At 29.4% G+C, this 115,343-nt stretch carries 107 protein-coding genes and 1 tRNA gene (1 of these 108 running past the window's edge); 88 read left to right on the top strand and 20 right to left on the bottom strand.

All coding sequences use genetic code 11. The features are described 5' to 3' along the window. A partial coding sequence (locus F594_RS0103965) for a helix-turn-helix domain-containing protein (protein ID WP_019034619.1) occupies window positions 1-418 on the bottom strand: 418 nt, incomplete at its 3' end. A gap of 199 nt (window positions 419-617) precedes the next feature. Between F594_RS0103965 and F594_RS0103970 the strand changes: the two genes are divergently transcribed. From F594_RS0103970 to F594_RS0103980, 3 genes are all read left to right on the top strand, one after another. Next, window positions 618-1,400, top strand: a complete 783-nt coding sequence (locus F594_RS0103970) for a DUF6612 family protein (RefSeq protein ID WP_019034620.1) — start codon at window positions 618-620, stop codon at window positions 1,398-1,400. Between the two features lie 96 nt (window positions 1,401-1,496). Beyond that, complete coding sequence (recD2, locus tag F594_RS0103975; protein ID WP_019034621.1) at window positions 1,497-3,680, top strand: SF1B family DNA helicase RecD2; 2,184 nt, start codon at window positions 1,497-1,499, stop codon at window positions 3,678-3,680. After that, window positions 3,664-4,263 carry a ComF family protein gene (locus tag F594_RS0103980; RefSeq protein ID WP_009344825.1) on the top strand — a complete coding sequence of 200 codons (600 nt, stop codon included), beginning with the start codon at window positions 3,664-3,666 and terminating at the stop codon, window positions 4,261-4,263. The genes recD2 and F594_RS0103980 overlap by 17 nt, the downstream gene beginning before the upstream one ends. A gap of 6 nt (window positions 4,264-4,269) precedes the next feature. Here F594_RS0103980 and F594_RS0103985 read toward each other — a convergent pair whose 3' ends face one another. Both F594_RS0103985 and F594_RS0103990 read right to left on the bottom strand, forming a co-directional pair. Then, a complete protein-coding gene (locus F594_RS0103985) occupies window positions 4,270-5,169 on the bottom strand; it encodes a YihY/virulence factor BrkB family protein (RefSeq protein WP_019034622.1) in 900 nt (299 codons plus the stop codon). Between the two features lie 141 nt (window positions 5,170-5,310). Continuing rightward, entirely contained in the window at window positions 5,311-5,988 is a 678-nt protein-coding gene (locus F594_RS0103990) for an endolytic transglycosylase MltG (protein WP_019034623.1), read from the bottom strand. A gap of 68 nt (window positions 5,989-6,056) precedes the next feature. On the opposite strand from F594_RS0103990, the gene F594_RS0103995 reads away from it, so the two are divergent. Genes F594_RS0103995 through F594_RS0104010 form a run of 4 tightly spaced genes read left to right on the top strand, consistent with a single transcriptional unit; the run spans window position 6,057 to window position 10,935 of the window. Further along, a complete protein-coding gene (locus F594_RS0103995) occupies window positions 6,057-7,007 on the top strand; it encodes an RluA family pseudouridine synthase (protein ID WP_019034624.1) in 951 nt (316 codons plus the stop codon). Next, entirely contained in the window at window positions 7,004-9,580 is a 2,577-nt protein-coding gene (locus tag F594_RS0104000) for a PD-(D/E)XK nuclease family protein (protein WP_019034625.1), read from the top strand. Before F594_RS0103995 ends, F594_RS0104000 begins: the two co-directional genes overlap by 4 nt. Then, window positions 9,558-10,406: a bifunctional 5,10-methylenetetrahydrofolate dehydrogenase/5,10-methenyltetrahydrofolate cyclohydrolase gene (locus F594_RS0104005; RefSeq protein ID WP_233428277.1), complete on the top strand. Its 849-nt coding sequence runs from the start codon at window positions 9,558-9,560 to the stop codon at window positions 10,404-10,406. The genes F594_RS0104000 and F594_RS0104005 overlap by 23 nt, the downstream gene beginning before the upstream one ends. Continuing rightward, window positions 10,399-10,935 carry a 5-formyltetrahydrofolate cyclo-ligase gene (locus F594_RS0104010; protein WP_004823882.1) on the top strand — a complete coding sequence of 179 codons (537 nt, stop codon included), beginning with the start codon at window positions 10,399-10,401 and terminating at the stop codon, window positions 10,933-10,935. The genes F594_RS0104005 and F594_RS0104010 overlap by 8 nt, the downstream gene beginning before the upstream one ends. 25 nt (window positions 10,936-10,960) lie before the next feature. Here F594_RS0104010 and F594_RS0104015 read toward each other — a convergent pair whose 3' ends face one another. Both F594_RS0104015 and F594_RS0104020 read right to left on the bottom strand, forming a co-directional pair. Then, on the bottom strand, window positions 10,961-11,983 hold the full coding sequence (locus F594_RS0104015; protein WP_019034627.1) for a hypothetical protein: 1,023 nt from the start codon (window positions 11,981-11,983) through the stop codon (window positions 10,961-10,963). 12 nt (window positions 11,984-11,995) lie between these two features. Further along, window positions 11,996-13,444: an MBOAT family O-acyltransferase gene (locus F594_RS0104020; protein WP_019034628.1), complete on the bottom strand. Its 1,449-nt coding sequence runs from the start codon at window positions 13,442-13,444 to the stop codon at window positions 11,996-11,998. Window positions 13,445-13,587: 143 nt separating this feature from the next. Here F594_RS0104020 and F594_RS0104025 point away from each other — a divergent pair, with 143 nt between their 5' ends. The 15 genes from F594_RS0104025 to F594_RS0104095 all read left to right on the top strand — a co-directional run bounded on the left by F594_RS0104025 (window position 13,588) and on the right by F594_RS0104095 (window position 30,777). After that, on the top strand, window positions 13,588-14,736 hold the full coding sequence (locus F594_RS0104025; protein WP_019034629.1) for an ABC transporter substrate-binding protein: 1,149 nt from the start codon (window positions 13,588-13,590) through the stop codon (window positions 14,734-14,736). Between the two features lie 14 nt (window positions 14,737-14,750). After that, window positions 14,751-15,434: a GTP-binding protein gene (locus F594_RS0104030; RefSeq protein WP_009345348.1), complete on the top strand. Its 684-nt coding sequence runs from the start codon at window positions 14,751-14,753 to the stop codon at window positions 15,432-15,434. After that, window positions 15,415-16,410 (top strand): ATP-binding cassette domain-containing protein, encoded by a 996-nt coding sequence (locus F594_RS0104035; protein ID WP_026302301.1) that lies wholly within the window; start codon window positions 15,415-15,417, stop codon window positions 16,408-16,410. The genes F594_RS0104030 and F594_RS0104035 overlap by 20 nt, the downstream gene beginning before the upstream one ends. A 78-nt stretch (window positions 16,411-16,488) precedes the next feature. Continuing rightward, window positions 16,489-19,386, top strand: coding sequence for an insulinase family protein (locus tag F594_RS0104040; RefSeq protein WP_019034631.1), 2,898 nt, complete (start codon window positions 16,489-16,491; stop codon window positions 19,384-19,386). A 98-nt stretch (window positions 19,387-19,484) separates the two neighbouring features. After that, the gene (locus F594_RS0104045; RefSeq protein WP_019034632.1) at window positions 19,485-20,570 is read left to right on the top strand and encodes a phosphodiester glycosidase family protein; all 1,086 of its coding nucleotides are present in this window, start codon (window positions 19,485-19,487) and stop codon (window positions 20,568-20,570) included. A 696-nt stretch (window positions 20,571-21,266) separates the two neighbouring features. Continuing rightward, on the top strand, window positions 21,267-23,102 hold the full coding sequence (locus F594_RS0104050; RefSeq protein ID WP_019034633.1) for an LTA synthase family protein: 1,836 nt from the start codon (window positions 21,267-21,269) through the stop codon (window positions 23,100-23,102). A 73-nt stretch (window positions 23,103-23,175) separates the two neighbouring features. Beyond that, window positions 23,176-24,228 carry an L-threonylcarbamoyladenylate synthase gene (locus F594_RS0104055; RefSeq protein ID WP_019034634.1) on the top strand — a complete coding sequence of 351 codons (1,053 nt, stop codon included), beginning with the start codon at window positions 23,176-23,178 and terminating at the stop codon, window positions 24,226-24,228. Between the two features lie 9 nt (window positions 24,229-24,237). Continuing rightward, window positions 24,238-24,672: a ribose 5-phosphate isomerase B gene (gene rpiB, locus F594_RS0104060; protein ID WP_009345328.1), complete on the top strand. Its 435-nt coding sequence runs from the start codon at window positions 24,238-24,240 to the stop codon at window positions 24,670-24,672. Further along, window positions 24,669-25,295, top strand: a complete 627-nt coding sequence (upp, locus tag F594_RS0104065; RefSeq protein WP_004823752.1) for a uracil phosphoribosyltransferase — start codon at window positions 24,669-24,671, stop codon at window positions 25,293-25,295. The genes rpiB and upp overlap by 4 nt, the downstream gene beginning before the upstream one ends. After that, the gene (locus F594_RS0104070; RefSeq protein WP_019034635.1) at window positions 25,282-26,331 is read left to right on the top strand and encodes a glycosyltransferase family 4 protein; all 1,050 of its coding nucleotides are present in this window, start codon (window positions 25,282-25,284) and stop codon (window positions 26,329-26,331) included. The genes upp and F594_RS0104070 overlap by 14 nt, the downstream gene beginning before the upstream one ends. Further along, window positions 26,332-27,438 (top strand): non-hydrolyzing UDP-N-acetylglucosamine 2-epimerase, encoded by a 1,107-nt coding sequence (wecB, locus tag F594_RS0104075; protein ID WP_019034636.1) that lies wholly within the window; start codon window positions 26,332-26,334, stop codon window positions 27,436-27,438. Window positions 27,439-27,529: 91 nt separating this feature from the next. Then, the gene (locus tag F594_RS0104080) at window positions 27,530-27,946 is read left to right on the top strand and encodes a MaoC family dehydratase (RefSeq protein WP_019034637.1); all 417 of its coding nucleotides are present in this window, start codon (window positions 27,530-27,532) and stop codon (window positions 27,944-27,946) included. Window positions 27,947-27,959: 13 nt separating this feature from the next. Next, entirely contained in the window at window positions 27,960-29,147 is a 1,188-nt protein-coding gene (locus F594_RS0104085) for an acetyl-CoA C-acetyltransferase (RefSeq protein WP_019034638.1), read from the top strand. Window position 29,148: 1 nt separating this feature from the next. Continuing rightward, window positions 29,149-29,931 carry an enoyl-CoA hydratase-related protein gene (locus F594_RS0104090; RefSeq protein WP_004823766.1) on the top strand — a complete coding sequence of 261 codons (783 nt, stop codon included), beginning with the start codon at window positions 29,149-29,151 and terminating at the stop codon, window positions 29,929-29,931. A 9-nt stretch (window positions 29,932-29,940) separates the two neighbouring features. After that, window positions 29,941-30,777 carry a 3-hydroxyacyl-CoA dehydrogenase family protein gene (locus F594_RS0104095; RefSeq protein ID WP_004823755.1) on the top strand — a complete coding sequence of 279 codons (837 nt, stop codon included), beginning with the start codon at window positions 29,941-29,943 and terminating at the stop codon, window positions 30,775-30,777. A 169-nt stretch (window positions 30,778-30,946) separates the two neighbouring features. Here F594_RS0104095 and F594_RS0104100 read toward each other — a convergent pair whose 3' ends face one another. From F594_RS0104100 to F594_RS0104115, 4 genes are read right to left on the bottom strand one after another with little or no spacing between them, the layout of a single operon-like run. Next, window positions 30,947-31,249 (bottom strand): cupin domain-containing protein, encoded by a 303-nt coding sequence (locus F594_RS0104100; RefSeq protein ID WP_019034639.1) that lies wholly within the window; start codon window positions 31,247-31,249, stop codon window positions 30,947-30,949. After that, window positions 31,236-31,811: an ATP-binding cassette domain-containing protein gene (locus F594_RS0104105; RefSeq protein WP_019034640.1), complete on the bottom strand. Its 576-nt coding sequence runs from the start codon at window positions 31,809-31,811 to the stop codon at window positions 31,236-31,238. The genes F594_RS0104100 and F594_RS0104105 overlap by 14 nt, the downstream gene beginning before the upstream one ends. Next, entirely contained in the window at window positions 31,808-32,548 is a 741-nt protein-coding gene (locus tag F594_RS0104110; RefSeq protein WP_019034641.1) for an ABC transporter permease, read from the bottom strand. Before F594_RS0104110 ends, F594_RS0104105 begins: the two co-directional genes overlap by 4 nt. Further along, the gene (locus F594_RS0104115; protein ID WP_019034642.1) at window positions 32,520-33,587 is read right to left on the bottom strand and encodes an ABC transporter substrate-binding protein; all 1,068 of its coding nucleotides are present in this window, start codon (window positions 33,585-33,587) and stop codon (window positions 32,520-32,522) included. The genes F594_RS0104110 and F594_RS0104115 overlap by 29 nt, the downstream gene beginning before the upstream one ends. A 105-nt stretch (window positions 33,588-33,692) precedes the next feature. Between F594_RS0104115 and F594_RS0104120 the strand changes: the two genes are divergently transcribed. After that, the gene (locus F594_RS0104120; RefSeq protein ID WP_019034643.1) at window positions 33,693-34,217 is read left to right on the top strand and encodes a guanylate kinase; all 525 of its coding nucleotides are present in this window, start codon (window positions 33,693-33,695) and stop codon (window positions 34,215-34,217) included. Window positions 34,218-34,225: 8 nt separating this feature from the next. On the opposite strand, the gene F594_RS0104125 is transcribed toward F594_RS0104120, so the two are convergent. Then, window positions 34,226-34,302, bottom strand: a tRNA-Pro gene (locus F594_RS0104125). A gap of 191 nt (window positions 34,303-34,493) precedes the next feature. On the opposite strand from F594_RS0104125, the gene F594_RS0104130 reads away from it, so the two are divergent. From F594_RS0104130 to F594_RS0104180, 11 genes are all read left to right on the top strand, one after another. After that, window positions 34,494-35,447, top strand: a complete 954-nt coding sequence (locus tag F594_RS0104130) for a metal ABC transporter solute-binding protein, Zn/Mn family (protein WP_019034644.1) — start codon at window positions 34,494-34,496, stop codon at window positions 35,445-35,447. An 8-nt stretch (window positions 35,448-35,455) separates the two neighbouring features. Beyond that, window positions 35,456-36,178, top strand: coding sequence for a metal ABC transporter ATP-binding protein (locus tag F594_RS0104135; RefSeq protein WP_019034645.1), 723 nt, complete (start codon window positions 35,456-35,458; stop codon window positions 36,176-36,178). After that, window positions 36,171-37,052 (top strand): metal ABC transporter permease, encoded by an 882-nt coding sequence (locus F594_RS0104140; RefSeq protein ID WP_019034646.1) that lies wholly within the window; start codon window positions 36,171-36,173, stop codon window positions 37,050-37,052. The genes F594_RS0104135 and F594_RS0104140 overlap by 8 nt, the downstream gene beginning before the upstream one ends. Further along, on the top strand, window positions 37,049-38,161 hold the full coding sequence (locus F594_RS0104145) for a metal ABC transporter permease (RefSeq protein ID WP_004824450.1): 1,113 nt from the start codon (window positions 37,049-37,051) through the stop codon (window positions 38,159-38,161). The genes F594_RS0104140 and F594_RS0104145 overlap by 4 nt, the downstream gene beginning before the upstream one ends. 189 nt (window positions 38,162-38,350) lie before the next feature. Then, window positions 38,351-40,426: a glutamine synthetase III gene (locus tag F594_RS0104150; protein WP_019034647.1), complete on the top strand. Its 2,076-nt coding sequence runs from the start codon at window positions 38,351-38,353 to the stop codon at window positions 40,424-40,426. An 8-nt stretch (window positions 40,427-40,434) separates the two neighbouring features. Next, window positions 40,435-42,042, top strand: coding sequence for a CTP synthase (locus tag F594_RS0104155; RefSeq protein WP_019034648.1), 1,608 nt, complete (start codon window positions 40,435-40,437; stop codon window positions 42,040-42,042). A gap of 250 nt (window positions 42,043-42,292) precedes the next feature. After that, window positions 42,293-43,459 carry an ABC transporter substrate-binding protein gene (locus tag F594_RS0104160; protein ID WP_019034649.1) on the top strand — a complete coding sequence of 389 codons (1,167 nt, stop codon included), beginning with the start codon at window positions 42,293-42,295 and terminating at the stop codon, window positions 43,457-43,459. A 41-nt stretch (window positions 43,460-43,500) separates the two neighbouring features. After that, window positions 43,501-44,388: a branched-chain amino acid ABC transporter permease gene (locus F594_RS0104165; RefSeq protein WP_019034650.1), complete on the top strand. Its 888-nt coding sequence runs from the start codon at window positions 43,501-43,503 to the stop codon at window positions 44,386-44,388. A 2-nt stretch (window positions 44,389-44,390) separates the two neighbouring features. After that, window positions 44,391-45,386 (top strand): branched-chain amino acid ABC transporter permease, encoded by a 996-nt coding sequence (locus F594_RS0104170; protein ID WP_019034651.1) that lies wholly within the window; start codon window positions 44,391-44,393, stop codon window positions 45,384-45,386. Continuing rightward, complete coding sequence (locus tag F594_RS0104175; protein ID WP_004824447.1) at window positions 45,379-46,152, top strand: ABC transporter ATP-binding protein; 774 nt, start codon at window positions 45,379-45,381, stop codon at window positions 46,150-46,152. The genes F594_RS0104170 and F594_RS0104175 overlap by 8 nt, the downstream gene beginning before the upstream one ends. Next, window positions 46,145-46,840 carry an ABC transporter ATP-binding protein gene (locus F594_RS0104180; protein ID WP_019034652.1) on the top strand — a complete coding sequence of 232 codons (696 nt, stop codon included), beginning with the start codon at window positions 46,145-46,147 and terminating at the stop codon, window positions 46,838-46,840. Before F594_RS0104175 ends, F594_RS0104180 begins: the two co-directional genes overlap by 8 nt. Before the next feature lie 188 nt (window positions 46,841-47,028). On the opposite strand, the gene F594_RS0104185 is transcribed toward F594_RS0104180, so the two are convergent. Continuing rightward, a complete protein-coding gene (locus tag F594_RS0104185; protein ID WP_004824449.1) occupies window positions 47,029-47,991 on the bottom strand; it encodes an L-lactate dehydrogenase in 963 nt (320 codons plus the stop codon). A 126-nt stretch (window positions 47,992-48,117) separates the two neighbouring features. Here F594_RS0104185 and F594_RS0104190 point away from each other — a divergent pair, with 126 nt between their 5' ends. The 8 genes from F594_RS0104190 (at window position 48,118) to mgtE (ending at window position 54,418) form a co-directional block, all read left to right on the top strand. Next, the gene (locus F594_RS0104190; RefSeq protein ID WP_019034653.1) at window positions 48,118-48,642 is read left to right on the top strand and encodes a GNAT family N-acetyltransferase; all 525 of its coding nucleotides are present in this window, start codon (window positions 48,118-48,120) and stop codon (window positions 48,640-48,642) included. Window positions 48,643-48,722: 80 nt separating this feature from the next. Beyond that, window positions 48,723-49,226, top strand: a complete 504-nt coding sequence (locus F594_RS0104195; RefSeq protein WP_004824430.1) for an NUDIX hydrolase — start codon at window positions 48,723-48,725, stop codon at window positions 49,224-49,226. A 29-nt stretch (window positions 49,227-49,255) separates the two neighbouring features. Then, on the top strand, window positions 49,256-50,659 hold the full coding sequence (cysS, locus tag F594_RS0104200) for a cysteine--tRNA ligase (RefSeq protein ID WP_019034654.1): 1,404 nt from the start codon (window positions 49,256-49,258) through the stop codon (window positions 50,657-50,659). Beyond that, a complete protein-coding gene (locus tag F594_RS0104205; RefSeq protein ID WP_019034655.1) occupies window positions 50,644-51,057 on the top strand; it encodes a Mini-ribonuclease 3 in 414 nt (137 codons plus the stop codon). The genes cysS and F594_RS0104205 overlap by 16 nt, the downstream gene beginning before the upstream one ends. Continuing rightward, entirely contained in the window at window positions 51,054-51,821 is a 768-nt protein-coding gene (gene thyX / locus F594_RS0104210; RefSeq protein WP_019034656.1) for an FAD-dependent thymidylate synthase, read from the top strand. Before F594_RS0104205 ends, thyX begins: the two co-directional genes overlap by 4 nt. Further along, window positions 51,818-52,522, top strand: a complete 705-nt coding sequence (gene rlmB / locus F594_RS0104215) for a 23S rRNA (guanosine(2251)-2'-O)-methyltransferase RlmB (RefSeq protein ID WP_019034657.1) — start codon at window positions 51,818-51,820, stop codon at window positions 52,520-52,522. The genes thyX and rlmB overlap by 4 nt, the downstream gene beginning before the upstream one ends. Then, entirely contained in the window at window positions 52,522-53,049 is a 528-nt protein-coding gene (locus F594_RS0104220) for an NYN domain-containing protein (protein ID WP_019034658.1), read from the top strand. The genes rlmB and F594_RS0104220 overlap by 1 nt, the downstream gene beginning before the upstream one ends. A 10-nt stretch (window positions 53,050-53,059) precedes the next feature. Beyond that, on the top strand, window positions 53,060-54,418 hold the full coding sequence (gene mgtE, locus F594_RS0104225; protein WP_004824444.1) for a magnesium transporter: 1,359 nt from the start codon (window positions 53,060-53,062) through the stop codon (window positions 54,416-54,418). Window positions 54,419-54,450: 32 nt separating this feature from the next. On the opposite strand, the gene F594_RS0104230 is transcribed toward mgtE, so the two are convergent. Beyond that, window positions 54,451-54,693, bottom strand: a complete 243-nt coding sequence (locus F594_RS0104230; RefSeq protein WP_009345301.1) for a glutaredoxin family protein — start codon at window positions 54,691-54,693, stop codon at window positions 54,451-54,453. Window positions 54,694-54,840: 147 nt separating this feature from the next. Between F594_RS0104230 and F594_RS0104235 the strand changes: the two genes are divergently transcribed. From F594_RS0104235 to F594_RS0104270, 8 genes are all read left to right on the top strand, one after another. Further along, window positions 54,841-55,203 (top strand): hypothetical protein, encoded by a 363-nt coding sequence (locus tag F594_RS0104235; protein ID WP_019034659.1) that lies wholly within the window; start codon window positions 54,841-54,843, stop codon window positions 55,201-55,203. Further along, entirely contained in the window at window positions 55,196-55,969 is a 774-nt protein-coding gene (locus F594_RS0104240) for an alpha/beta fold hydrolase (RefSeq protein WP_019034660.1), read from the top strand. Before F594_RS0104235 ends, F594_RS0104240 begins: the two co-directional genes overlap by 8 nt. Before the next feature lie 3 nt (window positions 55,970-55,972). After that, entirely contained in the window at window positions 55,973-57,505 is a 1,533-nt protein-coding gene (locus tag F594_RS0104245) for a UDP-N-acetylmuramoyl-tripeptide--D-alanyl-D-alanine ligase (RefSeq protein ID WP_019034661.1), read from the top strand. A gap of 4 nt (window positions 57,506-57,509) precedes the next feature. Next, window positions 57,510-58,682 (top strand): D-alanine--D-alanine ligase family protein, encoded by a 1,173-nt coding sequence (locus F594_RS0104250; RefSeq protein WP_004824416.1) that lies wholly within the window; start codon window positions 57,510-57,512, stop codon window positions 58,680-58,682. Continuing rightward, entirely contained in the window at window positions 58,679-60,793 is a 2,115-nt protein-coding gene (gene rnr / locus F594_RS0104255) for a ribonuclease R (protein WP_019034662.1), read from the top strand. The genes F594_RS0104250 and rnr overlap by 4 nt, the downstream gene beginning before the upstream one ends. Continuing rightward, the gene (gene smpB / locus F594_RS0104260) at window positions 60,774-61,235 is read left to right on the top strand and encodes an SsrA-binding protein SmpB (protein ID WP_019034663.1); all 462 of its coding nucleotides are present in this window, start codon (window positions 60,774-60,776) and stop codon (window positions 61,233-61,235) included. Before rnr ends, smpB begins: the two co-directional genes overlap by 20 nt. 171 nt (window positions 61,236-61,406) lie before the next feature. Continuing rightward, window positions 61,407-62,108 carry an ABC transporter ATP-binding protein gene (locus F594_RS0104265; protein ID WP_019034664.1) on the top strand — a complete coding sequence of 234 codons (702 nt, stop codon included), beginning with the start codon at window positions 61,407-61,409 and terminating at the stop codon, window positions 62,106-62,108. 7 nt (window positions 62,109-62,115) lie between these two features. Beyond that, entirely contained in the window at window positions 62,116-66,141 is a 4,026-nt protein-coding gene (locus tag F594_RS0104270; RefSeq protein ID WP_019034665.1) for an FtsX-like permease family protein, read from the top strand. Between the two features lie 88 nt (window positions 66,142-66,229). Here F594_RS0104270 and F594_RS0104275 read toward each other — a convergent pair whose 3' ends face one another. Further along, window positions 66,230-66,769: a helix-turn-helix domain-containing protein gene (locus tag F594_RS0104275; protein ID WP_019034666.1), complete on the bottom strand. Its 540-nt coding sequence runs from the start codon at window positions 66,767-66,769 to the stop codon at window positions 66,230-66,232. A gap of 164 nt (window positions 66,770-66,933) precedes the next feature. On the opposite strand from F594_RS0104275, the gene F594_RS0104280 reads away from it, so the two are divergent. The 4 genes from F594_RS0104280 (at window position 66,934) to F594_RS0104295 (ending at window position 71,451) form a co-directional block, all read left to right on the top strand. Continuing rightward, a complete protein-coding gene (locus F594_RS0104280) occupies window positions 66,934-67,629 on the top strand; it encodes a cysteine hydrolase family protein (RefSeq protein WP_019034667.1) in 696 nt (231 codons plus the stop codon). A 12-nt stretch (window positions 67,630-67,641) separates the two neighbouring features. Further along, complete coding sequence (locus F594_RS0104285; RefSeq protein WP_019034668.1) at window positions 67,642-68,973, top strand: APC family permease; 1,332 nt, start codon at window positions 67,642-67,644, stop codon at window positions 68,971-68,973. A gap of 43 nt (window positions 68,974-69,016) precedes the next feature. Continuing rightward, complete coding sequence (locus F594_RS0104290) at window positions 69,017-70,348, top strand: aspartate aminotransferase family protein (RefSeq protein WP_019034669.1); 1,332 nt, start codon at window positions 69,017-69,019, stop codon at window positions 70,346-70,348. 275 nt (window positions 70,349-70,623) lie between these two features. Continuing rightward, window positions 70,624-71,451: an exodeoxyribonuclease III gene (locus F594_RS0104295; RefSeq protein ID WP_019034670.1), complete on the top strand. Its 828-nt coding sequence runs from the start codon at window positions 70,624-70,626 to the stop codon at window positions 71,449-71,451. 137 nt (window positions 71,452-71,588) lie between these two features. On the opposite strand, the gene F594_RS0104300 is transcribed toward F594_RS0104295, so the two are convergent. Then, window positions 71,589-72,428 (bottom strand): ABC transporter permease subunit, encoded by an 840-nt coding sequence (locus F594_RS0104300; RefSeq protein WP_019034671.1) that lies wholly within the window; start codon window positions 72,426-72,428, stop codon window positions 71,589-71,591. Then, entirely contained in the window at window positions 72,425-73,642 is a 1,218-nt protein-coding gene (locus tag F594_RS0104305; RefSeq protein ID WP_019034672.1) for an ATP-binding cassette domain-containing protein, read from the bottom strand. Before F594_RS0104305 ends, F594_RS0104300 begins: the two co-directional genes overlap by 4 nt. Before the next feature lie 272 nt (window positions 73,643-73,914). Between F594_RS0104305 and ychF the strand changes: the two genes are divergently transcribed. Genes ychF through F594_RS0104330 form a run of 5 tightly spaced genes read left to right on the top strand, consistent with a single transcriptional unit; the run spans window position 73,915 to window position 77,653 of the window. Next, window positions 73,915-75,009, top strand: a complete 1,095-nt coding sequence (ychF, locus tag F594_RS0104310) for a redox-regulated ATPase YchF (protein WP_019034673.1) — start codon at window positions 73,915-73,917, stop codon at window positions 75,007-75,009. A gap of 20 nt (window positions 75,010-75,029) precedes the next feature. Then, window positions 75,030-75,848, top strand: a complete 819-nt coding sequence (locus F594_RS0104315) for an HAD-IIB family hydrolase (RefSeq protein ID WP_019034674.1) — start codon at window positions 75,030-75,032, stop codon at window positions 75,846-75,848. A gap of 4 nt (window positions 75,849-75,852) precedes the next feature. Continuing rightward, entirely contained in the window at window positions 75,853-76,686 is an 834-nt protein-coding gene (ylqF, locus tag F594_RS0104320; protein WP_019034675.1) for a ribosome biogenesis GTPase YlqF, read from the top strand. Continuing rightward, window positions 76,683-77,300 (top strand): ribonuclease HII, encoded by a 618-nt coding sequence (locus F594_RS09210; RefSeq protein WP_019034676.1) that lies wholly within the window; start codon window positions 76,683-76,685, stop codon window positions 77,298-77,300. The genes ylqF and F594_RS09210 overlap by 4 nt, the downstream gene beginning before the upstream one ends. Continuing rightward, complete coding sequence (locus F594_RS0104330; RefSeq protein WP_019034677.1) at window positions 77,300-77,653, top strand: YraN family protein; 354 nt, start codon at window positions 77,300-77,302, stop codon at window positions 77,651-77,653. The genes F594_RS09210 and F594_RS0104330 overlap by 1 nt, the downstream gene beginning before the upstream one ends. A 143-nt stretch (window positions 77,654-77,796) precedes the next feature. On the opposite strand, the gene F594_RS0104335 is transcribed toward F594_RS0104330, so the two are convergent. After that, window positions 77,797-78,486, bottom strand: a complete 690-nt coding sequence (locus F594_RS0104335; RefSeq protein ID WP_019034678.1) for a GntR family transcriptional regulator — start codon at window positions 78,484-78,486, stop codon at window positions 77,797-77,799. 261 nt (window positions 78,487-78,747) lie between these two features. Here F594_RS0104335 and F594_RS0104340 point away from each other — a divergent pair, with 261 nt between their 5' ends. The 16 genes from F594_RS0104340 to F594_RS0104415 all read left to right on the top strand — a co-directional run bounded on the left by F594_RS0104340 (window position 78,748) and on the right by F594_RS0104415 (window position 93,847). After that, the gene (locus tag F594_RS0104340) at window positions 78,748-79,947 is read left to right on the top strand and encodes a pyridoxal phosphate-dependent aminotransferase (protein ID WP_019034679.1); all 1,200 of its coding nucleotides are present in this window, start codon (window positions 78,748-78,750) and stop codon (window positions 79,945-79,947) included. Between the two features lie 52 nt (window positions 79,948-79,999). Further along, entirely contained in the window at window positions 80,000-81,007 is a 1,008-nt protein-coding gene (locus F594_RS0104345; protein ID WP_009345049.1) for a TRAP transporter substrate-binding protein, read from the top strand. A 9-nt stretch (window positions 81,008-81,016) separates the two neighbouring features. After that, window positions 81,017-81,487, top strand: a complete 471-nt coding sequence (locus tag F594_RS0104350; RefSeq protein ID WP_019034680.1) for a TRAP transporter small permease — start codon at window positions 81,017-81,019, stop codon at window positions 81,485-81,487. Beyond that, window positions 81,484-82,764 (top strand): TRAP transporter large permease, encoded by a 1,281-nt coding sequence (locus tag F594_RS0104355; protein WP_019034681.1) that lies wholly within the window; start codon window positions 81,484-81,486, stop codon window positions 82,762-82,764. Before F594_RS0104350 ends, F594_RS0104355 begins: the two co-directional genes overlap by 4 nt. A 6-nt stretch (window positions 82,765-82,770) precedes the next feature. Then, the gene (locus F594_RS0104360) at window positions 82,771-83,124 is read left to right on the top strand and encodes a cupin domain-containing protein (protein ID WP_009345054.1); all 354 of its coding nucleotides are present in this window, start codon (window positions 82,771-82,773) and stop codon (window positions 83,122-83,124) included. A 330-nt stretch (window positions 83,125-83,454) separates the two neighbouring features. Continuing rightward, the gene (sufC, locus tag F594_RS0104365) at window positions 83,455-84,213 is read left to right on the top strand and encodes a Fe-S cluster assembly ATPase SufC (RefSeq protein ID WP_009344885.1); all 759 of its coding nucleotides are present in this window, start codon (window positions 83,455-83,457) and stop codon (window positions 84,211-84,213) included. After that, entirely contained in the window at window positions 84,206-85,618 is a 1,413-nt protein-coding gene (gene sufB, locus F594_RS0104370) for a Fe-S cluster assembly protein SufB (RefSeq protein ID WP_004825256.1), read from the top strand. Before sufC ends, sufB begins: the two co-directional genes overlap by 8 nt. A gap of 8 nt (window positions 85,619-85,626) precedes the next feature. Further along, window positions 85,627-86,673, top strand: coding sequence for a SufB/SufD family protein (locus F594_RS0104375; RefSeq protein ID WP_004825221.1), 1,047 nt, complete (start codon window positions 85,627-85,629; stop codon window positions 86,671-86,673). Further along, window positions 86,674-87,915, top strand: a complete 1,242-nt coding sequence (locus F594_RS0104380; protein ID WP_019034682.1) for a cysteine desulfurase — start codon at window positions 86,674-86,676, stop codon at window positions 87,913-87,915. Continuing rightward, a complete protein-coding gene (sufU, locus tag F594_RS0104385) occupies window positions 87,905-88,357 on the top strand; it encodes a Fe-S cluster assembly sulfur transfer protein SufU (protein ID WP_019034683.1) in 453 nt (150 codons plus the stop codon). Before F594_RS0104380 ends, sufU begins: the two co-directional genes overlap by 11 nt. A gap of 10 nt (window positions 88,358-88,367) precedes the next feature. Further along, on the top strand, window positions 88,368-88,763 hold the full coding sequence (locus F594_RS0104390) for an RrF2 family transcriptional regulator (protein ID WP_019034684.1): 396 nt from the start codon (window positions 88,368-88,370) through the stop codon (window positions 88,761-88,763). Between the two features lie 19 nt (window positions 88,764-88,782). Then, window positions 88,783-89,904, top strand: coding sequence for a cysteine desulfurase family protein (locus F594_RS0104395; RefSeq protein WP_019034685.1), 1,122 nt, complete (start codon window positions 88,783-88,785; stop codon window positions 89,902-89,904). After that, window positions 89,904-91,196, top strand: a complete 1,293-nt coding sequence (locus tag F594_RS0104400; protein WP_019034686.1) for an AI-2E family transporter — start codon at window positions 89,904-89,906, stop codon at window positions 91,194-91,196. The genes F594_RS0104395 and F594_RS0104400 overlap by 1 nt, the downstream gene beginning before the upstream one ends. Window positions 91,197-91,334: 138 nt before the next feature. After that, complete coding sequence (locus F594_RS0104405) at window positions 91,335-92,567, top strand: aminopeptidase (RefSeq protein ID WP_019034687.1); 1,233 nt, start codon at window positions 91,335-91,337, stop codon at window positions 92,565-92,567. An 84-nt stretch (window positions 92,568-92,651) separates the two neighbouring features. Then, window positions 92,652-93,653, top strand: coding sequence for an SPFH domain-containing protein (locus F594_RS0104410; RefSeq protein ID WP_009344882.1), 1,002 nt, complete (start codon window positions 92,652-92,654; stop codon window positions 93,651-93,653). Next, window positions 93,653-93,847: a type II toxin-antitoxin system antitoxin gene (locus F594_RS0104415; RefSeq protein ID WP_009344886.1), complete on the top strand. Its 195-nt coding sequence runs from the start codon at window positions 93,653-93,655 to the stop codon at window positions 93,845-93,847. The genes F594_RS0104410 and F594_RS0104415 overlap by 1 nt, the downstream gene beginning before the upstream one ends. A gap of 43 nt (window positions 93,848-93,890) precedes the next feature. Here F594_RS0104415 and F594_RS0104420 read toward each other — a convergent pair whose 3' ends face one another. Further along, window positions 93,891-94,505, bottom strand: coding sequence for a helix-hairpin-helix domain-containing protein (locus F594_RS0104420; protein ID WP_019034688.1), 615 nt, complete (start codon window positions 94,503-94,505; stop codon window positions 93,891-93,893). A 128-nt stretch (window positions 94,506-94,633) separates the two neighbouring features. Between F594_RS0104420 and fusA the strand changes: the two genes are divergently transcribed. From fusA to F594_RS0104480, 12 genes are all read left to right on the top strand, one after another. Further along, the gene (gene fusA / locus F594_RS0104425) at window positions 94,634-96,703 is read left to right on the top strand and encodes an elongation factor G (protein ID WP_019034689.1); all 2,070 of its coding nucleotides are present in this window, start codon (window positions 94,634-94,636) and stop codon (window positions 96,701-96,703) included. Window positions 96,704-96,965: 262 nt separating this feature from the next. Next, window positions 96,966-98,531: a type I restriction-modification system subunit M gene (locus tag F594_RS0104430; protein WP_019034690.1), complete on the top strand. Its 1,566-nt coding sequence runs from the start codon at window positions 96,966-96,968 to the stop codon at window positions 98,529-98,531. Then, complete coding sequence (locus F594_RS09880) at window positions 98,524-99,537, top strand: virulence RhuM family protein (protein WP_019034691.1); 1,014 nt, start codon at window positions 98,524-98,526, stop codon at window positions 99,535-99,537. Before F594_RS0104430 ends, F594_RS09880 begins: the two co-directional genes overlap by 8 nt. Then, window positions 99,530-100,768: a restriction endonuclease subunit S gene (locus F594_RS0104440; protein ID WP_019034692.1), complete on the top strand. Its 1,239-nt coding sequence runs from the start codon at window positions 99,530-99,532 to the stop codon at window positions 100,766-100,768. Before F594_RS09880 ends, F594_RS0104440 begins: the two co-directional genes overlap by 8 nt. An 83-nt stretch (window positions 100,769-100,851) precedes the next feature. Then, window positions 100,852-101,442, top strand: coding sequence for a restriction endonuclease subunit S (locus tag F594_RS0104445; RefSeq protein ID WP_081620940.1), 591 nt, complete (start codon window positions 100,852-100,854; stop codon window positions 101,440-101,442). Window positions 101,443-101,453: 11 nt separating this feature from the next. Further along, on the top strand, window positions 101,454-104,477 hold the full coding sequence (locus F594_RS0104450; protein ID WP_019034694.1) for a type I restriction endonuclease subunit R: 3,024 nt from the start codon (window positions 101,454-101,456) through the stop codon (window positions 104,475-104,477). 254 nt (window positions 104,478-104,731) lie between these two features. Beyond that, on the top strand, window positions 104,732-105,184 hold the full coding sequence (locus F594_RS0104455) for a CtsR family transcriptional regulator (protein ID WP_004825742.1): 453 nt from the start codon (window positions 104,732-104,734) through the stop codon (window positions 105,182-105,184). Window positions 105,185-105,196: 12 nt separating this feature from the next. Then, window positions 105,197-105,703, top strand: a complete 507-nt coding sequence (locus F594_RS0104460; RefSeq protein ID WP_004825749.1) for a UvrB/UvrC motif-containing protein — start codon at window positions 105,197-105,199, stop codon at window positions 105,701-105,703. Continuing rightward, window positions 105,700-106,674, top strand: coding sequence for an ATP--guanido phosphotransferase (locus F594_RS0104465; protein WP_009344887.1), 975 nt, complete (start codon window positions 105,700-105,702; stop codon window positions 106,672-106,674). Before F594_RS0104460 ends, F594_RS0104465 begins: the two co-directional genes overlap by 4 nt. Beyond that, the gene (locus F594_RS0104470; RefSeq protein WP_019034695.1) at window positions 106,674-109,148 is read left to right on the top strand and encodes an ATP-dependent Clp protease ATP-binding subunit; all 2,475 of its coding nucleotides are present in this window, start codon (window positions 106,674-106,676) and stop codon (window positions 109,146-109,148) included. Before F594_RS0104465 ends, F594_RS0104470 begins: the two co-directional genes overlap by 1 nt. Then, window positions 109,117-110,481 carry a DNA repair protein RadA gene (locus F594_RS0104475; RefSeq protein ID WP_019034696.1) on the top strand — a complete coding sequence of 455 codons (1,365 nt, stop codon included), beginning with the start codon at window positions 109,117-109,119 and terminating at the stop codon, window positions 110,479-110,481. Before F594_RS0104470 ends, F594_RS0104475 begins: the two co-directional genes overlap by 32 nt. A gap of 361 nt (window positions 110,482-110,842) precedes the next feature. After that, entirely contained in the window at window positions 110,843-111,346 is a 504-nt protein-coding gene (locus F594_RS0104480) for an ECF transporter S component (protein ID WP_019034697.1), read from the top strand. Between the two features lie 197 nt (window positions 111,347-111,543). Here F594_RS0104480 and F594_RS0104485 read toward each other — a convergent pair whose 3' ends face one another. Next, on the bottom strand, window positions 111,544-112,137 hold the full coding sequence (locus F594_RS0104485) for a leucine-rich repeat domain-containing protein (RefSeq protein ID WP_004825772.1): 594 nt from the start codon (window positions 112,135-112,137) through the stop codon (window positions 111,544-111,546). Window positions 112,138-112,630: 493 nt separating this feature from the next. Between F594_RS0104485 and F594_RS0104490 the strand changes: the two genes are divergently transcribed. Further along, window positions 112,631-113,743 (top strand): poly(R)-hydroxyalkanoic acid synthase subunit PhaE, encoded by a 1,113-nt coding sequence (locus tag F594_RS0104490; protein WP_019034698.1) that lies wholly within the window; start codon window positions 112,631-112,633, stop codon window positions 113,741-113,743. Between the two features lie 80 nt (window positions 113,744-113,823). On the opposite strand, the gene F594_RS0104495 is transcribed toward F594_RS0104490, so the two are convergent. Together F594_RS0104495 and F594_RS0104500 are read right to left on the bottom strand one after the other, a co-directional pair. Beyond that, complete coding sequence (locus tag F594_RS0104495; RefSeq protein ID WP_019034699.1) at window positions 113,824-114,726, bottom strand: restriction endonuclease; 903 nt, start codon at window positions 114,724-114,726, stop codon at window positions 113,824-113,826. Next, on the bottom strand, window positions 114,723-115,343 hold the 3' portion of the coding sequence (locus F594_RS0104500; protein ID WP_019034700.1) for an MsnO8 family LLM class oxidoreductase. The gene runs 369 nt beyond the window's last position; 621 of the gene's 990 nt are visible here — the last part of the coding sequence; its start codon lies beyond the right edge, outside the window — the gene reads right to left on this strand; it ends in the stop codon at window positions 114,723-114,725. Before F594_RS0104500 ends, F594_RS0104495 begins: the two co-directional genes overlap by 4 nt.

The following is a 115,343-nucleotide window of genomic DNA, read 5'->3' on the forward strand; positions in this document are numbered from 1 at the left end:
TTTTTGTTTTATTAGTTTTATTTTTTAGATCTTTATTTTTATCTGTATTTGGCATATTTGAAGGTCTTACTCTCTTTTTTGGTTTCAGTCCTTCTATGCCTTTTTCTCTAAATTCTTTAACCCATCTAGATATCATTGATGGATTATTGATTTTAAATTCATTTGCTAGGCTTTGATAGGACATTTCTCCTGTTAGATACAAGTCTACTACATTTAGTTTTAAGTCTAAAGAGTAACTACTATTTTTTCTTGATACTTTTAGTCCATCGTAACCTTGAGATTCATAAATATTAACCCATCTTCTAACAGTCGAATGATCTAGGATAGAGTATTTTTTTGCTAATCCTTTGTAGCCTATATTTCCTTCTAAATATTCTTTTACTACTTTATTCTTAAATTCTGTTTTGTATTTTGCCATTAAAAAACTGACCTCCTTATGTTGGTTTTTAAGTCCAACTTTTGGGGGTCAGTTCATATCTAGGTTTTTTTATTTTCAAAGTAAAGTTTTCTTTTTTAAATATATTTAATTAACTACTATGGTTAAAATATATTGAATGGTTTTATTTTAGGGTACAAAATATATATAATAAATATTATATTTGAGGAGTTGAGAATTTATGAAAGAAAGCAAAAAATTTTTAATTACTTTAGTATTAACAATGATTTTTTTATTGGCATGCTCAAAAAACTCGGACAAGACAGAAAAAACAGGGAAAATACCGGAAGATAAAAATAAAGTTATTTCTTCATTTATAGATGATGAAGATTTAAAATCTTACACTTTAAAGACGGAGAGCCTATGGCAGGTGGATTCTCCTGATAAAAAAGAAAAAACTAAGTCAATGGGACTTTTTGAAACTATAAAGGACGAAAAAATTTCCCATATCAAATGGGAAAATGATGAAGGAGATAATAAAAGTCAAAATGAAGAGTTTATTATAGGAAATGTAATATTTAATAGGGATAATAAGGGCAAATGGACTAAACTTTCTACTGACAAAAAATTATCTGATGGCAAAGAAAATAAAACTTATTTTACAGGAAAGACTTTAATAAGCTCAAAAATTATATTAAATAAACTGGGCAAATACATTAAGCTAACAGAAGACAAGAGTTTTTATATAGCTGAACTTGATTCTAATTCTTCAAATATTAAAGAAATAAGAAAAATTATTTTTCCTAATGATGAAGATAAGTCTTTTTTTGGTGAACTAACATCCTTAAAAGGTAAATTTGTATTTAGAAAAGATAATTTTTATCCTAATTCATTTGAATTGCAAGGGGAATTTTTAAATAAGGATAATAATGAACATACAATAATTAGACAAAGGGGAGCTTATGATAAGGTAAATAAGCTTGAAAAGATAGAAATCCCTATAGAAATTACAAATTTATTTTAAAATTTAAATAAGCAATTCATAAAAGGAGCTTGAGAAAAAACTTGAGCTTCTTTTTTTATCAGTAAAAAATTGATACAATTAAAATGAGGGGATTTAATGATTAACATTGATGGAATTGTAGAAAAAATAATTTTTAGAAATGATGAGAATGGTTATACTGTTGCTAAATTTTTGTCTGATGATGAATCTATAGTTGTGGTAGGTTCATGTTTTGAAATTTTTGAGGACAGATCTTATAAATTAAAGGGTGATTTTACATATCATAAAAAATTTGGTCAGCAGTTTGCTTTTAATTCTATTGAGGAAATCTTGCCAAACTCTAAAGAGGCACTTATTAAATATCTTTCTAACGGAATGATTCCTTTTGTAGGGGAAAAGGTGGCAAGAAAAATTGTTGATGAGTTTGGTGAAAATACCCTCGAAATTTTAGAAAAAAATCCCCAAAGACTTTTGAGTATTGAAGGAATCGGAAGAAAAAAATATAAAAAAATATATGAAGCTCTGGAAAAAAACTTAAATGCAAGAAAGATTTTGCTTTATTTTTCTTCCTACAATATTTCTCCCAACTTAGCTCTTAAAATCTATAAGGAGTATGGTGATAAATCCATTGACCTTATAAAAGAAAATCCCTATGTTTTAATTGAAGATATAGGTGGCATAGGTTTTAAAAAGGCTGATCAAATAGCCTTATCTTTTGGTATAAAAAAAGATTCAGAAGAAAGAATTATCCAAGGTTTAAAATATGTTCTATCAAGGGCAAATTTAAATGGTCATACTTATCTTCCTCTTGATATTTTAGTAAAAAATGCCAATAAACTTTTGGAAATTTCTATTGATGACTTAGAAAATTCTCTAAGGGGACTTTCTTTTTCAAAAGATTTTTATGTTGATAAGGTTGGGGATGACTACCTATGTTATTATGCTCCATATTTAAGGGCTGAAAATTATATTGCAGGAAAATTAAACGAAATTAATATTACTTTCCACGAAGATTTAGATGTAAATAAAAAAATTGAAGAAATTGAGGAAACAAGAAATATTAAACTTGCCCAGGGGCAAAGACAGGCGATAAAAAAATCTCTTGATCATGGAGTTTTTCTTATAACTGGCGGACCTGGTACGGGAAAAACTACTGCCTTAAAAGCTCTTATAGATGTTTATGAATTTATGGGCAAAAAAATAAAACTTGCTGCACCAACGGGAAGGGCTGCAAAAAGGATGAAGGAATCTACTGGTCATGATGCCTTAACTCTTCATAAACTTTTGGAGATTAATTTTACTGATTCTAAAGATATTTATTATGATCCTATAGATTTAGAATGTGATGTTTTAATAGTTGATGAGATGAGTATGGTTGATATTATGCTTATGGAAACTCTTTTAAGAAGTTTGGAAAAGGGAGTCAGACTTATTTTAGTGGGTGACCCTGACCAGCTTCCATCTGTTGGGGCAGGAAATGTGTTAAGGGATATTATTGATTCAAAATTATTTAGTCAGGTAAATTTAGTTGAAATTTTTCGTCAAAAGGAAGAGTCAATGATAATAAAAAACGCCCATCTTATTAATAAGGGAGAGCGTCCAATTTTAAATAATAATGATTTTTTTCTTATAAGTGAGCAAGGAGAAAATAAGGGTCTTGAAATTATTAAAGATTTGCTTTCAAAAAGATTAGGCGAATATTACGGGATTGATTCTTCTGATATTCAGGTTTTAAGCCCTATGAAAAAGGGACTTCTTGGAACTTTTAATTTGAACAAGGTTTTACAGGAACTTTTAAATAAGTCCCAAGAAAAAATAGAGGTTTTTGGAAAAACTTTCAAGCTATATGACAGGGTTATTCAAATGAAAAATAACTATGATTTGGAAGCTATTATAGAAAATGATTTTTATAAGGAAACTACTAAAGGAGTTTTTAATGGAGATTTGGGTTATATTTCATCAATAGATGTTGAGGAAAAAATTCTTGAAGTTACTTTTGATGATGCAAAAAAAGTTAAATATTTGCCAGAAGATTTAGACCAGCTTGAGCTGTCTTATGCTATGACAATTCATAAATCCCAAGGCAGCGAATTTCCTGTAGTGGTTATTCCTCTTTTTTGGGCTCCTCCCATGCTTTTGACAAGAAATTTAATCTATACTGCTATTACTAGAGCCTCAAAACTTGTGGTTTTAGTAGGAAAATATGAATATCTTATGAAAATGATTGAAAATAACAAAACTAGAATAAGATATTCAAACTTAAAAAATAAATTAATTGAAGCTAATGAAAAAGTTATTTAAAAGATGTCCAATTTGTGGAGAAAAATTAGAAAAATTTAATCTGTGCAAAAATTGTCTAGATAATTTAGAATTTGACCCCTACCATTCCTATAAGATTGATGGTTTAAGAGATGTACTTGTAAGCTTTCAATATAGCGGGATAGGTAAGGAGTTGATAAAAAAATTTAAGTTTAATGGTGAGCTTTTTTTAGACCAAATTATTGGAGATTTGATGATTGAAAAACTTTTAAAGACTTCTTATTTGTCAGAATTTTCAAATATTACTTATGTTCCTATGACAAAAAAGAAAAAAAGCATAAGAGGTTTTAACCAATCAAAAATTCTAGCCCAATATATTGCAAAAAATTTAGATTTAAATTTGATAGAGTCCTTTGAAAAAATCAGGTCTACAAAAGAACAAGTTGGGCTTGATAAAAATGACAGACAAAAAAATATTAAAGATGCTTTTGTAATAAAAAATTATTCATCAGATATAATTATTGTAGATGATGTAATTACAACAGGTTCAACTATAAGAGAACTTGTAAAATTAACATCAAAAGAAGGTATAAAAACCCTAGCTTTAATTGCAGCTACTCAATGAAATTAATTACTTATAAATAATTGTATCTTTTCTATTTTCTTCGTGATTTCCTTTTTTTATAGAATATAAAACTATATTTATTTCAGCACCTATTAAAATTAGGGTGCTTAACAAAAATAGCCAAATTAAAAATACAATGATACCACCTAGAGAGCCGTAAGTTATTGAATATTTACCGAAGTTATTCACATAAAAGGCGAAGATAACTGTTGCAATTATAACTGCAAATGTTGAAAACAATGAACCTGGGATAACTGTTTTATATTTTATCTTATCATTTTTTGGTGGGCAGGGAGCAAATCTATATACGGCTGAAAATGTAAGAAATAAATAAATTAAAGGTATAAGACTATTTGCTATTATCCATAAAAAATATATTATTTTAGAATCAATATGAAAGATTGATATAAATTTATAGAAGATTATTTTTCCAAAAACTTGTGATACTATCAACAAAAGAATCATAAAAATAAAGAGAAGGGTAAAAATTATTGCTAAGACTCTATTAAAAAAAAAGTTTCTGTTGTCTTCAAAACCATAAGAATTATTTATAAATTTAATCAGCTTATTTATGGCTGAAGATGCAGAAAATAAACCTGCCAATACTGAAATAGAAAGTAGTTCAGTAGATGAGGTTACATTAAGTTCAATAAAAAAATTTTTAACAATATCTTTGACACTATTTGGAAAATATTGCATCAAGTTTAAAATATTATCTACATTTATAATATCAAGAAAATTTACTATATTAATTAAAGCGATAAGAAAGGGAAATATAGATAGTATTAAGAAAAATGCAAGACCTGCACCGTAAGAGGTAATATCATTTTCTTTTAGTCTGTATAATAGCTTATCAAAAAAATTAAGAGTTTTGTTATTTTTGTATTTTTTAAGAAATTTATCCATTTAATCACCCACTTATACTAAGGCTATAATTTATAGCATGAATATTATTAAAAATGCTCAGTTATTTTTTTTTTACAAATTTTAAGACAATTAGGTCTTAGCTACATATAAAAAGTTTTAAAATTAGAAAAAAATCCGATGTTAAATTTCATCGGATTTAATTTCATCAATAATATACTTAACTTTTAAAGGTGCCTCTATTTTATAATCACCAGCTTTAAAGGAATTTACACCTAAATTCTTACACTCTGTTTTAAAAGCATCAACTGATTGTATCAAGCCTATATTTTTTAAAGCACGTCCGACATCATCTGCATTAACACCTTGTGCCAAAGAAAATTCAAATTCTTTTATCTGTCTACCACAGATTAGAGCTAAAATTTCTTTAACTTTCATACCGTTTTTAATATCGTAAGTTCCTGGGACTATAGCTTTATCAAGACCCATTCTTTCCATAAGCAGTTTATAGGCATTAATGTCTTTAATTAAATTATTTTCCAAAAGAATTTTGCCAAGACTTTCTACATCAGAACCTTCAGGTACTGTAATTTGTAGAGAGTTTTTTTCTTCTTGGACTTCTTCTACAACAGGAACTTGGTAACTTTCTTCATTTTTTCCCAAAAGTTTTTCAATTTCCATAGTAGTCTTTTTTATTTCTGCACTAATAGTGAAATGAGCTTTGCCTTTAGTGTTAGCATTTAAATATATATGGTCAATTCTCCATTTTATGATAAAAGCAAGAGCTAATATAATAAATATTATGAAAACAACTTGTAGTATTTTCATAAAAGTCATAGAAATTTTATTGAAATTTTTCACATTTAACCTCTTTTCTATTTATGCATTTGTTATAATGTATTATAACAGATTTAAAGGGTTTGGTGAAGATGAGAAAAGTTATTATAGGTTCTAATGATAGCGACCAAAGGTTAGATAGATTTTTAAAAAAATATTTTGAAAAGGCACCTCTTTCTTTTATTTATAAAAATTTGAGAAAAAAGAATATAAAAGTTGATGGTAAAAAAGCCAGTCCTGAGGACTTAATAAAGGAAGGTCAGGAAATTTCTTTATTTATTTCTGATGAAACTATTGAAAAATATAAAAAAGATAAGTTAGCCAGAAATTCTCAAAAATTTCCACAAATTTTATATGAAGACGATAATATTTGTCTGATGAAAAAACCCTTAAATATGCTAACCCATAATGATAAAAATTTTTATCAGGACAATATGGTTGATAGATTTATTGACTATTTAATTTTTAAAGAAGAGTACTCGCCTAGGGAAGAGAATACTTTCAGACCCAGCATATGTAACAGACTCGATAGGAATACATCAGGAATTTTACTTGGTGCAAAAAATGCTGAAACTTTGAGAGAAATTAACAAGGCTATTAAAGAAAGATTAGTAGATAAATTTTATCTGACAATTGTTAAAGGTAAAGTTCAAAAGCCTTTTGAAATTAATATCAAATTGGAAAAAACTGATAAAAATATTATGAGAAAATCATGCGTTGGCAAGGATTCTCTGACAAAATTTTTCCCTTTAATTTCAAATGGAGAATATTCCCTTTTAAAAGTAAAATTAATAACTGGAAGAACTCACCAAATAAGAGCATCACTAAAAGAAAAGGGACTGTATATTTTAGGTGATAGAAAATATGGCAAAGGTAAGGATAAAGAATTTAATTCTCAAGCCCTTCATAATTATCTTATAAAATTTAACTTGGATGGAGAGCTTTCATATCTAAACAATAGGGAATTTAAAATGATGCCTCCCAAGAAACTTAGCCAATTGATTGAAGAAATATTTAATGTAAGAGTGGATGAGATTTTATGACTGTAAAAAAAGTGCTTTTAAAATCCTTGGATAGCAAAATCAATTTAGATGATTTTGATGATGAAGGATTGTTTTATATTTTACCAACTGAAGACAGCTTAATAGATAAGAGAGTAAATTATATTCATGATAAGGGATTTTTAAAAAACATTAAATTTATGACCTTTGATGCTTTATTTTTTCAAACTGCTCCTCCAACAAATCCTAATCCTTTATATAGTTTTTATGTCTTAAAGAAAATTTTAAGGAAATATTTTCCTAAAGAAGAATATTTTCATGATTTTTCTAAGAATATTTATGACTTTTTTAATGATATATTTGTTGAGGGAATAGATTTTTCAAGCCTTTTAACTTTTAAAGATACTTTTATAAAATCGCTTTATGAGGTAATAGAAGAATATGAATCATTTTTTGCTAAGAAAAATATGACCCTTTATAAGGCTTACAGAAAATCTATCTGCCAATTAAAAATAAAAACTTTAATAGTTGATGGTTTTGTAGACTTTAGATATTGGCATTTAAAATTAATTGAAGATATAAGCGAAAATTCTGATGTTTACATTCATCTGCCCTTTAACCTTAAAGAATTTAATTTAATAGAAAAAAATCTTGAAATTTTTAAAAAGATGGGCTTTGAAATTGAATGTGATGATGCAAAAGAGCTTGATTCTTATTTAAAGGGGAAAAATATAGAGATTATCAAAGGGCAAAACTTTTATAATAATATGGTTTTTTCTTATATAAAAAAATCTATAAATGAAAGCTCCATAAAAAATCTTTCAATAATTTTAAATGATAAATCTATGGGAGAACTTTTATATGCTTGCCAAGATTTAGAAGAACTTTCTTTTGATTTGGATAGGAAAATTTTTGATTTTATTGGCGACCAAATTAAAGTATATTTCAACTTTTTGGACAAAAAAAATAGGGATAATATAATGCTAAGGACACAACTTCACTATATACCTATAAGCCAAGATGTTGATAAAATCTTACAGATTTTATATATGAATAATTTTTCTAGAATTGAGGATTTTGATGAGAAGTTTAAGGATAATTTATTTATAGACAAAAATCATATTGGAGATTTTTTAGATTTTGTCGACCAAATAAAGACAGAAAAAATAGATCCCTATAATGATTTAGATTATTACATAAATTTCCTAAAAAATTTAGAAGATAAAATTAGAGAGATTTTAGATAGGGATTTTGAAAATTTAAAAGATGCAGAGATTTATAGGGTAGGTAATTTATCCCTTGACCAGATAGATAAATTCATTAATATAGCAGATAGTTTTAAAGATATGTATGACAAAATATCCTTTAAAGAATTTAGAGAGATTTTGTTCACATATTTAGATTCTATAAGTCTAAAATCTTTGAGAAATTATGAGGGTATAAAAACAGCAAGTCTAGATAAAATTTATTACAGCAATAATGAAATAGGCATTTATTTATCTTATGATAAGAATAAAAATCTTTATAAGAAAAATTTTATCTATAACGATGATAACATGGAAGACTTAAAAAGAATTGGACTTGTAAAAGATTATAATCAGATAGAACTTATAGAACTTATTTACAGGCTTTGTAATGACAAAAAATCTATTTTTTTGATTAAAAATGATGAAATATCTAATTCTTTAAACCTGATAAAAACAAGGGGAAATATAGAAATCTCAACTTATGAAGATAATTATATAAGTTCAGCTCTCAATGCTTACGAAAACATAAATAGAGAAGATGATTTTAAATTAGATTCCACAAATATATGTCAATTAAAGAGAATTTTAGAAAATAGGTCTTTTTCAGCCACAGATTTTGATTCATATGTAAAAAGTGGCAGAGATTTTTTGATAGAAAGAGTTTTTAAAATCGAAGAATATGAGGACTCTTTCAAGGAAGTCGACTATCTTAAAGATGGGTCTATCTATCATAAAATATTAGAAAACTATTTTAAAAATAGAAAAGTATATGATGAAGATTATTTAAAAAATTTAATTATGAAAGAAACTTTTCCAAAGTGTTCAAAAGTAGAAGATTTGAGTTTTTCCGACAAGTTTAAATTTATTAAAGATTTCTCATATCTTTTAGATATAGTAAGGGCAGATACAGATACAAATAGGATAAACAAAGATTTTATGCCTAAACTATTTGAACAGAGATTTTCTTTTGATATTGGACCAATTAATCTCGTAGGTTCCATTGATAGGATTGATGCAAAAGATGATGAAGAGATACTTATAGATTATAAATCATCTAGTTCGTCAACAAGAACGGCTGCCGATGTGTTCAATAACAAGTCCTTTCAAAGTGTAATTTACGCATTGGCAAGAAAAAATAAGGACAAGAAAATTGCTGGTTTTTATTATAAAATAATTAAAAATTTTAAAAATGTGCCAATTTTTGTAAATGAAAAATATATTGATAAATATGACAAGGGACGCTTTTACAAAAGTGATGATGAAATTAATGAGTTTCTAGATAATGCCACCAATAAGATAATTGAATTATATAAGGACATGTGTGATGGAGTTTTCTATAATGAGGATGAAAAAAAGAAAGGGAATTAAAAATATGACAAAAATTTTAACATCTAAAGATTTAAGAAAAAGATTAAAAGAAAAATTATTAGAAAAAATAGAAAACTTAAATGAAAAGCCGGTTTTAGCCATTATAAGATTAGGACAAAGACCTGAAGATTTATCTTATGAAAAAGGACTTACAAAAACTTCAAAAGAATTATCCATACCTGTAGATATATATAAGCTTGAAGTGCAAACAAAAACGAGCCAATTAATTTCTTTAATTGAAAAATTAAATGAGGATAAAAAAGTTAAGGGGATTTTGATTTTTAGACCCCTACCTAAACATATTGATGAAAAAGAAGTTGCCCTTGCAATTTCTCCACAAAAAGACTTAGATTGTATAAATCCCATCAACAAAGCTAAAATTTATGATGGAGATGTGAATGGATTTATTCCGCTTTCACCTAAGGCAGCCGTTATGTTGATGGAAGATTATGGATACAACTTAGCTAAAAGAGCCTTAATTATAAATAGGTCGCAAGTTGTAGGTAAACCTCTTGCCATGCTCTTATTAAATAGAAATGCAACAGTTACAATTGCTCATTCTAAAACAGAAAATATAAAGGAATTAATAAAAAAATCAGATTACGTCTTTACGGCTATGGGAAAAATGAAATCTCTTGACAGAAGTTTCTTTACAGAAAAATCAATAATTATTGATTTATCAATTGGTATAGATGAAAATGGCAAACTTTGCGGAGATATTGCTCAAGAAGATGTTAATGATTTTGTACAAGCTTATACACCAGTACCTGGTGGGGTAGGAAGTTTGACAAATTTACTTCTATTGGAGTCCTTAATTCATGAATAAAAAAGAACTGAGAAAAGAATTTAAAAACATAAGAGATAATATTAAAAAAAGAGATCTGCTTTCTCATCAGATAGGAGAAAATTTATTTGAATCTGATTTATACAAAAATGCGAGGTCAATTTTTACCTTTATAAGTTTTAGAAGTGAGGTTGAAACTTTTGAAATTATAAAAAGAGCATTGGAGGATAAAAAAATTGTAACAGTTCCAAAAGTTCAGGGAAAGGATATGAAAGTCATAAAAATTTATAGTCTTGATAATTTAAAAAGAAGTCCTTTAGGAATTTTAGAACCTGAAAATGATGATGAGTTTTATAATGTAGATATTACCCTTACACCAGGTCTTGCTTTTTCAAAAGATGGATACAGGCTCGGATATGGAGGAGGGTATTATGACAGATTTTTTGCTAAATATAGGACAAAAAAAGTGGGACTTGCTTTTTATGACCAATTGACAGATAAAATTCCAAAAGAGGAATTTGACCAAAAGTTAGATTATTTAGTTACAGAAAAAGGAATTATAGAATACTAAAAAATCCACTTTAAAAGGGGATTTACTATTTATTAATATTATAAGTTTTTAAATTCTTTAGCCAGTTCTTATCTAGAGATGAAGTATCAGTATAAAATCCATTTTTAAACATATAATTTATAAAGAGCTTGTTGAATTTTTCTGCTCCCTTGCTGTTTAGGTGATAAAAATCATAGAAGTCATCATCTGTAAGATTCATTTGACTTTTATATTCATTAAAGTCCACAAAATCGACAGATAATTCTTCAAATTTTTTCTCCCAAAAATTTATATTATTTTTGAAACATTTGTCATCGCTTATGGGAGTTTTTACAAAAATAAGATTTACATTATTTTTTTGGCACTCATGAATCATTTTATTTAAATATTTCAAGTTAGTTTTTACATACTCATCATCCATGGCTAGTTCAATATGTTTTAAAATCTCAGCATTAATATTTTTATTGTCTTTGAAGGCTTGACTTGAATTTTTTAAAAGCACATATCCTTTTAAATAGTCCTTATAATCTTTTCTTGTGATATTAAAATCTTCTTTTTTTAATTCATCCCATCTGGAATGATATTTGATTAATGGTAAAAGGTTTTGAGCCTTATATTTATTAGGCACTATTTTTAAAATCATCATTAATTTATTCATACTCATAGGCAGATAGTCAAGATATGAATGTATAATCGCATCGTCTTCTTTAATAAAAAAAATCAGCGCTTGTATATCTACGAAAATAATTTTAGGTTTATCTCTTTTTAAAACCTCTTTTAAATAATAATAAGTTGCCTTAAAGGGTTGTTGTTGGGATGCAAATACATAAGATTTAATACCAGTGTCATTATAAATCATAAGAGGATTGAAGGAGCAATAAGTATGGCTTGTTCCCAAAAAAAACATTTGAAAATCATCTTTTTCATTAAAATATCCACCAATTTTATTGCCCATATCCCAAGGTTTTGACAGAGATTTTCTCATAAAAATTTCGTCAACTTTATACATTCCCAAAAGGACTAGACCAATAAATATTAATGATAATAAGATTTTTTTTAATTTTTTCATACAACCATTTCCTTAAAACTGAAAATATATAAACTGAGATTCTGAAAATCCTGGTCCATAAATTCCAAAAATTAAAATTCCAAAAATAAAGAACAAGTAAATAATCCATCTGATTGGAAGATAAATATTCTTAAGCGTATTTATCGGTTTTATTCCCTTATATTTAAGAAAATCTACTAATAATAAGATTAAAATACTTATCACAAGAACGAGTAATTCATTATTAGAAAATTTAAGCGCAATTAAACTACTGTTAAAATCATATTTAGAAAAGTCAAAGGTGAAAATATTTTTTATAAATAAAATTGCATCCATTGTTGTAGACGCTCTAAAAAATATTGTAGTAAATATAAAAGCTAAATATGTAGCAATTATTCTTAAAGTGTTTAATAACATACCAGTTTTTTTCTTATGAATCCCCGTTATGTTTTCAAAGATTATTAAAAGACCATTTATAAATCCCCAAACAATAAAAGACAATTCTGCACCATGCCAAAGTCCACTTGCTGTGAAAACTATTAACAAATTTATATACTTTCTGAATTTTCCTTTGCGGTTGCCTCCCAAGGGTATATAAAGATAATCTTTAAACCACGAGGACAATGAAATGTGCCATCTACTCCAAAATTCAACTATAGATTTTGAAAAAAAAGGCTCCTTAAAATTATCCATTAAATCAACACCCAAAATTTTTGCTGAACCCTTGGCTATAATTGAGTATGAATAAAAATCACAGTATATCTGAATAGTGAACAAAAATGCTGCAAAGAAAAGGACAAGAGAAGAATAACTTTCAATTGAATTAAAAACACCATTTACCACTATGGCAGCCCTATCAGCTATTACAAGTTTTAAAAAATAACCATAAGTTATAAATATCAAGCCAATTACCATATTGTCATAAGAAAATTTCCTATTTTTCTTGATTTGTGGGAGCAAGTTAGTTGATCTTTCAATAGGTCCTGCTACTAATTGAGGGAAAAAAGATACAAAAAGAGCATAATTTATAAAATTTTTCTCGGCTTTTATATCTTTTCTATATACATCAATGGTGTAACCAAGAGCTTGAAAGGTATAAAAAGAAATCCCCACAGGCAATAGAAAATTTAAGTATCTTCCTACTGAGTGTATATGAAAAATTGCAAGTATATCATTCAAAGAATTAAGTGCAAAATTAAAATATTTAAAGAAAAATAATATGCCTAAATTTATTGCAAAACAAATAAAAACAGCTTTCTTCTTTTTTCTTTCGTCGTCAATATGTTTATCCAAATATATTCCTGTAAGATAGGTTATAACAATGGAAAAAACCATCAGAAAAGTATATTTTACATTCCAACATGAATAGAAAAATAAAGAGGCTAGCAATAAAAATATTTTTTTAGCTTTTCTAGGTAGTAAGAAAAAAATAATTACTACTGAGGGCAAAAATAACAAGTAAGTTAAAGAATTAAATAGCATAAAACCTCCATTCAATTATTATAGCAGAAATTATTAATTATAAAAGATTATAAAAAATTTTTAAAAAAAGTTGTATTAACAACAGAAATAATTGATAATTATTGTTAATATGATATTAGAAATAATAAAAAGGGATGAGTTTTATGGATATTAATCAAACAGTATATAAATTATGCACGCAAAATAAAGATTTGAGAGATTTTCTAATCTCTAAAGGATTTAATAATTTGTCTAGTGACACAATGTTTAATACTATGGCAAAAATGATAAAGTTAAAAGATGCCTTAAAATTAAAAAATATAGATGCAGAGATTTTTCAAGAAGAATACAAAAGTTTTTCATCTAAAGTGATTGAAAATGAAAATTTTGAAAATAAAGATTCAAAATACACGATAGAAGGAGCTGTACCTTGTCCTATAAGAGTTCCCCTAATGGAATCTTTAAAAGACTTTTCTACTGGCAAGGATATAGATATAGATTTTGATTTGAGATCAGCAAACCTTGGTATGGATTTTGTATTTGATAAGTTCAAAAATAAAAAGAAACTTCCAGACTTAATCACAACAGCTGGATTTGAATTAATTTTAGATGACAAAATTTATGAAGAGGTTAAAAAGTCTTATACAGATTGCAATATACCAATAAATGATGATTTTATAAAAAGAGGGGTAGATTTAAAAGACCCTGAAGGAATTTTTCATATTTTAGGAATCGTGCCAGCTGTTTTTATTGTCAACAAAGAACTTTTAGGTTCAAGGAAGATGCCAAATTCTTGGGAGGATTTGTTGAGTGGAGAATTTGAAAATTCTATAACTATTCCTGTAGCAGACCTTGATATGTATAATGCAATTTTAATTACAATATATGCTAAATTTGGTCTTGACGGTGTAAAAAAATTAAAGGACGGATTTTTTTCAAAGCTTCACCCAGCCCAAATGGTAAAGGCAGATAGGAACAATGCTGCTTGCATAAGTATTTGTCCATACTTTTTTGCAACCATGATTTCATCAGATTCTCTTAAACTTGTATGGCCAAAAGAAGGGGCAGTAATTTCACCAATATTTATGACTGCAAAAAAAGAAAGCCTAAAAAATGTAAAGGATGCAATTGATTATTTTACTTCTAAAAAAGTTGGACAAATATTTTCTTTCAACGGAAAATTCCCATCTACAGTAGTAGGAATTGACAACAATTTATCTGAAGACCAAAAGTTTTTATGGGCAGGATGGGAAATGTTAAATAATAAAAGAGAAAAATTAAAAAGTCAAATTTCACAATATTTTGATTTATAAGTAAAGGAGAAATAATGAGATTTATTACTTTTTCAGGACCTCCATCTTCTGGTAAAAGTTCTGTAATAATTAATACAATTAAAAATTTAAAAAAAGACGGTATAAAAGTTGGAGTAGTAAAGTTTGATTGCTTATATACTGATGATGACATACTATACAAAAACGCAGGAATATTGGTAAAAAAAGGCTTATCCGGAGCCTTATGCCCTGATCATTTTTTTGTTTCTAATATTGAAGAAATTTTAAATTGGGCTAAAGAAAATTCTCTTGATATTTTAATAACTGAATCTGCAGGTTTATGCAATAGATGTTCACCATATTTAAAAGATATTTTGGGAATATGTGTGATTGATAATTTGTCTGGAGTAAATACACCTATGAAAATTGGTCCTATGCTTAGAAATGCTGACATTGTTGTTATCACAAAGGGAGATATAGTTTCTCAAGGGGAAAGAGAGGTTTTTTCATCAAGAGTTTTAGCTGTTAATCCAAGGGCAATAGTTATGAATATAAATGGTCTTTCTGGGCAAGGAAGCCTTGAATTATCTATGATTTTAAAAGAAAAATCAAAAGACCTTAAAGAACAAGAAAATTTAATTTTGAGATATCCCATGCCAACTGCTCTGTGCTCATATTGTTTGGGAGAAACTAGAGTTGGTGAAAAATATCAATTGGGAAATGTTAAGAAAATCAGGTGAAAATATGAAGATAAGTGAAATTTTAGAAAAATATCCTTTTGCACAAGCTTATTTTGAAAATAATAAATTAAATATAGGAGGAAAAGAATCTGAGGATTTTGATTATTTTCTTAAAAACATATCTGATGAAAAATTAGAAGAACTTGCAACAGATAGAAAAGCTTTAAAAGATGGCTTAAAAAGTTTTATTGATTCTATGATGGAGTTTTTGTCAGATAATCAAATACAATCAATAACTATACTTCCAGGTAGGGATAAGGATGGAAATGAGGAAAATTTTAAAGAATTAATATTAAAAAAATCTGATGTTTTTTCAATAGTTGGGCCAACAGGAGCCGGCAAATCAAGACTTCTTTCTGATATAGATTGGCTTGCTCAGGGAGATACTCCAACAGGAAGGAAAATATTAGTTAATGGTCAAAAACCAGATTCAACTATGAGATTTTCAACTCAGGATAAAATTGTCGCTGAACTTTCACAAAATATGAATTTTGTAATGGATTTAACTGTAAGAGAATTTATAGAACTTCATTCAAAATCGAGATTAATTGACCCTAAAGAAAAAATAAAAAAAATAATAGAAGATGCCAATAATTTGGCAGGAGAAAAATTTTCTTTAGATACTAATATAACCGAGCTTTCCGGTGGTCAATCAAGAGCCCTTATGATTTCTGATACTGCTAATCTCTCAAAATCTCCAATAGTTTTAATTGATGAAATAGAAAATGCAGGAATTGACAGAAAAAAAGCCGTTGAGCTTTTAATGTCGCAAGATAAAATTGTAATTATCTCCACCCATGACCCTACCCTTGCCCTTATGGCTGATAAAAGAATTGTTATAAAAAATGGTGGTATATATAAAATAATTGAAACATCTGAAAATGAAAGAAAAATTCTTAACAAATTAGAAGGTATAGATGAATATTTAGAAACATTAAGAAACAATTTAAGAAATGGACAAAAGATTAATGGTTAAAGACTTGGATTTTTCAAGTCTTTATTAAATTTATTTTATATATATTAACTTTAGGTTATAATAGGAAAAGGAGGTATTATGGAAAATTATAAATTATTGGAAAAAAAATATATAGATGAAGTGGCTTCCGAATGTTTAGTCTATGAACATATAAAAACTGGAGCAAGAGTTTTAACCCTAAAAAATGATGATAATAATAAGGCATTTGCTATAGGCTTTAGAACTCCACCAAAATTTGGAAATGGCGCGGCTCATATTGTAGAACACTGTGTGTTGTCAGGTTCAAGAAAATATAGGACTAAGGAGCCTTTCATGGATTTAATAAAATCCTCTATGCAAACTTTCTTAAATGCAATGACTTTTCCCGACAAGACAATTTATCCTGTATCTTCAAGAAACGAAAAAGATTTTCAAAATCTTATGGATGTTTATTTAGATGCTGTTTTTTATCCTAGAATATATGAAGAAGAAAAAATTTTCATGCAAGAAGGATGGCACTATGAAATAGATAAGAATACAGGCGAATTAATATATAATGGTGTAGTTTATAATGAAATGAAAGGAGTTTATTCACAAGCTGAAAATATTGTAGGAGATGAATTCATTTTTAACCTCCATGAAGGCTCATCTTATGGAGTAGATTCTGGTGGAAATCCAAAGTTAATTCCCACTTTATCGTATGAAGAATTTTTAGATTTTCATAAAAGATACTATCATCCTTCTAATTCTTACATTTATCTATATGGAAATATGGATATGGAAGAAAAACTTCAATATATACATGAAGAATATTTAAATAATTTTAGAAAAGAAGAGATAGACTCAGAAATAATCTTAAACGAACCCCTAGAAAAACAAAAGTATGTTGAAATAACTTATTCAGCATCTAAAGAGGAGTTAGCAGATAATAAAGACTTTTTGCTATACGGTTGGTGCTTAGGACTTGCCTTAAATAAAAAAGATTTCTTTATGAGAAATTTTCTTTCAGAACTTCTGATTGATGCCGAAGGAGCACCCTTAAAAAGAGCATTATTAGATGCAAATTTAGGACAAGATGTTTATGCCGAAACATCTAGTTCCAAAACTTTAGATCTTGGAGTGGTTCTTAAAAATACTGATGGCAAGAAAATTAATGAATTTAAAAAAATTGTAGAAGATACTTTAAAAGATATAGTTGAAAAAGGCATCGATAAAAAACTACTGCAAGCAACCTTATCTCGTTTCGAATTTAATTACAGAGAAGGTGGAGGAACTCAAAAGGCAATAATATATTATATAAGAGCCTTAAATTCTTGGCTTTATGATAGAAGCCCATTAGAATCACTTGAATTTAATGACATAATAGAAGAGATAAAGACCTCAGCAGATAAGGGTTTTGTCGAAGAATATATAAAAGAAAAAATATTAAACAATAATTATTCTGTAATTTTATCATGCATTCAAGAACTAGATAAAAATCTTAAAGAAGAAAATGAATTAAAAGAAAAATTGAGGGAATTTAAAGAAAGTTTAAGCCCTGAAAAAATTGATAAAATAAAAGAAAATGCAGAAAACTTATTTAAGTATCAATTAGAAGATGATTCTGAAGAAGACAAAAAAACAATACCTATGCTTGAACTAAGTGATATCTCACATGGTATTAGTGAGTATAATTGCACAGAAGATAAAATTTCAGATGCTTTATATTTAAGATCTGATCAGGCTACAAATAATATTGTATATACAACTATTTCTCACAATATTGATTTTCTTAATGATGATGAAATTAAAAATCTTCCAATACTGTTAGCTTTAATAGCAAGCCTTGATACAAAAAAATATTCTTATCAAGAGCTAGATAATGAAATTTATATAGCTAGTGGTGGAATTTCTTTTGGATGTTCAACTTATAAAGAAGAAGAAAAAGAAGAATTCAAGCCTAGGCTAAATGTAAAATTTAAAGTCTTAGAGGAAAATTTCCATCAAGCAATAGACTTAATTATTGAAATAATTAAAAATACAAAATTTGATGATAAAAAACGAATTAAGGAAATTCTTTTAAGCTCAAAATCACAAATAGAATCAGGCTTATTAATGTCAGGTTCACAAGTGGTTATGGGACTTGTAAAATCTTATTACTCACCAATGGGTTCTTATAACAATAAAGTTTCAGGACTTGATGCTTATAAATATTTGTCAGAACTTTTAAGTGATTTTGAAAGTGAGTTTTCAAAACTTAAAGACAAGTTAATAAAGCTTTATAAAAAAATCTTTAACTCCAAGGATTTGATAATATCTTCTGTTGGTAAGGACGAAGATTTGGATAATAACAAGAAGGCTCTTGAAAAATATATAAATAATTTAAATAGGCAAGAATTCAAAAAAGCTAAATACAGTTTCATTAAGAACAATAAAAATCAAGGGATATACCTTTCATCAAATGTTAATTTCATATCCAAGGGATATAATTTAAAAGATTTAGGCGAAAAATATACAGGAGATAAGGTTGTTCTTGCAAATATTTTATCTTCATCTTATCTGCATACAGAGATAAGGGCAAAAGGTGGAGCCTATGGAGATGGAGCGGTATTCTCAAGAAATGGAGATTTCTTAACTTACTCCTACAGGGATCCTAATGTAGAAAATACCATCAAAGTCTATAATGAAATTCCAAATTATATAAGAAATTTGGATTTATCACAGGATGATTTGAAAAATTATATAATTGGCAGTATGAACTCCTTTGATCCACTTCTTAGCTTATCAGTAATTGATGAACTAAATTTGTCGAAATACTTGACAAAAGTTTTTGACGAAAAAGTCATAGAAAATAAGGAAGAAGCCTTAAAGACAAATATGGAAAAATTAAAATCCTATGCAGATATAATAGAAAAAGCCTTAAATGAAAATTATATAGGTGCCATAGGAAATGAAGAAAAATTGAGAGAAAATTCAAAATATTTTAAAGAAATAATTCCACTCAATAAAAATAATTAATACTATTAAAAAAAAGGACTTTCATTTTTGAAAGTTCTTTTTTTTACTATTTGTCAAAAATCTTCATATAATTTATAATCAATTTGGAGGTATATATTATGAAAAAAATAATTGGAATTTTATTAGCTTTAACTTTAATTATTCCTGTTTTTGGGCAGGTGAAATCAAACGTTTCAACAAAAACTATTCAAGGAGTTAGGTGTAATGTATGTGAACTTACTTTAGACGAAACTTCAGAAATTCATGTTGCAAAAGGGAAAAATGCTTTAATAGGTGCAGAAAATTTTTATGAAATTGTAAAAAATAACAAGGCTCAAGTAGCGATTAACGGTAATTATTTTGATTCTTATAAAACTTTAGTTCCTATGGCAACAATTATTAAGGATGGAGAAGTTTGGAAAATGGTAGGCACCACTCCTTCTTTTTTTGTATTTGATAAAAATAAGGTAAAAATTGATAATTTATCTTTAAAATACAAGGGTTATCTTGATGGTAAAAGAAAAAATGAATGGAATAATGATAAGGGTCTTATGGAATTTAATGTTTTCGATTTATGGTATGTAAATGTTGATCCTACTGATACTGCAGGAATTTTTAAATTCACTAATAAATATAATAATGAATTAAATTTAAAGAATGGAAGAGTTATTGAAGTAGTAAAAGATACTGTAACAAAAATTTATGAGCCAAAAGGAAAAATTTCTTTACCTAAAGATGGATACATAATTTATTTTGGAAAAGATTCTGTAGATAAATCATATATTGACCAAAGATTTAAGCTTGGTAGAAAAGTTGAACTTGTCTTAGTGGATGGCAAGGGTAACGAAACTTTTAAATACAATGGTCAAGATATAAGTTATAGCAAAGTAACAGAACTTGTAGCAGCAGGACCTATGCTTTTACAAAATGGCAAAAATGTTGTAGCAGAAAGTAAGAATAATTATAAAGAAGGAAAAATAAATGCATCCACAGGTCAAAGGTCAGCTATAGGGATTACTAAAAACGGAAAAGTTATTTTACTTACAACTGTAGCAAACGTTGATAAACTTGCTTTAATAATGAATGATTTAGGATGCATTGATGCTATGAATTTAGATGGAGGTGCATCATCAGCATTATTTGCAAATGGAAAAGTTATAAAAAATGCTGGCAGAAATCTTAATACTGTCTTAATTTTTAAATAAAAATCAAAAAATGTGCTGGTGGCTAATAATAAATAAAATTTTGCCACCAGTTTTTTAGTGCGAATTATAGAAATTTATATAGTATTTAAAATAAGTATTAATTTAAAAAATTTTTTTGTAAGAAAATTTATTTTAATAAAATATATGCTTAATATATTTAAAAAATAAGTTTAACTAATATAAATTTTAAAAAAATTTAAAAATAATTTTCATATAGAAATCGCTAAAAATCAATATTTGTATAGGGATAAAAAATAATCATAGTAAATTCCTTGGAAAAAATTTCAAAAAAAGCTTTACAATTTTTTTGAACTAAGTTATAATAAGACATAGTTAGTTGATACTAACTATCATTTACTCAAATGATTAGAATTAACTTATGGTTAATTCATATTGCACCCATTTATTATAATGTAGAATTCTACATTATAGCTGTACTTTAATTTAATCTAAGGATACCCCCCTTGAGATTAAAACTTAAATTTTATACCAGTCTTATTTTCCATCCTCTCCTTTCATATTCAGTATGGACGGAAAATACCAAAAGCCACATTCTCCCAAATGTGGCTTTTTGTGTATTTAAAATAATGTGAATGCTATGTAAAAGAAATATTAAAATTTGGTGAAATTTTATAAATTTCTGACACTAAAATTGTAAATTTTTATTGATTGCTTTATACTAAGTGAGGTGATGTTATGGAAAATTTTAATAAATTATTTAAGGATATATTTTTTATTGCTTTTGTGGCTTTGTTGAGCACTACTATGGTATTTGTTTTAGCAACGGCACCTTTTTTTGAATTAATAAAAAATGTATTTTCTTTTAAACTTATTATTTTAAATTTTTTACCCCCGTTTTTGCTTGCTTTATTTTTATATGGTTTAAGTGGCAGGGTAAAAATTTCTATCGTTTTAGTTTCAGCTTTTCAAATTATTTTTCTTATTATAAATAGAATGAAAATAATTTATAGAAAAGACCCTTTTAAACTTTCGGATATAAATGAAAGTTTAGAAGCTGTAAAAATGGTGAAAAGTTCTTATTCTCCTGATAAGTTTTCTATAATTTTAGCTCTGTTATTTTTTACATTTTTAGCTATAATATTATTTTTTTATAAAACTAATAAATTGAATTTATCAACAAGAGCAACAATTCTTATAATAAGCCTCGTAATTGGATTTTTCTCATACAAGGGATTTTATATTTCATCAAATGTTTATAATTCTTTGAAAGTTTATGGTAATCCTTTTAATGAAATTGATGTTTATAATTCCATGGGATTTAATTATTCCTTTATTTTTAAAATCAATGCTTCAATGATTAGACCACCACAAAATTATAACAAAGAAGAATATGCCAATAGAGATAGGGAAGATAGAGGGGAAGAAATTTCTGTATTAAAAGCTCAAGAAAAACCAAATATTGTTTGGATAATGGGCGAATCTTTTACAGATTTTTCACAAAATCCCGTATTTTCTTTTGATAAGGGAAATGACCCTAATGAAAATTTTAAAAAGATTTGTAACCAAGCACCAATGACAGGAAGAATTGTAGTGCCTGGATTTGGTGGAGGTACTGGTGATACAGAATTTGATGTTTTAACAGGAACCTTAACTATTGATACAGCTCCAAATGGATCTTATGCTTTTAACATTGTAAAAAATAATACTAAATCTTTGGCAAGTGTACTAAAAAATATTGGCTATAATACTATGGCATTTCACCCAGGTTATGAATGGTTCTACCACAGAAATGTTGTATATCCAAGACTTGGTTTTGATAAATCTAGTTTTCTTGAAAATATAAAAAATCCTGAAAATAAAGGAGATTATTTCAGTGAAGAAAAGTTTACCGATATATATCTAGATGGATTGAAAAAATCTCTTGATTCAAAAGAAACAGTTTTTGATTATGCAGTGGATATTCAAAATCATGGACCATATTTTTATGATAAATATGGACAAACCTTGCCTTTTAATTGCACTAAACCTCTAACAGATGAAGCAAAAGTGTGCTGGGGTTCCTATTTTATAGGAGTAAAAGATATTGATACAATGCTTGGCAGAGTTTATGATTTTATAATGTCTAGACAAGAACCTATAATTTTTGTATTTTATGGTGACCATCTTCCAGCTTTAGGAGAAGACCCTGATGGCTACAAACAAATAGGTATTGATATGAAAGTAGATACTTTAGAGGATGAAATAACTCGTCACTCTACACCTTTTTTTATAACTGCAAATGAAGCAGGAAGAAAATATTTGAATGTAGAAAATGCTAAGCTGACAAAAGGCTCAGTAATTTCTGCAAACTTTTTAGGATCAAGTGTTTTAGATATGCTTGGCTTTACAAAAGCTGACAATTTCTTTGAGTATAATTCTAATTTGAGAGATTATATGCCTATTATTTCAAGACATTTTATATACACTAAGGATGCAACTTATCCAAAGGAAAAAGTTGGCGGAGAAGCAGCCCAAAAATATATGGATTACAGGGCATATGAATATTACAGAGTTAATCAAAGAAAAAAATAGTAAATTTTGCCTAAGACTTAAAATTAACCTTTTAAACTGATATAATTAAATAAGATTTAAAAGAGGTGTTTTTTTGAAAACAAGCATTATTAAATTAAGCGAAAAAGATATAGATAAGGATAAAAAAGAATTAAAAAAAATAACCGAAACTTTTAAAGAAGGGGGATTAGTTGTTTTTCCGACTGAAACAGTTTATGGATTAGGTGCAAACGGCTTAGATAAGGAAGCTGTGAAAAAAATTTATGAAGCTAAAGGTCGTCCTAATGACAACCCATCAATTCTTCATATTGCAAAAACTTCACAGTTAGATGAGTTAGTCAGTGAAATTCCAAAAATTGCAAAAAAATGTATAAATAATTTTTGGCCAGGACCGTTGACTATAATTTTTAAAAAGTCTGGTATTGTTCCTATGGAAGTTACGGGAGGACTTGATACTGTTGCTATAAGAATGCCGTCAAATAAAATTGCAGCAAAAATTTTAAAAAATGTAAATTTGCCAATAGCAGCGCCTTCTGCCAACATTTCTGGACGACCATCACCCACTAAAGCGAGCCATGTAATTGAAGATTTAATGGGCCGTGTGGATATAATTGTGGATGGGGGAAAATCTATTGTTGGAATTGAATCTACAGTTCTTGATGTAACAACAGATCCACCTATGATTTTAAGACCTGGAAAGGTAACATTGGAAGATTTACAAAAAATTGATAAGTCCATTGGAATAGATAATACAACTATTGATGCAAAGGATAAGTCAATACCAAAATCTCCGGGGCAAAAATACAAACACTATGCCCCAAAGGGAGTGGCAACTTGCTTTGTCGGTGAGATGGATGGAATTGTAAATGAGATAAATAAAAGAATAAAAAATTCAAAGGGTAAGGTTGCGGTTCTTGCTACCAGCCAAAATCTTGACAAGTATGTGGGAGCCGACCTTATCTTAAATTTAGGAGATAGAGATAATCTTGAAGAAGTAGCAAATTCTTTATTTGACCTTTTGAGAAAGTGCGATGAAGAAAAAGTTGATGTAATTTTCGCTGAAGGATTTGAATTAAAGGGTATGGGCCTAAGTATTATGAATAGACTTCTTAAAGCCTGTGCCGGTAGGGTTGTAATTGGACTTTAAGGAGGTAAAATGAAAATAGCATTAGGTAGCGACCATGCAGGATTTCATCTCAAAGAAGACATTAAAAAATATTTGCAAGAAAAACAAATAGAAACAATAGATTGTGGAAGTTTTTCTGATCAAAGATGTGATTATCCTGATTTTGGACATAAAGTCGCAAAGACAGTTCAAAATGGAAGTGTTGATTACGGAATAGTTATTTGCGGTTCAGGCATCGGAATTTCAATATCTGCCAATAAGGTAAAAGGAATAAGATGTGCCCTTTGCTCAGAACCATTGAGCGCAAAGCTTTCTAGAAATCATAATAATTGCAATATGCTTGCTATGGGAGCAAGATTAATAGGGCTTGATATGGCAAAAGAAATTGTAGATACTTTTGTTCAAAGCAAATTTGAAGGCGGTAGACATATAAGAAGAGTAGAAAAAATAGAGGAGGATTTATGAGTTTAAAAATAATGGATCATCCATTAATAAAGCATAAGATGACCATACTTAGAAAGAAAGAAACAAGTTCTATGGAATTTAGACAAATAACAACTGAAATTGCAACTCTAATGGGATATGAAGTCACAAGAGATTTAGAGTTGAGAGATATTGATATTGAAACACCTCTTGAAAAAACGGTTGGTCAAGAAATTTCTGGTAAAAAAATAAGTATAGTTCCAATATTAAGAGCAGGTATTGGAATGGTTGATGGACTTTTAACAATTGTACCTTCTGCAAGAGTTGGTCATATAGGAATGTATAGGGATCCAGAAACATTAAAACCAGTAACTTATTATTGCAAACTTCCAAAAGATATTGAAAACAGATTAGTAATTCTTCTTGATCCGATGCTTGCAACAGGAGGAACTTTAGTTGAAGCTATTGATGAATTGAAAGCAAAAGGAGCTACAAAGATAAAAAGTTTGAACTTACTTGCAGCACCTGAAGGCATAAAAGCAGTTCAGGAAAAACATCCAGATGTAGATATTTATGTTTGTGAAGTTGATAGATGTTTAAATGAACACGGATATATTTTGCCCGGTTTAGGAGATGCCGGAGATAGATTGTTTGGTACAAAATAATATGATAATTAAATATTATTTAAAGCCTTTTTTATTAGCCTTTGTTTTCACTTTACTTATAACACCAGTAGTTATATACCTTGCAAAAAAGTTTAATTTTCTAGATATACCAAAGGACAACAGAAGGATGCACAATAAACCTATGCCCATAGGTGGTGGCTTGGGAATGTATATAGTAATAAGTATCCTCAGTATTTATTTTTTAAAATTAGACAGGATGCTTGTTATGTTGCTTATAGGTTCAACTATTATTGTTGTTTCAGGACTTATTGATGATAAGAAAAGTTTGAGTCCAAAGATGAAACTTTTATTTCAGGTTCTTGCAGCGGTATGCTTGATAATAGGTGGGGTAAAAATAGAATTTTTTACAAATCCTTTTGAAGCTGAACAAATGCTAGAACTTATAAATTTACTTTCAATACCGATAACAATTTTTTGGGTATGTGGAATCACAAATACTATTAATTTGATAGATGGATTAGATGGTTTGGCAGCAGGTATATCAATGATATGTGCCATATCAATGTTTTTTATCACGAGAAGAATAAACCATATAGCAGTTACCTTTATTTGTGTTCTAGTTGCAGGTGCGTGTTTGGGATTTTTGCCTTACAATTTTAACCCAGCAAAAATATTTATGGGGGATACAGGAGCCTTATACTTAGGTTTTATGCTTTCTTTTATAACAATTCAAGGAGTAATGAAACAAGCAGCTATACTGATGATGTTTGTTCCTCTCTTAGCCCTAGGAGTGCCTGTTTTTGATACAGCCTTTGCTATGGTTAGAAGAAAATTGCATGGAAAATCAATAGTGGAAGCTGATAAAGGTCATCTTCATCATAGACTACTAGCAAAAGGATTAAATCAAAAACAAACAGTATTAATCTTATATAGCATTTCTATTATATTTGGAATTTTGGCTAATTTTATTGCTGATTTCAAATCTCAAGTAGGTTTAATCGTTTCAATTCTAATAATAGTTGCTATAATATTAATAGGAATATTTAGTGGAATGATTTCAAATAAGGAGGAATAAATGAAAGTTTTATTTGTATTTGGAACCAGACCTGAAGCAATAAAAATGGCTCCTGTTATAAAAGAAATTGAAAAACACAAAAACATTGAAAGTTTAATATGTGTAACTGGTCAACATAGACAGATGCTTGACCAAGTTTTAAAAATTTTTAATATTAAACCCGATTTTGACTTAAATATTTTTAAAAAAGGACAAAGTCTTACAGATATTACAACACAAAGTCTACGAGGACTTGAAAATATTTTAGATGAGCAAAAACCGGATATACTTTTAGTGCAAGGAGATACAACAACTGTATTTGCTGCGGCACTTGCAGCTTTTTATAAAAAAATAAAAATAGGCCATATAGAAGCAGGTCTAAGGTCAGGAAATATTTATTCACCATATCCTGAGGAAGCAAATAGGAAATTAGTATCAGTAATTTCAAACTTTAATTTTGCCCCAACACAAAACAATAAAAATAATCTCTTGAAGGAAGGATATGATGAAAAGAATATTTTTGTTACTGGAAATACAGTGATTGATGCTCTAAAATATACGGTAAAAGATAACTACAAATTTGAAAATGACTTGTTAAATAATATTGACTATAAAAATAAAGATGTAATATTACTCACATCACACAGACGTGAAAATTGGGGAAAACCCATGGAAGATATATTTTCAGCCTTTTCAGAAATAGTTAATGAAAGAGAAAATGTAGAAGTAATATTTCCTATGCATCTAAATCCTCTTATAAGAGAGATTGCTCACAGACATTTTGATGGTTTAGATAGAGTTCATTTAATTGAACCCCTATCATACCTACCTTTTTCAAACTTGATGAATAAGGTTAAATTTGTTGTAACTGATTCTGGAGGAGTTCAAGAAGAAGCCCCATCTTTGGGTAAACCTGTTTTAGTAATTAGAAATGAAACAGAAAGAAGAGAGGGTGTAGAAGCTGGAACTGCAAAGCTAATCGGTGTAAATAAAGAAAATGTATATAAAAATATCATAGAACTTCTAGACAATAAAAAAGTTTATGATAAAATGAGTAAGGCTGTAAATCCTTATGGAGATGGGAAAGCTTCTATACGAATTGTAGAAATTTTAGAAAAAAATATATAAATTTTTTTCAAAATGTAAAATTGGTGAAAAACGTCTATTATTAGACTTTTTTTAGGGTATAATATGAGTGAAATGTCTAAGGAGGTAAAACATGAAAGGGAAAACCATGGACCAAATTAAAATTGGAGACAGTGCCAGTTTTACGAAGACAATTACGGAAAGTGATGTATATACCTATGCTGGTATTACAGGAGATTTAAATCCAGCCCATATCAATGAGGTAGAAGCTGAAAAAGGAATCTTTAAAACAAGAGTAGCCCACGGTATGCTAACAGCAGGGCTTGTATCTGCGGTTTTAGGAATGCAACTTCCTGGACCTGGAACTATTTACCTTGGGCAAGAATTAAAATTCACCAAACCTGTTTATTTTGGTGACACCATAACTGCAAAAGTTGAGGCCACTGAAATCATTAAGGAAAAAATTTTAAAATTAAAAACAACATGCACAAATCAAAAAGGTGAAGTAGTTTTAGAAGGAGTGGCAAGTGTTATGCCACCACGTGCATGACAAGGAGGAAAAAATGGAAGATAGAATAGTTATAGCATCAGCAGCAAGAACTCCAGTAGGTGCTTTTGGTGGAGCATTTAAAACAGTAGGACCTGTAGAATTAGGTATCGTAGCTGTAAAAGAAGCAATGAAGAGAGCGAAAGTATCTCCAGAAATGATTGATGAAGCTTACATTGGAAATGTTTTGCAAGCAGGACAAGGACAAAACGTTGCAAGACAAATAGTTTTAGGTTCTGGAATTCCAAAAGAATGTCCAGCAGTAACAATAAATATAGTTTGTGGTTCAGGTCTAAGAGCAGTTTCACTTGCAGCCCAAGTAATAAAAGCTGGAGATGCAGAAATTGTTTTAGCTGGTGGTAGTGAAAGTATGTCAGCTTCAATGTATGGTATTCCAAGCTCTAGATGGGGAGCAAGAATGAATGACAAAACATTAGTTGACTTAATGATCAAAGATGGTCTTTGGGATGCATTTAATGATTACCACATGGGAATTACAGCAGAAAATGTTGCTGAAAAATATGGAATAACTAGAGAAATGCAAGATGAATTAGCTTGCAGATCTCAAAATAACGCTTCAAGAGCAAGAGCAGAAGGAAGATTTAAAGACGAAATCGTACCTGTTGAAGTTAAGGGACGTAAGGGAAAAGTTACAGTAGTTGAAGATGATGAATTTATTAGAGATGGAGTAACTGTAGAATCCTTAGCTAAATTAAAACCAGCTTTCAAAAAAGAAGGCGGTACAGTAACAGCAGGTAATGCTTCAGGTATAAACGATGGAGCAGCTATGTTAATAGTTATGAAAGAATCTAAGGCTAAAGAACTTGGAGTAACTCCACTTGCATACATTATTTCTTATGCAACTTGTGGTGTTGATCCTAAGGTTATGGGTACAGGACCTATTCCATCATCAACAAAAGCTCTTAAGTTAGCAGGACTTACAGCAGATGACTTAGACTTAATTGAAGCAAATGAAGCTTTTGCAGCACAAGCTTGTGCAGTAAATCAAGTTATGAAATTTGATATTTCTAAAGTTAATGTAAATGGTGGAGCTATAGCAATTGGTCACCCAATTGGAGCAAGTGGCGCAAGAATTTTGACAACTTTACTATACGAAATGCAAAAAAGAGATTCTAAGAAGGGTCTTGCAACTCTTTGTATAGGCGGAGGCATGGGAACTGCTTTAGTTGTCGGAAGGGACTAAAATGGATTATAAATATTTGAAGGTTGATTGTAAGGACAATGGAATAGTTGTCCTTACAATTTCTAGAGAGAAAACATTAAACTCTTTAAATACTGAAGTATTAAAAGAACTTAGCGATTTTTTTGACAATATATTTGAAGACGATGAAGTAAATGTAGTAATTTTAACAGGTGCAGGAAAATCTTTTGTAGCTGGTGCAGATATTGGTGAAATGGCTACACTTTCAGCTACTGAAGGCTATGATTTCGGTAAGCTTGGTATGGATACGCTTATGAAAATAGAAAAAGGCAAGAAACCTGTAATTGCTGCTGTAAATGGATATGCCCTTGGCGGTGGATGCGAAATTGCCTTAGCCTGTGATATAAGAATTGCATCAAAACGTGCTAAATTTGGACAACCTGAAGTAGGCTTAGGTATTATTCCAGGCTTCGGTGGTACTCAAAGGCTTATAAGAGCAATAGGACCAGGATATGCTAAAGAAATGATATTCACAGCAAAAATGATTGATGCTGAACAAGCAGAAAGATGGGGACTTGTAAATCACGTTTACGAAGCTGATGAGCTTTTAGATAAGGCTTTAGAAATGGCAGAATTAATAGCAAGCAAAGCACCAAAGGCAATTCAATATTCAAAATCAGCCATAGAAAGTGGTTCTCAAACAGATATTGAAACAGCAATGGAAATTGAAAGAACATCTTTTGGTCTTTTGTTCTCAACAGATGACCAAAGAGAGGGTATGAATGCCTTTTTAAATAAGAAAAAGGCTAATTTTATTGGTAAATAAGGAGAAAAAATGAAAATAGCTGTAATTGGTTCAGGCACCATGGGCGCAGGAATTGCACAATCAATGGCTGCCTATCACCAAGTTGTTGTAAGAGATATAAATCCAGATGCACTAAAAAATGCAATGGAAAAAATAAAAAAAGGATACGAAAAAAATGTATCAAAAGAAAGAATGACAAAAGAAGAAATGGAAAAAGCCATTTCAAATATAACTTTGTCACCAAATATTGAAGATATTAAGGATTGCGACTTAATTATAGAAGCAGCAACAGAAAATCCTAAGATAAAAAAATCAATATTTGCTGAATTAGATGAAGTTTGTCAAGAAAAAACAATCCTTGCTTCAAACACATCTTCATTATCAATAACAGATATTGGTCAAGCAACAAAAAGGCCTGAAAAAGTTATAGGAATGCACTTCTTCAATCCAGTTCCTCTAATGAAATTAGTAGAAGTAATTTCAGGACAAAAAACTGATGCAAAAGTTAAAGAAACAATAATTAACCTTGCAAAAGAAATAGGAAAGACTCCAGTTGAAGTTGAAGAAGCACCAGGATTTGTTGTAAATAGAATTCTTATACCAATGATAAATGAAGCTATTGGAATCTATGCAGAAGGAGTAGCTTCAAAAGAAGATATAGATACAGCAATGAAACTTGGAGCTAATCACCCAATGGGACCACTTGAACTTGGAGATTTAGTAGGACTAGATATAGTTCTTGCAATTATGGAAGTTCTTTATAGCGAATTTGCTGATCCAAAATACAGACCACATCCATTACTTAAAAAGATGGTTAGAGCAGGTCTATTGGGTAGAAAAACTAAAGAAGGTTTTTATAAATATTAATAAAAGACTAAACTCTTATATATAAAAAAAGAGATGCTAAGGAATAGAAAATCTGTTGTTAGCATCTTTTTTATTGAGATTTTATATAATATTTCTAAAATAAATAGAACTTATAAGAAATCATAAGTAATTTTTATTTAATCATCAAGTAAATTCAACTTTTGTATTATTATTTTTTCGAAAATATACAATACCAAATTACATTTTCTTGTTCGATTATTTTGTGGGAAGTGTGGGCTGGTATTTCTAAGAAATCTCCTTCTTTTAAGTCTATAATTTCATCATTAATTAATAATTTAGCTTTTCCTCTTGCAACAAGGACAAGTTCCAAATTTTCTTCTTTCATAAAATCTGTCTTTTGGTTTAAGGACACTATTCTTATAGCTTTTATGTTTTGATTTTCAAAAATAATTTCTTCTATTTCTTTATCTTCAGAAAAATGTACATTTTCAAATATATTAAATCTTCTCATCTAAATTAATTACCCTTTCTATTCCTAATTTTTTTATGTCATCGTAGTCGTGGCTGATGTAAATGAGTGTCTTCTTATCTAAAAATAATTTTATGCTATCAAGTATTACTTTTCTAGTTTCATCATCAATTTCTCTTACTGCTTCATCTAAAATTAGAAGTTGGCAAGGATAAATTAAGGCTCTTAAAAGTGCAAGCCTTCTTTTCATACCTCCTGATAAATTTTTGACCAGGGTATCTGCATTTCCATCTAATTTCATAAGAGATAAATATTCTTCGCATTTTTCTTTAGTCATGGGACAAATAATATTTAAATTTTCATATGCGGTAAAATCTTCTAAAAGCCTATTTTCTTGAAAGACTACAGATATTTTATCTGTTACAAAAACTTGCCCCTTATCAGCTTCTATATTTTTTAGTATTAAATTTATAAGTGTAGTTTTACCCACACCTGTTTTACCAATAATGGCTACTTTTTCGTTTTCTCCAATTTCCAACGAAAAGTTTTCAAATACTTTTTTATTCTTAAATGATTTATAAATATTTTTTAAAGATACTATCATAAGAACCTCCTTAAGATGAAAAGGATGATTTTTTCAAAAATTATGGCTATTATCATTGCCACAAAGGTATAAGAAAAAAGATTTGCTATATCTAAATAAACTTTTGATTCATAGAGCATTCTACCAATAGTCTTATCGGCTATTCCGATTACCTCGGCTGAAAGTCCAGCTTTAAAGGAGATGCCCATGGCAAGAGATGCACCTGAATAAAGATAGGATTTTAAGGAGTGAAGATATATATATTTAAGCTTATTTTTAGTTGATATGGAAAAAATTTTTGCCATTTCTAAAATCTTATAATCTATGGAAAGTAGACCTTCTAGAATATTTGTATAAAAAATCGCAAAACTCATAATTGCAGGTATAAATACAGATAAGTATTTAGAATTTAAAAACATCAACAGTAGCATTATAAATGAAACTACAGGTACAGATTTTATAAATTGGACTAGAGGATATATAAAATCTTTAAATGTCTTGAATTTATATGAGATAAAGCTAAGTATAACTCCTATAAAAAGTCCTAACAAAAATCCCATAAGAATTTTCCAACTTGTATTAAAAATAGCAAGGTAAAAAGTTTTATCTTGTAAATTCTCTAAGGTTTTTAAGAAAACTTTAAAAGGAGATACAATCAGTATCTCCTCATTAATTAATAGGGCAAAAATTTGCCAAATTACTATCCAAAATATTGCAACTGAAAATTTTTTAAGCTTCTTTGTAGTAGAAGTTTTCATCAGGCAGTTTACCTCCTACTGCTTTTGGATCTTGGTCAAAAAGTGTTTTTAAGTATGCGCTTAAAACTTTTTGCATTTCATCACCGCTTACAAAATGAATATTGCAAGAAGGAATTGCTTTTTGGGCAATTGGAGCTTTTACTATATCATATTTTTCAGATAATTTTGCGGCTTCTTCTGTATTTTTATTGACATATTCTACAGATTTTTTGTATTCTTCTAAGAAACTATTAACTGCATCTTTGTTTTCATCAATAAAATCACTTCTTCCAATCATTACGCCTGTTACAAGTTGAGAATCTCCAGGTAATTTATCCCAAATATCAGTTAAAGAAAGGTTGGTTTTTAAGCCTTGGACTTTAGTTTTTGCAACAGTTAAAAATGGTTCTGGAAGCATTACAATAGCATTTTCATCGGCTGCTAAAGCACCGACTACTTCTGTATGTTCAGATTTAAAATCAATTGTAAGGTCTTTGTCGGGGTCAATACCTGATTGTTTTAATACATATCTTAAAGCATATTCCGGTGTTGCACCTTTACCTGAAGTTATAATTGTTTTTCCTTTTAAGTCATCTAGTGATTTTATATCTTGCTTTGATGCAATATATAAAACACCAAGAGTATTAATATTTAAAACTTTAATTTTTCCTTGAGTTTTTTGGTATAAAACTGCTGCTAAGTTAGCAGGAACTGCTGCTAAGTCAAGTTCTCCCTTTACAATTTTTGTTACAACTTCATCGGGTGAGTTGAAAATTTCATAATTGTAATTATTTGATGCATTCTTATTATCGGAATCATCAAAAAGTTTTACTAAACCTAAAGATGTAGGTCCTTTCAAAGCTCCAAGTTTTATATCTACCTTTGAGCTTTCATCAGTAGATTTGTTTTCTTCTGTATCTTTTTTATTGTTTACAGCAGCAATTGCTGTGTTTTTGTTATTTTCCTTAGAATTTGCACTATTTGCTCCTTGACCACAGGCTGTAAGCATAAGTGTTGAAATTAGAAAAATAGTAAATAATGAATATAATTTCTTTTTCATAATACACTCCCTATTTTTAAAATATTTAACTCTAGTATAGCACAAAGTTTCAAAATTTTTTCAAAATTATGCTATACTAAAATGAAAAGAACAAGGGAGGCATAGATGCTTTATATTATAGTAGGTAATTCTGGAAGTGGGAAATCCACCTTAGCTAAAGATTTAAAAGACCGTGGGTACAATAGAATTATAACTTACACGACAAGACCAAAAAGACCTGGTGAAATCCATGGTGTTGATTATTTTTTTATTGACAGAGAAGAATTTCTAAAAAGATATAATAACGATGAATTTATTGGACCGACAAAGTATGCGGGAAATTTTTATGGAACATTAAAAAGCGACTTAGAAAAAGCGGAAAAATCAAAAAATCCAATGATAATAATAGTTGACCAAAATGGACTTGAGAAGATAAAAAAGTTAATACCAAAAGCTAAATGTATTTATCTTGATTTGGATGATAGTACTAGAGAAAAAAGATTAGAAATTAGAAACGAAAATGAAGAAACGATAAAAAAAAGAATGAAAGAAGTATTTGATTTTTCATCTATGTGTGATTATAAGATAAGTGCAGATAAAAGTGAAGATTATACATTAAATGAAGTATTAAAAATAATAAAAAATTCATGATATAAAAATGGTCGGAGTGAGAGGATTTGAACCTCCGGCTTCATGGTCCCGAACCATGCGCGCTACCAAGCTGCGCTACACCCCGATACGTTTTATATTTTACAATAAAAAACTTGTAATTGCAATTTTAAAATAAGGCAGATGTTAAGAGTAGGATCTTTTAAAGATATCCTATTTTTTTGTAAAAAAAAGATTGAATGGTAATGATTTTTATTATATAATTCTGTTAGGTTAGGCTAACTTAATAATTATGCCTAAATTTATTTTGGAGGTTATATGAAAAAATTATTATTACTTTTTGTCTTATTGATAGGTTTAACAGCTTGTGCACAATCAAAAGACAATACAAATAAAGCTAATACTAGCGATTCACAAAAAACTGAAGTTGCAGAATCTAAAAAGATGGTAACTACAACAACATCATTTTTATATGATATGACCAAAGTTTTGGCTGGAGATTATGTTGATGTTGACATGGTAATTCCAGCAGGAGAAGATCCACATCTTTATATTCCAAAAACTAAGGATGTTGAAAAAATTACAAATGCCGATTTAGTTTTGTTTCATGGTCTTCATTTTGAAGGAAAGATGGTTGATATCTTAGAAAAAAATGGCGTAGATTTATCGGCTAATTTTCCTAAGGATAAAATCGGACAAATGGATGAAGGTGGAAAAACTATTGTAGATCCGCATTTTTGGTTTGATATTTCTTTATATAAACTTGCCTGTGAAAATGCTGCAAAAGCCTTAGATGAACTTGTACCAGAACATAAAGAAGATATTGATAAAAATTTACAAAATTATTTGAAAAAACTTGATGATTTAGATGCTTATAATAAGAAAAGGCTTGGAGAAATCAAAGAAAGCTCAAGATATCTTATAACTCCCCATGATGCATTTAATTATTTTTCAAGAGCATACAATATAAAAGTTGTTGCACCACAAGGTGTTTCTACTGATTCAGAAGTTGCAAATAAGGATATTGAAAGCACTGCTAATTTTATTGTTGAACATAAAGTACCGGCAATATTTGCAGAATCAACAACTGACCCTGCAAGGATGGAAAAGTTAAAAGAAATGTGTAAGTCTAAAGGATTTGATGTGAAAGTTGTATCTGGAGATGGAAATGAATTATTTTCCGATTCTTTAGCTCCATCTGGTCAAGATGGTGATAATTATATAGATATGTATAAACATAATGTTGATTTGATTGTAGATAATTTAAAATAGGTGAAATAATGAAGGATACAGTTATAAGTGTAAAGAATTTAACTATTGCTTATAATGACAAACCTGTATTATGGGATAATAATATAGATTTTGTAAAGAATTCTATTACCGCCATAGTTGGACCTAATGGAGCAGGGAAATCTACTCTTTTAAAAGGTATTTTAGGTTTAAAAAAAATCCTTTCCGGGAAGATTGAGATTGAAGGCAAAAACTTGAAGGATGTGAAGAAAGAAATTGCTTATATACCTCAATCTTCTTCTGTTAATTGGGATTTTCCAACAACGGTTTTTGATGTGGTTTTAATGGGGCGATATGTTCATTGTGGTTGGATTAAAAGACCTAATAAAAGCGATAAGAAAAAAGCCCTTGATGCAATAGAAAAAATAGGTTTAAGTCAATATAGAGATAGGCAGATATCACAGCTTTCGGGAGGTCAAAAGCAAAGAGTTTTTATTGCAAGAGCAATTGCATCTGATGCAAATATATATTTTATGGATGAACCTTTGGCAGGTGTTGATAAAAAAACTGAAGGAATTATCATGGAATTTTTGAGGGATTCACAAAAAATGGGAAAAACCTCTATAGTTGTTCATCATGATTTAAATACTATAAAAAAATATTTTGACCATTTGGTAATTATTAACAAAAGAATAATTGCTCAGGGTCTTGTAAATAATGTTTTTACAAGCGAATATATTGAGATGGCTTTTGGAGGGGAATTTCTTGTTTAAATATGAAGTTATAAGTTCTTATGCATTTTTAGTTGTAGCTTTAGGAACCTTATTTTTATCAATTGCGGCTGCAAGTCTTGGAACTATTACAGTTTTAAAGGGTCAATCTTTAATTGGAGATGCAATAGGGCATAGCAGTTTTCCAGGACTTGTACTTGCTTTTATTTTATTTGAAAGAAGAGAGCCTTTAATTCTTCTTTTGGGAGCAATTTTTTCCGGGTCTATAGCTTTTATATTGATACAAATTGTAAATAAAAATACAAAAATCAGCCTAGATACAATTTTAGCCGTCGTTTTATCAACTTTTTTTGGTATGGGTATGGTTTTGAAATCCTATATTCAAGGAAATCCCAATTTTCTTAAAGCTTCACAATCTGGCTTGCAAAATTATATTTTTGGTCAAGCTGCGTATATGCTTATGGCGGATGTGAAACTCATATCTATAATTTCTTTATTATCATTACTACTTATTGGAATTTTTTACAAGGAGATTAAACTTTTTGTTTTTGATGAAGTTTATGCTCAAAGTATAGGCATAAATTGTAAGATAGTTTATGGGATTATTATGCTATGTTCTATGAGTGTTATTGGTGCAGGCTTAAAGCTTGTTGGGGCGATTTTAATTTCTTCTCTTTTAATTGTACCAGCTATAACTGCCTTGCAATGGTCTAATAATTTTTTTAAAGTTATGGTAATCGCATCTTTTGTGGGAGGATTTTCTGCCGTCACAGGAACTTATATTTCAACAGTTTATTCAGGAATGAGCACAGGACCGACTATTATTGTAACTATGACAATACTCGCATTTTTATCTCTGATATTCGGACCTAAAGGGTATTTGGCAACTTATAGGAAAAGGAGCAAATATAAATGAATAAAATGATTTTTTTAATACTTTTTATGACTTCTTTGTCCTGTAGTCTGATTGGAGTTTTTTTAATTTTTAGAAATTTATCTATGGTAACCGATGCCATAAGTCACAGTGTTCTTTTGGGAATAGTTTTAGCATATTTTGTCTGTGGTGATATTTCATCTAATTTTCTAATAATAGGAGCAGCAATATTTGGTCTTTTAACTGTTTTTGCCATTGAAACTTTATCGAGTACAGGTCTTGTTAAAAATGATGATGCAGTCGGAATAATCTTCCCCTTATTCTTTTCATTGGCTGTAATACTTATATCTAAATATGCAAGAAATGTTCATATAGACACTGATGTTGTTTTGATGGGAGAAGTTATTTTAGCACCTTTAAATACTGTAAATATTTTATCTATAGAAGTTCCAAAGGCACTAATATCATCAAGTTTAATTTTACTTATTAATTTAACTTTTATTACTGTATTTTATAAAGAGCTTAAACTTACAACTTTTGATCCGGATTTTTCAACAATAAGTGGATTTTCTTCTTTAATGTTATTTTACTCTTTAATGGCACTAAGTTCTTTAACAGCGGTTGTATCCTTTGACTCAGTCGGGGCAATATTAGTTATATCCTTTTTCATAGTTCCAGGTGCTACTGCATTTTTATTAACAACGAAATTAAAAAATTTATTAATTTTATCTGCTTTATTTTCTTTAATAAGTTCTTATTTAGGTTTTATTTTTGGATATGCCTTTAATGTATCAATGGCAGGGATGACTGCCACAGTATCAGGAATCTTATTTTTCTTAGTTCTATTATTTAACAAAAGAGGTTTGATAACAGAAATTTTTCTAAGACGAAAAAATAAACAATTAGTAAAAATTCATCTGCTTTTAATCTATATTGGTGATAGTGCACAAGAAGAAGATGCTCAAAATAAGCTTGGTTTTGCAACAATAAATACTTATCTGAACTGGGATAATAAAACTTTAGAAAAAGTTTTGGAGTATTTAACAAAAAAATCTTACATAGATAGAGATTGTAAGAAAAAAATGTATAATTTAAATACTAAAGGTGTTGAAAAATACAGGGAACTTTTAAGAGATTATAATTTATGTTAGGGATTTAACCAATTAATATCTTGACAAAGAATAAAAAAAGCAATAAAATAAAAAAAAACCGAAGAAGTTTTTTTCATAATGGCAGAAATAATTTCTGCCATTTTTTATTGTTAATAGGCAAGTTTCTCAAACGTCCACAATATTTTACTAGGATGGTATGAAGGGAATCTAATTGTAGGAGGATAATGAATGAAGACCACTGAAAATTTTGGAGTTAAAGTTTTTAATAAGGAAAAGATGAAAGAAAAACTACCTTATCCAATATACTTAAAATGGAAAGATGCTCAAAGGGTAGAAAAAGATTTAGATAAGGAGAGTGCTGATGCCATTGCTCATGCCATGAAAGATTGGGCTATTGCAAATGGAGCAACACATTTTGCACATTGGTTTCAACCCTTAAATGGTCATACTGCAAAAAAATATGTAGCATTTTTAGATAGGACAGTTGACGGAGATCCTATTGAAAGATTTTCTGGAAAAGAATTAATAAAAGGAGAGCCTGATGCTTCATCTTTCCCATCTGGAGGTATGCGTTCAACCTTTGAAGCAAGAGGCTACACTTACTGGGATTTAACTGCAAATTCTTTTATTATTGGAAATGTTTTATATATTCCAACAATTTTCATGTCTTATTATGGAGAAAAACTTGACAAGAGAGGACCTCTTTTGGATTCTTGCAATATTCTATCTGATGTAGGAAGGGATATTGTAAATTTATTTTCAGATACTCACGCTTACAGGATGCGTGTTAAGGTTGGTTTGGAACAAGAATTTTTCTTAGTTGATAAAAAACTTTATGATAAAAGATCTGATCTTATAAACATTGGAAGAACTCTCGTGGGAGCCCCATCACCAAAGGGTCAAGAGTTTGAGGATAGATATTTTGGTCAAATTCCAAAAAGAGTAGAAGAATTTTATAAGGATGTAGATAAAAGGCTTTGGGAACTGGGCATTTATTCAAAAACAGAACATAATGAAAATGCACCATTGCAATTTGAGTTGGCAAGTATTTTTGAAAATGCCAATGTAGCAATTGACGATAACCTTTTATGCATGAATATTTTAAAAGAAGAAGCTTTAAAGCATGGTATGGTATGTCTACTACATGAAAAGCCCTTTGATGGAGTAAATGGTAGTGGTAAGCATAACAATTATTCTATAACTACAAACTATGGTCTTAACTGCTTTGAACCAGGCGAAGACCCCTACAATAACAATGTTTTTCTACTTTTTACAGCAGCTATTATAAAAGTTTGCCATAAATATCAAACTTTGCTTAGATTATGCTCATCTTCTCCGTCAAATGACTACAGATTAGGTGGTCTTGAAGCTCCACCGGCAATTATTTCCGTATTTTTGGGATCTGATTTGGAAGATTTATTTAATGCCATCAGGGATGATGAAGAGTATAGTAATGATTCAAAAAGTAAATTTAGAGCCTACTCTTTAAAGGACATACCTCTTGATGCATCTGACAGAAATAGGACTTCTGCCATGTCTTTTACAGGAAATAAGTTTGAATTTAGAATGCTTGGTTCTTCAAAAAATGCTTCTGATATTAATATATGTCTTAATGCAGCAATGGCTGAAGTTTTGGGTGAAATGAAAGATATACTTATGCCTTATAAAGATGACAAGATTAATTTGAGAAAAAAAGTTCTTGAAATTATTAAAGATGTTATGAAAAAACATGGAGATATTGTTTATTCAGGCGATAATTATTCAAAAGAATGGAAAGAAGAAGCTATAAAAAGAGGATTAAAAAATCACAAAAATTATTTAGAAGCCCTTTTAGATGCAAAAAATTTGGATTTGAAAAAGATTTTTATTGATTCAAATATCTTTACCTCTAATGAATTGAGAGCTTTATATGAAATTTCATGTAAGGAAATTATTAATTATAATTTACTTGAAGTTAAGACACTTCTTTCTATGCTGACTAAGGATATCTGCCAATCTTTGCAAAGTGAGCTTAGAGATATAGAAGAGATTTTAAAATTTACTGAAAACAAGGAATTAAAGAAAATATATGATACAATTAATAATTGTTTAAGTGATTTATATAATAAATATTTTGATTTAAAACTTTCTTATGAACACGCTGTTAAGATTGAAAATTTAGAAGACAAGGCTAAATTCACACAAAATGATTTGCACGAAAAAGTGCTAGATATAAGAGAAGTTTCTGATAAAGTTGAAGTTTTAATAAGTAGGAAGAATTTAAATCTTCCCACTTATGAAGATATGTTTAATTCATTAGATTAGGAGGAAATATGACAAAATATATTTTTGTAACAGGAGGAGTTGTTTCAGGAATAGGCAAGGGAATTTCTGCAGCTTCTATTGGAAGGCTTTTAAAAGATAGAGGTCTGAGCGTTTTTATGCAAAAATTTGACCCATATCTAAATATTGACCCAGGAACAATGAGTCCTTATCAACATGGAGAAGTTTTTGTAACCTATGATGGAGCAGAAACAGACCTTGACTTAGGTCATTATGAAAGATTCATTGATGAGGAACTTACTAAGGAAGCAAGCATAACTACAGGAAAGATATATTCAAAAGTTATAGCAAGGGAAAGAAGAGGAGATTATAATGGTGCAACGGTTCAAGTTATTCCTCATATAACTGATGCTATAAAAAATTCAGTTTATAAAGCTGCAAAAGAATCAAAGGCAGATGTTGTGATAACAGAAATTGGTGGAACTGTTGGAGATATTGAATCTCTACCTTTTTTAGAAGCCATTAGACAAATTCACTCAGAAAATAAAATTGAAGATGTTTTATTCGTTCATACGGTTTTAGTACCAAATATACCAGGCTCTGACGAATTAAAAACAAAACCTACCCAACATTCATTTAAGGAATTAATGTCAAACGGAATAAAGACTGATGTAATAATAATTAGATCAAACGGGGTAATAACTGAATCAATAAAAGAAAAAATTTCACTGTTTTGTGATGTTCCTATGGAGGCTATAGTTCAATCTGAAAATGCTGAGCTTATCTATGAAGTACCAATTGTTTTTCATAGGCAAGGTCTTGATGAATATATTTTAAATAAACTGGACTTAAAAAATCAAAAAAAATCTGAATACAAATGGTCCAAAATGGTAGAAAGATTTAAGAAAGCCAAGGGAGAATTAAATATAGCTCTTGTAGGAAAGTATGTTAGCCTTCATGATGCGTACTTATCAGTAACTCAAGCTTTATTTGATGCAGGATATGAAAATGGATACAAGGTAAAAATAAAATGGATAGATTCTGAAGATGTTGAAAAAGATACATCAATTTTACAAGGAGTAAATGGAATTATAGTTCCTGGTGGTTTTGGTCAAAGAGGAACTGAAGGAATGATTTTAACTTCAAAATTTGCAAGAGAAAACAAAATTCCTTACTTTGGAATCTGCTACGGTTTACAAATAGCACTTATTGACATAGCTAGAAATAAATTAGGGCTTAAAGGAGCCTCATCTACAGAAATTAATCCAGAAACACCATATCCAATAATAGATTTATTGGAAAATCAAAAATCTGTAGAAAACATAGGAGGAACTCTAAGACTTGGTAATTTTCCATGCTCATTAGAAGAAAATACTTTGGCAAGAAAATTGTATGGTAAGGAAAAAATTGAAGAACGTCACAGACATAGGTATGAATTTAATAATGACTTCAGAGGCCTTGTAAGAAAAGCAGGGGTAGAATTTTCTGGTATAAATGAAGATTTAGATCTTGTAGAAATAATAGAGTGTAAAGACCATCCATTTTTCTTAGCTTGCCAATTTCATCCGGAATTCAAATCAAGACCTACAAAAATTCACCCATTATTTAACGGATTTATAAGAGCAAGTATTGAAAATAAAAAACAAATAAATAAATAAAAATAATTTAATTTGCAGGATTTATCTCCTGCATTTTTTATTTCAAAAATATTTTATTTAAACTCTATCGGGCTTAATTACCAGTAAGAGGGACACTATTATCTATATAACATATTATCAATTTAAACTTTAACTCTATAAATATATAAATTAAACAGTTGAACTTTTTAAAATTTAAAAATATATCTTCTAATTGGTCAAAAATAGTGTTATAATTAGGAAAAATTTTTTTAAAAATGGGGGGAAAATTATGAAAAAGAAAATTTTATTTGCATTATTAGCCTTTATGCTAGTTTTAACAGCATGTGGTACTACTGATAATGTCAATGAAGCAAGTAAGGGCGAACAAGGAAAAGACTCGTCTGATGAAATTATTTTAAGAAGTATGGGACCAAAGACAGGAGCCGTTGCTATTTATGGAAAAACAACTGAAAACGGAATAAAACTTGCCATAGATGAAATTAATGAGGCTGGCGGAATAAACGGTAAAAAAATTAATTATGCAACTGGTGATGATAAGGGAGATTCAACTGAAGCTATGAATTTATATTCTAGATATGTTGAAGAAGGTGCTGATGGTATCATAGGTGCTGTTACATCAAAACCATCTTTGGCAATTGCTGAAAATTCACAAGAGGATAATATGCCAATTATTACCCCTACAGGAACAATGAATTCAATTACAGAAGGAAAACCTAACGTATTTAGAATTTGCTTTACAGACCCTGGTCAAGGAGTTATACTTGCAAATTTCGCTTCAAATAATTTGAAGGTAAAATCTGCAGCAGTTTTAAGAAACACTTCTTCAGACTATTCAAATGGAGTTGCTGATGCTTTCATTAAGCAAGCTAAAGAAAAAGGAATTCAAGTTGTAGCTGATGAAGGATATGGAGCTACAGATAAAGATTTTAAAGTTCAGCTTACAAATATAAAGTCAAAAAATCCTGAAGTAATACTTGTTCCAGATTATTATGAAAATGATGTTGTAATTGCAAAACAAGTTGCTGATTTAGGAATTAACGCAAAAATTCTTGGACCTGATGGATGGGATGGAGTGCTTTCAACAGTAGCACAAGGTGATGACAAAATACTTGAAAATTGTTATTTTACTAACCATTATTATGTTGATGACCAAAAAGAAGTTGTTAAGAATTTTGTTACAAATTATAGAAAAAAATACAATGAAGATCCATCTGCTTTCTCAGCCTTAGGTTATGATGCCGTTTATGTTTATAAAAATGCTTTTGAGAATGCAAAATCACTAAAGCATGAAGATGTTATAGAAGCTTTGAAAAATACTACAACTGATGGAGTTACAGGCTCACTTAAATTTGATGAGAATAATAATCCTATCAAATCTAGTGCAATCTTAACTATAAAAAACGGACAATATGTTTTAGATTCATTTGTAGAATAATAAAAAGTGGGCAGGTTTACTGCCCTTTTTTTGGAGGTATTATGGGATTCATATTACAAATAATAAACGGGCTTTCCCTTGGCTCAATCTATGCTCTAGTAGCTTTGGGATACACAATGGTATATGGTATTGCCTTATTAATAAATTTTGCTCATGGTGAAATAATAATGATAGGTGCTTATACTGTTGTCTTTTCAACAACATTATGTTTAGCAAAAATTGGTGCACCCTTGTGGTTATCAATTATACCAGCGGTTATTTTATGCACAATTTTAGGACTTTTCATTGAAAGGGTAGCTTACAGACCTCTAAGAAATTCTCCAAGAATTTCAAATTTAATTACAGCTATAGGCGTTTCATTATTTTTACAAAACATTGTAATGTTATTTTTTGGTGCTGGAGCTATGTCTACTCAATCTTTATTTAAAACTCAGATAGTAAAATTAGTCTCATTAGAAATTCCTTTTATTTCTCTTATAACCATAGTGATAACTGCAATTTTAACAGTAGCACTTCAATATTTTATGACTAGAACTAAGATGGGAAAAGCTTTAATTGCCACATCTGAAGATTCTAAAGCTGCACAACTTGTAGGCATAAATGTTGATAATGCTATGGTATTAACTTTTGGAATTGGTTCGGCTCTTGCAGGAGTTGCGGCAGTCTTATATATGGGCACTTATGCACAAGCTCAGCCTTTAATGGGTTCAATGCTTGGAATAAAAGCTTTTACAGCAGCAGTTATTGGTGGAATAGGTTTAGTTCCAGGTGCAGTTATAGGTGGACTATTACTTGGAATAGTTGAAGCTTTGACACGTGCTTATCTATCATCAAAACTTGCAGATGCTATTGTATTTTCCATTCTTATAATTGTACTTTTAATTAAACCAACAGGTCTTTTAGGGAAAAATGTAAAGGAAAAGGTGTAGGCATGAAAAGAAAAAATATATTAACTTATATATTAGCTTTTTTACTTTTAATAGGTCTTTATGGAATAATTTTATTTTTAAATAGACAAGGAATTATAAATAGATATTCATTAACTGTTTTGAGAATGGTAGCTATTAACATAATTTTAGCTACATCTTTAAATATAACAGTAGGTAACTTGGGTCAAATCACCCTTGGTCATGCTGGATTTATGTCAATTGGTGCATATAGTGCAGCTTTATTTGCAAAATCAGCTATTGTTCCAGGAATGGCAGGATATATATTGAGCCTTTTCTTTGGTGGATTCGTTGCATTTATTTTTGGAATTATTATTGGTTTACCTGCCTTAAGATTAAAAGGAGATTATTTAGCTATTGTAACTCTTGCCTTTGGTGAAATTATAAGAGTTTTGATAGAATATTTTAATTTTACAGGTGGAGCACAAGGTTTAAGCGGCATTCCAATGATGAAAAGTTTTGATATCATCTATGTAATCATGATAATATGCGTAACCTTAATGTATTCTGTCATGACAAGTAGACATGGCAGGGCGGTCTTATCTATAAGAGAAGATGAAATAGCATCTGAAGCATCTGGCATAAATGTAACATTTTACAAAACTTTTGCTTTTTCACTTTCAGCTTTTTTTGCTGGTCTTGCTGGAGCCATTTATGCACAAAATATTGGGGTAATTGATGCTAAAATTTTTGACTATAACAAATCTTTCGATATTTTAGTTATGGTTGTACTAGGAGGTATGGGTTCTTTTACCGGTTCTGTAATTTCAGCAACAGTTCTTACTATAATTCCTGAAATTTTGAGGTCATTTGCTTCATATAGAATGGTAATTTACTCATTAGTATTGATAGTTATGATGATATTTAGACCAGTTGGTTTGTTGGGAAGAAAAGAATTCTCACTTCATAAAGTTTTTGATATTATAACTAGCTCGGATAAGAGAAAATTTTTAAGAGCGAAGGGTGATGAACATGAATAAAGTTTTGGAATGCAAAGATGTAGGCATAGAATTTGGTGGTTTAAAGGCTGTAAATAAATTTAACCTTACAATAGAAAAAGGAGAACTTTTAGGTCTTATAGGTCCTAATGGTGCAGGAAAAACTACTGTTTTTAATATGATCACAGGTGTTTACAATCCAACAGAAGGAGAAATTTTTCTTAACGGTTCAAAAATAAGCGGTTTGGGAGTTTATAAAATTGTAAAAATGGGAATAGCCAGAACTTTTCAAAATATAAGGCTTTTTCAAAAGATGACTGTGCTTGAAAATGTAAAAGTTGCATCTAATAGACAGATGTCTTATGGAGTTTTTACTGGGATGTTTAGACTTCCAAAATATTGGAAAGAAGAAAATGAAATCAATGAAAAAGCAATTGAAATGCTTAAAATATTTGATTTAGACAGATATTGGTCATTACCTGCTGAATCCTTATCTTATGGTCAACAAAGAAAACTTGAAATTGCAAGAGCAATGGCAACAAAACCATCTCTTCTATTATTAGATGAACCAGCAGCAGGCATGAATCCGAAAGAAACTGAAGAACTGATGGAAACCATTAATTTAATAAGAGATAAATTTAACATAACAATATTGTTAATAGAACATGATATGAAACTTGTTCTTGGAATATGTCAAAGACTTATGGTATTAAACTATGGTCAAATCTTGCATCAAGGAGATCCAAAAGAAGTAATTAATAATCCTAAAGTTGTAGAAGCTTATTTGGGAGGTGTCAGAGGTGCTTAAGGTAAATAAATTAGATGTATATTATGGAAATATTCATGCTATAAAAGAAATCAATTTTCACGTAGAAGAGGGAGAAACAATATGCCTTGTTGGTGCAAATGGTGCAGGTAAAACCACAACCTTGCAAAGCATATCAGGTTTAATCCCTAAAAGTGGAAAATTAGAATTTATGGGAAATAATATTTCAAAATTAAAAGCTAATCAAATTACAGCACTTGGTATTGCACAAGTTCCAGAAGGAAGAAGAGTATTTACTGGTCTTTCAGTTTATGATAATTTGCATCTGGGTTCTTTTTTAATAAAGGAAGATAATACAAAAATTTTAAATAGAATTTATCAAATGTTCCCAATACTAGAAGAAAGAAAAAATCAGTTAGCAGGAACTTTATCTGGTGGAGAACAACAGATGCTTGCTATGGGTAGAGCTTTAATGTCAAGACCTAAACTTTTACTTCTAGATGAACCTTCCATGGGTCTTTCACCCTTATATGTTGAAAAAATTTTCAAAGTAATAGAAATGTTAAGAGAAGAAAAAATTACCATGCTGTTAGTTGAACAAAATGCAAATCTAGCACTTGAAGTATCTGATAGGGCCTATGTATTAGAAACAGGAAAAATTGTAAAAGAAGGTAGCGCTAAAGAACTTAAGAATGACCCAACAATAAAAACAGCATATTTAGGAGAATAAGTTTAAGATTATTAATCTTTTAGGTTAATAATCTTTTTTTTGAGAATATTTTTAAAAAAAATTAATTTCTAAATACTGGTACAAATTTGATATTAAAAATATAAATAAGTCAAATAAAATCTATAATAAAAATGGGACGATCCCATAGGAAAGTCCCAAATTTAAAATTATTAATTTTTGAATTTTAATTAGTTTTCTCTAACTTTTGCCATTCCCTTATCTTGAACTTCTTTTAAAGCCTTAAAAGATTTTTCCATAAGTTCTTTTTCTTTTTCATCAAGTTCAACTTCAATTATTTTTTCTATTCCGTTACGTCCAATAACACAAGGCGTTCCCATATAAACTCCACTTAAGCCGTATTCACCTTCAAGGCAAGCACCAACTGTTATTATAGAATGAGAATCTTCAATAATATGTCTACAAATTCTAGCTAAAACAGTGGCAACTCCGTAGTAAGTTGCACCTTTATTTTCAATGATTCTGTAAGCAACGTCACGAACATTTGTATAAATTTTTTCTTTTGCAGCTTCTAAATCATCAGTTTTTTCTGCAATCCATTCAGTAGCTTTTTTACCGGCAATATTTGCGTTTGACCAACATGGAAAAGAAGAATCTCCGTGTTCACCCATAATATATGCTGTGATGTCACGACGATCAACACCAACAAATCTAGAAATTTCATCACAGAATCTTGCAGAGTCAAGGGATGTACCTGAAGAAATAACACGTTCTCTTGGGAATCCACTGAATTCTTTAACAGCATAAGATAAAATATCAACAGGGTTTGCTGCAACTAAGAATAATCCATCAAAACCTGACTTCATAATATTATCTACAACATCTTTTATAATTTTTAAGTTTTTATCAACTAATTGAAGTCTTGTTTCGCCTGGTTTTTGTGGAGCACCTGATGTAATAACTACAAGATCTGCATCCTTACAATCGCTGTAATCGGCTGAATAAATAAGTTTTGTAGAATTGTATGTTAAAACAGGATTTAAATCCATTGCATCGCCAATAGTTTTTTTCTTATTGATGTCAATAATTCCTAATTCTCTACCTAGACCCTTTAAAGTCATTGCAAAAGCAAAGCTTGAACCTACAGAGCCATCTCCAACTAAAATTACTTTAAAATTTGGGTTTTTAATCATCTTTTATACCTCCTAATGTTGCGAGATAATTATACCCTTATTGATTGATTTCGTCAAAAGGATTTTATAAAATATTATAAAACATTATATTACTATAAAATTTTATTATATATAAGAGGTGTATATATGGAAAAACTTTATTGCCAAAGGCTTATTTTAAGACTGCCAATTCCTGATGATGCTTATGATTTATATGAATATGGAAAAGATGACCAAGTGACAAAATTTTTGACTTGGGATTCTTATAAAGGTGTTAAAGATGCTGAAGAAATTTTAAAAATTTTCTCAGTTCAAGATGAAAAAGTGCCAAGATTTGCTATATATCACAAGGAAGATAAAAAAGTAATAGGAATTATTGAAGGAAGGATTAGACAAACAAATTCAAAAGATAGGTGTGCAGAGCTTGGATATGTTTTAAATAAAAATTATTGGTCCAAGGGTTATATGACTGAAGCTTGCAAAGAATTTATAAAATATTTATTTGAAAAGAAAAATATTCACAGAATAGAAGCCATGGCTGATGTGAGAAATATTGCATCACAAAAAGTTATGGAAAAATGCCTAATGACTTATGAAGGAACTTTGAGAGAATTATTTTTTAGAAAGGGTCAGTATGTGTCTTTTAAAATTTATTCAATCTTACAAGCTTAGAAAGAAAAAGTGAGGGTCTGTTAATAATTATCTTTAATTAAAAGTCTATATAGTGTAAAATAATTATGAGGAGATGAACCTTGGAGTATTGGGATCTTTATAATAAGAAGGGAAAATTAAAGCATAAAGTAATAAAAAAAGGTATGCCCATGAGAAAGGGCCAGTATCATTTGATATCTGAAGGTTGGATTTATAGGTCTGATAAAAAATTTATTATTCAGAGAAGATCTTTAGAAAAATCGAGTTTTCCTGGTATGTGGTATTGCTCTGCAGGTGGTTCCTGCATCAGTGGGGAAACTAGCAAAGAAGGAATGAAAAGAGAATTTTTTGAGGAGCTGGGTATAGATATACCTATTGAAGAGATTAGGCTAAAAAGGATAGTTACCGGCAAAAATTTTATTTTTCATATTTTCTTAGTTAGAAAAGATATAGATTTAGAAGATTTAACTTTGCAAAAAGAAGAGGTCATGGATGTGGCTCTAGCTACAGAAGAAGAAATTTTCCAAATGATAGACAAGAAAATTTTTATTTCTTTATCTTATTACAAAGATTTTTTTGACAAAATTAAAAATAATCGTCTCTAATTGAGGCGTTTTTTTATAGGAGGAAATTTATGAAGCTTTTTAATTCTTTGACTGGTAAAAAAGAAGAATTTTATCCAATTAATAGTGGAAAAGTAACAATGTATAATTGCGGACCTACTGTCTATAATTATATTCACGTTGGAAATGCAAGACCTATTGTTGTTTTTGACACTCTTAGAAGATATTTTCTATATAAAGGTTTGGATGTAAAATTTGTGCTTAACTTTACAGATATAGATGATAAGATAATTAATCGTGCCAATGAAGAGAACAAAACAACTGAACAAATAGCTGAAAAATATATAGAAGAGTTTAAAAAAGATGCAAGTGCCCTTGGTCTTTATGATTACCAAACAATAAATCCTCGTGCTACTCATGTTGTAGATCAGATGATTAGTTTTATACAAACTTTAATAGACAAGGGTGCGGCTTATGTTTCATCAGGTGATGTTTATTTTGATGTGAATTATGACAAAGAATATGGCAAACTTTCAGGAAAAAAGATTGAAGATTTAAGAGCGGGTTCTCGTGTAGATGTTTCAGATTTAAAAAGAAATCCTTATGACTTTGCTCTTTGGAAAAATAAGAAAGAAAATGAGCCATATTGGAAAGCACCATGGGGAGAAGGAAGACCAGGTTGGCACATTGAATGTTCAGTCATGGCAAAAACACTTTTAGGAGATACTATAGATATCCACACAGGTGGCGAAGATTTAAAATTTCCTCACCATGAAAATGAAATTGCCCAATCTGAAACGTGTAATGATGCACCTTTTGCAAGATTTTGGCTTCACAATGGAATGATAACTGTAAATAACGAAAAGATGAGTAAATCAAAGGGAAACTTCTTTACAGTTAGAGAAGTGTCAAAAGAATATGATTTAGAAATACTTAGATTTTTCCTTCTTACAACTTCTTATAGGGCACCAATTAATTTTTCAAGGGAAGTCATGAATCAAACAAAAAATGCACTTGAAAGGCTTTATAATGCTAAATATAAACTTGAAAAAGACATTGAACTTTCAAAAGAAAGAGATTTGACAGAAGATGAAAAGAAAATAGAAGAAAAATTCCAAACTCATAGACAAAGCTTTGAAAAAGCTATGGAAGATGATTTAAATACCGCAGATGCTATTACAGCTATATTTGATTTAGTTAAAGATATAAATGTTAATTTAGATGAAAATTCTGCAAAAAAATTATTGGAAGAAGGAATGTCTTTATTAAAAACTTTGACTAAAATTTTGGGTATCATGGAAAGAGAAAAAAATTGTGATGATTTAGATGAAGAAATTTTAAATCTTATCAAAGAAAGAGAAGATGCACGAAAAAATAAGGACTTTAAAAGAGCTGATGAGATTAGAGATGAATTGTTAGAAAAGGGTATAGAAATTAAAGATACCAGAAAGGGTATTGAGTGGAAAAGACTTTAAAAGACTTTTTAGCTTTTGGTAAAATTTATGATGAAAAGTCCATAAAAGAGCTAAATTCTCTTGCCCTAGCCTATGTGGGAGATGCAGTTTTTGAGCTTTTAGTGAGAACTATGGTTTTAAAGGGAAATATCCCCGCCCATAAACTTCATACTAAAAGTATAAAATATGTTCAGGCAAAGGGTCAAAAAGAATTGATAGAGAAAGTTTTGCAAAGCCTGAGTGAAGAAGAATTGGGCGTGTATAATAGGGGTAAAAATTCTAAACCTCATACTGTTGCAAAAAATCAAACACTTGGCGACTACATGGAAGCGACGGGTCTTGAGGCTCTTTTCGGATATTTATATTTACTTGATAGGCTTGATAGACTGGTAGAAATTTTTGGGGAGATGATAAATTGAAAGTCAAAATAATTGCTCATACTGAATTTCCTGAAGAAACTATAGCGAAAAGTGCCAAACTTTGTTATTCAAGAGTGGGTGTAGATGAGATTTCAGAAAAACTAGATGAAGATTCTACAAATAAATTTTTAAATATGCTTATGGGTTTTTCTCATATGTCACCTCTTGAACATGCATCTTTTACCTTTGCAGTAGAAGGAGTATCAAGAACTTTGACTCATCAACTTGTAAGGCACAGAATTGCTTCATACTCTCAACAATCTCAAAGGTATGTAAGATTAAATCATTTTGAGTATATAGTTCCACCACAAATTGAAAAAAATCCCAAGGCTAAGGAAATTTTTATCAGGACTATGGAAGAAGATCAAAAAGCCTATGATGATTTAGTGGAAATTTTAATTGAAGAAAATTCAAAAGAATATATAGAGATGGGACTTGACAAGGATAAGGCAAGAAAAAAAGTTGAAAAACAATCAATAGAAGATGCCAGATATGTTTTCCCTAATGCTTGTGAAACAAAAATTGTTTTCACAATGAATGTAAGGACCCTTTTACACTTCTTATCACTTAGATGTTGCAATAGGGCTCAGTGGGAAATAAGACAGATGGCTACAGAAATGCTTAGACAGTTAAAAGAGATTTCTCCAATTTTGTTTAAGAATGCAGGACCAGGTTGTGTTTATGGACCTTGTCCAGAAGGAAAAATGACTTGTGGAAAAGCAAAAGAAGTCAGAGAATTTTTTAAGAATTTAGGTGAAAAATGAGTTACATTTACGGAAGAGGACCTGTTATAGAGGCCTTAAAAAATAATAAAGTAGATAAAATTTATTTAGCCTCTCATGAAGGCTCAATCATTAAAATAAAGGCTATGGCAAAAGAAAAAAAAGTTCTAATCTCAAGCCTTTCAAAGGATAGGCTAGACAAAATGGCTCCAGGAAAAAATCATCAGGGAGTCGTGGCTCTTGTGAGCGGTTATGAATACAAAGATTTTCAAGAATTATTGGATGAAAATAAGGACAAAAAAGAATTTCGTCTATTAATTTTAGATAAGATGGAAGATCCCCACAATTTAGGAGCCATAGCAAGAAGTGCCTTATTTTTTAATTTTGACGGAATAATTATCCCAAAACATAGGGAAGCCTTAGTTAATGATACTGTTTATAAAACTTCTCAAGGGGCAGTTGATAATGTAAATATATGTCAGGTTACAAACCTAAGCCAAACTATAGAAAAATTAAAAAAATCAGGTTTTTGGATTTATGCAGCTCTTCTTGAAGGAGATAATATAAAAGATGTAGATTTTTCAGGTAAAGTTGCCATAATCATAGGAAATGAAGGAAAGGGAATAAGCGATAATTTAATAAAAGCTTCAGATTTTAAGGTAAAAATTCCGAATTTATCAGAATTTGATTCTCTAAATGCTTCTGTTGCAGCAGGAATAATTATGTATGAAGTGATAAGGTAATGTATAGAATTAGGTATGAAAAAGATAAAAATTATCTATTTGTAGATGCTTATAATATGATAAATTTTTGGCCGGATTTAGTTAAATTAAAGGATATAAATCTTGAAGATTCAAGAATTTGTTTTATAGATAAAATGATTGAATTTTCTCATTTTACGAAAGAAAAGATAATTCTTGTCTTTGATGCCTATTTAGTTAAGGGTTCTGGTGGAAAAATTTATAAAAAAGATGGTATAGTTATTGTTTTTACTAAGGAAAATGAGAGGGCAGACCATTATATTGAAAGAGAGCTTGATATGATAGGCAGACTTAGAAATGTTAGAGTTGCCACATCTGATGCTACAATTCAAGAAATTATTCTTTCAAGGGGAGGAACAAGAATTTCTGCAAGAGAACTTTTAGCGGAGATTGAAAACTCAAAAAAAGTTACCAAAAATCTACAGAAAAAACTCAAAGAAAAAAATTTATCTTCCTTTGATAAGAATGATATAAAAAAACTTAAAGATTTAAAAAATAATTTAAAGTAGGTGATGTGAAATGAATTATCAAGAATATGCAGAATATAGAGAAAAGTTCGTTGAGATGGTAGATGAGAAAAGACTTACTGAACTTAAAAATATTCTAGCAGACTTGAATGTGGTTGACACCGCTGAAATAATTGAAGATATGGAAGATACTTATCTTTTAATTTGTTTCAGAATGTTGGCTAAAGAAAAGGGTGCTGAAGTATTCTCTTTTATGGAACCCTATGACCAAAAGAGAATAATAAATAAGATTAATAACAGCGAGCTTGAAGAAATCCTAGATGAACTTGATTTTGATGATATGATTGATATCTTGGAAGAAATGCCTGCTAATGTTGTTACAAAAGTTCTTCAGAAATCAACTCCAGAAGAAAGAACAGAGATAAATAAATTTTTGATGTATGATAAAAATTCAGCCGGTTCCATAATGACCATAGAATATGTCTCTTTAAAAAGAGATTGGACTGTAGCAGAAGCCTTAGATCATATAAAAGAATTTGGAAAAGATAAAGAAATTATTTATACCTGTTATGTAGAAAGTGAGTATAAGCAATTGTTAGGATTTGTTTCCTTAAGAACTCTTGTGGTGGCGGATAAGGATGCTTTGATAAATGATATTATGGAAACTGATCTGGTTTACTTTTCTACATCTGATGATAAGGAAGAAGTTGCTCAAGCTTTCACAAGATATGGTTATATAGCAATTCCTGTTGTAGATAGAGAGCATAGACTTTGTGGTATTATAACATTCGATGATGTCATGGATATTGTTGAAGATGAAGCGACAGAAGATATTCACAAGATGGCAGCTATTAATCCATCTGAAGATGAATATTTGGACCAAACTCCATGGCAACTGGCAAAAAATAGAATACCATGGCTTCTTATTCTTATGATTTCTGCAACATTAACTTCTGGGATAATTACAAAATATAATTTTATTTTGAGTCAGTTTTTGATTTTGTCCTCATTTATACCAATGATAACAGACACAGGAGGAAATTCAGGTTCTCAATCATCAACAGTAGTAATAAGAGCAATAGCTACTGGAGAAATTGGATTAAGGGATGGAGTTGCTGTAATATTTAAAGAATTTAGAGTTGGTGTAATTTGTGGTGTTGTGCTTTCAGCAGTGAATTTTTTAAGATTATTGATCTTTACACAGGCTGATATAAAAATTTCGTTTTTAGTTTCTTTAACTATTTTATGTACAGTAATTCTTTCAAAATTAATGGGAGCAATTCTTCCATTATTTGCTGAAAGAATTAATCTCGACCCTGCCATTATGGCATCGGCTTTAATAACAACTATTATTGACTCTGTAGTTTTAGTTATTTATTTTGGCTTAGCATCAATTATACTTGGAATATAAAATAACCCGGCACTTAGCCGGGTTTTGATGATTTATTTATTAAACTTATCCTTTAAGTAGGAAATAATATCTAATGATTCGTAAAGAGCTTCTTCACCGATAAATAGACAAGGAACTTGTTTTTTACCACCATTTTCTATTAAGTAGTTGCGAGCTTCTTTATCCTTATCAATATTAATTAATTCCACACCACTGATGTTATTTTTTTCAATGTAGTCTTCAACTTTTTTGCAAAAGGGGCAAGTAGTGCCAACAAATAATCTTAAGTTTTCCAAAAAAATCCCTCCTTAATAAATTATTACCCAAGAAAAGCACTTTTAAAAAAGTATTATCTAAGGACTTACTTAAAACTTTTATGGAAACACAAATATTTTAATTACTTATATTTTTTGGTATAATAGCCTTTGATAAGGGGTGATTTTTTGAGTTTTTTAGACAATTTTCAAACAAACTTAGATGAAATAAGAAATAATTTAAATATTATAACAAAAAGACTTTCACAAAACACAAGAGAGATACGAGATATAGCAAAAATTAAGTTAGAGATTATAAAAGAAAAGAAAAATTTAAACAGTTTATACAAAGAATTGGGAACACATCATTACAAGCTATATAAAAATTTGGAAACCACCCTTAATGAAGATAATCAAATTGTAAAAATAGATATTTCTCTAGCAAGAATTAAATCTTTAGAAGATTCTATAAAAAGTCAAGGAAAAGACTCTATAGATTCAGGAATTTCTGGCTTATATATAATGGATAATAAAAAAGATAATGATGACTAATATAAAAAAATCTTTTGTAAAAATTAAAAATATTGATACAGCCTACATTAAAAGGCAGGGCGGAGAAAAAGTTGCCCTTGTTCTACATGGCTGGGGAGCAAATATAGAATCTGTTATGCCTATAATTAATTCTATACCACCTTCTTATACAGTCTATGCTTATGACGGACCGGGTTTTGGAGATAGTGAGAATCCGGATTATGTATATGGAACTTATGATTATTATGAATTTTTGAAAGAATTTTGTAGGCAATTTGATATTAAAAAGGCGAGTTTCATAGGTCATTCTTTTGGGGGCAAAACTTTAACGATTTTAGGTTCAAGAGATAAAGATTTAGTGGAAAAACTCATCTTAATTGATGCCTCAGGAATTATCCCTAAAAGAAAACTTTCATATTATGTTAAGGTATATACTTTTAAAACTTTAAAAAAATTATATTTATTGACCCATAAAAATGACAAAAATGCTTTGGAAAAATTTTATAAAAATCACGGCTCTGATGATTATCAAAATTCACAAGGGATTATGAGAAAAGTTTTTGTAAAAGTGGTGAATGAATCGACTTTAAAAGAGCTATCTGCAATAAAAGCCCAAACTCTTTTACTTTGGGGAGATAAGGACGATGCTACACCTCTTTATATGGGAAAAATTTTTGAAAAAGAAATAGAAAACTCTGGTCTTGTGGTTTTAAATGGTGGTCATTTTTCATATATTGATGATTTTGGAACTTTTAGGGCTGTCATTAATTCATTTTTAGGAGAATAGGAAATGATAATATTTTATTTGTGCGAATTTATAATTATATGTATTGGCTTATATTTTTCTTATTACAGGAGCAATTATCCAATTCATATGTTGCAACTTGAAGGTTATGATAATAAGGAATACAAAAATTGGATAAGGGAAAATAAAGACCATGTTAGTAAATTTTTCTACAGCAAAAATTATAAGTCAAAAACTCCTTTGGTATGGACTGACAGGGCAAAAAGGCTTTTAAAGACTCACAAACTTGTAAATTTCATATGCTTTCTTATAGGGGCAATAATTACTGATATAATATATGAAAATACAAAATCTTATTTAAGCCTTATAGGACTAATAATTTTTTCACTATTGATTTATTATTTCCAATATGTTTTGTTACTGATTTCAAATGCTATAAGAAAACCCAAGGAAGAAAAAATTAATCTTGGTTTTTATCTTCAAGCTCAAGAAAAAATAAAGACCCTAAAAAAGGAAAGTGGACTGAAAGTTTTAGGAATTACAGGTTCTTTTGGCAAAACATCAGTTAAATTTATCAGTGATACAATTTTAAAAGAAAAATATAGGACTAAAAATACTCCATCATCATTTAATACACCCATGGGACTTTCTAAGGTAATAAATAATGAATTAGATAAAAATCATGAAGTTTTTATTGCTGAATTAGGGGCAAAACAAAAGGGTGAAATTGATGAAGTTGCAAAGCTTGTTTCTCCTGATATTGGAATTATTACTGCTGTAGGGCCAACTCATATGCACCTATTTAAAACTATAGAAAATATTCAAAATACCAAGTATGAATTAATTGAAGATTTACCTGAAGATGGGATTGCCATTTTTAATTATGATAATGATTATGTCAAACCCTTAGCTGATAAGACAAAGAAAAAAACTTATCGTTACGGAATTAAGGATATAGAAAAACTTGATGTCTATGCAAAAGATATAAGGGTTAATGAGAAAGGTTCAACTTTTACTCTTGGCATAAAGGGATTAGGAGAAATTTCCTGTTCATCAGTTCTTTTAGGAATTCATAATATTTCTAATTTGCTTGCAGGAGCAAGTGCAGCTTATGTTTTAGGTCTTAATTTAGAACAAATAAAAAATGGCATAGAGAAAGTTAAGGCTGTGGAACACAGACTAAATATTGTGCCATCACCTGCTGGATATGTAGTAATTGATGATGCCTTTAATTCCAATCCTGTAGGTTTTCGTGCCGCTCTTAGTGTTATAGATGAATTTAAAGAAGGTAAAAAAATAATTATTACACCAGGAATGGTAGAACTTGGAGCAATTGAAGAAGAGGAAAATTATAAAATTGGTATAGAAATTGCAAAAGTCTGCGATTATGTAATTCTTGTAGGACAAAAGATTTCTGCTCCGATAAAAAGAGCTTTGATAGATAATAATTTTAACGAAGATAGGATATTTACAGTAAAAAGTCTTAATGATGGCACAAGTAAATTAGTAGAAATCGCCAAAGCTGGCGATGTAGTTTTATTTGAAAATGACTTGCCTGATAATTATAACGAGGAGTGATTTTATGTTTAATGTGGCTGTAGTTTTTGGAGGAATATCTGTGGAACATGAAGTTTCAGTTATCACAGGTCTTCAAGTTATTGAAAATTTAGATAAGGAGCAATTCAACCCGATTCCAATATATATATCTAAGGAAGGTAGATTTTATAGCGGTGAAATGTTAAAAGATTTCAAGACCTATAAAGAAGGAAAATATAGAGAAGCTACTGAAGTTTTTATAATTCCTCAAAAAGGAGATAGGTTTTTATATTCTACAAAGGTAGTGGGCGGAATATTTAAAAAAACCCATACAGAAAATTATATTTATGCAAGAATTGATGCAATATTTCCAGCCCTTCACGGAACTTTTGGCGAAGATGGAGCTATCCAAGGGCTTTTTGAATATATGAATATACCTTATGTAGGCTGTGGAGTTTTGGCAGGAGCCTGTGGTATGGATAAAGTTATTATGAAGGATATATTTAAAGCAAATAATATTCCTGTAGTTGATTATACTTATTTTTACAGAAGTGAGCTTAAAGATTTACAAAGTGTTCTAAAAAAATGTGAAAAATTAGGGTATCCATTAATTGTAAAACCAGCTAATCTTGGTTCTTCTATTGGCATTTCAAAAGTTAAAGATACTCTTGAACTTACTAAGGCTTTAGAAGTGGCATCAAATTATGATAAGAAAATAATAGTTGAAAAGTGCCTTACAGACCATAGAGAAATAAATGTTGCTGTTTTAGGTGACCAAGATGATTTAAAAGTTTCAGCTTGTGAAGAACCTATTACAGCAGAAGATATTTTAACCTATGGTGATAAATATGTGGGTTCATCAAAAACAAAGATGGCTTCACAAGAAAATCAAAAGAAAAAACTTCCTGCAGATTTGTCAAAAGAAGTGCATAATAAAATCTGCCAATTGGCTAAAGAATCATTTAAGGCAATTGATGCAACAGGAGTTTCAAGAATAGACTTTTTGCTAAAAAATGATGAAGTTTATGTAAATGAAATAAATACTTTGCCGGGTTCTATTGCATTTTATTTATTTGAAGTAGAAGGATTATCTTTTAAAGATTTACTTACAAAACTCTTAGAAATTGCTATTAAACGATTTAAAGAAAAAGAAGAAAATGTGTACTCTTATGATTCAAATCTCTTTAACAAGACAAGTTATGGAGCAAAAATTAAATGATTAAAGAAAAGATTTTAGAAGTAATTAAAAATTCAAAACCTCAGACAAAAGAAGATTTGGCAAAAGTTTTTAATATAAAAAAAAGAGATAGAGAAAATTTTTATTTTTTGTTGGAAAACCTTCAAAGACAAGGCTTGGTCTTTGAAGACAAAAAAGCTAAGCTGATATTTGTAGACAACAAGACATATTTCTTTGGAAAAATCCAAACTTCTAAAAAGGGTTTTGGATTTCTAATTACTGAAAATCTGGACGAAGATATTTATATTTCTGAAGAAAATTTAAATTTTGCCTTAAATTGCGATGATGTAATTGTAAAAAAATATAAGGATTCTTCAGGTTCAAAACCAGAAGGTAAAGTAGTTTTTATAGTCGAAAGAGTTAATCAAAAAGTTGTTGGAATTTTTCAAGCTACAAAAAATTTTGGTTTTGTAGTTGCAGATGATGCAAAATTTGCTACCGACATATATATTCCTAAAAAACGTATGAATGGAGCAAAAAATGGTCAAAAAGTTTTAGTAAAAATAGACAAATGGCCAAGCCCTGGCAAAAAACCAGAAGGAAGAGTCCTTGAAATTTTAGGATATCCTGATGAACCACATGTAGATATTTTATCTGTGGCAAAATCACTTGATATTCCTATGGAATTTTCAAAAACAGTAAAACGAGAAGCAAAATCACTGGAAACTTCAGTACAAGCTGAAGAAATTAAATCTAGACTAGATCTAAGAGATAAATTAATTTTCACAATTGATGGAGCAGATTCGAAAGATTTTGATGATGCAGTAAGTCTTGAAATATTAGAAAATGGAAATTATCTTTTAGGTGTTCATATTGCAGATGTGGCTCACTATGTAAAAGAAGATAGCCCCATAGATGAAGAAGCATTTTTAAGAGGAAATTCAGTTTACCTTTTAAATAAAGTAATTCCTATGCTACCCTTTGAACTTTCAAATGGAATATGTTCATTAAATGAAGGAGTAGATAGGTTGACCCTATCTTGCATAATGGAAGTAGATAAAAAAGGTCAAGTTATTAATAAAAAAATATGTGAGTCAGTAATTAATTCTAAAAAAAGACTTGTTTATGATTATGTTTCAGATTATTTAGAGGATGGAGTATCAGATGATTCTCTGATTGGACTTGAGGAAACATTAAAAAATATGTATGAGCTTTCCAAAATTTTGCAGGAGAAAAGAAGAGAAATGGGCTCCATAGATTTTGAAGTTCCAGAGGCTTTAATTAAGGTAACAGAAGACGGATGGCCTACAGAAATTTTAAGAAGAGAGAGAAGATCTGCCAACAAATTAATAGAAGATTTTATGCTTCTTGCAAATACAAGTGTTGCAGAATATTTTTTTAAGTTTGAAATCCCATTCTTATATAGAATTCACGAAAAACCAAGAGAAGAAAAAATCCAAGAATTAAATTCCTATCTTAGACCCTTAGGCTACATGGCAAATTTTGGAAGTGAAATAAAATCAAGAGATATACAAAAACTTCTAAAAAAAGTTCAGGGTAAAAAAGAAGAATTATTTATCTCAACTATGGCGTTAAGAGCTATGGCAAAGGCAAGATACTCACCCAAAAATGATATTCACTTTGGTCTTTGTTTTCAATATTATACTCATTTCACCTCTCCAATCAGAAGATATGCAGATTTGACTGTTCATAGAATAATAAAAGATTTTTTGAGAGGGGATTTGTCAAAGAATAAAGTCAAGAAATTAAAAGATGAGTTGCAAGGAATAAGTGAGCATATTTCAGCGACAGAAAGAGTTGCACAAGAAGCTGAAAGACAAGTTGAATCTATCAAAATGGCGGAATATATGTCTGATAGAATCGGCAATAAATATAATGGAATTATTTCTGGAATAACAAATTTTGGAATTTTTGTAGAATTAGAAAATTTAATTGAAGGATTAGTTTCTTACAAAACCATGAAAGGATTTTATGAATTTGACCCCGTAAATTATAGGGCGGTAGATGTTGATACAAAAAATTCTTTTGGAATTGGTGATTTAGTTACAATTAAAGTGGTAAATGTAAATTTAACTTTAGGCAAGATAGATTTTGAATTAGAAAGTGATGATAATGAAAAAGAAGAAGGCTGATGCAAATAATTTAAGTCAAAATAAAAAAGCAAGGCATGAATATTTCATAGAAGATATTTATGAAGCAGGCATAGAACTTAAAGGTACAGAAGTTAAATCAATAAGAAATGGTTCAGCTAATATAAAAGATGCTTTTTGTCAGATAAAAAATGGAGAAATGTTTATTTATAATATGCATGTCGCCCCCTATGAAGAAGGGAATATTTATAATGTTGACCCATTAAGAACAAGAAAATTACTTCTTCACAAAAAAGAGATAAGAAAGCTTGAAAAAATAAAGAACCTTCAAGGTTATTCTATAATACCCTTGCGTCTATATCTAAGTAAAGGCAGAGTCAAAGCTGAAATAGCAACAGCTAAAGGTAAAAAACTATATGACAAAAGAGCGGACATGGCAAAAAAAGAAGTTCAAAAAAGATTGAGAGAAAAAATAGATTATTAATCTAAATATAAATTTTTTGAAAATTATGAGATTTGAATCATCAAGTCTCTTTTTTAATGTATAAAAATACATTTTTAAGTGTATGGATAGTCAATATTTTCCTTTTGTCTGTTAGACTATCAGTTTAATTTTTTATAAAATTCTGTGTTATAATTAAATCAGGGTGATACTATGGCTTTTATTGAAGTTATTAATATGTCAAAGGTTTACAAAGCTGGAGAAACTTCCATTGTTGCCAATGACTCTTTGACTTTTCAGATAGAAAAAAATGAGTTTGCTATTATCTTAGGACCATCTGGCGCAGGTAAGTCGACTTTTCTTAATATTTTAGGGGGAATGGATAAGCCTACTGATGGGGAAATTATAGTAGACGGAAAAGAAATTTCAAAATATACAGATAGAGAATTAACTACATATAGAAGGAATGTGATGGCATTTGTTTTTCAATTTTATAATTTGATACCTAATTTAACTGCACTTGAAAATGTTGAATTAGCCACTCAAATAGTTAAAAATGCAAAGGATCCTCTTGAAGTTTTAAAATCTGTTGGTCTTGAGAATAGGATAAATAATTTTCCATCACAATTATCAGGTGGGGAGCAACAAAGGGTTTCTATAGCTAGAGCAATTTCAAAAAATCCCAAACTTTTATTATGTGATGAACCGACTGGTGCTCTTGATTATAAGACTGGTAAACAAATTTTGACTCTATTACAAGATTTAACAAGAAATACTGATACTACTGTGGTTGTTATAACTCACAACAGTGCTATTGCTCCTTGTGCAGATAGGGTTATTGAGATAACAGATGCAAAGGTAAAAAATATTTCAATAAATAAAGAGCCGAAAAAAATTAGCCAAATAGAATGGTAGTGATCTTTTGAAAGCAAGTAAAAAAGATAATTTTAAAGAAATTAAAAACACTTTTTCAAGGTTTATTTCAATACTTTTGATAGTGGGTCTGGGAGTTTTTGTTTTAATAGGACTTATTTGTACAGGACCTATAATGAGAAAGACGCTAGATAAAGCCATAAATAAATCTAATTATCAAGATATATATGTTAGTGCACCATCAGGCTTAGAAGACGAAGATATGAAAATTATTGAAAATCAAGATGGGCTTGATGAGCTTGAATATGCTTATGATATTGATTTATCTATAAAGGGACGTACAGAAGTCATTAAAGTTATGAATATGCCCTTGAAGATAAATATGCCTAATATTATTGAAGGAAAGCCTCCAAGAAAAGGTCAAATTCTTTTAGACAAAAGATTAAAGGAACTCTCATATAAAATTGGAGATAAAATTTCTTTTGCAACAGAAGTTAACAAGATGGATGAAAATGAAGGGCAAAGCAAGCTTAAAAATTATAGCTATGAGGTTTCAGGCTTTTGTAATAGTCTTGATTATATAATGAACAGGACCAGAGGATATTCTCAAAGAGGTCTTGGAGAAATTCAAGGTTTTGCTTATATTGATGCTGGTGAATTTAATGATAAACCAACAATTGCTAGACTTATTTATAAAGATTCAAAAAAATATGATACTTCAGATAAAGAATATAAGAATTTAATATCTTCTAAATTTCAAAGTTTAAAAATTGATATGAGATATAGACCCTCCAACAGATTAGAAAAAATAAAGGGTAATATTTCTGATGATATAAAAAACGGCGAAGGTAAAATAGCCGATGCCAGAATGCAGCTTATAAACGCCAAGGATAAACTTGAAAGAGGCAGGAATGATTTAAAAAAAGGTCAAGACCAATATGAAAAAGGTCTAAAAGAATTTCAAAGTCAAAAAAAAGAAGGACAAGACAAGTTAACAGATTCAAAATATAAATTATCTAAGGCAAAAGGCGATTTAAATAAAGCTGATAAAGACTTAAAAGAAGGCAAGAAGAAACTTGATAATGGAAAGAAAGACCTTAACGATGCCAAAAGCCAAATTGATGAAAATAGAGAAAAATTACAAGATGGCTACAGAAAATATGAAAACGGCAAGGGTCAGCTTAAGGCGGGAGAAGAGGCTTTAAGTGAAGGTGAAAAACAGCTTGCAGATGGCAGAAAAAAACTTGATGATGGTTGGAAAAAAATTGAAGAATCAAAAATAAAACTTCAAGAAGGTAGAATAAAATACGAACAAGGCATACAAGAATATACTGAAGGGAAAAGAAAGCTTGAAGAGTCAAAGGGAAAGATTGTTGAAACTTTCAACAAAATGGGCATATCAAATGTAAATTATGACCAAGCTCAAAGTCTAATTATTACAATGTCATCAGCCCTAGACAGATTATCTCCCTTGATAGATCAAAGTAAAGGCATTGATGAACAAATTTCTCAATCTCAAAAAAATATAGAAAACTATCAAAATCAAAAAAATAAAATTGAAGCTGATATTGAATCATTAAATAAAGAGATTGCAGACGAAAATGATGTTCAAAAAAAGCAAGAGCTTTCCAATAAATTAGAATCTTTAAAAAATCAAAAAAATCAGATAAATGCAGATTTAGCAAAAGAAAATCTTAAGCTCCAAACCCTTAAAAAAACAAAGGAAGAAATTGACAAGAACTTTGCAGAACTTGATAAAATCCTTCCAGGAATAGGAAATATTGGCGATATTAATTCTATAAAGGAAAAATTATCTCAAGCTAAGGATGGAGTCGCTAAGATTCAAACAGGTGAAAAGACTTTAATTGAAGCTAAAGCTAAGCTTGACAGTTCAAAGACCCAGCTTGAAGAAGGAGAAAAACAGCTCCAAGAAGGTATAAGCGAAGCCGAGGCTGGAGAGGCTGAATATGCCAAAAATGAAGAAAAAATAAAAGATAATAGAAAAAAAATACAAGTAGGAAAAGAAGAGCTTATAAAAGCTAAAAAAGATTTAGACGAAGGAGAAAGTAAGCTTAAAAAAGGTGAAAAAGATTACGATGAAGGCCTAAAAAAATATGATGAAAATTATAATAAATATGTAGAAGGTAAAGCTAAATACGAATCTGGTAAAAAGGAGTATGATGAAGGTCAAAAGGCATTTGTTGAAGGTCAAAAAACTTTCGATAAAGAGATACAAGTTGGACAAAATAAATTAAATGATGCCAAATATAAATTATATAAAGGAAAAAAAGATTTAGCAAAGGGACAAAGCGAATTTAATGACAAATCAAAAGATGCTGAAGAAAAAATATCTAAAGCTGAAAATGATATAGATAAGGGTAAGAGATATTTAAATATTATAAAAGAACCGAGATATTCTATAAGCCCTAGATATCAGATTGTAGATGTAAATACCTATATAGATTATTCAAAAAGAATTGATGGACTCTCTTTAATATTTCCAATATTTTTCTTTGCTATTGCACTTTTGGTTTCATTTACAACTATGACTAGAATGGTGGAAGAAGAGAGAACAATAATTGGAACTTATAAGGCACTTGGTTACACAGATAAAGAAATTTCCGAAAAATATTTTATATATGGGGCGTTGGCTTCAATAATTGGAGGATCGATCGGTGCAATTTCAGGATCTTATATATTAACCTATGTTATTGGAAATGCTTATTCTACTGATAGTATTTTTGAAGGCAATCTAATTATTAGTCCTTATCCTTTAAAAATATTATTTGCCATAATTGTTGGTTTTATTTTTACAGCCTTAGCTGCAATTTTTACAGCTAACAATTCTCTTCGTGAAAATACCGCAAGTCTATTAAGACAAAAACCTCCAAAGATAGGAAACAGAATTTTATTGGAAAGATTTCCCTTTATTTGGAAGAGAATGAGTTTTTTATTTAAGGTTACAGCAAGAAATCTTTTCCGCTCTAAGAAAAGAATGTTTATGACTGTAATTGGCATAATGGGATGCACTGCCTTATTGGTCTTGGGTTTTGGAATCAAAGGCTCAGTAGAAGATATAGAAGATTTACAATTTTCACAAATAATTAAATATGATTTAGCAATTTCTTATGATAGGGATATTGATGAGGATGATTTTAAAAACTATAAGGAATTTATAAATAATTCTTCCCTAGATAGGGGAAAGTTTTACCAAGAACAATTTACAGTGGAGTATCCTAAAATGGACCAAAGCCTTAATCTTATAGTTCCCTCTGATATTAATGAATTTTCTAAATTCTTCTCTATCAGAAATCCTAAAACAAGAAAGGCAATAAATCTAGACGGAAGAGGAGCGGTAATTTCTCAAAAACTATCAAAACTTTTGCATATAAAAAAAGGTGATATTCTAAAAATAAGAGATGCCTATGATAACGAATTTGAAGTAGAAGTAAAAGATATATGTGAAATGTATATCACTCATTATATTTTTATGAATAAGGATTATTATGAAAAAATTAAGGGCGAAAAATTTACGACAAATACAGACTTTATTAAAAATTTAAATGACAAAGAAATGAAAAATTTAAAAAACAAAGTCATAAATTATAAAGTCGTCACTTCAGTTGTGGGAGCAGATATATTCAGAAAAGCCTTGAATCAATTCCTATATTCAATAGAAAAAGTTGAAGGAATTATTGTAATAATGTCCTCACTTCTAGCTATAGTTGTTTTATACAATCTAACTAATATAAATATTGAAGAAAGGCGAAGAGAAATAGCCACAATAAAAGTTTTAGGTTTCTATGCAAAAGAAACTACAGCATATGTTTATAGGGAAACTTTTATTTTAACCTTTTTGGGAATAGTCATTGGATTAATTGTTGGTAAACTTCTTCATTATTTTATCCTGCAAATTGTAGTTCCTTACTATGTAATGCTGTCTGAACATTTAGTTGTAGTTTCCTACATTTATGCAAGCCTTATAACTTTATTTATAACAATATTTATAATGATAATCTTCCACTTCAAAATCAAAAAAATAGATATGGTAGAATCATTAAAGTCTAATGAATAAACAAATAAAAATAGAGGTAAAAGGGAGAATAATAAACTCCCTATTTTTTTATTATGAGCATTACACATATAGAAATAAATAAAAGTATTTATTTGTTTTCATATTTTAAGAGTTTAAATTCGATAAAATTTTTTATTTCTTCATAGATAAATTCTATATCAGATTCTTTAATATCAAAAATACCATTTTTCGTCTTCAATTTAATTTTATTGTCAATAAATATAATTTCACAATTCACTGGTGTAAAAAAATAATTAAGTTTTTCTGCAGAAGTTTTATTAACAAATTCTTTATATTTAGTTATATTCAGATTGTTATTATTAATCAATATTTGTTCCAAAATATTTTTTATATAATTAATATCTGACTTTAATTCCGATTCACTTATATCAATTTCAATATCAATTTTTAACAATCTAGACACATTTATATTAAGCACCCTTGCAATATCTATTATCATAATAATGCTTGGTTCTATCTTACCTATTTCATATTTTTGAACAGTAGCATATGACATATTGAGACTTTGAGACAATTCCTTTAATGACATATTTTTAGCAATTCTTTCTTTTCTTATGTTATTTCCAATTTTTTCTAGTATTAAAATATTTTCATCTTTATTATTCACGTTTATCCTCCAGTATTTAATAAGAATATTATGGATTAAAAATAAAAAAATATTTTAGATTTAAAATATAATAAGCTTGACAATATTATTGGTATTGATATAATAATATTAATAATATTTAAAGTACATAAAATATTATTAATATTAATTTAGGAGGTAGAGAAATGAAACTTGATAGAAAATTTTTATCATTTTATTATGATGATGTTGAAGATTTTCCGGAATTAATAATCAATAAAGAAAAGACTATGTTATTGATTATAGATCTACAAAATGAATTTTGCTTAGAAAATTTTGGAGAAGCATTGGAATTCAAGATCCAAGGTACTTGGGAAAAATGGAAGCCTCACTATGAACGCTTAAAAAATATTACAATACCAAATGCAAAAAAAATGTTGGATTTTTTCAGAGAAGAAAAAATGCCTGTAAGCTTTGGAAGGATAGCGTGTTTACGTGAAGATGGTGAAGACAGATCACCAGTTCAGAAATCAGAAGGATGGAATAATATGTTAATGCCTGTTAATTCATATTCAGCTGAGATGGTTGATGAATTAACTCCAATAAAAAACGAAATAGTGGTTAATAAGACAACGGATTCTGTAACAACTGGTACTAACTATCTTCAACTACTTGATTTTATGGGAATTGAAACTGTTGTAGTATGTGGGATAGTAACCGATCAATGTGTTGCTTCAACTGTTAGAGGATTGGCCGATGCTGGATACAAAGTTATAACTGTTCATGATGCATGCGCAGCACCTGATATGGAATTACACAAACAAGAACTCACTATAATGAATGTAATTTATACCTATGTAATGAGTACGAATGATGCAATTGAGTTAATTAAAAAATCATAGTTAGGTGCTGTTATGGAACAAAAAGAAGTAAAGCTTGAAAAAAAATTAGGGTTTTGGGCAATTTGGGCAATAGGTGTAGGTTCTGTTGTTGGAGATGGAATTTTTCTTCTTATTGGAGAAGGAATAGATATAGCTGGTCCAAGTGCTCTTTTAGGATTTATTATAGCAGGGATTATACAGATGTGCATGATGGTAGCACTGGGAGAATTTTCAGTTTGTATGCCTAATGCAGGAGCTATGGCAGTTTGGGTTGAAAGGATTTTTGGAAAAGGTGCTGGATTTATTAGTTCAATGACTTTTGCTATTGGATGGGTAATAACAGGAGGTTCGACTGGACTTGCTTGTGGTATAATGACTTGCTATTACTTTCCAAACTTGGATTTACAACTTTGGAGTATGATATTTGCCATTTTATGGGTAAGTATTTTTGCTATTTTAAATATTTTAGGAGTAGGACTTGCAGCTAAGGTTCAACTGGGACTTGTTTTAATATTAATGGCATTCATGTTGGCATTGGGTATATTTGGACTTCCTTATGTAAGCTTTGACGCATATAAACCTTTCTATACTAATGGTTTTGGAGGAATGCTTAAAGCAATCCCCATAGGAACATATGCTTATATGGGTGCAATAACACTCTGTACAGCAGGGGGAGAATGTAAAGATCCTAGGCACATGCCAAAAGCTTTATTGTGGTCAAGTTTAACATTTCTTATAGTTTATACCTTGGCTCAATTTGTAGCTATCGGTGTTCTAACCCCAGAACAAATATCATTAAAAGTATCACCATTCACAGTAGCAGCAGAAGTTGTGTTTGGAAGTTTAGGAGGAAAACTTATAAATTTAGCAGGTCTAATTGCTGCAGCAACAACTATACTTGGAGGGACAATTTTTGCTTCATCAAGAATTTTTTATGAAGAAGCTCAGGAAGGGTTATTACCCAAAGCATTTAAAAAACTTCATAAGAAATATCATACCCCTGTATTTGCAATTGTAGTTGTTTGGATAATATCATGCATATTAATTATTTTAGCAAGTTTCGGAGCAGAATATATATATTCTTCTTTAAGTAATCAAGTAGTATTTGCTTGGTGTATATCATGGACGATTGCTTTATTTGCAGCTATAAAATATAGAAAATTATTTTATAGTGAGATTAAAGAAAATGGATGGGTTCAACCTTTATTCCCATTATTTCCAGTCGTTGGAATTATAGGAGCTTTAATGATTATGTGGACTTCTTATTCAAGTGAAATAATCCAGCTGTTGATAGGAGTCTTATGGCTTACAATTCTGATTATATATTATCTATATGTAAAAAATAAAAAATTTAAAGATATTTAGATTTTAGGAAAAAAATATATTTCTATTTTTATAGGAGGAGCAAATGGATAATTTTTATAAAAGAGACGAATGCTCAATATCAGACATAATGAAACTGCGATTTAATCCTCTAGTTGCAGATAGGGGTGAAGGAATATATATCTATGACATAAAGGATAAAAGATATATTGATTTTTCTTCAAATTGGGGAGTAGTAAATACAGGTTATTCCCACCCAAAAGTGAATTATGCAATAAAAAATCAGCTTGAAAAATTATCCTTTGTTTCAACTATAACTATTATAAATGAAGAAAGCATAATTTTAGCAGAAAAACTAAAAAAACTAACACCTGGAAATTTTAAAAAAAAGGTATGGTTTGGATTATCGGGTTCAGATGCTAATGAGATGATTTATAAAGCTATTTCAGTTGATAATAAAAAAAATAAGATTATTTCTTTTACAGGGTCATATCATGGGCAATCCATAGGATCTTATTCTATGTCAGGACATCCTATGCAAAAAAAATCTTATGCTTCAAATGTTATAAAAATTCCATATCCATATTGTTACAGATGTCCATTTTCAAAAGAAGAAAAAAGTTGTGAGAGGGAATGCTTAAAATTTATTAAAGATTATTTATTAAATCTGGCATATTCGCCTGATAGTATAGGAGCTTTAATTGCTGAAACCATACAATGTGATGGTGGTGTAGTTCCAATGCCTTATGGATATTTAGAAAATTTATATAATATTTTAAAGAAAAATGGAATATTTCTTATAATTGATGAAGTTAAAATTGGATTTGGTAGAACAGGATATTTTTTCAGTTATGAAAAACAAAAAATAATTCCTGATGCAGTTGTAATGGGTAAATCCATAGCATCAGGTTTGCCATTAAGTGCAGTTGTTGGTAGAAGAGAAATTCTTGATAAAGAAGAAGGACTACATTTATTTACAACTTCGGGAAGTCCGATTTCTGCTAGAGCTTCGATTGCAACAATCCTGGTTATAAATGAAGAAAAATTAGTAGAAAACTCCAGTGAAATGGGAAGAATTTTAATGGAATCTCTAAATGATTTGCTTAAAAAATTTGATCAAATAGGAGATGTGAGAGGTAGAGGTCTTGTTGTAGGCATTGAAATAGTAAAAGATAAAAAAAGTAAAATTCCTGATGCTAAATTAGCTGCAATGATTTCTTACAACTGTTATGAAAAGGGTCTTATTTTATATCCTGTAGGAATATTTTCTAATGTACTTGAAATAACTCCGCCTCTAATAATTAATAAGGAAGAAATTTATGAGGCTGTATCTATATTAGAAAGTGCAATATATGAGTGCATTAAGGGAGATTTTGATGCTTCAAAACTAGAAAATTTCTGTGGATGGGCTTTATAAGAAAAATTTTAAAATATATATCTATATTAAAAAGTTGAAAATAAATTATTTTAATCAGTCGTTATTTTCCATAATGAAATAAGCTTTAATTAATTATTTAATCTAAGGCTAGCGGAGATGACTTATAATGTTTCTCCTAATATAAAAGAGCAGGCTAACAACCTGCTTTTTTATTCGGATATATTTATCTATAAAAGTTTATGAATTTAATTAGGAATATAGTGTATAATATTTATTATATTCATAATTTTATATTACAAAGGAGTTTTAATATAATGAAATTTATTTCATGGAACATAGATTCATTAAATGCCGCTTTGACGAGTTCATCAAATAGGGCAATTTTAACAAGGGCTATTCTTTCTTCTATTAGAGATGAAGATCCTGATTTATTTGCTGTTCAGGAAACTAAACTGCCACCTACAGGATTGTCAAAAAAGCACAAGGAAATTTTGGAAAAGGAATTTCAAAATTATTCATATGTTTATGTTACATCCAAAGAAGAAGCAAGAAAATCTTATGCGGGAACTATGATTTTTTATAAAAAAGATTTGGAATGTAAAGCTACTTATCCTGAAATTGGAGCCCCAGGCTCAATGGATATGGAGGGAAGGATCCTTACTTTAGAGTTTAAAGATTTTTATTTCTCAACAGTTTACACTCCAAACGCTGGAGATGGTTTAAAAAGACTTTCTGATAGGCAAGTTTGGGATAAAAAATATTTAGAATATTGTCAAGAGCTTGATAAAAATAAACCATTAGTTTTGTGTGGAGATTTCAACGTAGCTCATAAGGAAATAGATCTTGCTAATCCTAACAACAATCATTTTTCTGCTGGTTTTACAGATGAAGAAAGGATGGGATTTACTAATCTTTTAGATGGAGGATTTGTTGATACTTTTAGGCTGATTAATGGAGATGTTGAAGGTAAATATACTTGGTGGGCTCAAAGGATAAAGACTTCTAAAATTAATAATTCTGGTTGGAGAATTGATTATTTTCTTGTAAGTCAGAGGATAAAAGATAAGGTGAAAAAATCCCATATGATGGATTCTGGACAAAGACAGGACCATACACCGATAATTTTGGAAATTGATTTATAAAAATATGGTCTTTGCACGAAGGGGACTGCCCTTAGACTATTCCTTAACAATTAAAAATAAAAATATTTGGTTTTTTTTAAATATTGACACAAAAAAGGGGACTGTCCTTTAGGACTGTCCCTTAATAATTAAAAAAATTAATATTTAAGCTCTTTTGAATTATACACTAGATAAGTTAGTATTATAAATACTATAAATAATACTAAATTTATTCCTAAAGCTGCAATATTTATATTTGCTGAAATAAAAGAGTAGGGTTTAAAAGCTTCCAAAGGCAAAAAGCTTGCAAGTGTCAAAAGACTTCCGCCCACAACTTTTCCTATTATTGTAAATAGTATAACAAGTAATATAAATAATGTGCTGACTGCATCGGCATGGATTGAGCTTTGTGAAAAACTTGAAAATAAAAATCCTATTGACATAAAGACAAGTCCACCAGCGAAGAGTCCGATAAATATTCTAACAATGCTTTCAATAATGTCAAAAGTTGTAAAATTGGAAATATATTCTTGGTTAATTCCAAGAGTTTTAACTGCACATAATAAACCAAATGTAGCAATTCCTATTATAGCTAAAAATATTATATAAACTATTGTATTGGCACAAAGTTTTCCAGTAACTATATCTGATTTAGAAATTGGGTTTGAGTAAATATATGAAATATTTCCGCTTCCTTGTTCTTTTGATAAAGAATTTGCACCTATTTGCATTGCAAATATATAGATAAGAATTCCTATATAATGGAAAACTAAAGATAAATATTCAGCAATGCTTGTTATATCAAAACCTTCTTCAAATCCTAATATTGATTTTGGAGCTGAGCTTAAAGAATTTAGTAGAGATTCAACTATACTTGTCATTTGAGGCTCTACAAGAAGAGGGAAAAATGCAATCATAAGACCTGTTAATATTATTATAACTATTGCCCATGCAATAAGTTTTGCAAAGTTATTTTTAAATTCCATTGAAAATATCATTCTTGATCCTCCTTCTTGTCAGAAAGGTCGATTTCTTTACCTTTTTTTATAACTATTGTGTCTTGGTTTGAGGCACTAGAAGTGTCATTCTTATCACCTAAAATAATATTTGTGTTTTGAAAATCATCATTGGCATTTTCAGATGTTGAAAAAATTTCTTCGCTTTTATTGTTTTGATTATTCTCAGCATCTATATTATTTTCTATAGGATCTTCTTTTATAAATGTATTGTCATTGTCAATATTTTCTTGAGGAATATTTGTATTTACAGAAATATCTTTACTTTCAGTGAAATCTGTTTTCTTTATATTATCTTTTTTTCTTATTTCTTTAAATTTTGCATCTTCATAATATGCACAGAGTTTATCTTCTAAATTGGCATTTTCCAAAGTATAATTTTCAAGTCTTTCATCATAAATGACTTCGGAAAGTTTAGTTAAATCACCATCATAGTAAAGAATGGTTTGTGCATCTGAATCTTTAATAAGTCTTGCACCAGCTTGTGTAAAATATGATAAATTTCCTCTGTAATTATCAATCTTTAAAATCTTATCATAAGTGGTTTTTTCATTATTAAATTCCACATCTTTAATTTGACCCTTATACATATAAGCTATTCTTTTTGAATATTTTTTTGCTTCAATTAAAGAATCAGTTAAAAGAAAAACAGTAGTACCTTCGCCCCTGTTAATATTTACTAAATGGCTGAATAATAAGTCCTTATCATCTGCATTAAGACTATTTGTCGGGTCGTCTAAAATAATAAGTCTAGGTCTTATAATTAAGGCATTTATTATCTGTAATAATTTTCTCTCTCTTTCATTCATTTCTCCAAATTTATATCTTGGGTCGAAATCGAAGTACTTTGCTAATAAATCAATATCTTCCGTACTTTTTAAATTGTGGCTAGCTAGAGTTTTTTTAAAGACGCTCATAGCCCTCATATTGTCTGGTAAAAATATCTCTTTACTAACAAAACTTACACTTTCTTTGATTTCCTTAGATTCTTTAAATGTATCCATATCATAAATAAGAGCTTGTCCACTATTTGCTTTCAAAAAGCCCATTAGAATCTTTGTTAGAGTTTCTTTACCAGAGTCCTTTGTGCCTAGAAGAGTGTAAAATTCTCCATCAAGAACTTCTAAATTTAAGTTATCTAAAAGAGTTTCACGTCTGCTTCTTTTGGTTAAATTATCTATTAAAATGGCACTCAAATTGTTCACCTCTTTTGTATTTATTAGTTTAATTATACATTATAATGTTTTCAATTTAAAGACAATTAATAATTTATATTGTAAAATAGAGGTATTATAAGTTTTTTATTATAAATATATTTAGCTTTATTTAATGTATGAATATAATAAGATAAATAAAAAATGAAAAGCTCAATAAATATAATTAAAATTTTAGAGTTTTTATAAATAAAATTAAAAGATTTATAGTAACTTTATTTATGATATAATTATTTTGGTCAAGGAGTGATTATATGAAACTTGGTATAGTTGGGCTTCCCAATGTAGGAAAGTCAACTTTATTTAATGCCTTAACACAGGCTGGGGCTGAGGCTGCAAATTATCCTTTTGCAACTATTGAGCCTAATATTGGAGTTGTAAATGTTCCTGATGAAAGATTAAAAGTTTTATCAGATATTTCAAAATCAGGAAGAATAGTTTATACAAATATAGAATTTTATGATATAGCTGGACTTGTTAAGGGTGCCAGCAAGGGAGAAGGTCTTGGTAACCAATTTTTGTCAAATATAAGAGAAGTTGATGCAATTGTTCATGTTGTCAGATGTTTTGAAAATGAAAATGTCATCCATGTTGATGGGAAAGTAGACCCTGTTCGTGATATTGAAAATATAAATTTGGAATTAGTTTTTTCAGACTTGGAACAAATTGATAAAAGGTTAGCAAGACTGGAAAAACAAGCTAAGGCTGATAAAAGTTTAAAACCTGAACTTGAACTTCTATTAAAAGTTAAAAAAGTTCTTGAAGAAGGTAAGCCTGCGAGATCTTTAGAATTATCTGATGAAGAAGAAAAAATTATTAAAAATTTTGCTCTTCTGACATTAAAACCTGTAATTTATGTTGCTAATGTTTCAGAAGAAGATGCCCATAATAATGGTCAAGATAATGAAATGGTTAAAAAAGTAAAAGAAATGGCCGAAAAATCAAATGATGAAACTGTTGTTATATCTTGTGAAATTGAATCAGAAATTTCTGAACTATCTGAAGATGAAAAGCAGTTATTTTTGAAAGACTTGGGTCTTGATGAATCAGGACTTGATAAATTAATAAAATCATCTTATAAACTTTTGGGACTTATTTCATTTTTGACTACAGGAGAAATGGAATCTCGTGCTTGGACAATTAAAAAAGGAACTAAAGCACCAGGAGCAGCTGGTAAAATTCATACAGATATGGAAAGAGGCTTTATAAAGGCTGATATTATTTCTTATGAAGACTTAGTAAGTCAAGGTTCTATGGCTGCTGCAAGGGAAAAAGGTCTTATAAGAAGTGAGGGTAAAGATTATATTATGCAAGATGGGGATGTTTGCGTATTTAAGTTTAATGTTTAATTAAATAAAGGAGAAAAAAGATGTTCAAATTAGTTTCTATGGATTTAGATGAAACTTTGTTAACTACGGATAAAAAAATGCCTAAAGATTTTAAGGATTTTGTAAGTGGTTGCAGGGATAGGGGCATTATTCCTATTGTGGCAACTGGTAGAGAATATACGACAGCAAAAAGATTTGTTGGTGATGTAGACATAGATTTAATCTGCAATAATGGGAACTTAATTAGAAATTCAATGGATTCTAAAACTTTGTATGTAAATCCCATTTCTCATGAAGATTTAAAGGAAGTTTATAATTTAGATAAGGATAAGTCTTGCAATCTCCTTTTACATGTTAGTGGCAATAAGGATGTTGATGTAATTTATCAAGATGATGGTAAAAGGTTTATTGATGATGAATATATAAGTAGGTTTAGCAAAAGAACCGCTACATTCAAATCAATTGATGATGTATCTTTAGATGTTTTATCTATAGTTTTTACAGGAAAAAATGAAGATTTATTTAAATTGAGAGATGTTTTTAACAGCAATATATCTGATAAATTTAATATTCATCTTATGGCTATGCAAACAAGAGCCGAATATATGCTTGAAGTTTTGCAAAAAAATGGAGATAAGTTTGAGGGGCTTAAGTTTTATTGCAAAAGTAAAAATATTGATTTAAAAGATGTTGTAGCAATTGGAGATGATTCTAACGACAAAAATATCATTAAAAATTGCGGTTTAGGAATTGCGATGATAAATGCAATATCAGATGTAAAAGATGTAGCTAAACTTATTTCCAAAAAAGACAACAATAATAACGGAGCTATAGAAATTTTAAAAGAAGTATTGTGGTGATTATATGAATATTAATTGGTATCCAGGCCATATGAAAAAAACAATAGAGGATATTGAAAGGAAAAAACTCATAACAGATTTTTGCATAGAAATTATTGATGCAAGAATTCCTTTTTCTTCCTCTAATCCTCTATTAAATGAAGTAATAAAAGGTAAAAAGAAACTTATTATTTTTAATAAATCAGACCTTTGCGATGAAAATATGACCAGTAAGTGGATTTCTCACTATAAAAGTAGGGATATAAACGTTCTTAAATATAATGCCACAAAGCCAAATGTTAACGCAGTTATAAAAGCTTCTATGGAACTTATGGCAGAAGAAATAAAAAAATTTAAGGACAAGGGAATAAATCACGGAGCTTTAAAGGCGATGGTTGTAGGAATCCCAAATTCAGGCAAGTCAACTTTTATTAACGGCATAAGTGGGAGAAAATCTGCCAAAACAGGAAATACACCAGGCATAACAAAAACAAATCAATGGATTAGACTAAATAAAAATCTTCATTTTTTAGATACACCTGGAGTTTTATGGCATAAATTTCCGGAAAATGTTGGAATTAATTTAGCTTTTACAGGAGCCATTAAAGATGAAATTATGGACAGAGAAACTTTAGGCTTGAAATTAATTGAAAGATTAAATAGTATTGATAAAAATATTTTAAAGTCAAGATATGGTGTTGATACAGAAAAAAAGCCTATTGAAATAATGGAGGACATTGGCAAAAAAAGAGGAGCTTTACTAAGAGGCGCCTTGATAAATTATGAAAAAGTTTCAAGTATACTTCTTGATGAATTTAGAAAAGGCATTTTAGGAAGAATAACTTTGGAGGATATATGACTTTCACAGCCTATGAAAAAGACTATAGAAAAAAGGGAAGTAAATTAATTGCAGGAATTGATGAAGTAGGAAGAGGCAGCCTTTTTGGAGATGTTTTATCCTGTGCTATTATTATGAAAGAAGATTCCAATATTGAAGGTGTAAATGATTCAAAAAAATTAACTGCAAAAAAAAGAAAGGAACTTTATAATAAAATTCTTGAAGATTCCATTGCCGTAGGTATCGGAAGAGCAGATGCTAAAACCATAGACAAGTTAAATATAAAAATGGCAACACATCTATCTATGGTTAGAGCCATAGAAAATCTGAGAGATTCTCAAGGAAATCTTGTGGTACCTGATTTAGTCCTTATAGATGCGGAAAATATTGAAACAACAATATTTCAACATTCCATAATTAAAGGAGATGAGAATTGTTACTCAATAGCTTGCGCATCAATAATTGCAAAAGTCTACAGAGATTCACTTTGCGATAAATGGGCAACAATCTATCCAGGCTATGGTATAGAAAAACACAAGGGCTATGGGACAAAATTTCACAGAGAAGCCTTAAAAGCTTATGGACCAAGCCCCATGCACAGGAAAAGTTTTATGAATAATTTAAAAAAATGGTAATGAATAATAAAGAATTAGGAAACTTTGGCGAAAGCTTAGCCACAGACTTTTTACAAAAAAAGAATTATATAATATTAGACAGAAACTATAGAGCCTTGGGGACAGAAATTGATATCATTGCAAAAGATGGAGAAGAACTTGTCTTTGTAGAAGTAAAAACAAGAAGAAACCATAAATTTGGAGAAGCCTATGAGGCAGTAACTGAATTTAAAATGAGAAATATAATTCAAACAGCTAATGTTTACATATACAAACATGAGCTTTATAATACACAAGTTCGCTTTGATGTGATTGAAGTATATATAAACGAGAAAAGGATAAACCATATAGAAAATGCCTTTATATTAAGCTAAAAATAAAAACTTCATTCTAAAATTTATAAAATAAAATTTTTATTTTTAAATAATAAAAAATTTCAGAAATAATTTTATACTATTGAAGAAATTATAAAAAGATTAAAATATCTCTTGGAAAATTACAGTCCCAGAGATATTTTTTAATCATTATTAGAATCAGAAGAGAGATTATTTAATTTACAAGGAAGCGACATAATTATAAGGGAGTTTACATTTGCCATATGGTCTTTCATTTGCTTTTCTGCTAAGGCTATATTACCATTTTTAATCATAGAAATCAGATTCTCATGTTCAACAATAGCATAATCTTTTCTATTTTCAAATCCGCAAATATAATTGTATCTATAAAAAAGGTCATAAAACCTTTTCAACTCTTCAACCAAAAAATTGTTCCCACTAATTTTTGCCATTGAAAGGTGAAACTGTCTGTCTAAATTTAAAAACTTTAAAGGTTGGTAACTTTTTTTGTATAAAGATTTTTTTTGTAATTCACAGTTTTCTTCAAGAGCTAAAATATTTTCTTCATTACAATTTAAAGTAGCAAGTTTTACTGATAATAACTCCAAATTTTCTCTAATTTGAAAAATTTTAATATAATCATTTAGGCTCATAGGAGTTACTATATTTCTATTATTAAACTCTATAAAGCCTTCATTTTTCAATTCTTGGATTGCAGCACGGATAGGGGTGCGACTAAGCTTAAATTCTTCTGAAATCTCTACCTCTTTTAATATATCTCCTGGTTTATATTCAATAGTCATAATTTTATCTTTTAGGCTTAAATAAACTTGATATGATATATTTTTTGTATAATCACTTTGCCTGCTCATAAATAAACACCCCAATTATTAAAATTATTTTATTTTCTTTAATTATATAATCTAAGTGTTGAAATTACAAGAATCTAAATTATTAAGTTGTGTAGTTTTAAAATATAAAAATTATAATATATATTTTATAGAAGCCGAATTAATGTATACATATAAATATATAGGAAAACAGTTGACAAACAATAAAAAAAGCCTTATTATGCTAATAAGCACAAAATATATAAACTAAAAAAAGTATACATAAAATAACAGGGGGATATAATGAAATTATCTAATAGAATTTATGATATGCCTTTTTCAGGAACAAGGAAGTTAACTCCTTACATAGAAAAAGCTAAAGAAAAAGGTAAAAAGATTATTGAGTTGTATGTTGGGCAACCAGACATAAAAACACCTGAAGGTTTTTTTGACGCAATTAAAAATTTCAAACCCGAAGTTTTGGCATATGGTGCTAATAACGGAAACCCTAAACTCAGAAAAGTAATAAGTAAATATTATAAAGAAAAAGGGATTGATTTCGATTGGGATGAAATACTTATAACAATAGGAGGAAGCGAAGCTTTGTTATTTTCTCTGATTTCCATTTGCGACCCAGGAGATAAAGTTTTAGCAGTTGAGCCTTTATATACTGACTACAATACAATTGCAAAAGAATTAAATATAGAGATTAAGGCAATAACAACATCTCCAGAAAATGGATATCATCTACCTGACAAAAAAACTATTGAAGCACTCATAGATAAAGATACAAAAGGAATACTTATGAATCATCCTAATAATCCAACAGGAACTGTTTATACAGACGAAGAAGTAAATATGATTAGTGATATTGTCTTAGAAAACGATTTATTTTTAATTTCTGATGAGGTTTATAGGGAATTTGTTTATGAAGGCTTGGAATACACAAGTTTCGCACAAGTAGAAAAAATTAAAGACCATGTAATAATAGTAGATAGTATTTCAAAAAGATATAGTGCATGTGGAGCTAGGATTGGCAATATAGCATCAAAAAATAAAGATTTCATTAATAATGTTATTAAACTGTGTCAATCAAGAATATGTCCACCAACATTGGATCAGGAAGGAGCGATTGAACTTTATAAGACACCAAAAGAATATTTTAAGGAGGTGAATAATGAATATAGAAAGAGAAGAGATTTAGTTTACGGATTATTGAGTAAAATGGAAGGTATAGTTTGTCAAAAGCCAGAGGGAGCATTTTATATATGTGCAAAACTTCCCGTGGATAATGCTGAAAAGTTTTTGATATGGATGCTTGAAAACTTTGAAGATAATGGAGAAGTTGTAATGCTTTCACCTATTGAGGGATTTTATGCAAGTGAAGGCTTGGGAACTAAAGAAGTGAGAATAGCCTATGTTTTAGAAGAGGATAAATTAAAAAGAGCCATGGAAATATTAGAAAAAGCTCTTGTAAGCTATCCAAATAGAACCAATTATTAAAATGGCCAATTAAATTTTGGTACATAAATAATATATTTAAGGAGGATTTCTAATGAAAAAAAATTTACTTTATATAATGATTTTTACTATGTTAATATCACTTATGGCATGTGGCAAAAAGAATGAATCAAGTAAGGGTAGTGCTGGTGCTATTGAATTAAAATTAGGTCACGCAATGTCTGAAGGAACAAATGCTACTAACCTAATTCATGAATTTGCAGTTAAAGTTGGTGAAGAAACTGAGGGAAGAGTTAAAATTGAAGATTTTCCAAATTCTCAATTAGGTTCTGAAACAGATATGTTAGAACAAATTCAACTAGGATCATTAGATGCAGGTGCAATAATGACAGGTTCAATGCAGGCAATTGAGCCAAAAATGGCAATTGAAGATTTACCATATATGTGGAAAGATATTGATCACGCAAGAAATGCTTTTGATGGTGAATTTGGTGATTATCTAGGAAAATTAATGGAAAACTATGGATTGCAAAAAATTGGATTTATAGAGTGGGGCTACAGAGAAATAACTAATAATAAAAGACCAATTGTTAAACCAGAAGACTTAAAGGGAATGAAAATAAGAGTTGCACAAAATAAACTTCGTGTTGATGCATTTGAGAAATTAGGAGCCCTTCCTACAATGCTTGCTTTTTCAGAGTTATATGGCGCTTTGCAACAAGGAGTTGTAGATTCTCAAGAAAATCCTCTTGCAAATATCGTAGCTGCTAATTTTAATGAAGTACAAAAATATTTATCTATAACTGATCATTTTTATAATCAGGCAATGGTAGTTGTAAATAAAGATACTTGGGAAAAAATTAATGAAGATGATCGTAAAATAATTTTGGATTGTATGAATGAATTATCAGAAAAAATTAAAGATGCGAATGATAAAGATCATAATTCATATATTGAAACATTACGCTCAAAGGGTATGGAGATAAATGACAATGTAGATAAAGAAGCATTTAGAAAAGCTATGTTACCTGTATATGAAGAATGGAGTGCCACTTTTGGTGACGAATTAATGAAAATTTATAACGAAGCATCTGGCTGGTAAGGTGATTTTGTGGTATTAAAAATAAAAAATAGTTTATTAACAATATTAAAAGTTATATGCTTCTTCTGCATAGTTGGGTTAACATTTATTGTAGCTCTACAAGTTATGTCAAGAGCTTTTAAAATATCTCTTCCATGGTGTGAGGAGCTTGCTAGATTTTTCTTAATATGGTTAACTTTTGCAGGATGTTCCGTTGCACTATCTGAAGATAGACATTTATCGGTAAGTTTTTTTGTAGACCTAACTAAGGGTAATATCAACAAATTTATTGTATTGTTTGGAGAGCTTGTTATTATAATTTTCTACTTAATAATAACGATTTACGGTTTTAAATTGTCTTCTAAAACTATGCATGTATTGTCCCCAACAATGCAGTGGCCAATGGGTTTAGTATATTCTGTATTACCGATTACTTCACTTATGACATTGTATATTTTAGTGACGAAATTTTTTAGCTTTAAAAAAGGAGAAAAATTATGATATTAGGAATACTAATAGGATTTTTTACATTATTATTTCTAGGAATTCCGATAGCATTTTCAATGGGTGTTGTTACTTCAGGTATGCTAGCACTTAAAGGAATTTCTTTAGAAATGATGGTACAAAGGATGTTTGCAGGTGTTAATTCTTTCTCATTGTTAGCTTTGCCCTTATTTATATTAGCAGGAAATATTATGGGCGAAGGCGGACTTACAAAGAGATTAATGAACTTAGCGAATGCTTTAGTTGGTAAAGTGACAGGAGGATTAGCGGTAACTTCTATAGTTACTTGTGCATTATTTGGTGCAGTTTCAGGTTCAACTGCAGCAACTACTTTTGCCGTAGGTTCTGTCATGGTACCAGAAATGAAAAAACAAGGATATTCAAATTCTTTTATAGCAAGTATTATTGGACCTTCAGGAGTTTTAGGGCTAATAATACCCCCCAGTATAACGATGGTTATATTAGGTATTACAGCTAATATTTCTATAGGTGATTTATTTTTAGCAGGATTTATACCAGGAATAGCATTAGCTGCAATGTTATCAATTTATGCAAGCTATATTTCAAAAAAAAGAGGTTTTGGAATAATAAATAAAGAAAAGATTTCTAGTAAGGAGTTATTTGAAATTTTTAAAGATGGTTTTTTTCCTTTAATGACACCAGTAATCATATTAGGGGGTATATTTAGCGGTTGGATGACTTCAACTGAAGTAGCAGTAGTTGCAGTATTATACGGTTTAATTTTATCTGCTTTTTACGGAGAATTGACTTGGGAAAGATTGAAATTTGTAATGATAGATTCTGCGATAACTTCAGCAATAATTCTTATAGTTATAGCAATATGTAATTCTTTTGCTTGGTTATTAACTATTGCAAAGATACCGGAATTAATAACTGGATTCTTTTTAAAGTATGCAAATACACAGACTCAATTTTTGCTAATTGTATCAGGAATATTACTTGTATTAGGTTGTTTAACAGAAGTAACATCATTAATTATATTATTAGCACCTATATTTATGCCAATAGCTATGCAGTATAATATTAATCCTATACATTTTGGTATGGTTTTAATTATGAACTTTGCATTAGCAAATGTTACACCACCTGTGGGACTATCAACGATATGTGGATGCAGTATCACAGATAAAAATATGGGTATAGAGGATACTTTACCTTATCTAATTCATGTTATGCTAATAGTTGCTGTAGCTGTATTCCTTATAATATTTATTCCAGATTTATCGACTTTTTTAGTAAATGCTGTTAAGTAGGTTATCATGATATTAAAAAGAAATAAAAACTTAATTTTTGAAAATCCAAGAAATGGAAGAGGATTTTTGTCAGGATCTTATATAACAGACAAAGAAATATTTAATGGTGTTACAATGATTGCAGAGATGGAATTAGAACCTAATTCAGAAATAGGATATCATATGCACAAAGGAGACGGAGAGCTATATTATATTTTGGATGGAGAAGGCATTTTTGTAGAAAAAGATAATTCAACAAATGTGTCTAATGGAGATTATTGTATTATTTTCGATGGCGAAGGTCATGGATTAAAGAATACGTCAAAGCATAGAAAATTAAAATTTCTTGCAGTAGTTTTTAAGGAATATAAGCAAAGTTAAGATAAAATAAAGTACACAATAGAAAAATTAAAGTATGAATAAACGAATTTAATAAAGAACAAAAATAGTTTAATAATTTTCCTTAAACAAGTCTTGGCTTATGTCAAGGCTTGTTTTCATATAAGTTGTTTTTTCAAAGTTCGTTTATATTTTAATTTATGTTGTCAAAAGTTTTGGCTATTTTTTATAAAATTTTATAGAAATTTTTTAAAATTATGAAAAATATATTAAATTATTAAAAAATGTGGTATTATATAAAATGTAAATCAGAGTAAAACACTATGAATTATTTTTTATAAATCATAATATTTTGAAAATATGGGAGGATTTATGGCTAAAGAATTATTAAGAATTGAGAATTTAAGTGCCGGTGTAGATGATAAAGAAATTTTAAAAGATATTAGTCTTACAATTAATAGTGGAGAAGTGCATGTAATTATGGGACCTAATGGTTCCGGCAAATCAACACTTGCAAATGTAATTATGGCTAATCCGGTTTATACAGTAAATAGTGGGAAAATTTATTTAGAGGGAGAGGACATTTCTGAACTTTCTACTGACAAGAGGGCAAATAAGGGGTTATTTATGTCCTTTCAAAGTCCTGAGGAAGTTCCAGGAATTTCTGTAGAAAACTTCATAAGGACAGCTAAGATGAATAAGGAAGATAAAAATATTCCTATTATTAAATTCCAAAAGGATTTAAAGGCTGAAATGAAAGAATTATCTATGAATGAATCTTATGCTGAAAGATATTTGAATGTTGGTTTTTCAGGTGGGGAAAGGAAAAAGAGCGAGATTTTGCAAATGCTTATGCTCAACCCAAAGCTTGCTATTCTTGATGAAACAGATTCTGGTCTTGATGTTGATGCTACAAGAATCGTAGCTTCTGGAATTGAAAAGTTTTTAAATAAAGATAATGCGGTTTTGATTATTACTCACCACCAAGAACTTGTGAGAAATATTGTTCCCGATTTTGTTCATATTTTAGTGAACGGTCGTTTTGTAAAAAAAGGTGATGCTTCTTTAGTTGGCAAAATTGAAAATGAAGGTTTTGGTTGGATTAAAAATGGAGCTGAAATAGATGACTAAGAAAGAAAGAACTTATGTTGAAGATATGGACAGGGGCATTTATGATATTAAAAATGCTTTTGAATATAGATATAAAACGAGTAAGGGTCTTAATGAAGAAATTGTAAGAGAGATTTCAGAAGAAAAAAATGAACCTAAGTGGATGCTTGATTACAGGTTAAAAGCTCTTGAAATTTTTAATAATTCTAAAAATCCTGTTTGGGGGCCTGATCTTAGTGATGTTAATATTGAAGATATCACAACTTATATAAGACCTAAGGCTGATCTTTCTACTTCTTGGGAGGATTTGCCTGAAGATATAAGAAATACTTTTGATAAATTAGGTATACCTGAGGCTGAAAAGAAACAATTTTTATCTGGAGTAGGTGCTCAGTATGATAGCGAAGTTGTTTACCATTCAATCCAAAAGTATTTGAGGGATCAAGGAGTTATTTATACTGATTTTGAATCGGGTTTAAGAGAATATCCAGAGATTGTTAAAAAATATTTTGGTACTTGTATAAAACCTGAACTTCATAGGTATGCAGCTCTTCATTATGCAGTTTGGAGTGGGGGCTCTTTTGTTTATGTGCCTGAGGGAGTCAATGTCGATATTCCCCTTCAATCCTATTTTAGATTGAACGCACCAGGAGCTGGTCAATTTGAACACACTTTGATTATTTTGGAAAAAAATTCTTACTGCCATTTTATTGAAGGCTGTTCTGCCCCTAGATATAATGTTGTAAATCTTCATGCTGGTGCTGTTGAACTTTTTGTGGCTGAAAATTCTACTTTGAGATATTCAACAATTGAAAACTGGTCTAGAAATATGTATAACTTAAACACTAAGAGGGCAATAGTTGAAAAGAATGGAAAAATCCAATGGATCTCCGGTTCTTTTGGCTCAAAGGTTTCTATGTTGTATCCGACTTCTGTTTTGAAAGGAGAAGGGTCTACTAGCGAATTTACTGGTATTTCTTTTGCTGGTGCTGGTCAAAATCTTGATACAGGAGCTCAAGTTGTTCATTTAGCTCCCAATACAAATTCATTTATAGATACTAAATCAATTTCAAAAAATGGTGGAATTGCTGTTTATAGGGGATTGGTAGAATTTTCGGAAGATGCTAAAAATTCTAAAAATACTACTTCTTGTGAATCACTTATGCTTGATGAAGATTCACGTTCAGATACAATTCCTACAATACGTTTGAAAAATAGTGAAGTGGATGTTGGACACGAAGCTAAGATTGGAAAAATTTCTGATCAAGTTATATTTTATCTCATGACTAGGGGACTTTCAGAAGAAGATGCTAAACAGTTAGTAGTGAGGGGGTTTGCTGAACCTGTTGCTAAAGAACTTCCTATGGAATATGCTGTTGAAATGAATAATTTAATTAACTTGGAACTTGTGGGTTCAATTGGGTAGGTGAAAAGATGAAAATAAAAGGTAATGAACTTTCTTTTAAGACTTTTTCATGGATGAAGGTTAATGATTGTGAAATTCAAGTGCCAAAAATTGGTAAGGACCTTATTCCAATGGAATCTTCTGAAAAGTATGTTAGACATTTAAAGGAATTTGATAATTTAAAATATGGTATTTCACAAGAAGCCTTAGATCTTGTGAAAGAAGATATGAATTTATATAGAATTTATGAAACTATTAAGGGCGAAGATATAGTTTATAATCCTTGCTACTTTAAAACTGATGATGATAATCCTAATCTAGTTGATGTGCAAGATATTATTGCTCATGAAGGTTCAAAAATTAAAGTTTTCTTAGATTATTATTCTGAAGGAAAAAAGGAAAAATTTAGAAATACTCTTATAAGAATTTTAGCTGAAAAGGATACGGAAGTTTCTCTATTTGTGATTCAAAGAGAAGGCTCAGAAGCAAAATCTCTTGAATCAATTGGAATTTTTGCTCACGAAAATGCAAAAGTTAATTTGTGCCAATACCAATTGGGATGTGGCAAACTTTATACAAATTACAAATGCCTTTTAGATGGTAAAAAATCAGAAGCTCATGTAAATTCAGTTTATTTTGGTCAAGGAGAGGAAGAACTTAATCTATTTTATGAAATGACTCATAAGGGAGAAAAAACTACAAGCAGTATTTTGGTTAATGGTGCTTTAAAGGATAAGGCTTATAAAAATTTCAAGTCAAACCTTGACTTCTTGGAAGGATGTAATGATGCCGTTGGAAGCGAAGGAGAGTTTGCAGTCCTTCTTTCTGATGATGTTCATTCAATTTCTGTTCCCCTTATGTTATGTCATGAAGATGATGTAGAAGGAAATCACGCTTCTTCATCAGGAAAGATTGACCCTCAAATTTTATTTTATATTATGTCAAGAGGATTTTCTTATGATGAAGCTGAAGCTTTGATTATTGAATCTAAGTTTTCTCAAGCCATAGATTTATTGGATAATGAAGAGCTTGAAGAAGAAGTTTGGCAATCAGTTAGAAAGATTTTGGTGAAATAAATGTTATCAAGGGAAGAAATTTTAGATATTAGAAAAGATTATCCTTTTTTAAATTTAAAAGTAAACGGGAAAAATATTGTTTATTTGGACAATGCTGCCACTACTCAAAAACCCCAAGTCATTATAGATAATATCGCAAAATTTTATAGGGGAGAAAATGGCAATCCTCACAGAGGTGCACATTACCTCGCTATGAAATCTACTGAAGTTTACGAGGGAGCTAGGGAAACTGTAAGAAAATTTATAAATGCAAAAAGTCCAAATGAAATAGTTTTTGTAAGAAATGCAACAGAAGCCTTAAATTTATTAGCTTATTCTTATGGGCTTAATAATTTAAAAAAAGGTGATGAAATTTTAATTTCTATTATGGAACATCATTCAAATTTAGTGCCATGGCAAATGGTCGCTAAAAAGACTGGAGCAATTTTAAAATATCTTTACGTTGATAAAGATGGGCAAATTCCTTTTGAAGAAATTGAAAATAAGGTTAATAAAAACACCAAAATATTTTCTTGCACTCTTGCTTCAAATGTATTAGGTACTGTACCTGATGCAAAAAAAATAATAAAATATGTTAGAAAAAATTCAGATGCTGTAATTATTTCTGATGGAGCTCAATATGTGCCTCATCACAAAATTGATGTATGTGATTTGGATTGTGATTTTCTTGCTTTTTCAGGTCATAAAATGTATTCTGCTACAGGCATAGGTGTATTATATGGTAAAGAAGAACTTTTAAATTCTCTTAGTCCATTCCTTAGTGGTGGAGATATGATTGAGTATGTTTATGAAGATAAATCAACATTTTTGAAATCGCCACAAAGGTTTGAAGCTGGAACTCAAAATGTTGAGGGAGCAGTTTCTTTAGCATCTGCAATAAATTATGTAGAAAGCATTGGTCTTGAAAAAATTGATGAATACGAAAAATATCTTACAAAATATTGTTACGAAAAAATTTCAAAACTTAATTATCTAGATGTATATACTACACCTGATGAAAATAGAGCTCCTGTTATATCTTTTAATTTCAAACAAGCTCACCCTCATGATGTGGCATCTATCATAGATAACTATGGAATTGGAGTAAGAAGTGGTCATCATTGTGCCCAAGTGTTGCATAGATTTTTAGGTTGCAATTTTTCAGTAAGGGCATCATTTGCTATTTATAATACAGTTGAAGAAGTAGATTATTTTATTGAACATTTAGAAGACGTAAGGAGGATGTTGGGAATTGAATCTTAATCAAATTTATACTCAAATGGTTCTCGAACAATCAAAAAATAAGAGAAACAGAAGAGATTTGGATCATGCAACTCATAAAGAACTTGGACATAATCCTAGCTGTGGTGATGAAATAACTTTACAATTAGATGTTGAAGATGGAATAATTAAAGATATTTCATATACAGGTCAAGGGTGTGCAATTTCACAAGCATCAACTTCTATTATGTGCGATACAGTTAAGGGTCTAAAGGTTGAAGAAGCCATAGAACTTAGTAAAAAATTTATTGGCATGATAAAAGGACAAATTAGAGATGAGGAAGAACTCGAAGATTTGGGAGATGGCATAGCCTTTATAAATATAAGGAATATGCCAGCAAGAGTTAAATGTGCAGTGCTTTCTTGGTACACTTTAAAAGATATTTTAGAAAATGACAAGAGGGAAGGTAGTTTTACACCTTGAGGAGGGAAAAATGAAACTATCAACTAAAGGCAGATATGGACTTATGGCTATGTATAGATTGAGTCAAAATTCTGGCAAGGGTCCAATGTCTTTAAAAGATATTGCAGATATTGAAAATTTATCGGAAGCATATTTGGAGCAGTTATTTGCCCTTCTTAAAAAGAAAGGTTTAGTTATTTCTGTAAGAGGAGCAGGAGGAGGCTATGAGCTTGCCAAAGCTCCTAATGAAATTCATATTGGAGATATAATTAATGCACTCGAAGGAGATATAAAACTTTCTTGTTGTGATACAAATAAAAGATTGGAATGTGCAAAAATTAATGGGTGTCCAACAAAGGACATATTAAAAGAATTACAGAGCAGAATGGAAGAAGTCATGGATTCCTTAACTCTAGCTGATATGTGAGGCGATTATTATTATTTATATGGATAATGCCGCTACAACTAAGATAAAAGATAAAGTGCTTGACGCAATGCTTCCTTATCTAAAGGAAAATTATGGCAATGCTTCAAGCATTTATTCCCTGGGACAAAAATCAAAGGCGGCAATTGAAAATTCAAGGGAAATAATAGCTAAAGCTTTAAATGTTCAGTCAAAGGAAATATACTTCACGTCTGGAGGTTCTGAATCTGATAATTGGGCTTTAAAGGGAAGTTTAAAAAATAATAAAATAAATCATATAATAACTTCAAAAATTGAGCATGAAGCAGTAATTAATTCCTGCAAATTCATTGAATCTTGGGGAAATAAAGTTGATTATATTTCTGTTGATGGGGAAGGTTTTGTAAATTTAGAAGAATTACAAGAAAAAATAACAGAAGATACAAATCTTGTTTCAATAATGTATGCAAATAATGAAGTTGGAACTATTGAACCTATTGATGAAATTATAAAAATATGTAATGATAAAGATGTGCCTATTCATGTGGATGCTGTTCAGGCTCTTGGCTCATTAGAAATAGACTTATCAGATAAAAATGTTGATATGATGAGTTTTTCAGGACATAAAATTGGAGCTCCCAAGGGAGTTGGTATTTTATATGTTAGAGATGGTTTTGAAATATCATCTTTTATCCATGGTGGTGAGCAAGAAAGAAGAAAAAGAGCATCAACAGAAAATGTAGCTTCTATTGTAGGACTTGGTTTAGCAGTAGAAGACGCAGTAAATAATTTGGAAGAGAGAAAAAAATACACAGAAAAATTAAGAGATTATTTTATAGAAAAACTTTTGAGCCTTCCGGGAGTTAAATTAAATGGTTCTCGTCAAAATAGGCTTTGTGGAAATATTAATATTTCTTTTTCTAACCTACAAAAACAAGTTCTTTTACCATTTCTTGACTTGCATGGTATTTGTGCTTCTCAAGGCTCTGCCTGTACTGCAGGTTCTTTGAAACCCTCCCATGTACTTTTGGCTATGGGAAAATCTCAAGAAGAGGCAAATAATCCTCTAAGACTTACTATTAATTATAATAATACTAAAGATGAAGTGGATTATGTCTTTGAAATTATAAAAGAAGCTGTTAATAAATTTAAAGTGGTGGTTTAATGATAGAACAAATTTCAGGAAATACAGGAAGATTTGTTGTCTATGCTATAGTTACTCTTTCTATTTTACTTTTGTCGCTGATGATTTATTATCTAATAAATATTGGAAATAGATTTATTGAGGGTGATAAGAGAATAAAAATAGATTTAAAACTTATCATAAAAATATTTATAGCTATAGTCATCTTGTATTTAGTAACTATAATTTTTGAAAAATATACAATATTAGGCTATACTCTATGGTCTCTTATAATAGGAATAATTTTTGCCTATGTTATTGACCCTATAGTAAATTTTTTAGAAAGAAAGGGCATAAAAAGACCTTTTGGAGTAATTATTGTATATATAACAACATTAATAGTTTTTGCAATACTATTGGTAACAGTGATACCTAAAACTATAACAGAAATTACAAATTTGTTGGCATCTCTGCCACCAATGATAGACTCCATGTCTAGAGGATTTACTAAGTTTTTTTATAAGCTTGCTGAAGACTACAATATAAATTTACCACCATCATTTTTAAATATGCTTAGTGGCACTACTGATGGTGTTAGTAAATCTGCAAAGCTTGTGACAAATACGCAAGATCCTTTGACAAATATGTTCAATTCTTTTTCTAATGCAATAACAAATATTTTAGACAACGTGCAAAAATCTGCCCTAGATTCTTTAAGAAGTGTAGTAGTAAAATTATATGGTCTTGTTACATCAACATTAAAAATAGTTTTGGTTTTAATTTTCTCCTTTTATTTTTCCATCGGAAAAGAAAAGTATTTAAAATCTTTTAAAAAATCTATCCCCAACAAATATCGAGATGATGTTAATTATTTGGCAGTAAGAATCAATACATCTTTGCAACAATTTATTAGGGGAAGGCTCTTGCTTGCATTATTTGTTGGATTTTTGACTATGATATATCTATTGATTTTAAGAGTTGATTTTGCCATAGTAATTGGAATGATAACTTGTATAGCAGATATTATTCCCTATATAGGTCCATTTTTAGGATTTGTGCCGGCTGTCTTATTTGCATTTATGGATGCACCTTTAAAGGCTCTTTGGGTTTCAATTTTATTCATCCTTATACAATGGGCAGAAAATAATATATTAGCTCCAAAACTTATAGGAGATTCAACAGGTTTAAATCCTTTAGCTGTTTTAATTTCCATAATAATTGGAGGAGGAATATTTGGTATTTGGGGAATGGTGGTTTCCGTTCCTTTGGTTTCAATAATTTTAATTTTGCTAGATTTTTTCAAATTAAAATACAATGAAAATAAAGTAGAATAGTTTTATATTAACTTCAAATTGAAATAATTTTAGTAGAGAACTATAAAATTTTATTTAAAGATTAGTAAAAGCTTCAAATTTATGGTGTAAGCACTATATTTTGAAGCTTTTTTGTTATAATAATTTAGAGGTGAGATGATGAATTTAGAAAAAATGTTTGATAAATATGCAGATTTAGTGATTAAATGTGCTTTAAAGATAAAAGCTGGCGATATTCTTGTGATAAGAAGCCCTATAGAAGCATCTTCGCTTACTGAAAATCTTGTAAAGAAGGCTTATGAAGAAGGTGCTAAAAAAGTTCAAGTAGATTATAGTGATGAAAATATTACCAAGCTAAAATATACTTATGAAAGTGAGGAAACTTTAAGTCAAGTTCCTGAATTTCTAATAGAAAAAGAAAATTATTTTATAAATAAAAAAGCAAAATATCTATCTATTACTGGGGGAAATCCTGAACTTTTTAAAGGGATTGATTCTTCAAAGATTAAGGCAGCAAATGTTGCAAATGGGATTGCCTTCAAAGATTTTTCCGAAAAATTGATGTCAAATTATACTTCATGGTGTGTAATAGGGGCTGCCACAAAGGCTTGGGCAGCAAAAGTTTTTCCTGATTTAGACGAGGATGAGGCAAAATTAAAATTATGGGAAGAAATATTTTATACAGTGAGATTATTCGATGATGACCCAGTTGAGTCTATGAATAAACATATAGAAAATTTGGATAAATATGCTGAGTTTTTAAATAAAAATAATTTTAGATACCTTCATTATAAGTCAAAAAAAGGTACAGACTTAATTGTTGAACTGCCCAAGGGCTATATCTTTGTTGGATCAGAGGAAAAAAATTCTTTTGGAGAAGATTTTGTAGCCAATGTGCCAAGTGAAGAAGTTTTTTCCCTACCTCATAAGTATGGAGTAAATGGCATAGTATATAACACTAAACCTCTAAATCACAGTGGCGTTATAATTGATAAGTTTTATTTAAGATTTAAAGACGGTAAAGTTATTGATTTTGATGCTGAAGTTGGACTTGATGAATTAAAAAATATTCTTAGCAGTGCAAAAGATTCTGATAGATTAGGAGAAGTTGCCCTAGTTCCATATGACTCTCCAATATCTAAGAGAAATATTTTATTTCTTAATACCCTCTACGATGAAAATGCCTCATGCCATTTTGCCTTGGGCAAGGCATACCCAACTTGCCTTAAAGGTGGAGAAAATATTGACGAAAAAGATTATGATAAATATGGCATAAATGATTCAATTGTCCATGTTGATTTTATGGTAGGAGATGAAAGCACACAAATAACTGGTCAAAGATGGGACGGAACCATTGTAAAAATTTTTGAAAATGGAAATTTTGCCATATAAAAAATTAAAAATTTAATAAATTTCTATTGACCAGCTCATATAAAAATGATATCATTATGATATCAAAAATATGGGGTGATTTTTATGAAAGAAAAAATTTTGAAAAGAAAAAGTAATGGGTTTTTACTTTTGCTTGTCAATTTATTAGCTACAATATTTTCGACAGGAATGATAATTTATTTAGCAACAAAAGAAAAATATGTTTTAATGATTTTATTTGTTTTTATTTCTATTTTATCATTAATAAATTATGCAGGATTTAAGATGGTAGGTCCACAAGAAGCCATAGTTTTAACTTTGTTTGGTAAATATATCGGTTCTATAAAGTCAAATGGATTTTATTATGTCAATCCATTTGTAGTTTCAGTAAATCCTGCTGCAAAGACAAAATTAGGTCAAAGTGCAGATGTTGATAAAGAAAGTAAAAATTTACAAATTTTAACAAATTCAATTCCATATGCCCAACCGGTTAATAAAAAAATTTCCTTGAAAGTAATGACTCTTAGTAATTCACGTCAAAAAGTAAATGATGTTTTAGGAAATCCTGTTGAAATTGGAATAGCTGTTATGTGGAAGGTAGTTGATACTGCAAGTGCAGTATTCAACGTAGATAATTATAAGGAATATTTATCTCTTCAATGCGATGCGGCTTTGAGAGATATAGTTAGAATTTATCCTTATGACGTTGCACAAAATGTAGACACTACCGGGGATGGAGTTCCAGATGATGGAAGTTTAAGAGGTTCAAGTAGAGTTGTTGCTAAAAGAATTAAAGAAGAAATACAAAATAGGGTAGAATTTGCAGGTTTAGAAATTATAGATGCAAGAATAACTTATCTTGCCTATGCTCCGGAAATTGCTCAATCAATGCTTAGGAGGCAACAAGCTTCCGCTACTGTAGATGCAAGAACTATGATAGTAGATGGAGCAGTAGATATGGTAAAAATGGCTCTTGATAAATTGAGTACAGAAGATATTGTTGATCTTGATGAAGAAAGGAAAGCTGCCATGGTTTCAAATCTTTTGGTGGTATTATGTAGTAACAATGAAGTTTCTCCTGTAGTTAATTCAGGAAGTTTGTACTAATGGCAAAAAAGCAAATTCCCTTAAGGGTATCTGAAGAACTTTATAATGCAATAGCAAGTTGGGCGGAAGATGATTTTAGGAGCATTAACGGTCAGATAGAATATCTATTAACAGAATGTGTTAGACAGAGAAAGAAAAACGGTTCTCCCATTTCAAAAGAAATAGATAAACCGCCAGATATAGATATTAAATAAAGAGGCTCAGTTGGAAGTTGACTTCTAACTGAGCTTTTAAAATTTAATTTACACACAGATAATCTTTAAGTTTTTCAAACTTTTTATCACCAATTCCATCAACATTTTTTAAATCTTCTACACTTTTAAACTGAAATTTTTCCCTATAATCAATTATTTTGTCGGCAGTTTTTGACCCAACTCCAGGAATTTTCATAAGTTCATCTTTACTTGCAGAGTTTAAATTTATAAGATTATTATAACTTATTGCCTTATCTGTTGAAGAATCCGCATTAAAATTTTTCTCTGCACTTTCATCAAAAGTTTTTATATAGATTTTATCTTCATCAGAAAGTTTTTTTGCTAGATTACATGAATCAAGGTCGGCATCATCTCTTGCACCACCGGCAAGGGATATAGCATCAACTAGCCTATCTCCATTTTTTAGTTTAATAAGACCAGGTTTATTAACAGCACCTGAAATATGTACATAGATTTCTTCGTTTTCGTCCTCATCTTTGTCTTTATTGGAAAAATCTGAATCCTCTGACGTGGCAAGATAGTTTTCATTTTCATCAAAATTATTTTCATTAGATTTTACATTATATAGGACCAATCCCAAAACAACAACAAGAACAAAGATTATTATATTTTTTATATTTTTAAATATGTTTTCCATAAATTATCCTTAAGAAATATTTTCATACATATATTACAATAGCTTATCTATTTTAGCAACTGTTCAAAATTTTGAATTTATGTTATAATTAATAAAACGCTTTCAAATTTACATATAGGAGGAAGGCTATGAAAGTTTATAAAACGGAAAATGTAAGAAATTTAGCACTTGTAGGTCATTCAGGAAGCGGCAAAACAAATTTAACAGAATCAATGCTGTTTCAATCAGGAGCTACAAAGAGATTAGGTAATGTAACTGACAAAAATACTCTTTCAGATTTTTCAAAAGAAGAAATGGAAAGAGGTACTTCAATTGGAACATCTATTATTCCTGTTGAATGGAGAAATTTTAAAGTTAATATTATAGATACTCCTGGATATATGGATTTTTCAGGTGAAGTTATTGGAGCATTAAGAGCATCAGAAGCTGCTCTTCTAGTAATTGATGCCACTTCAGGTATAGAAGTAGGAACAGAAAGAGCATGGAAATATGCTGAAAATATTGGATTACCAAGAATTATTTTTATAAATAAAATAGATGGAGAAAATGTTAATTTCAGAAAACTTATGGAAGAATTGGAAGAATCTTTTGGTAAAAAAGTTATTCCATTTTCCGTTCCCATTGGAGAAGGGGAAAACTTTGTTGGAGTTACAGATGTAATCTACCAAAAAGGTTTTAAATATGAAAATGCAGCTCCAAAAGAAACAGAACTTAATCACGATCAAGTTAAGGCAACTGAAAGAATGTATGAAGAAATTGCAGAAGTAGTTGCAGGCTCTGATGAAGTTTTGATGGAAAAATATTTCAACGGAGAAAAATTCACTCGTGAAGATTTATTAAGAGGAGTTACAACAGCCCTATTAGAAGGTGATGCAGTGCCTTTACTTGTAGGCAGTGGTGAAAAAGGTATAGGCATAGATATACTTTTAAACACAATTGTAAATTATATGCCAGCACCAAATGATAAAAGAGCCCACACAGGTTTCAGATATGAAGAAGGAGAAGAGAGAGAAATTTCTGAAAAAGACCCCTTTGCAGCAGTTGTTTTCAAAACAATAACTGACCCCTTTGTTGGAAAAATTTCAATCTTTAAAGTAATTAGCGGAAAGCTAAAAAAAGATACACCACTTTATAATTCAAGCAAAGAAGAAGCCGAAAAATTAGGCGGAGTTTATGTAATCCGTGGTAAGAATCAAATTGAAGTAGAAGAAATTTGTGCAGGAGATATTGGAGCTACAACAAAACTTGCCGTAACAGGCACAGGCGATACTCTTTGCACAAAAGACCATATAGTTAAGTATAAGAGAATTAAATATCCACAACCAGTATTATTCTATGCAATTGAAGCAAAAACAAAGGGAGATGAAGAAAAACTTTCAACATCTTTAAGAAAACTTCGTGAAGAAGATCCATCCTTTGTAATCGAAAGAAATGCTGAAACAAAACAATTAACAATAGGTGGACTAGGACAAGTTCAACTTGATGTTATTCTTGAAAAATTAAAGAATATGTTTGGTGTAGAAGTTGTAAAAGTTCCATTTATAATTCCCTATAGAGAAACAATTAAAAAGACAGCTTCAGTACAAGGTAAACACAAGAAACAATCAGGAGGAGCTGGTCAATATGGAGATGTTTGGGTAAGATTTGAACCATGTCAAGAAGATTTTGTATTTGATGAAGAAGTATTTGGCGGTTCAGTTCCAAAGAATTATTTTCCAGCTGTAGAAAAGGGAATAATAGAAGCAAAAGAACATGGAGTTTTAGCAGGATATCCTGTAACAAACTTCAAGGCAGTTCTTTATGATGGATCATACCATGATGTAGACTCTAATGAAATGTCATTTAAAATAGCAGCATCTATTGCCTTTAAAAAAGGTATGGAAGAAGCAAACCCAGTCCTACTTGAACCAATCATGAAAGTAGAAGTATCAATCCCAGATTCATATTTAGGAGATGTAATGGGAGATATGAATAAAAGACGTGGAAGAATTTTAGGAATGGATCAACAAAGAGATGGCAGTCAACTTTTAATTGCTGAAGCACCACAATCAGAAATGTTTGAATATTCTATAGACTTAAGAGCAATGACTCAAGGACGTGGAAATTTCAATATGGAATTTGTAAGATACGAAGAAGTACCAGCAAATATTTCTCAAAAAGTTATAGAAAAAGCAAAAGCAGATAAAGAAAAAGAATAAAAATTTAAAACTTTAAGGGTCCGAAAATCTCGGACCTTTTTTCTTTGATAAAATATTTGATTAAATATAATTTTAAAAGAAGAAAAAGTGACATAAAAGAAAAAATTGAAATCACCAATAAAAATATATAAAAGTTGCAGAAAAAAATTATAAATTTAATTAAAATTATTAGTATTTTTAAAGAAAAATGGACAAAAACAAGTCAATATGTTTATAATAATTTTAAAGTTTGTAAAATTATAAAAATAGTTGAGGTATAAATATGGATAACAATGAGAGCATTCAAAGATCCGAGCTTTACAGAAAAATTTGGGCTATAGCCGATGATGTAAGAGGAGCTGTAGACGGCTGGGACTTTAAACAATATGTATTAGGAATTTTATTTTATAGATTTATTTCAGAAAATATAAGAGAATATTTTAATCACGCAGAACATGAGGCAGGAGATTTAGAGTTTGATTATGGTAAAATTTCAGACCAAGAGGCAAACGAAGATTTCAGACCAGGAACAGTTGAAGATAAGGGATTTTTTATTTTACCAAGCCAACTTTTTGGAAATATTGTAAAAACAGCCAGAACAAATGAAAATTTAAACACAGACCTTGCAAATATATTCAAAGAAATTGAAGCAAGTGCCGTAGGTTTTGATTCAGAAGATGACATAAAAGGATTATTTGATGATATTGACATGACAAGTTCAAGACTTGGAGGAAGTGTAAGCGAAAAAAATAAAAGACTTGCAGACATAATAGAAGGAATCGGTCAAATAAACTTTAAAGATTTTAGAAATAACGACATAGATACTTTTGGAGATGCTTATCTTTACTTAATTTCAAAATATGCTACAAACGCAGGTAAATCTGGAGGAGAATTTTTCACACCACAAACAGTTTCAAAACTTTTAGCAAGACTTGTTATGGATGGCAAAAATAAAATCAACAAGGTATATGACCCGACCTGCGGAAGTGGGTCTTTAATTTTACAGATGAAAAAGCAGTTTGATGATCATATAATTGAAGAGGGATTTTTTGGCCAAGAAATTAATATGACTAATTTTAACCTGTGCAGAATGAATATGTTTCTACACAATGTAAATTACAATAATTTTTCAATAAAAAGAGGAGATACTTTATTAGAACCTCTTCACAATGATGAAAAAACCTTTGATGCCATTGTTTCAAACCCACCATATTCCATAAAATGGGTGGGAGATAATGACCCTACCCTTATAAACGATATAAGATTTGCACCCGCAGGCAAATTAGCACCAAAAAATTATGCTGATTTTGCCTTTATTCTTCATGCCTTGTCTTATCTATCTTCAAAGGGAAGAGCAGCAATAGTATGTTTCCCAGGAATTTTTTATAGAAAAGGTGCAGAAAAAACTATAAGAAAATATTTAGTAGATAACTCTTTTGTAGATGCAGTAATCCAACTACCAGAAAATTTATTCTTTGGAACATCAATTGCAACTTGCGTACTTGTAATGGCAAAAAATAAGACAGAAAATAAAGTATTATTCATAGATGCAAGTAATGAATTTAAAAAAGTAACAAACAATAACATTCTTGAAGAAGAAAATATAAATAAAATTGTAGATGAATTTAGGAATAGAAAAGAAATTGAGTATTTTTCAAGATATGTATCAAGAGATGAAATAGCAGAAAATGATTATAACCTCTCCGTTTCAACCTATGTGGAAAAAGAAGACACAAGGGAAAAGATAGATATAAAAGTTTTAAATAAAGAAATAGAAGAAACAGTAGAAAAAATAAATAAATTAAGAGCTTCAATAAACCAAATAGTAAGGGAGCTTGAAGATGAGTAAGGAAATTGATAAAAGCAAAGGCGAAATTTTAATATATAAAACAGATGATGGGAATACAAAAATTGATGTAATAATGGTCGATGGAACTGTTTGGCTTTCCCAAGCTCAATTATGCGAATTATATCAAAGTAGTAAATCTAATATAAGTGAACATATTAAAAATATTTTTATTGATGGAGAATTGCAAGCAGATTCAGTTGTTCGGAAATTCCGAACAACTGCAAAAGATGGTAAAAATTATAATGTCCTACACTATAATTTAGATATGATAATTTCTCTTGGATATAAGGTGAAATCTAAAGTTGGAACAAAATTTAGAATATGGGCAACACAACGACTAAAAGAATATTTAGTAAAAGGCTTTACAATGGATGATGAACGCCTTAAAAATTTAGGCGGTGGAACATATTGGAAAGAACTTTTAGACAGAATTCGTGATATTCGCTCAAGTGAAAAAGTATTCTATCGCCAAGTTTTAGATTTATTTGCAACAAGTATTGATTATGATAAAAAAAGCGAAGATGCGAAGTATTTCTTTACAACTATACAAAATAAAATGCACTATGCTATTCATAAAAATACAGCAAGTGAATTGATATACAAAAGAGTAAGTAGTGAAAAAAAATTTATGGGTCTTACAAATTTTAAGGGTGACTTGCCTACTTTAAGAGAAGCGGAAATAGCAAAAAATTATCTGACAGAAAAAGAATTAAAAAGTTTAAACGCATTAGTTTCAGGATACTTAGATTTTGCACAAAGACAAGCTGAAAAAGAAATTCCTATGACTATGAAAGATTGGATAAATCATGTAGATAGAATTTTGCAGGCGACAGGTGAAAATTTACTAGAAGGAAATGGAAAAATAAGGCATGGACAAATGGAAGAAAAAGTAAAAGATGAATTTAAAAAATATAGGCAAAAAACTTTGTCACAAGTGGAAAAAGATTATATAGAGGAAATAAAGTCTATAGAAAAGAAAGCTAAAAATGGTGATAAAAGTGAGTAAGATTGAAGAACTTTTAAAAAATGAAAAGGTGGAATGGAAAAAACTTGGAGAAATCTGCGAGATAAAAAAAGGTAAGCAATATAATAAAAAAGATATGTTAGAGATTGCAGAATACCCTGTAATTAATGGGGGAGTTTCTCCATCAGGATATATAGAAATATTTAATGAGAATGAAAATACTATAACAGTTTCTCAGGGAGGTGCATCTGCGGGTTTTGTTAATTTTATAGAAACAAAATTCTGGCTGGGAGCCCATGCTTTTTCTATAAAACCTAAAATTAAAATAATTAATGATTTTGGATATAATTATAAATTTTTTAATAGATATATATTTCATATACTAAAAATGAATCAATATATGTTACAAAGTTCTCAATTAGGAGCAGGAATTCCTAGTCTATCAAAAGAAAAATTAAGTGCTATAGCTATCCCTATGACAACTAAAGAAAGTCAAGATAAAATTGTTAAAATACTTGACAAATTCACAAATTATGTTTCTGAATTACAAGCTGAATTACGGGCAAGAAATAAGCAATATGAGTATTATAGAGATATGATTTTAAGTGAAAAATATTTAAATAAATTAACAAAAGAATTTTATCAAATAGATAGGATTAGAAGTTTTGGTTATGTAAAAATATCTGAATTATGTTTAAGACAAAAAGGTATAAATATAACCGCAGAGCAAATGAAAAATTTAGACAAATCAGATTCTAGTGTTAAAGTATTCGCTGGTGGAAATACAACGGCAAATCTATTACCAGAAGAAGTTGGAATTGAGAATATTATAAATAAACCAAGTGTAATTGTGAAGTCAAGGGGAAATATTGATTTTGAATATTATGATAGAAATTTTACTCACAAAAATGAAATGTGGTCCTATTCAAGCTTGGATGAAGAGAAATTAAATATAAAGTTTTTATATTGTATTTTAAAAAATAATTTAAAGTATTTCAAAGATAACGCTATATCAGGTAAATTGCCTCAAATATCAATAGGACTTACAGATAATTACAAAGTACCATTACCGAGTATTTATATTCAAAATAAGGTTGTTGAAGTTTTGGATAGGTTTGAAGAATTGGTAGAAAATTCAAGGGGATTGTTGCCGGAAGAGATTGAAAAAAGGCAAAAACAATATGAATATTATCGAAAAAAACTCTTGACATTTGACGAAAATGTGGTAGAACCGAACCGAACCGAACCGAACCGAACCGAACCGAACTATTAATATCTAATGGTTACTTTATTATTCTAAGAGAAGCTTGCGATATTGTAGGAGTTAATTTATTTTGTAAATTAGAACATGAATTACTGTCTGATTTTGCTAAAGTAACTAAGCTTGCTGGATATGAGTTTTCAAAATATGTCAAATATAAAGATGAAGGAGAAATTATAGCTTTAAGAGGACTCAATGTAAAGAAAGGAAAGATTATTCTTAATGATGTTAAGTATATTGATGAAAGTAATTTTTCTAAACTCAAAAGAAGTAAATTAATTAAAGGTGATATTTTGTTTACTTATGTTGGTACTATTGGAGAAGTTGGATTGGTTTGTGATGATGACAAATTTTATTTAGCGCCAAATGTGGCAATGATAAGAATAAATAAAGATTATATAAAGCCTAAATATCTGTTACATTTATTACAAAGCTCTTCTTTTAAGCACAAAGGAATAAATAAGTGGTTAGAATCATCGTCTATGAAAAACTTAACGATGGAAAATATTAGAAAATTCAATATTATTATTCCACCTTTGCAAGTACAGGACTATGTGATTTCTATTCTTGACAAGTTCGATAAATTTGTAAATGACGTGAATGAGGGTTTACCTAAAGAGATAGATTTAAGGCAAAAAGAGTATGAATATTATAGGGAAAAATTGTTAGATTTTCCCAAGAATTAGAGGTGATTTTTATGGCAGAAAATGAAGCTGGTTATGGTTTTTCTACTATAGCTGAAATGAATAATGGTATTATTTTAGCAAATTACAAAAAAATAGATAGGGCTAGCGAAAGCACTTATCAAAGTGAGGCTGACCTTGAAAGAGAACTCATTAATAATTTAATGACCCAAGGTTACCAAAGGCTAGAAGCTAGAAATTCTTCTGATTTGTATAAAAATTTAAAAGAACAGTTAGAGAGGCTAAATGGTGTAAGTTTTTCTTCTTCTGAATGGCAAAGATTTCTTTTAGAGTATTTAGATGCTCCAAATGATGGGATTATCGAAAAGACAAGGAAGATTCAAGAAAATTATATTAATGATTTTACTTTTGATGATGGTAATTTAAAAAATATTAAACTTATTGATAAGGATAATATTTTTAATAATTTTTTGCAGGTGACAAGCCAAATTAAACAAGAGGGTAGCCATAAAAATCGCTATGATGTGAGTATTTTAGTTAATGGTCTTCCCCTTGTACATATTGAACTTAAAAAACGTGGTGTTAGTTTACATGAGGCTTTTGATCAAATTCACAGATATAGCAAGGAATCTTTTAATGTTGAAAATTCCCTATATAAGTATGTGCAAATTTTTGTTATTTCTAATGGAACTTATTGCAGATATTTTGCTAATACTACGGCTCAAAATAAAAATAATTATGAGTTCACCTGCCAATGGGCTGATGCTAAGAATAAATCTATTAATGATTTGGAAGATTTCACCCGCACTTTTTTTGAAAAACGTGTTATTTTAGAGGTTCTGACAAAATATTGCGTTTTTGATGTTTCAAACACTCTTTTGATTATGCGTCCTTATCAAATAGCAGCTACAGAAAGAATTTTATGGAAGATTAAATCTTCTTATGAAAGGAAAAAGGCAGGGACTATAGAAGCTGGGGGTTTTATTTGGCATACGACAGGTTCTGGAAAAACTCTTACTTCTTTTAAGACTGCAAGGCTTGCAACGGGGCTTTCTTTTATTGACAAGGTATTTTTTGTTGTTGACAGAAAAGATTTAGATTATCAAACTATGAAGGAATATCAAAGATTTCAGCCTGATAGTGTAAATGGAAGCAAGGACACCAAGGCTTTAAAAAAGGCTATTGAAAAAAAGGATGATAGGATTATTGTCACGACTATACAAAAATTAAATGAGTTTGTTAAGAAAAATCCAAACCATGAAATCTATGACAAAAATTGTGTGCTTATTTATGATGAATGTCACCGCTCCCAATTTGGAGATGCTCAAAAAAATATAAGAAGATCCTTTAAAAATTATTATCAATTTGGTTTTACAGGCACTCCGATTTTTCCTGAAAATTCTTTAGGGACAGAAACAACTGCTGGAATTTTTGGGGCTCAACTTCATTCTTATGTTATTACTGATGCTATTCGTGATGGCAAGGTTTTAAAGTTTAAAGTTGATTATAATAATATTACGCCTAAATTTAAGGCTGCTGAAAAGGAATATAACGAGAAAAAATTAGCAAAGCTTGAAAGTAAAATGTTCCTTCATCCGGAAAGAATTACTGAAATTACTAAGTATATTTTAAGAATATTTGATACAAAAACTCATAGAAACGAGCTTTATGATATTAAAAATAGAAGGCTTAGAGGATTTAATGCAATGTTTGCGGTTCAAAGTGTTGATGCTGCAAAATTATATTATGAGGAATTTCAAAGGCAACAAAGTGCTTTAGATTTTGATAAAAGATTAAAAGTTGCTACAATTTTTTCTTATGCTCCTAATGAGGAGGGTAAGGCTATTGGAGAAATTTCTGAAGAAAATTTTGATCCTTGTGCAATGGATTCTACTGCTAAGGAATTTTTAGACAAGGTTATTAATGACTACAATAATTATTTTAAGACGAATTTTTCTACTGCAGCTAATGAATTTCAAAATTATTATAAGGATTTATCTTTAAGAGTTAAAAATAAAGAAGTGGATTTATTAATTGTTGTTGGAATGTTTTTAACAGGTTTTGATGCTCCCACCCTAAATACTCTTTTTGTTGATAAAAATTTGAGATATCATGGGCTTATACAGGCATTTTCAAGGACAAACCGTATTTTAAATAAGGTTAAAACTTTTGGAAATATTGTTTGTTTTAGGGATTTGGAAAAAGCAACAAAAGATGCTATTAAAACTTTTGGCGATGAAAACAGCCTTAATATTATTTTGGAAAAATCTTACAAAGAGTATATTGATGGTTTTATTGATGAAGAAACGGGTAAGACGACCAAGGGTTATAAAGATTTATGTAATGAAATTGTGGAAAAATTCCCTGATCCCACAGAGATTGAATTAGAAGCTGACAAAAAAGATTTTGTCCAACTTTTTGGAGAACTTTTAAAGTCTGAAAATATTTTAAAAAATTTTGATGAATTTTCTAGCTTTGAAAAAATTATTCCTGATAGATTAATGCAAGATATGAAGAGTGTTTATGTAGATATAAGAGAAGATATATTAAAACTTAGACATGGTGACAAAGAAAATACAATGACTATTGATTTTTCTGATGTGGAATTTCAAATTGATCTTTTAAAAACTGATGAAATTAATTTAGATTATATTTTAAATCTAATTTTAGAAAAATCTAAGGAGCATACTGATATAGAAACTCTTAAAGTAGAGGTTCGTAGGGTAATCAGGTCAAGTTTAGGAACTAGGGCTAAGGAAGATCTTATTATGAATTTTATCAACTCTAATAAGCTTACAGATTTAAAAAATACGGATGATATTTTAGAATCTTTTTATTCTTTTGCTAAGAAGGAAAAAGAAAAAAATATTAATAATTTAATTGATAGGGAAAATTTAAAAGAGGGTTCTAAGCGTTTTATTGAAAAGGCTATTGAAAAAGGATATGCTTCATATTCTGGTGATGAGCTTGATAAAATCATTCCCCCGACTACAAGAAGAGGCGGAGCTAGAGAAAAGAAGAAAGAATCTATTCTTGATAAGATTAGAAATTTAGTAGAAATTTTTACGGGAATTTAAAAATATTTATTATAGGTGCTGGCAAATTGCTGGCACTATTTTTATTTTATTAACTTAGTTTTATTTGATGGGTTAATTTTAAAATAAAATAATTTACTTCCTACAAAAGCTAGGCAAGTATTCTTTTTAAAAAGCCCCTAAAGTTTAAAAGCTTTACTTTTACAAACATTAATTGTATAATGAATATATAAATTGAGATTTGTTTATTTTTTAATGTAAATGTCAAAGATGGTAAAATCTAAAGGAGTGATTTCTTGGCAAAGTTATCTAATTCTATTGAGGAATTTTTAAATGAATTAATTGAGGAAGCTAACGGTGCTCTTGAGATTCAAAGATCAAAAATTTCGGATCATTTTAATTGTGCCCCAAGTCAAATTAATTATGTTTTAACTACTAGATTTACTCCCTACAAGGGTTATTATGTTGAATCTAGACGTGGTGGCGGAGGATTTATAAGAATTGTTAAAGTTGAGTTTCAAGACCACGAAAAATCTTTAGACTTATTTAGAGATTTCATTGGAGATTCTATAACTAAGGATAAGGCTGATCTTTTAATTAAAGAGTTGAGAAGAAGAGATTTTATTTCTTCAAGGGAGGCTGAGCTAATAAGGGTTAGTCTTTCTGATAGGTCTTTATCTTTGAGTGATAATAGAAACATTTTGAGAGCAAATATTTTAAAAAATATTCTATTAGTTATATTTTCTTAAGGGGTGAAAGAGATGATATGTGATAATTGCAAAAAAAGAGAATCTGTTATTTCTTATACAATGATTCATGATAACAAAATTGAAGAAATACATTTATGTCAAGTTTGTGCAGAACAGAAGATGAAGTTGGATTTAACCAATTCTCAAAGTTTTTTGCCGCAAATTGAAGATTTTCTCAAAAATATTTTTGCTTTCACTTCTGATGATAGTAACAGTGAAGAGGCTTCTTTAATATGTCCTCAATGTGGAACGAGTCTTAGCGATTTTAAAAATACGGGAAAAGTTGGATGCAGTAATTGTTATAGTATTTTTAAAAATGAACTTAAAAATTATTTGCACACTGTTAATCCAAAGCCTGTTCATGTTGGTAAAATTCCAAAGAATGCTGATACAAATATTGTTATGGCTAGGGATTTGAGAGAATTACAAGATAAACTTCAAAGTGCAGTTAGTTTAGAAGAATACGAAGAAGCGGCTCATATAAGAGATGAGATTAAGGCTTTGAAGGAGAAGCTATGACAGTTTTATTAAAATCTTCAGTTAAGCTTTTAAGAAATTTGCAAGGCATTAATTTTATGCCTAAATTAAATGATGTTGATGCTTTAGATGTTATTAAAATTTTAGAACCAAAGATTTTAGATTTAGCTTATGAAAAAAAAGATGTTTTAAAATTTCAAGCTTTAGAAAAACTTCAATATATTGAAAGAGGTATTTTAAAGGCTCCATTTATGGAAAGTAATATTTCCTCTTATTATGTGAGAAAAGATAGTCCTGATATTCTTTTGAATGAGTCCAATCATTTGGTGATCAGAAAATCTTCACGAGATGAAAAAATTGAGGACATGTTTAATGAGGTTTTGGAAATTGAAGAAAGTCTTGATAAGGATGTTGCTTTTGCCTTTGATAGTGAATTTGGTTATTTGACCACAAGACCTATTAATGCAGGAACAGGTCTTCTTATTAACTATAAATTACATTTACCTGCCTTAAATTTTTACGGAATTGAAAATGTTTCAAGATCACTGTTAAGGCTTGGTTATAGTCTTGATTCTTATAAGGATAAAAGTGGTAAGAGTTTAGGAAATATATTTAATTTATTCTTTGAATCTACTATTGGCTATAGCGAAGAAGCTTATATAAAAAAAATGAAAACTATTGTTAAAGAAATTATTGTTATGGAAAAAGAGGCGGAAAAGAAATTATATCTTGATTCCATAATCACTTTAGAGGATATGGTAAACAGATCTTTGGGAATTTTAAGAAATGCAAGGATTTTATCTGAAGATGAAATGCTTAACTGCATGTCAAATATAGATTTAGGATTAAATTTATCCATTTTAAAGGCTAAACGGAATTTTGATTTTTATGATGAGGCTAATAAGCTAAAAAATGGATATTTACAAAATGAAAGAGGCTCAATTTTAGATTTAAAGTCCAGAGATATTTTGAGGGCTAATAAATCTAGGGCTTTGATAAGGGAGGTTTTTTAATGAGTATGTTCGGAAGATTTTCAGAAAAAGCTCAGAAGGCTATCTTATTTGCTCAAGCGGAAGCAAGAGATGAAAGACATTCATATATAGGCTCTGAACACATTCTTTTAGGAATAATAAAAGAAGGGACAGATACTGGAGCACAAATTTTAGATAAATTGGGAATAGATTACCAAAAGGCAAAAAAAGCTACTCTTGATATTGTAGCTACTGGTCAAGGACCTACAGTTGCCTCTGTTTCTTATACGCCAAGAACTAAAAGAATTTTTGAACTTTCTTTTGATGTAGCAAAAGAATTAGGAAATAGATATGTTGGAACTGAACACTTGCTTCTCGGCATTTTAAGAGAGGGGCAAGGCGTTGCTATTCTTGTTCTAAAAAGATTAGGCATAGATATTATTAATTTAGAAAATGATATTTTAAATAACTTAGATGAGTATGAAGAGGAAAATGAAGAAAATCCATCTCAAGAAAGTTTAAATAAATTTACAATAGATTTAAGTAAAAAAGCCCAAGAAGGTAAAATTGACCCTATAATTGGTAGAGAAAAAGAAATAAAAAGAGTTATTCAAGTTTTATCAAGAAGAACAAAAAATAATCCTGTCTTGATAGGTGAGCCGGGTGTTGGTAAAACTGCTATAGCTGAAGGACTTGCCCTTAAAATTTTTAATGGAGATGTGCCTCAAATTATGGCAGATAAGAAAATTATGACTCTTGATGTTTCTGCATTAATCGCAGGATCAAAATATAGGGGAGATTTTGAAGAAAGACTAAAAAATGTAGTCAAGGAAGCTGAAAATAATAAAAATATAATTTTATTTATTGATGAAATGCACGTAATAATTGGTGCAGGTGCAGCAGAAGGAGCTATGGATGCTTCAAATATTTTAAAACCAATGCTTACAAGAGGAGTAATTCAAATTATTGGTGCTACAACTATTTCTGAATACAGAAAACATATTGAAAAAGATCCAGCTTTTGAAAGAAGGCTGATGCCAATTACTGTAGAAGAACCAAATGTAGAAGACTCCATCAAAATTCTTATGGGAATAAAAGATAAGTATGAAGATCACCACAATGTAACTATTGGTGAAGATGCAGTAAGTGCTGCTGTAAAATTATCTGATAGGTATCTAAATGACAGATTTTTACCTGACAAGGCAATAGACTTAATTGATGAAGCTGCTTCAAAATTAAAGATTGAAAGCTATAAGACTCCTGATTTTGAAAAGAAGTACAAGGAAGAATTAAAAAAAGTCGAAGACGATAAAAATATGGCTGTTAGAAATCAAGATTTTGAGCTTGCCGCATCTTTAAGAGATAAAGAAAAAGTTATAGAAAGAGAATATAAAGAAGCTCTTGAAGATTTCAAAAAGGAAGAATCTAAAAAAAGAGTTGAAGTAGATTTAATTGCAAATATTGTTTCTGAATGGTCAAAGGTTCCTGTTACAAATTTAACTGAAAAGGAAACTGAAAGATTAAAGACCCTCGATGAAGATTTGAAGAAAAAAGTTAAGGGTCAAGACCAAGCCATTGATGTTTTGGCTAGGGCAGTAAAAAGGGCGAGAATTGGTTTAAAAACCCCCAATAAGCCCATAGGTTCTTTTATATTTGTAGGGCCAACAGGTGTTGGTAAAACTTTTTTAACAAAAACTCTAGCTGAAGAATTATTTGGAAGTCCCGAAAACATGATAAGAATTGATATGAGTGAATATATGGAAAAGTACACAGTTTCAAGATTAGTAGGTTCACCTCCGGGATATGTTGGTTATGATGAAGGTGGACAGTTGACAGAAGCAGTAAGAACAAAGCCATATAGTGTAATTTTATTTGATGAAATAGAAAAGGCTCACCCAGATGTGTTTAATATTTTACTTCAAATTTTAGATGAAGGAAGATTAACAGATGCCCAAGGAAGAACTGTTAATTTTAAAGATACAGTAATAGTTATGACATCTAATGTTGGTGCGAATAGCTTAGTTAAAAATAATACTTTGGGATTTTCTGTAAACAAAGAAGAAGAAAAGAAAAATGAGTATCAAAAAATGAAGGATATCATTTCAAGGGAATTAAAAAACACATTCAGACCTGAATTTTTAAATAGGATAGATGAAACTGTTGTATTTAAGGAATTGAGCAAAAAAGAAATTAAAAATATTGTAGGCTTACAATTAGAAGACTTAAATCTTAGACTTGAAACGATGGGCATAAAGGCAACATTTACCGATAAGCTTATTAATCATATTGTGGAAAAAGGCTATGACAAAAAATATGGAGCAAGACCCTTACAAAGAACAATAAGAAATCTTTTGGAAGATGAAATTGCAGATAGATATTTGGATGGAAAAATTAAAGAGGGTAGCTTAATTAATATTGATTTCAAAAATAAACTCATAATAGAAAATGTAGAAGAATTAGAAGATTTAAAAAAAGATAAGAAAGATGAAAAAGAAAATAGCATACAAGTGCAGTAATTGTGGATATATATCCCAGGGGTATTTTGGAAAATGTCCCCACTGCAACAAATGGAATACTTTAGAAGAGTTTGATGAAAATAATAATTCTGAAAAATCACACAGTCAAAATAAAGAAGCTGTTATCTTAAAAAATGTTGATTCTAAAGAATCTTCAAGAGTTATGACTGATATCATGGAATTTAACAGAGTTATGGGCGGAGGTATTGTTAGAGATTCTGTAAGTATATTGACAGCAAAACCTGGAGCAGGAAAATCCACTTTACTTTTACAAGTAGCTAATGATTTAGCCAAAAAGGGTTTTGTAGTCTTATATGCAAGTGGAGAAGAATCTCAATCACAAATAAAAAGAAGAGCTACAAGGATATTAGATAAGCTTTCAGAAAATATTTGGGTCAGTTCTACAACTTTTTTGGATGATGTTTTGGAACAGATAAAAACAGTCGATCCTGATTTTATAATTATTGATTCAATTCAGACTTTTGTTTTAAAAGAATTTAATTCAAGACCAGGAACTCCAACTCAAACCATGGAATGTGCATATAAAATGGTGGATATTGCAAAAAATTCTAAAAGACCAAGATTTGTTTTTATGGTGGGACAGATGACAAAAGATGATGAACTTGCTGGAGTAAGAAGTCTTGAACATTTAGTAGATACAGTTCTTGTAATTGAAGGTGAATCATCAGAAGAGCTGAGGTCTTTAATGGCAACAAAAAATAGATATGGTTCTACTGGAGAGATGGGATTTTTTACCATGACAGAATCCGGCATAAAATCTCTTGATAATCCATCACTGTATTTTTGTACTTTAAGACAAGAAGATAATTCCCCGCCAGGTTCATCCCTTTCAGTTATAAGAGAGGGAACAAGACCTATAATTCTAGAAACTGAAGCCTTAACGAGCAAGTCATTTATGCCTTATCCATCAAGAGTGGGTGAGTGTATAAAAAGAGAGCATCTAAATACTTTAATTTCTATTTTAGAAGAGAGAGCAAATATAAGGCTTATGGATAAAAATGTAGTAATAAAGACCAATGGCAATATTAAATTAAGAGATTCAGCATCAAATCTTTCGATTATGATGAGCATTGTATCTTCTAATTTAAACAAGCCAATAATTAATAACGAGGTTTTTATTGCTGATGTTGGATTGACAGGGGAACTAAAAAATATACCAAGCTTGGAGTTAAGAATAAAAGAAGCTGAAAGGATGGGCTTTAAAGAAGCCTATATTGCAGATATAAAGTCTATAAATGAAGATAAGTTTAAAGGTATAAAACTTATAAAGATAGGGCATATATCTCAAGTAATTGAAAAAATTTTTTCATGAGGTAAAAGACTTAAGAAATAAAATTTCTTGAGTCTTTTTTAATAAAGCTTGAAAGGGAAAATAATATTTATAAATTTTTTTGTTAATTGATTTTACAATCAATTTGATCTGTTATTTTATTAAGCAATAATCAAAAATTTTATTTTAATAAATACTAATAAAATAAGTTTTTATTTAAAGTTTTAAAAATAACGGCTATTTTATAATGTTTTCAAGTGGGACTCATTAAATATTAAAAAGTTATTAATAAGTTTGTCACAGTAAATATTTTAAAAAACTAAGCAAAAGATTAAATATTATATAGTTTTACTATATTAATTTATGTAAAAATTTGATATAGTATTAAGGAGGGGGTGAGATTTTGAAGAATATTTCAACAAAAAAATTAACTATTATTGCAATGTTTATTGCTTTAACAACTGTTGCGACTATGGCAATTCAAATACCAATTCCTGCAACAAAAGGATATGTAAATGTTGGGGATACAATTGTTATAGCTTGCGCATTACTTATGGGTAGAACAGCGGGAGGAATTGTAGGTGGAATAGGTTCAGCACTTGCTGATTTAATTTCTGGTTATGGTTATTATGCTCCTATTACCTTAGTTGTGAAAGGACTAGAAGGATATATAGCAGGACTTCTTAAGGAAAAAACATCACTAAGTTTTATTATCTGTGGTTTAGTAGGTGGTATAGTAATGGCAATTGGATATCTACTAGCAGAAGGATTAATACTTTATAATTTTCCAACAGCAATTGCAAGTTTTATGCCTAATTTATTACAAGGTATTGGTGGTGCAGTTCTTGCTGATATTGTTTATCCAATTTTGAAAAAAGCGATATTTAATCAATTAGATTTTAATTAAAGCTAATAGAATAAAATATTGTGGTTGTAATATAGAGTTAAACCTTATACCGGAGTTTCTAGGATGATACTCTGGTATTTTTTTATTTATTTTTTATCAGTAACATATTTTTAGGTCAAATCATCTGTTAGCATATTTTTTTGCAAAAAAATAGCTGGTTTATACCAGCTATTAATTAGGTTAATCGATGTTTGTAATTAGATTCTTTTTACATTTGTTGTGAAATCAAATGCGTTTTCGTGTAAAGTTTCTATTGAATTAGGTACTTCAACTTCCATAATTCCATTTTTGTTGAAAGCAAACATATCAATTTTTTTGATATTTTTTGGAATTTTAATGCTTGTTAAATTATTCTTATAGAAAGCAGATGTTTCTATAACTTCAACAGTATCAGGTAAATTAATTTCCCCGATTTGGTTTAATGCGAAAGCAGATGGTCCAATGTAAACTAAGTTCTTTGGTAATTTAATATCAGTAATTTTATTTCTGTAGAATGCAAATCCATAAATTTCTTTTACTGAATCTGGTATGATAACTTCTGTTAATGCATTTACGCCAAAAGCATCATACTTAATTACTTCAACTGTTTCAGGAATAACAATTGATTCAAATTTTCTTCTGTAGAAACATTGTTCTCCTATAACTCTTACAGGAACACCATCAGGACTTTCAGTAGGTATGATAATTTCTTTTATACCTTGTGCTTTAACTTTATCTTTGCCGGCTCTGGTCATACCTTTTAGTTCGTCGCCTTTAAAAATAAAATCATCGAATGTAAAATTTTTATCCATTATGTATCCTCCCATACTCCTTAATCATTCATTACATATTTAAATTATAGCATATCCACAGACTTTTATAAAGGAATGGCCCAATTTTGTGAAAAATTATCACAATTTATTATAAAAGTAAATTTAATTTTCTAAAAGTAATAAATATCCTGATATGTTTATTATAAATATATTTAAGTTTATTTTTTTTATTATGTTAATTGAATATCCACTTATATAGAGGGTATAATAATATATACATAAGATATTTATATTCATATGTATTTTATTTGTATTTTTAAATTTTTTAAAACAGATAAATTTAAGGATTAATTCTTGGTAAAATTTATTTAAAAAGTAGGTAAATTAGATTAAATCAGGGGTTTGAGTATTTGACATAATTTTTATTAAATGCTAATGTTAAATTAGATAAAATAAAATGGAAGTTAATTTTCTATACACCAGGGGTGTATAAGTGTTGTTTCAAGAAGAAAAAAAGAAATGAGGTAATAGAATGAACTACTTTGAAAATTTATTGGAAATGCAAAAAAATATGATGGAAGAACAAAGGAAAGTTTATGAAAATATAGCAAAAAACTTCAATTTTAATTTTAATGGAATGGATTTTTTTAAAAATTTTAATGATTTTAATTTTTATCAAAATCCCGAAGATTTTTTTAAAGAATATCTAAGAATGCAAGATTATTTTAGCAAATATTACAAAGAAGCATTCAATAAGTTTCCGGGCTTTGATAAAGCTATGCAAACATATAAGGCTAATCTTAATATTTTGGATAAAATATTTAAAGCTTATGGAGATTTATTTACTAATGGTGATCTATCCAAAGCAGGTGATAATCTAATAGATTTATACAGGATTTTTAATGACCAACTTGTTGAGTTGTCTAAAAATAATGTTGAAAAATATTTACCTATTAATTTCTTTGAAATTATGGCTAATTTTCCTGTAGATACCTTTATAAATCCATTTATTAACAGCACAAAAAAATCTATGGAATTTTATCAAAAAGCTCTTGATAAGGAGCCAGAACTTATGACAGATCAAATAGAAAAATTTTACAAATCTATGTTAGATAAACTTGATGAAATTCCAAGTGTTGGAATCAGTCAAGAAGAAAAGAAAAGAAACAGACAATTATTCGAAAATTATTTAAGCCTTTCATTAAAGATATTTGATTTTAATTTGTATCTATCTAAAGCTTCTAGACAAGCTGCTATTGATGCTCAAAATTCTTATTTTGATAGATTAGAAGAAGAAAAAGGACTTGAAAATTTCTCTGATTTTTATAAATTCTATATTGATAACTTATGCGATGCTTATAAAAATTTAGTGGACTCTCCAGTTTATAAGCAAAAAGCTAAGGCTATATTGGATTTAGTTAATAATAATAAAGAAATGTTTGATAATTATATTGAAGATGGGTTGGGTGCTTTTCCAATTGTTACTCAAAATAAACTAAAAGAGTATTTAGACAAGCTTGAAGATATGACTTCAATACTTATGGATATTCAAAATGAAAATGATGATAGTAAGAAGGGTACTCATATTACTAAATCTGAACTGAGTAAGGATAAAAATTCTCATGACGCTTCTGAAGGAAAATAAGGTCAAGAGTAATAAAAGGATATTCTTTATATAAAAAAATATAAATTAAAAAAATTCGTTAGCTTATGCTAGCGAATTTTTTAGTTTTTTAGTATTTCCATTATCATATCTCTTTTGTTTAGCATCTTTGTAATATTTTTTATATCAAGAATTATGACTTTTTCCCTTATTAGTCTATCTTTACTTTTTTCGGTTAAAAGAGAAGTGTCCATGAATAATATGGGAACCATTGTTTCAAAGACATTTTCAAACTGTTTTACTAATTTATCAACTTCTTTTTCAGGTAAAGTTTTGTAGCTTTTGTATTTTTTAATCTCAACAGCAAATTTATAATTATCTTTTTTGGCAAAAAAATCAAAATGATACTGTGGGTTTTGAGATTTGAATTTTTCTACATAATAACCTGTTCTCTGCAAAGAAATTTGTGCAAGTCTTTCACTTGTTACTTCGCTTTGTAGGGTTTCTAAGGCTTTTAAAAGATTAGATGCTTTTATTTTTATTATTGCACTGCATTCGTAATCGGTAGAATTTTTAAAATCAAAAGCTATCAATAAATCATCAATAATATTAAAATAACCATGGGCAAGGGCATTTCTTGTGTGTCTTAACAAGGCATTAGTTTTGCTTTCATTGTCTGCCTGAGTTAAAATAATTTTTTCTTTGTCTGGGCATATGTATTTTGAATAAAAGTTGACTACATTTCTTTCTATTTTAGGTACAATTGCCACATCTTCATTGTTTAGTCCCATAACTTCTTTAATAATTCCAAAAACAAAATCTTGGAAAGCAATTGAGGAAACCAAGTCATTTTTTGGAGATTGCAAAGAATTTATATTAGGTATATACCATAACAAATATTCTAAGACTACGGACATCTCACTTGTCAGTTTTATAGGTGGATTTTCATGGATTAAAGAATAAGGGATTTTATCTTTGCACTCTTCAAATTTAAAATTCTGGATGTAAGCTTTATTATTTGTCATAGGCTATTATCAACTATATCTTTTAAAATTCTGAAATTATCTTCTAACATTTCATATTCATTTATAAATGATAAAGCCATAATTTCATCAGCTTTGTATTTTTCATTTATTTTCAAAAGTTCTTTTCTTGCATATTCCACATCACCATTGATGGAAAGTCCCCTATTAGTTTTTATTAGAAATCTTTCAATGCTTGTGAGTTCTGGTGCATTTTCAGGGTCTAAATTATAAAATTCACTTTTTTCTTTTACATTCATTAGCTGCAAAAAAATTTGTTCAGCTTTAATACTTAAATCTTTGGCATCTTCTTTTGTTCTTGCTATATTTGTAATTAGACTTAATATAGTGTATGGTTTTTCCAGTTGCCTTGAAGGAATAAATTCTGTTCTATAAATATCAAAGGCTTTTCCAATTAGATCTGGGGAAATTTGTCCAGCAAAGGCATAAGGAAGTCCAAGTTTACCGGCAATATGTGCAGAAACAGTAGATGTTCCTAAAATATATAAAGGAATTTCTCTAGATTGAGGGTAGGGTTTAACATCTAATTTTTCTACATCTTCTGAAAAATATAATTTCAACATTTTTGTAGCATTAATAAATTCTCTTGGAGAGAAATT

Source organism: Peptoniphilus lacrimalis DSM 7455 (assembly GCF_000378725.1).
Taxonomy (GTDB): Bacteria; Bacillota; Clostridia; order Tissierellales; family Peptoniphilaceae; genus Peptoniphilus_A; species Peptoniphilus_A lacrimalis.

Coding starts and splice junctions, on each gene's coding strand:
- F594_RS0103970 (WP_019034620.1), top strand. CDS start 618: ATGAAAGAAAGCAAAAAATTTTTAATTACTTTAGTATTAACAATGATT.
- recD2 (WP_019034621.1), top strand. CDS start 1,497: ATGATTAACATTGATGGAATTGTAGAAAAAATAATTTTTAGAAATGAT.
- F594_RS0103980 (WP_009344825.1), top strand. CDS start 3,664: ATGAAAAAGTTATTTAAAAGATGTCCAATTTGTGGAGAAAAATTAGAA.
- F594_RS0103985 (WP_019034622.1), bottom strand. CDS start 5,169: ATGGATAAATTTCTTAAAAAATACAAAAATAACAAAACTCTTAATTTT.
- F594_RS0103995 (WP_019034624.1), top strand. CDS start 6,057: ATGAGAAAAGTTATTATAGGTTCTAATGATAGCGACCAAAGGTTAGAT.
- F594_RS0104000 (WP_019034625.1), top strand. CDS start 7,004: ATGACTGTAAAAAAAGTGCTTTTAAAATCCTTGGATAGCAAAATCAAT.
- F594_RS0104005 (WP_233428277.1), top strand. CDS start 9,558: ATGAAAAAAAGAAAGGGAATTAAAAATATGACAAAAATTTTAACATCT.
- F594_RS0104010 (WP_004823882.1), top strand. CDS start 10,399: ATGAATAAAAAAGAACTGAGAAAAGAATTTAAAAACATAAGAGATAAT.
- F594_RS0104015 (WP_019034627.1), bottom strand. CDS start 11,983: ATGAAAAAATTAAAAAAAATCTTATTATCATTAATATTTATTGGTCTA.
- F594_RS0104020 (WP_019034628.1), bottom strand. CDS start 13,444: ATGCTATTTAATTCTTTAACTTACTTGTTATTTTTGCCCTCAGTAGTA.
- F594_RS0104025 (WP_019034629.1), top strand. CDS start 13,588: ATGGATATTAATCAAACAGTATATAAATTATGCACGCAAAATAAAGAT.
- F594_RS0104030 (WP_009345348.1), top strand. CDS start 14,751: ATGAGATTTATTACTTTTTCAGGACCTCCATCTTCTGGTAAAAGTTCT.
- F594_RS0104035 (WP_026302301.1), top strand. CDS start 15,415: ATGTTAAGAAAATCAGGTGAAAATATGAAGATAAGTGAAATTTTAGAA.
- F594_RS0104040 (WP_019034631.1), top strand. CDS start 16,489: ATGGAAAATTATAAATTATTGGAAAAAAAATATATAGATGAAGTGGCT.
- F594_RS0104045 (WP_019034632.1), top strand. CDS start 19,485: ATGAAAAAAATAATTGGAATTTTATTAGCTTTAACTTTAATTATTCCT.
- F594_RS0104050 (WP_019034633.1), top strand. CDS start 21,267: ATGGAAAATTTTAATAAATTATTTAAGGATATATTTTTTATTGCTTTT.
- rpiB (WP_009345328.1), top strand. CDS start 24,238: ATGAAAATAGCATTAGGTAGCGACCATGCAGGATTTCATCTCAAAGAA.
- upp (WP_004823752.1), top strand. CDS start 24,669: ATGAGTTTAAAAATAATGGATCATCCATTAATAAAGCATAAGATGACC.
- wecB (WP_019034636.1), top strand. CDS start 26,332: ATGAAAGTTTTATTTGTATTTGGAACCAGACCTGAAGCAATAAAAATG.
- F594_RS0104080 (WP_019034637.1), top strand. CDS start 27,530: ATGAAAGGGAAAACCATGGACCAAATTAAAATTGGAGACAGTGCCAGT.
- F594_RS0104085 (WP_019034638.1), top strand. CDS start 27,960: ATGGAAGATAGAATAGTTATAGCATCAGCAGCAAGAACTCCAGTAGGT.
- F594_RS0104090 (WP_004823766.1), top strand. CDS start 29,149: ATGGATTATAAATATTTGAAGGTTGATTGTAAGGACAATGGAATAGTT.
- F594_RS0104095 (WP_004823755.1), top strand. CDS start 29,941: ATGAAAATAGCTGTAATTGGTTCAGGCACCATGGGCGCAGGAATTGCA.
- F594_RS0104100 (WP_019034639.1), bottom strand. CDS start 31,249: ATGAGAAGATTTAATATATTTGAAAATGTACATTTTTCTGAAGATAAA.
- F594_RS0104105 (WP_019034640.1), bottom strand. CDS start 31,811: ATGATAGTATCTTTAAAAAATATTTATAAATCATTTAAGAATAAAAAA.
- F594_RS0104110 (WP_019034641.1), bottom strand. CDS start 32,548: ATGAAAACTTCTACTACAAAGAAGCTTAAAAAATTTTCAGTTGCAATA.
- F594_RS0104115 (WP_019034642.1), bottom strand. CDS start 33,587: ATGAAAAAGAAATTATATTCATTATTTACTATTTTTCTAATTTCAACA.
- F594_RS0104120 (WP_019034643.1), top strand. CDS start 33,693: ATGCTTTATATTATAGTAGGTAATTCTGGAAGTGGGAAATCCACCTTA.
- F594_RS0104130 (WP_019034644.1), top strand. CDS start 34,494: ATGAAAAAATTATTATTACTTTTTGTCTTATTGATAGGTTTAACAGCT.
- F594_RS0104135 (WP_019034645.1), top strand. CDS start 35,456: ATGAAGGATACAGTTATAAGTGTAAAGAATTTAACTATTGCTTATAAT.
- F594_RS0104145 (WP_004824450.1), top strand. CDS start 37,049: ATGAATAAAATGATTTTTTTAATACTTTTTATGACTTCTTTGTCCTGT.
- F594_RS0104150 (WP_019034647.1), top strand. CDS start 38,351: ATGAAGACCACTGAAAATTTTGGAGTTAAAGTTTTTAATAAGGAAAAG.
- F594_RS0104155 (WP_019034648.1), top strand. CDS start 40,435: ATGACAAAATATATTTTTGTAACAGGAGGAGTTGTTTCAGGAATAGGC.
- F594_RS0104160 (WP_019034649.1), top strand. CDS start 42,293: ATGAAAAAGAAAATTTTATTTGCATTATTAGCCTTTATGCTAGTTTTA.
- F594_RS0104165 (WP_019034650.1), top strand. CDS start 43,501: ATGGGATTCATATTACAAATAATAAACGGGCTTTCCCTTGGCTCAATC.
- F594_RS0104170 (WP_019034651.1), top strand. CDS start 44,391: ATGAAAAGAAAAAATATATTAACTTATATATTAGCTTTTTTACTTTTA.
- F594_RS0104175 (WP_004824447.1), top strand. CDS start 45,379: ATGAATAAAGTTTTGGAATGCAAAGATGTAGGCATAGAATTTGGTGGT.
- F594_RS0104185 (WP_004824449.1), bottom strand. CDS start 47,991: ATGATTAAAAACCCAAATTTTAAAGTAATTTTAGTTGGAGATGGCTCT.
- F594_RS0104190 (WP_019034653.1), top strand. CDS start 48,118: ATGGAAAAACTTTATTGCCAAAGGCTTATTTTAAGACTGCCAATTCCT.
- cysS (WP_019034654.1), top strand. CDS start 49,256: ATGAAGCTTTTTAATTCTTTGACTGGTAAAAAAGAAGAATTTTATCCA.
- rlmB (WP_019034657.1), top strand. CDS start 51,818: ATGAGTTACATTTACGGAAGAGGACCTGTTATAGAGGCCTTAAAAAAT.
- F594_RS0104220 (WP_019034658.1), top strand. CDS start 52,522: ATGTATAGAATTAGGTATGAAAAAGATAAAAATTATCTATTTGTAGAT.
- mgtE (WP_004824444.1), top strand. CDS start 53,060: ATGAATTATCAAGAATATGCAGAATATAGAGAAAAGTTCGTTGAGATG.
- F594_RS0104240 (WP_019034660.1), top strand. CDS start 55,196: ATGACTAATATAAAAAAATCTTTTGTAAAAATTAAAAATATTGATACA.
- F594_RS0104245 (WP_019034661.1), top strand. CDS start 55,973: ATGATAATATTTTATTTGTGCGAATTTATAATTATATGTATTGGCTTA.
- F594_RS0104250 (WP_004824416.1), top strand. CDS start 57,510: ATGTTTAATGTGGCTGTAGTTTTTGGAGGAATATCTGTGGAACATGAA.
- rnr (WP_019034662.1), top strand. CDS start 58,679: ATGATTAAAGAAAAGATTTTAGAAGTAATTAAAAATTCAAAACCTCAG.
- smpB (WP_019034663.1), top strand. CDS start 60,774: ATGAAAAAGAAGAAGGCTGATGCAAATAATTTAAGTCAAAATAAAAAA.
- F594_RS0104265 (WP_019034664.1), top strand. CDS start 61,407: ATGGCTTTTATTGAAGTTATTAATATGTCAAAGGTTTACAAAGCTGGA.
- F594_RS0104280 (WP_019034667.1), top strand. CDS start 66,934: ATGAAACTTGATAGAAAATTTTTATCATTTTATTATGATGATGTTGAA.
- F594_RS0104285 (WP_019034668.1), top strand. CDS start 67,642: ATGGAACAAAAAGAAGTAAAGCTTGAAAAAAAATTAGGGTTTTGGGCA.
- F594_RS0104290 (WP_019034669.1), top strand. CDS start 69,017: ATGGATAATTTTTATAAAAGAGACGAATGCTCAATATCAGACATAATG.
- F594_RS0104295 (WP_019034670.1), top strand. CDS start 70,624: ATGAAATTTATTTCATGGAACATAGATTCATTAAATGCCGCTTTGACG.
- F594_RS0104300 (WP_019034671.1), bottom strand. CDS start 72,428: ATGATATTTTCAATGGAATTTAAAAATAACTTTGCAAAACTTATTGCA.
- ychF (WP_019034673.1), top strand. CDS start 73,915: ATGAAACTTGGTATAGTTGGGCTTCCCAATGTAGGAAAGTCAACTTTA.
- F594_RS0104315 (WP_019034674.1), top strand. CDS start 75,030: ATGTTCAAATTAGTTTCTATGGATTTAGATGAAACTTTGTTAACTACG.
- ylqF (WP_019034675.1), top strand. CDS start 75,853: ATGAATATTAATTGGTATCCAGGCCATATGAAAAAAACAATAGAGGAT.
- F594_RS09210 (WP_019034676.1), top strand. CDS start 76,683: ATGACTTTCACAGCCTATGAAAAAGACTATAGAAAAAAGGGAAGTAAA.
- F594_RS0104330 (WP_019034677.1), top strand. CDS start 77,300: ATGAATAATAAAGAATTAGGAAACTTTGGCGAAAGCTTAGCCACAGAC.
- F594_RS0104335 (WP_019034678.1), bottom strand. CDS start 78,486: ATGAGCAGGCAAAGTGATTATACAAAAAATATATCATATCAAGTTTAT.
- F594_RS0104340 (WP_019034679.1), top strand. CDS start 78,748: ATGAAATTATCTAATAGAATTTATGATATGCCTTTTTCAGGAACAAGG.
- F594_RS0104345 (WP_009345049.1), top strand. CDS start 80,000: ATGAAAAAAAATTTACTTTATATAATGATTTTTACTATGTTAATATCA.
- F594_RS0104355 (WP_019034681.1), top strand. CDS start 81,484: ATGATATTAGGAATACTAATAGGATTTTTTACATTATTATTTCTAGGA.
- F594_RS0104360 (WP_009345054.1), top strand. CDS start 82,771: ATGATATTAAAAAGAAATAAAAACTTAATTTTTGAAAATCCAAGAAAT.
- sufC (WP_009344885.1), top strand. CDS start 83,455: ATGGCTAAAGAATTATTAAGAATTGAGAATTTAAGTGCCGGTGTAGAT.
- sufB (WP_004825256.1), top strand. CDS start 84,206: ATGACTAAGAAAGAAAGAACTTATGTTGAAGATATGGACAGGGGCATT.
- F594_RS0104375 (WP_004825221.1), top strand. CDS start 85,627: ATGAAAATAAAAGGTAATGAACTTTCTTTTAAGACTTTTTCATGGATG.
- F594_RS0104380 (WP_019034682.1), top strand. CDS start 86,674: ATGTTATCAAGGGAAGAAATTTTAGATATTAGAAAAGATTATCCTTTT.
- F594_RS0104390 (WP_019034684.1), top strand. CDS start 88,368: ATGAAACTATCAACTAAAGGCAGATATGGACTTATGGCTATGTATAGA.
- F594_RS0104395 (WP_019034685.1), top strand. CDS start 88,783: ATGGATAATGCCGCTACAACTAAGATAAAAGATAAAGTGCTTGACGCA.
- F594_RS0104400 (WP_019034686.1), top strand. CDS start 89,904: ATGATAGAACAAATTTCAGGAAATACAGGAAGATTTGTTGTCTATGCT.
- F594_RS0104405 (WP_019034687.1), top strand. CDS start 91,335: ATGAATTTAGAAAAAATGTTTGATAAATATGCAGATTTAGTGATTAAA.
- F594_RS0104410 (WP_009344882.1), top strand. CDS start 92,652: ATGAAAGAAAAAATTTTGAAAAGAAAAAGTAATGGGTTTTTACTTTTG.
- F594_RS0104415 (WP_009344886.1), top strand. CDS start 93,653: ATGGCAAAAAAGCAAATTCCCTTAAGGGTATCTGAAGAACTTTATAAT.
- F594_RS0104420 (WP_019034688.1), bottom strand. CDS start 94,505: ATGGAAAACATATTTAAAAATATAAAAAATATAATAATCTTTGTTCTT.
- fusA (WP_019034689.1), top strand. CDS start 94,634: ATGAAAGTTTATAAAACGGAAAATGTAAGAAATTTAGCACTTGTAGGT.
- F594_RS0104430 (WP_019034690.1), top strand. CDS start 96,966: ATGGATAACAATGAGAGCATTCAAAGATCCGAGCTTTACAGAAAAATT.
- F594_RS09880 (WP_019034691.1), top strand. CDS start 98,524: ATGAGTAAGGAAATTGATAAAAGCAAAGGCGAAATTTTAATATATAAA.
- F594_RS0104450 (WP_019034694.1), top strand. CDS start 101,454: ATGGCAGAAAATGAAGCTGGTTATGGTTTTTCTACTATAGCTGAAATG.
- F594_RS0104460 (WP_004825749.1), top strand. CDS start 105,197: ATGATATGTGATAATTGCAAAAAAAGAGAATCTGTTATTTCTTATACA.
- F594_RS0104465 (WP_009344887.1), top strand. CDS start 105,700: ATGACAGTTTTATTAAAATCTTCAGTTAAGCTTTTAAGAAATTTGCAA.
- F594_RS0104470 (WP_019034695.1), top strand. CDS start 106,674: ATGAGTATGTTCGGAAGATTTTCAGAAAAAGCTCAGAAGGCTATCTTA.
- F594_RS0104475 (WP_019034696.1), top strand. CDS start 109,117: ATGAAAAAGAAAATAGCATACAAGTGCAGTAATTGTGGATATATATCC.
- F594_RS0104485 (WP_004825772.1), bottom strand. CDS start 112,137: ATGGATAAAAATTTTACATTCGATGATTTTATTTTTAAAGGCGACGAA.
- F594_RS0104490 (WP_019034698.1), top strand. CDS start 112,631: ATGAACTACTTTGAAAATTTATTGGAAATGCAAAAAAATATGATGGAA.
- F594_RS0104495 (WP_019034699.1), bottom strand. CDS start 114,726: ATGACAAATAATAAAGCTTACATCCAGAATTTTAAATTTGAAGAGTGC.